The 115,343-nt window shown below is 71.3% G+C and carries 79 protein-coding genes, 1 tRNA gene and 1 pseudogene (1 of these 81 running past the window's edge); 40 read left to right on the top strand and 41 right to left on the bottom strand.

Translation table 11 applies throughout. The features are described 5' to 3' along the window. The 4 genes from AB0B14_RS25165 to malQ form a co-directional block, all read left to right on the top strand. Window positions 1-527, top strand: the 3' portion of a protein-coding gene (locus AB0B14_RS25165) for a sugar ABC transporter permease (protein ID WP_357074705.1). Its footprint begins 391 nt before the window's first position; the window shows 527 of its 918 coding nt (coding positions 392-918); the start codon falls outside the window, past its left edge; its stop codon occupies window positions 525-527. Window position 528: 1 nt separating this feature from the next. Further along, a complete protein-coding gene (locus AB0B14_RS25160; protein ID WP_357074464.1) occupies window positions 529-1,365 on the top strand; it encodes a carbohydrate ABC transporter permease in 837 nt (278 codons plus the stop codon). A gap of 10 nt (window positions 1,366-1,375) precedes the next feature. Then, complete coding sequence (ugpC, locus tag AB0B14_RS25155) at window positions 1,376-2,584, top strand: sn-glycerol-3-phosphate ABC transporter ATP-binding protein UgpC (protein WP_357524527.1); 1,209 nt, start codon at window positions 1,376-1,378, stop codon at window positions 2,582-2,584. 382 nt (window positions 2,585-2,966) lie between these two features. Next, window positions 2,967-5,153 carry a 4-alpha-glucanotransferase gene (malQ, locus tag AB0B14_RS25150; RefSeq protein WP_357524525.1) on the top strand — a complete coding sequence of 729 codons (2,187 nt, stop codon included), beginning with the start codon at window positions 2,967-2,969 and terminating at the stop codon, window positions 5,151-5,153. Between the two features lie 57 nt (window positions 5,154-5,210). Here the strand turns inward: malQ and AB0B14_RS25145 are convergent, their stop codons facing one another. Next, window positions 5,211-6,320, bottom strand: a complete 1,110-nt coding sequence (locus AB0B14_RS25145) for a winged helix DNA-binding domain-containing protein (protein WP_357524524.1) — start codon at window positions 6,318-6,320, stop codon at window positions 5,211-5,213. Window positions 6,321-6,483: 163 nt separating this feature from the next. Between AB0B14_RS25145 and AB0B14_RS25140 the strand changes: the two genes are divergently transcribed. From AB0B14_RS25140 to wrbA, 4 genes are all read left to right on the top strand, one after another. Beyond that, the gene (locus AB0B14_RS25140) at window positions 6,484-6,876 is read left to right on the top strand and encodes a hypothetical protein (RefSeq protein WP_357074476.1); all 393 of its coding nucleotides are present in this window, start codon (window positions 6,484-6,486) and stop codon (window positions 6,874-6,876) included. A gap of 64 nt (window positions 6,877-6,940) precedes the next feature. Continuing rightward, window positions 6,941-7,699, top strand: coding sequence for a HipA family kinase (locus AB0B14_RS25135; RefSeq protein ID WP_357074479.1), 759 nt, complete (start codon window positions 6,941-6,943; stop codon window positions 7,697-7,699). Then, window positions 7,696-8,064: a DUF3037 domain-containing protein gene (locus AB0B14_RS25130; protein WP_357074482.1), complete on the top strand. Its 369-nt coding sequence runs from the start codon at window positions 7,696-7,698 to the stop codon at window positions 8,062-8,064. Before AB0B14_RS25135 ends, AB0B14_RS25130 begins: the two co-directional genes overlap by 4 nt. A gap of 298 nt (window positions 8,065-8,362) precedes the next feature. Beyond that, a complete protein-coding gene (gene wrbA, locus AB0B14_RS25125; RefSeq protein WP_357074485.1) occupies window positions 8,363-8,980 on the top strand; it encodes an NAD(P)H:quinone oxidoreductase in 618 nt (205 codons plus the stop codon). 253 nt (window positions 8,981-9,233) lie between these two features. Here wrbA and AB0B14_RS25120 read toward each other — a convergent pair whose 3' ends face one another. Then, window positions 9,234-11,156 (bottom strand): anthranilate synthase family protein, encoded by a 1,923-nt coding sequence (locus tag AB0B14_RS25120; protein WP_357524522.1) that lies wholly within the window; start codon window positions 11,154-11,156, stop codon window positions 9,234-9,236. Window positions 11,157-11,363: 207 nt separating this feature from the next. On the opposite strand from AB0B14_RS25120, the gene AB0B14_RS25115 reads away from it, so the two are divergent. The 3 genes from AB0B14_RS25115 to AB0B14_RS25105 all read left to right on the top strand — a co-directional run bounded on the left by AB0B14_RS25115 (window position 11,364) and on the right by AB0B14_RS25105 (window position 15,831). Beyond that, the gene (locus tag AB0B14_RS25115) at window positions 11,364-12,776 is read left to right on the top strand and encodes an FGGY family carbohydrate kinase (RefSeq protein ID WP_357074491.1); all 1,413 of its coding nucleotides are present in this window, start codon (window positions 11,364-11,366) and stop codon (window positions 12,774-12,776) included. A 215-nt stretch (window positions 12,777-12,991) separates the two neighbouring features. Continuing rightward, a complete protein-coding gene (locus tag AB0B14_RS25110; protein WP_357524520.1) occupies window positions 12,992-15,412 on the top strand; it encodes a nitrate- and nitrite sensing domain-containing protein in 2,421 nt (806 codons plus the stop codon). 5 nt (window positions 15,413-15,417) lie between these two features. After that, window positions 15,418-15,831 (top strand): roadblock/LC7 domain-containing protein, encoded by a 414-nt coding sequence (locus AB0B14_RS25105; protein ID WP_355008432.1) that lies wholly within the window; start codon window positions 15,418-15,420, stop codon window positions 15,829-15,831. 83 nt (window positions 15,832-15,914) lie between these two features. On the opposite strand, the gene AB0B14_RS25100 is transcribed toward AB0B14_RS25105, so the two are convergent. Next, entirely contained in the window at window positions 15,915-17,258 is a 1,344-nt protein-coding gene (locus AB0B14_RS25100; RefSeq protein ID WP_357074496.1) for a GH1 family beta-glucosidase, read from the bottom strand. A gap of 840 nt (window positions 17,259-18,098) precedes the next feature. Here AB0B14_RS25100 and AB0B14_RS25095 point away from each other — a divergent pair. Further along, window positions 18,099-21,005, top strand: a complete 2,907-nt coding sequence (locus AB0B14_RS25095) for a glycoside hydrolase family 48 protein (RefSeq protein WP_357524518.1) — start codon at window positions 18,099-18,101, stop codon at window positions 21,003-21,005. Window positions 21,006-21,297: 292 nt separating this feature from the next. Here the strand turns inward: AB0B14_RS25095 and AB0B14_RS25090 are convergent, their stop codons facing one another. After that, entirely contained in the window at window positions 21,298-21,990 is a 693-nt protein-coding gene (locus AB0B14_RS25090) for a DUF3159 domain-containing protein (RefSeq protein ID WP_357524581.1), read from the bottom strand. A gap of 140 nt (window positions 21,991-22,130) precedes the next feature. Here AB0B14_RS25090 and AB0B14_RS25085 point away from each other — a divergent pair, with 140 nt between their 5' ends. Together AB0B14_RS25085 and AB0B14_RS25080 are read left to right on the top strand one after the other, a co-directional pair. Next, window positions 22,131-23,018: a phosphatase PAP2 family protein gene (locus AB0B14_RS25085; protein WP_357524579.1), complete on the top strand. Its 888-nt coding sequence runs from the start codon at window positions 22,131-22,133 to the stop codon at window positions 23,016-23,018. An 8-nt stretch (window positions 23,019-23,026) separates the two neighbouring features. Further along, on the top strand, window positions 23,027-23,695 hold the full coding sequence (locus AB0B14_RS25080) for a maleylpyruvate isomerase N-terminal domain-containing protein (protein ID WP_357524516.1): 669 nt from the start codon (window positions 23,027-23,029) through the stop codon (window positions 23,693-23,695). 163 nt (window positions 23,696-23,858) lie between these two features. Here the strand turns inward: AB0B14_RS25080 and AB0B14_RS25075 are convergent, their stop codons facing one another. Continuing rightward, window positions 23,859-24,722, bottom strand: a complete 864-nt coding sequence (locus tag AB0B14_RS25075) for a DUF1028 domain-containing protein (protein WP_357524514.1) — start codon at window positions 24,720-24,722, stop codon at window positions 23,859-23,861. 40 nt (window positions 24,723-24,762) lie between these two features. Next, window positions 24,763-25,977, bottom strand: coding sequence for a low temperature requirement protein A (locus AB0B14_RS25070; protein ID WP_357524512.1), 1,215 nt, complete (start codon window positions 25,975-25,977; stop codon window positions 24,763-24,765). A 154-nt stretch (window positions 25,978-26,131) separates the two neighbouring features. Between AB0B14_RS25070 and AB0B14_RS25065 the strand changes: the two genes are divergently transcribed. Continuing rightward, window positions 26,132-27,115, top strand: a complete 984-nt coding sequence (locus tag AB0B14_RS25065; RefSeq protein ID WP_357074711.1) for an LLM class F420-dependent oxidoreductase — start codon at window positions 26,132-26,134, stop codon at window positions 27,113-27,115. After that, window positions 27,112-27,903 carry an SDR family oxidoreductase gene (locus AB0B14_RS25060; RefSeq protein WP_357074513.1) on the top strand — a complete coding sequence of 264 codons (792 nt, stop codon included), beginning with the start codon at window positions 27,112-27,114 and terminating at the stop codon, window positions 27,901-27,903. Before AB0B14_RS25065 ends, AB0B14_RS25060 begins: the two co-directional genes overlap by 4 nt. A gap of 35 nt (window positions 27,904-27,938) precedes the next feature. Here the strand turns inward: AB0B14_RS25060 and AB0B14_RS25055 are convergent, their stop codons facing one another. The 6 genes from AB0B14_RS25055 to AB0B14_RS25030 form a co-directional block, all read right to left on the bottom strand. Next, on the bottom strand, window positions 27,939-29,678 hold the full coding sequence (locus tag AB0B14_RS25055) for a biotin carboxylase N-terminal domain-containing protein (protein ID WP_357074516.1): 1,740 nt from the start codon (window positions 29,676-29,678) through the stop codon (window positions 27,939-27,941). Window positions 29,679-29,697: 19 nt separating this feature from the next. Continuing rightward, complete coding sequence (locus AB0B14_RS25050) at window positions 29,698-29,877, bottom strand: acyl-CoA carboxylase epsilon subunit (protein WP_357074519.1); 180 nt, start codon at window positions 29,875-29,877, stop codon at window positions 29,698-29,700. Continuing rightward, complete coding sequence (locus tag AB0B14_RS25045) at window positions 29,874-31,424, bottom strand: acyl-CoA carboxylase subunit beta (protein ID WP_357074713.1); 1,551 nt, start codon at window positions 31,422-31,424, stop codon at window positions 29,874-29,876. Before AB0B14_RS25045 ends, AB0B14_RS25050 begins: the two co-directional genes overlap by 4 nt. A 2-nt stretch (window positions 31,425-31,426) precedes the next feature. After that, window positions 31,427-32,392: a beta-ketoacyl-ACP synthase 3 gene (locus AB0B14_RS25040; RefSeq protein ID WP_357074522.1), complete on the bottom strand. Its 966-nt coding sequence runs from the start codon at window positions 32,390-32,392 to the stop codon at window positions 31,427-31,429. Then, entirely contained in the window at window positions 32,389-34,140 is a 1,752-nt protein-coding gene (locus AB0B14_RS25035; protein WP_357074525.1) for a fatty acyl-AMP ligase, read from the bottom strand. Before AB0B14_RS25035 ends, AB0B14_RS25040 begins: the two co-directional genes overlap by 4 nt. An 84-nt stretch (window positions 34,141-34,224) precedes the next feature. Beyond that, the gene (locus AB0B14_RS25030) at window positions 34,225-34,623 is read right to left on the bottom strand and encodes a nuclear transport factor 2 family protein (protein ID WP_357074528.1); all 399 of its coding nucleotides are present in this window, start codon (window positions 34,621-34,623) and stop codon (window positions 34,225-34,227) included. Between the two features lie 555 nt (window positions 34,624-35,178). Here AB0B14_RS25030 and AB0B14_RS25025 point away from each other — a divergent pair. Then, window positions 35,179-37,413, top strand: coding sequence for a BTAD domain-containing putative transcriptional regulator (locus AB0B14_RS25025; protein ID WP_357524510.1), 2,235 nt, complete (start codon window positions 35,179-35,181; stop codon window positions 37,411-37,413). On the opposite strand, the gene AB0B14_RS25020 is transcribed toward AB0B14_RS25025, so the two are convergent. Continuing rightward, on the bottom strand, window positions 37,396-37,761 hold the full coding sequence (locus AB0B14_RS25020; RefSeq protein ID WP_357074534.1) for a helix-turn-helix domain-containing protein: 366 nt from the start codon (window positions 37,759-37,761) through the stop codon (window positions 37,396-37,398). The two genes, AB0B14_RS25025 and AB0B14_RS25020, sit on opposite strands and share 18 nt — an antisense overlap. Before the next feature lie 109 nt (window positions 37,762-37,870). Next, the gene (locus AB0B14_RS25015; RefSeq protein WP_357524508.1) at window positions 37,871-39,448 is read right to left on the bottom strand and encodes an aminotransferase class III-fold pyridoxal phosphate-dependent enzyme; all 1,578 of its coding nucleotides are present in this window, start codon (window positions 39,446-39,448) and stop codon (window positions 37,871-37,873) included. Between the two features lie 204 nt (window positions 39,449-39,652). Here AB0B14_RS25015 and AB0B14_RS25010 point away from each other — a divergent pair, with 204 nt between their 5' ends. Beyond that, entirely contained in the window at window positions 39,653-40,168 is a 516-nt protein-coding gene (locus tag AB0B14_RS25010) for a flavin reductase family protein (RefSeq protein WP_357074539.1), read from the top strand. A gap of 51 nt (window positions 40,169-40,219) precedes the next feature. On the opposite strand, the gene AB0B14_RS25005 is transcribed toward AB0B14_RS25010, so the two are convergent. From AB0B14_RS25005 to AB0B14_RS24995, 3 genes are all read right to left on the bottom strand, one after another. Beyond that, window positions 40,220-41,671 carry an FAD-dependent oxidoreductase gene (locus AB0B14_RS25005; RefSeq protein ID WP_357524506.1) on the bottom strand — a complete coding sequence of 484 codons (1,452 nt, stop codon included), beginning with the start codon at window positions 41,669-41,671 and terminating at the stop codon, window positions 40,220-40,222. A gap of 191 nt (window positions 41,672-41,862) precedes the next feature. Then, the gene (locus AB0B14_RS25000; protein ID WP_357524504.1) at window positions 41,863-43,047 is read right to left on the bottom strand and encodes an acyl-CoA dehydrogenase family protein; all 1,185 of its coding nucleotides are present in this window, start codon (window positions 43,045-43,047) and stop codon (window positions 41,863-41,865) included. Between the two features lie 221 nt (window positions 43,048-43,268). Further along, complete coding sequence (locus AB0B14_RS24995; protein ID WP_357074548.1) at window positions 43,269-44,030, bottom strand: SDR family oxidoreductase; 762 nt, start codon at window positions 44,028-44,030, stop codon at window positions 43,269-43,271. 222 nt (window positions 44,031-44,252) lie between these two features. Here AB0B14_RS24995 and AB0B14_RS24990 point away from each other — a divergent pair, with 222 nt between their 5' ends. Then, window positions 44,253-45,512 carry a cytochrome P450 gene (locus tag AB0B14_RS24990; protein ID WP_357074551.1) on the top strand — a complete coding sequence of 420 codons (1,260 nt, stop codon included), beginning with the start codon at window positions 44,253-44,255 and terminating at the stop codon, window positions 45,510-45,512. Window positions 45,513-45,579: 67 nt separating this feature from the next. On the opposite strand, the gene AB0B14_RS24985 is transcribed toward AB0B14_RS24990, so the two are convergent. Continuing rightward, on the bottom strand, window positions 45,580-45,975 hold the full coding sequence (locus AB0B14_RS24985) for a nuclear transport factor 2 family protein (protein ID WP_357074553.1): 396 nt from the start codon (window positions 45,973-45,975) through the stop codon (window positions 45,580-45,582). Between the two features lie 179 nt (window positions 45,976-46,154). Here AB0B14_RS24985 and AB0B14_RS24980 point away from each other — a divergent pair, with 179 nt between their 5' ends. Genes AB0B14_RS24980 through AB0B14_RS24965 form a run of 4 tightly spaced genes read left to right on the top strand, consistent with a single transcriptional unit; the run spans window position 46,155 to window position 74,330 of the window. Then, entirely contained in the window at window positions 46,155-59,111 is a 12,957-nt protein-coding gene (locus tag AB0B14_RS24980) for a type I polyketide synthase (RefSeq protein WP_357524502.1), read from the top strand. Between the two features lie 27 nt (window positions 59,112-59,138). Next, window positions 59,139-67,265, top strand: a complete 8,127-nt coding sequence (locus AB0B14_RS24975; protein ID WP_357524500.1) for a type I polyketide synthase — start codon at window positions 59,139-59,141, stop codon at window positions 67,263-67,265. Between the two features lie 19 nt (window positions 67,266-67,284). Further along, window positions 67,285-73,569: a thioester reductase domain-containing protein gene (locus tag AB0B14_RS24970; protein WP_357524498.1), complete on the top strand. Its 6,285-nt coding sequence runs from the start codon at window positions 67,285-67,287 to the stop codon at window positions 73,567-73,569. Further along, window positions 73,566-74,330, top strand: a complete 765-nt coding sequence (locus tag AB0B14_RS24965; protein ID WP_357074563.1) for an alpha/beta fold hydrolase — start codon at window positions 73,566-73,568, stop codon at window positions 74,328-74,330. The genes AB0B14_RS24970 and AB0B14_RS24965 overlap by 4 nt, the downstream gene beginning before the upstream one ends. A 93-nt stretch (window positions 74,331-74,423) precedes the next feature. On the opposite strand, the gene AB0B14_RS24960 is transcribed toward AB0B14_RS24965, so the two are convergent. From AB0B14_RS24960 to AB0B14_RS24940, 5 genes are all read right to left on the bottom strand, one after another. Continuing rightward, window positions 74,424-76,946 (bottom strand): transglutaminaseTgpA domain-containing protein, encoded by a 2,523-nt coding sequence (locus AB0B14_RS24960; RefSeq protein ID WP_357524496.1) that lies wholly within the window; start codon window positions 76,944-76,946, stop codon window positions 74,424-74,426. After that, window positions 76,922-78,091: a DUF58 domain-containing protein gene (locus AB0B14_RS24955; RefSeq protein WP_357524494.1), complete on the bottom strand. Its 1,170-nt coding sequence runs from the start codon at window positions 78,089-78,091 to the stop codon at window positions 76,922-76,924. Before AB0B14_RS24955 ends, AB0B14_RS24960 begins: the two co-directional genes overlap by 25 nt. A 14-nt stretch (window positions 78,092-78,105) precedes the next feature. Then, window positions 78,106-79,101, bottom strand: a complete 996-nt coding sequence (locus AB0B14_RS24950) for a MoxR family ATPase (RefSeq protein WP_357074572.1) — start codon at window positions 79,099-79,101, stop codon at window positions 78,106-78,108. A 27-nt stretch (window positions 79,102-79,128) separates the two neighbouring features. Continuing rightward, complete coding sequence (locus AB0B14_RS24945) at window positions 79,129-81,756, bottom strand: fibronectin type III domain-containing protein (RefSeq protein ID WP_357524492.1); 2,628 nt, start codon at window positions 81,754-81,756, stop codon at window positions 79,129-79,131. 177 nt (window positions 81,757-81,933) lie between these two features. Further along, entirely contained in the window at window positions 81,934-84,696 is a 2,763-nt protein-coding gene (locus AB0B14_RS24940) for a hypothetical protein (RefSeq protein WP_357524490.1), read from the bottom strand. Between the two features lie 233 nt (window positions 84,697-84,929). Here AB0B14_RS24940 and AB0B14_RS24935 point away from each other — a divergent pair. The 4 genes from AB0B14_RS24935 to AB0B14_RS24920 all read left to right on the top strand — a co-directional run bounded on the left by AB0B14_RS24935 (window position 84,930) and on the right by AB0B14_RS24920 (window position 88,009). Next, window positions 84,930-85,016, top strand: a tRNA-Leu gene (locus AB0B14_RS24935). A 280-nt stretch (window positions 85,017-85,296) separates the two neighbouring features. Beyond that, window positions 85,297-85,632, top strand: coding sequence for a hypothetical protein (locus tag AB0B14_RS24930; RefSeq protein ID WP_357524488.1), 336 nt, complete (start codon window positions 85,297-85,299; stop codon window positions 85,630-85,632). Next, window positions 85,629-86,723 (top strand): site-specific integrase, encoded by a 1,095-nt coding sequence (locus AB0B14_RS24925; RefSeq protein WP_357524486.1) that lies wholly within the window; start codon window positions 85,629-85,631, stop codon window positions 86,721-86,723. The genes AB0B14_RS24930 and AB0B14_RS24925 overlap by 4 nt, the downstream gene beginning before the upstream one ends. Before the next feature lie 134 nt (window positions 86,724-86,857). Next, window positions 86,858-88,009, top strand: a complete 1,152-nt coding sequence (locus tag AB0B14_RS24920; protein ID WP_357524484.1) for a low temperature requirement protein A — start codon at window positions 86,858-86,860, stop codon at window positions 88,007-88,009. Between the two features lie 227 nt (window positions 88,010-88,236). Here AB0B14_RS24920 and AB0B14_RS24915 read toward each other — a convergent pair whose 3' ends face one another. The 5 genes from AB0B14_RS24915 to AB0B14_RS24895 form a co-directional block, all read right to left on the bottom strand. Then, entirely contained in the window at window positions 88,237-88,893 is a 657-nt protein-coding gene (locus AB0B14_RS24915; RefSeq protein WP_357524482.1) for an alpha/beta hydrolase, read from the bottom strand. Beyond that, complete coding sequence (locus AB0B14_RS24910) at window positions 88,890-89,030, bottom strand: hypothetical protein (RefSeq protein WP_357524480.1); 141 nt, start codon at window positions 89,028-89,030, stop codon at window positions 88,890-88,892. Before AB0B14_RS24910 ends, AB0B14_RS24915 begins: the two co-directional genes overlap by 4 nt. Window positions 89,031-89,297: 267 nt before the next feature. Continuing rightward, a complete protein-coding gene (locus AB0B14_RS24905) occupies window positions 89,298-89,726 on the bottom strand; it encodes a thioesterase family protein (protein WP_357524479.1) in 429 nt (142 codons plus the stop codon). Window positions 89,727-90,084: 358 nt separating this feature from the next. Continuing rightward, entirely contained in the window at window positions 90,085-90,831 is a 747-nt protein-coding gene (locus AB0B14_RS24900) for a hypothetical protein (RefSeq protein WP_357524477.1), read from the bottom strand. 44 nt (window positions 90,832-90,875) lie between these two features. Further along, window positions 90,876-92,075, bottom strand: coding sequence for an MFS transporter (locus tag AB0B14_RS24895; RefSeq protein WP_357524475.1), 1,200 nt, complete (start codon window positions 92,073-92,075; stop codon window positions 90,876-90,878). Between the two features lie 126 nt (window positions 92,076-92,201). Here AB0B14_RS24895 and AB0B14_RS24890 point away from each other — a divergent pair, with 126 nt between their 5' ends. Further along, a complete protein-coding gene (locus tag AB0B14_RS24890) occupies window positions 92,202-92,540 on the top strand; it encodes a MerR family transcriptional regulator (protein ID WP_357074600.1) in 339 nt (112 codons plus the stop codon). A 319-nt stretch (window positions 92,541-92,859) separates the two neighbouring features. Here the strand turns inward: AB0B14_RS24890 and AB0B14_RS24885 are convergent, their stop codons facing one another. Next, window positions 92,860-93,429, bottom strand: coding sequence for a TetR/AcrR family transcriptional regulator (locus AB0B14_RS24885; RefSeq protein ID WP_357524473.1), 570 nt, complete (start codon window positions 93,427-93,429; stop codon window positions 92,860-92,862). A gap of 101 nt (window positions 93,430-93,530) precedes the next feature. Here AB0B14_RS24885 and AB0B14_RS24880 point away from each other — a divergent pair, with 101 nt between their 5' ends. The 8 genes from AB0B14_RS24880 (at window position 93,531) to AB0B14_RS24845 (ending at window position 100,938) form a co-directional block, all read left to right on the top strand. Next, entirely contained in the window at window positions 93,531-94,415 is an 885-nt protein-coding gene (locus AB0B14_RS24880) for an alpha/beta hydrolase (protein ID WP_357524471.1), read from the top strand. A 502-nt stretch (window positions 94,416-94,917) separates the two neighbouring features. Further along, a complete protein-coding gene (locus AB0B14_RS24875; protein ID WP_196924229.1) occupies window positions 94,918-96,000 on the top strand; it encodes an NADH:flavin oxidoreductase in 1,083 nt (360 codons plus the stop codon). Between the two features lie 218 nt (window positions 96,001-96,218). After that, window positions 96,219-96,932 (top strand): alpha/beta hydrolase, encoded by a 714-nt coding sequence (locus AB0B14_RS24870; RefSeq protein ID WP_357074615.1) that lies wholly within the window; start codon window positions 96,219-96,221, stop codon window positions 96,930-96,932. Beyond that, window positions 96,907-97,560 (top strand): TetR/AcrR family transcriptional regulator, encoded by a 654-nt coding sequence (locus AB0B14_RS24865; RefSeq protein ID WP_357074618.1) that lies wholly within the window; start codon window positions 96,907-96,909, stop codon window positions 97,558-97,560. The genes AB0B14_RS24870 and AB0B14_RS24865 overlap by 26 nt, the downstream gene beginning before the upstream one ends. Continuing rightward, window positions 97,557-98,330, top strand: a complete 774-nt coding sequence (locus AB0B14_RS24860) for an SDR family oxidoreductase (protein ID WP_357074621.1) — start codon at window positions 97,557-97,559, stop codon at window positions 98,328-98,330. Before AB0B14_RS24865 ends, AB0B14_RS24860 begins: the two co-directional genes overlap by 4 nt. 474 nt (window positions 98,331-98,804) lie before the next feature. Then, on the top strand, window positions 98,805-99,551 hold the full coding sequence (locus tag AB0B14_RS24855; protein ID WP_357524468.1) for a PIG-L deacetylase family protein: 747 nt from the start codon (window positions 98,805-98,807) through the stop codon (window positions 99,549-99,551). Between the two features lie 193 nt (window positions 99,552-99,744). Continuing rightward, window positions 99,745-99,897, top strand: a complete 153-nt coding sequence (locus AB0B14_RS24850) for a hypothetical protein (RefSeq protein ID WP_196924224.1) — start codon at window positions 99,745-99,747, stop codon at window positions 99,895-99,897. Window positions 99,898-100,014: 117 nt separating this feature from the next. Beyond that, window positions 100,015-100,938, top strand: coding sequence for a pyridoxamine 5'-phosphate oxidase family protein (locus AB0B14_RS24845; RefSeq protein WP_357524465.1), 924 nt, complete (start codon window positions 100,015-100,017; stop codon window positions 100,936-100,938). Window positions 100,939-101,016: 78 nt separating this feature from the next. Here AB0B14_RS24845 and AB0B14_RS24840 read toward each other — a convergent pair whose 3' ends face one another. The 7 genes from AB0B14_RS24840 to AB0B14_RS24810 form a co-directional block, all read right to left on the bottom strand. Further along, a complete protein-coding gene (locus AB0B14_RS24840) occupies window positions 101,017-101,592 on the bottom strand; it encodes a TetR/AcrR family transcriptional regulator (RefSeq protein WP_357524463.1) in 576 nt (191 codons plus the stop codon). A 358-nt stretch (window positions 101,593-101,950) separates the two neighbouring features. Next, a complete protein-coding gene (locus AB0B14_RS24835) occupies window positions 101,951-102,097 on the bottom strand; it encodes a hypothetical protein (protein WP_357074632.1) in 147 nt (48 codons plus the stop codon). Continuing rightward, window positions 102,094-102,768, bottom strand: a complete 675-nt coding sequence (locus AB0B14_RS24830; protein WP_196924220.1) for a DsbA family oxidoreductase — start codon at window positions 102,766-102,768, stop codon at window positions 102,094-102,096. Before AB0B14_RS24830 ends, AB0B14_RS24835 begins: the two co-directional genes overlap by 4 nt. Window positions 102,769-104,192: 1,424 nt before the next feature. Continuing rightward, window positions 104,193-105,320, bottom strand: a complete 1,128-nt coding sequence (locus AB0B14_RS24825) for a Fic family protein (protein ID WP_357524461.1) — start codon at window positions 105,318-105,320, stop codon at window positions 104,193-104,195. Between the two features lie 127 nt (window positions 105,321-105,447). Then, the gene (locus AB0B14_RS24820) at window positions 105,448-106,221 is read right to left on the bottom strand and encodes an AAA family ATPase (RefSeq protein ID WP_357074640.1); all 774 of its coding nucleotides are present in this window, start codon (window positions 106,219-106,221) and stop codon (window positions 105,448-105,450) included. Between the two features lie 200 nt (window positions 106,222-106,421). Beyond that, entirely contained in the window at window positions 106,422-106,763 is a 342-nt protein-coding gene (locus tag AB0B14_RS24815) for a hypothetical protein (RefSeq protein WP_357074643.1), read from the bottom strand. Between the two features lie 113 nt (window positions 106,764-106,876). Next, window positions 106,877-107,155, bottom strand: a complete 279-nt coding sequence (locus AB0B14_RS24810; RefSeq protein ID WP_357524459.1) for a hypothetical protein — start codon at window positions 107,153-107,155, stop codon at window positions 106,877-106,879. A gap of 212 nt (window positions 107,156-107,367) precedes the next feature. Here AB0B14_RS24810 and istA point away from each other — a divergent pair, with 212 nt between their 5' ends. Both istA and istB read left to right on the top strand, forming a co-directional pair. Then, window positions 107,368-109,056 carry an IS21 family transposase gene (gene istA / locus AB0B14_RS24805; RefSeq protein WP_357524457.1) on the top strand — a complete coding sequence of 563 codons (1,689 nt, stop codon included), beginning with the start codon at window positions 107,368-107,370 and terminating at the stop codon, window positions 109,054-109,056. A 46-nt stretch (window positions 109,057-109,102) separates the two neighbouring features. Then, window positions 109,103-110,089 (top strand): IS21-like element helper ATPase IstB, encoded by a 987-nt coding sequence (gene istB, locus AB0B14_RS24800; RefSeq protein ID WP_357524455.1) that lies wholly within the window; start codon window positions 109,103-109,105, stop codon window positions 110,087-110,089. Between the two features lie 212 nt (window positions 110,090-110,301). On the opposite strand, the pseudogene AB0B14_RS24795 reads toward istB, so the two are convergent. Then, a pseudogene (locus tag AB0B14_RS24795) lies at window positions 110,302-110,634 on the bottom strand (transposase); the annotation flags it as partial. A 113-nt stretch (window positions 110,635-110,747) separates the two neighbouring features. Beyond that, the gene (locus tag AB0B14_RS24790; RefSeq protein WP_357524453.1) at window positions 110,748-112,247 is read right to left on the bottom strand and encodes an MFS transporter; all 1,500 of its coding nucleotides are present in this window, start codon (window positions 112,245-112,247) and stop codon (window positions 110,748-110,750) included. A gap of 133 nt (window positions 112,248-112,380) precedes the next feature. On the opposite strand from AB0B14_RS24790, the gene AB0B14_RS24785 reads away from it, so the two are divergent. Further along, window positions 112,381-112,965, top strand: coding sequence for a TetR family transcriptional regulator (locus AB0B14_RS24785; RefSeq protein ID WP_196928547.1), 585 nt, complete (start codon window positions 112,381-112,383; stop codon window positions 112,963-112,965). 160 nt (window positions 112,966-113,125) lie between these two features. Here the strand turns inward: AB0B14_RS24785 and AB0B14_RS24780 are convergent, their stop codons facing one another. Together AB0B14_RS24780 and AB0B14_RS24775 are read right to left on the bottom strand one after the other, a co-directional pair. Continuing rightward, the gene (locus tag AB0B14_RS24780; protein ID WP_357074655.1) at window positions 113,126-113,431 is read right to left on the bottom strand and encodes a MerR family DNA-binding protein; all 306 of its coding nucleotides are present in this window, start codon (window positions 113,429-113,431) and stop codon (window positions 113,126-113,128) included. 222 nt (window positions 113,432-113,653) lie between these two features. Continuing rightward, a complete protein-coding gene (locus AB0B14_RS24775) occupies window positions 113,654-114,277 on the bottom strand; it encodes an NAD(P)H-binding protein (RefSeq protein WP_357524451.1) in 624 nt (207 codons plus the stop codon). A 409-nt stretch (window positions 114,278-114,686) separates the two neighbouring features. Here AB0B14_RS24775 and AB0B14_RS24770 point away from each other — a divergent pair, with 409 nt between their 5' ends. Continuing rightward, window positions 114,687-114,869 (top strand): hypothetical protein, encoded by a 183-nt coding sequence (locus tag AB0B14_RS24770; RefSeq protein ID WP_357524449.1) that lies wholly within the window; start codon window positions 114,687-114,689, stop codon window positions 114,867-114,869. Window positions 114,870-115,012: 143 nt separating this feature from the next. On the opposite strand, the gene AB0B14_RS24765 is transcribed toward AB0B14_RS24770, so the two are convergent. Beyond that, a complete protein-coding gene (locus AB0B14_RS24765) occupies window positions 115,013-115,234 on the bottom strand; it encodes a hypothetical protein (RefSeq protein WP_357074664.1) in 222 nt (73 codons plus the stop codon). Between the last annotated feature and the right edge of the window lie 109 nt (window positions 115,235-115,343).

Raw genomic sequence — 115,343 nt, 5'->3', positions numbered from 1 at the left:
TGGTCGCGGCGTTCTCCTGGCGGTACGCCTGGACGCCCGGCACCGGCTACCTGGCCGATCTGTTCAGTGACGGCGCGCCCCTCACCGAGCGGGCCAGCTCACTGGCGATCATCATGCTCGCGGAGATCTGGAAGACCACGCCGTTCATGGCGCTGCTGCTGATGGCCGGGCTGGCGCTGGTGCCGGAGGACCTGCTCAAGGCGGCCTCCACCGACGGTGCCACCGCCTGGCAGAAGTTCACCAAGGTGATGCTGCCGGTGATGAAGCCGGCGATCCTGGTCGCCCTGCTGTTCCGCACCCTGGACGCGTTCCGCGTCTTCGACAACATCTTCGTGCTGACCGCCGGTGGCAACGAGACGTCGTCGGTGTCGATGCTCGCCTACAACAACCTGATCCGGGGCCTCAACCTCGGCATCGGCTCGACGATGTCGGTGCTGATCTTCATCACGGTGGCGATCATCGCGTTCATCTTCGTGAAGCTGTTCGGCACCGCTGCCCCCGGCAGCGACGACGGGGAGAGGCGCTGACATGGCTGTCGAAACCACCACCCGGGCCAAGCTGCGCTGGGGTCTGCTGGACGTCGTCGTGGTCGTCTTCGCGCTCGTCCCGGTGCTGTGGATCGCGTCGCTGTCGTTCAAGACGCCGGCCACCCTCACCGACGGGAAGTTCATCCCTCGGGAGTGGACCCTCGACAACTACAAGACGATCTTCGACACCGACCAGTTCGTCCGGGCACTCGCCAACTCCATCGGCATCGCCCTGATCGCCACGCTGATCGCCGTGGTGCTCGGCGCGATGGCCGCGTACGCGATCAGCCGGCTGGACTTCCCCGGCAAGAAGGTGCTGGTCGGCGTCTCCCTGCTGATCGCGATGTTTCCACAGGTGTCACTGGTGTCGCCGCTGTTCGAGATCGAGCGGACGATCGGCATCTTCGACACCTGGCTCGGGCTGATCGTTCCGTACATCACCTTCGCTCTGCCGCTGGCGATCTACACGTTGTCGGCGTTCTTCAAGCAGATCCCGTGGGACCTGGAGAAGGCCGCCAAGATGGACGGCGCGACCCAGGCCCAGGCGTTCCGCCGGGTGATCGCGCCACTGGCCGCGCCCGGGTTGTTCACCACGGCGATCCTGGTGTTCATCTTCTGCTGGAACGACTTCCTGTTCGCCATCTCGCTGACCTCCACCGAGCGGTCCCGCACGGTGCCGGCCGCGCTGTCGTTCTTCACCGGCGCGTCGCAGTTCGAGGACCCCACCGGGGCGATCTGCGCAGCCGCCGTGGTGATCACCGTACCGATCATCCTGTTCGTCCTCTTCTTCCAGCGCCGCATCGTGTCCGGCCTGACCTCCGGCGCAGTCAAGGGATAGGTGGGTAGTCATGGCTGACATCGTGCTCGACAAGGTGAGCAAGAGTTTCCCGGACGGGACCGTCGCCGTGCAGGACGTCGACCTGGAGATCGCCGACGGCGAGTTCGTGATCCTGGTCGGCCCCTCGGGCTGCGGCAAGTCCACCACCCTCAACATGATCGCCGGCCTGGAGGACATCAGCTCCGGCGAGCTGCGCATCGGTGGCCAGCGGGTCAACGACAAGGCCCCCCGGGACCGGGACATCGCGATGGTGTTCCAGTCGTACGCCCTCTACCCGAACATGACCGTGCGGGAGAACATGGCGTTCCCGCTGCGCCTGGCGAAGCTGGACAAGGAGACCATCAACCAGAAGGTCGACGAGGCGGCCAAGGTGCTGGAGTTGACCGCACTGCTGGACCGTAAGCCGGCCAACCTGTCCGGCGGGCAGCGCCAGCGGGTGGCGATGGGCCGGGCGATCGTCCGCCAGCCCAAGGCGTTCCTGATGGACGAGCCGCTGTCCAACCTCGACGCCAAGCTGCGGGTGCAGATGCGGACGGTGGTGTCGCGGTTGCAGAAGCAGCTCGGCACGACCACCGTCTACGTCACCCACGACCAGACCGAGGCGATGACCCTCGGCGACCGGGTGGTGATCATGCGCGGGGGTGCGGTGCAGCAGGTCGGTCCTCCGCAGGAGCTGTACGACCACCCGCGCAACCTCTTCGTGGCCGGCTTCATCGGCTCGCCGTCGATGAACTTCCTGCACGCCGCCGTGCAGGAGGGCGGGCTGCACACCGCGTTGGGTGACGTGCCGCTCGGCGACCGGATCCGCCGCGAGTTGGAGGCGGCCGACGCGCCCCGCGAGCTGATCCTCGGCATCCGCCCCGAGCACTTCGAGGACGCCGAACTTGTCGACGACGACACCCGCCGCCGGGGCATGGAGTTCGAGGCACCCGTCGACATCGTCGAGTCGATGGGCTCGGACAAGTACGTCTACTTCACCGTGGAGGGCGAGAAGGCCACCGCCGCCGAGCTGGAGGAGTTGGCCGCCGACGCCGGTGTCGCCGACTTCGCCGGTGGCGGCGGCAACCTGGTGACCCGCCTGTCCGCGGAGTCGCCGGTCGCCGAGGGGCAGTCGCGCCGGGTCTGGTTCAACCTGGAGAAGATCCACCTGTTCGACCCGGCCACCGGCCGCAACCTGACCCTGCGCGAGGGGCGGGCGGCCGGCGCGCTGGCCGACTGACAGTGGCCTTGACGCGCCCGGCGCGTCAGCGCGTCCCCGCGTGCGACCGCATCCGGCGTGAAGATCGTGCTCGATCGTTGTGGTAGTGGTGTCGGTCGCGCGGGATGCCGCTACAAAAAGGACAACGCCGTTGCGTTAGGCGGAACGGCTGTTCGCCAACCAGCACTTGCCTCGCCGATCATGGAGTTGTGGTGGGTAACAGAACGCCCGTAAAACCCCCAAAGTCGGCACCACAACTCCATGATCGCCAAGCCGGGCCCAACCCGCTCCCCGATCGGGCACTTCCTGTCCCGGGTTGACCCGCCGGCCCCGGCCGTGTCCTGCGCCGCGCCGCCGGTCGTGGCAAGGTGGTCGGAGGTCGCATCGTGAGGCGGGGGGCGGGATGGACCGACGACTGACTGCGCTGGCCAAGGCGCACGGGGTGTCCACCTGGTATGAGGACTGGCGGCACCGCCGCGTCGAGGTCGCACCGGAGACCGTGGTGGGCGTGCTCGGCCTGCTCGGTGTGGACGCCACCAGCCCGGCGGCCATCGCCGACGCGCTCGCCGCCGCCCGTGCGGTCGACCGCGGCACGCTGCCGGAGACTGTCGTGCTCACCCACGGCGCAACCCGGGCACTGCCCGGCCCCGGGGTGGTGACCCTGGAGGACGGTGGCCGCCGCGCGGTCGACGGCGAGCTGCCGGTGGACCTGCCGCTGGGCTGGCACCGGCTGGCCTGTGCCGGCCGAGACGTGACAGTGGTGGTGGTGCCCCGCCGGCTGCCCGTGCCGCCGCGCACCTGGGGCTGGATGCTCCAGCTCTACGCGCTCACCTCGGACCGCTCCTGGGGCATGGGCGACCTTGGCGACCTCGCCGAGTTCACCGAGTGGGCCGGTGCCACCGGTGCCGGGCTGGTGCTGCTCAACCCGCTGCACGCGGTCGGGCCCGCGCACCCGGTGGCCGCATCACCGTATTCGCCCGCCAGCCGACGCTTCGTCAACCCGCTCTACCTGCGGGTCAGCGACACCGCGGCGTACCGGGCGGCGGATCCGGCGACCCGCACAGTGGTCGACGCCATGCGCCCCGACCGTGGTGACCTGATCGACTACGACGAGGTGTGGACCACCAAACGGCACGCCCTGGAGTTGCTGCACCCGTACGCCCAGCCGGTCGACCTCGCCGCGGACCCGGCGCTGGCGAGCTTCGCCACCTGGTGCGCCCTGGCCGAGCGGTACGGCAACGACTGGCGGGCCTGGCCGGCGGAGCTGCACCACCCCGACGCCCCGGCGGTCGCCGACCAACGCCGCCAGCTCGCCGACCGGGTGGCCTTCCACGCCTGGCTGCAACACCTGTGCGACGAACAACTCGACGCCGTCACGGCGGCGGCCCGCGCGGCCGGGATGCCGGTCGGCGTCGTGCACGACCTGGCCGTCGGCATCGACCCGGGCGGCGCGGACGGGTGGCAGCTCGCCGACGTGCTGGCCCAGGGCGTGCGGGTCGGTGCCCCACCCGACGACTTCAACCAGCTCGGCCAGGACTGGGGGCTCGCCGCGTGGCGCCCGGACCGGCTCGCCGCCACCGGGTACGCGGCGTACCGGGACATGCTGCGCCGAACCCTGCGGCACGCGGGCGGCCTACGGGTCGACCACGTCGCCGGCCTGTGGCGGCTGTGGTGGGTGCCGCCGGGCGGCGGGGCCGCCGAGGGCACCTACGTCCGCTACGACGCCGAGGCGATGCTCGGCATCCTCGCCCTGGAGGCGCACCGTGCCGGCGCCGTGGTGGTCGGCGAGGATCTGGGTACGGTCCAACCGGCGGTGACCCGGGGGCTGCGCGGGCGCAACATGCTCGGCTCGACGGTGCTGTGGTTCGCGCGCGACGGCGAGGGTGACTTCGTCCCGCCGGCCCGGTGGCCGCGCAACGCCCTCGCCACGATCTCCACCCACGACCTGCCGACCGCACCGGGCTTCCTGATCGGCGAGCACGTGCGGGTCCGCGACGACTTGAAGCTGCTCGACACCGACGCGGCGGTGGAGCGGGCCCGCGCCGTCGCGGACCGGGAGCGCCTGCTCACGATGTTGCGGGCCGAGCGCCTGCTGCCCGACCCGGCCGCGCCGACCAGCCCGGCCGCACCGGCGTTGTCCGCGCCGCCCGACCCGGCCGCGCCGCTCGACCTGGCTGCGTCAACCGACCCGGCCGCGGCGCCCGACCCCGCCACGCTGTCCGCGCCAACCGACCGGGCCGCGCCGGCCGCGCCCTCCGATCCGGCGCGGAGCAAGCTGGCCGCGACGGCGGACGACGGCGAGGTGGTGGTGGCGATGCACGCCGCGCTCGGGGCAAGCCCGGCCCGGCTGCTCGGCGTCTCCCTCTACGACGTGCTGGGCGAGGTGCGCCAGCCCAACCTGCCGGGCACTGTCGACGAATACCCGAACTGGCGGTTGCCGTTGCCGGCCACCGTGGCGCAGATCCGCACCGACCCGCGGGTGGCCCGGGTCGTCGACCTGCTCACCACGGCACGCCCCCGATCGGGTGACGGGCGACCGGCGCGCCCACCATCGGGTGACGCACAAGCGGCGCGCCCACCCGAGGACTGACGCTCGACCAGGCCAGCCCGGGCCGGACCAAGGCCAGCCCATCACTGACGAGCGCGCTCAGGCCAGCCAGTCGAAGCGGGGAGGCAGCCCGAGAAAGTCGGCGTAGCGCTCAAGCGCCTGCTCGACACGGGCCCGCTCGACGGTCGCCGTCGGTGTCAGCGGTTGGATCGTGATGGTGACCGCGGCCCGGCCAACCTTGCGCTTCCACACGCCCACCACCCGGCCGGCACGGACCACGGTGGCCTGGAAGATGCCGTTGTTGCCCGGCACCACGGCCGCCTGGTGCGCCGGGTCGAGCATGAGTGTGCGGTCGCGGTAGCCCAGCAGATACTCGTCGAAGCCGGGCAGCGCCACCACGTCGTCCAGCGAGGTGCGCGGTGCGTCGGCCAGCGCCGCGTCGATGTGCATCGGCTCGCCGTCGACCCGGACCGTGCTCAGCACGTCGTCGGCGGCGGCCAGCCCGCGTCGGGCGTCGGCCAGGGTGAGGCCGCTCCAGCCGGCGAACTCGCGGGCGGTGACCGGCCCGTGCCCGCGTACGTAGCGGTGGGCGAGCAGGGTCAGCGCCTCGTCCCGTTCCAGCTTGCGGGCGTCGGGCGCCCACTCGTCGAGCAGGGCGAAGGTCTGGTCGGTGCCGACGTTCGGTGCCACACAGGTCACCCCGCGCACACTCGCATACCAGAGCAGGTGGTAACCGCGTTGCCCGTCGGTGGCCAGCCCGGCCGCGCGCAGCGTCGCCAGGCACTGGGCCCGGGTGAGCCGGCCGCCACCGGCCAACGCGGCGCCGAGGACGTCGACCGCCCGGTCGGCGTCGGCGTCCGTCAGCCCGAGCTGCACCCGACGCGTCGCCGCGCCGGCAAGTGAGCGAACGCCGGTCAGCTCCAGCATCCAGCGGGCGTCGGCGGGTGGGACGAGGTGCACGGTGCCCCGCATCGGCCAGGTGCGCAGGGCCTCGCGCCGTTCCAACGCCGCCTGCACGTCTCCGATGGTCCGCCCGGGCAGCCGCGCGCCCAGTGACCACAGGCCGCTGGCCAGGTCCTGTGCCTGCATCGCGCCGAACCACTCGACCACCTCGGCGACGCCGGCGGGTCGGGTGCTCGGGTGCGGGCGCAGCAGGAGGCTTGTCATCCGCAGGGCCAGCGCGTCGGCCGCGCTGAGGTCGGCAGGCATCGGGGGGGTCCCTTCCCAGGCTGGACGGACAGCCTAGAGCCCCTGGCTGGACAGCCAGCCTAGAACCGACCACCGACACGTCCGCGACGGGAGGCGTAAGGGCTGTCGTCGGGGGAAAGCGGCTCGCGCAAGTGCGCGCACCGCGCGTACGGAAGGGACTCTCATGACTGCCGCAAGCGAGCCGGTGCGGGGCGCCGGCGCACCAGCCGGATCCCGGAGCCATCGAGGGGACGTCCGCGCCAAGACGAGCGCCGCCGCCACCTTCGCCCTGGTGTTCGGAGTGGCCGGGTTCTTCAGCGTGTTGACGGCGATCCTCGCCTGGTTGGGGCTGGTGCTCGGCATCATCGGGATCATCCTCGGCATCGTCGGCCTCAAGATGGCACGCCGACCCGGGGTCACCGGGCGTGGCGTGTCGATCGGCGGCCTGGTGCTGAGCATCCTGGCCGTGCTGATCGGCCTCGGACTGGCCGCGGGCATCTCCACGTTCGTCAACAACGAGAACGCGGTGGACCGGCTCCAGACCCAGGTCGACAAACTGCGCGACAAGCTCGACTGACGCGGGCGGGGAGTCGGCGGCACACCTGCCGGCCCCGGCCCCGGACCCCAGTAGGGTGGGCGGCGTGCTCCGCCAGGTCACCGCGATCCGTTACGTCACCCCGCTGCGCGAGGGTGGGTCGCTGCCGGGCGTGGTGGAGGCCGACGACCTGGGCACGTACGTGGCGAAGTTCCGGGGCGCCGGCCAGGGACCCAAGGCGCTGATCGCCGAGGTGATCTGCGGCGAGTTGGCCCGCCGGTTGGAGCTGCGGGTGCCCCCGCTGGTCGTGCTCGACATCGACCCGGTCATCGGGCGGGCCGAGCCCGACCAGGAGGTGCAGGAGCTGCTGCGCAACAGCGGCGGTGCCAACCTGGGGATGGACTTCCTGCCCGGGGCGCTGGGGTTCGACCCGTTGGCGCACCCCGTCGACCCGGTGCTGGCGTCCCGGGTGCTGTGGTTCGACGCGTACGTGGAGAACGTCGACCGGAGTTGGCGCAACCCCAACCTGCTGGTCTGGCACCGGGAGTTGTGGCTGATCGACCACGGCGCGTCGCTGTACTTCCACCACAACTGGCCGCGCGCCGAGAGGGCCGTGCACCGCGCCTACCGAGCCGAGGACCACGTGCTGGCGCCGTTCGCCTCCCGGCTGGCCGACGCCGACGCCGAGCTGGCGCCCCGGGTCACCCCGGAGTTGCTCACCGAGGTGTTGGCCCTGGTGCCGGCGGAGTGGCTGACCGCCGCCGACTTCGAGACGGCCGACGCCGCCCGCGCCGCGTACCTGGAACACCTGTCCCGCCGGGTCGCCCGCACCGCCGACTGGCTGCCGCAGGGGAGCGCGGCATGAGGCAACCCTTCGAGTACGCGCTGATCCGGCTGGTGCCCCGCATCGAGCGCGGCGAACAGATCAACGTCGGGGTGTTGCTCTACTGCCAACAGCGTGACTTCCTGGCCGCGCGTACACATCTGGACGCCGACCGGGTCCGCGCCCTGGCGCCCGACGTCGATCTGCCGGCGGTGGCCGCGGTGCTCTCCTCCTGGGACCGGACCTGCTCCGGCGACGGGCCGGCGACCCGGATGCGGCTCGGTGAGCGGTTCCACTGGCTGGCCGCTCCGCGCAGCACGATGATCCAGACCGGTCCGGTGCACACCGGGCTCACCGCCGATCCGGCGGCCGAGCTGGACCGGTTGATGGCGGCACTGGTTCGCTGAGCGGAGCCGGCCGGCGGCGGTGCTCAGCCGGGCCGGTCCCCTGATCGCGCTACGCCAGCGCCGTTGGTGGCGGAGCGCGATCCCCCGTTCAGGTGCTCGGTGCGGGGCGGCGGCTGGTTACCACCGGCACCGGTGACATCAGGATCGCGGTCCGTACGCGTCGGGGGACCGAAACAGTCGGGAAGTTGCGGAAAACTTGAGCCGGACGGACCGAAACGGGCCCGTGCGCCCTGCCGTTAGAGGTCGCCCCCACCGGGTAGTCGCGGGAGCTGACCCGAGACGAGAAGGGGAACATCTGATGGCTGCCCAGACCAAGGTAGCGGTGATCTACTACAGCGCCACCAGCATCACGTACCAGATGGCGCAGGCCGTCTGCGAGGCTGCCGGAGATGCCGGCGCGGACGTGCGGCTGCGCAAGGTGCGCGAGCTGGCGCCGGACGAGGCGATCCGCTCCAACTCCGGCTGGCAGGCGCACCACCTGGAGACCCAGGACGTGCCCGAGGCGATGGTCGACGACCTGGCCTGGGCCGACGTGGTGATCATGGGTGCGCCGACCCGGTACGGCATGATCGCGGCCCAGCTGAAGCAGTTCATCGACACCACCGGCCCGCTCTGGGCGCAGGGCGCGCTGGCCAACAAGGTCTACGCCGCCTTCACCTCGACGGCGACCGCGCACGGCGGGCAGGAGACCACCCTGACCTCGCTGTTCAACGTCTTCTACCACTGGGGCGGGGTGGTGGTCGCTCCCGGTTACACCGACACCAGCCAGTTCATCGCCGGCAACCCGTACGGCGCCTCGCACACGAGCAACAACGGGGAGATCGCCCCGGACGCCGTGGCGCTCGGGGCCTGCGCGCTCACCGCACGACGCGCCGTGCTGCTGGGAGCCGCGCTGAAGGCGGGCATGGCCGGCTGACGGCGGAAGCGACCGGTGGCACGGGCGGGGGCTCTCGGCCCGTCCACGCCACCGGTCGCCATTCAGGCCTACCCAGCGGCGGGACGGCCAGGGTCTGTGTCAAAGCCCCTGGCCGGCCTGCGGCGGGCCCAGGCGGCGACCGGCCGCGTTGGAGATTCGTCCGGATACAACATCGGTATCCGGACGAATCTCCGCCTTGCCGGATCGCCGTCTGGACTCCGCCTCGGCTCGACCGAGGACTTTGACACAGACCCTATGCGCGCCCGCCCGTGGTGGACAGCTCGTCAGCGCGCGGTGCCGGCAGCAGGTCACCCAGCAACTCGGTGAGCACCGCGAGCCCGTCCGGGCTGAGCACCGACTCCGGGTGGAACTGCACCCCGGCGAAGCCCCGCCCGCGCAGGGCGTGCACGGCGCCGTCGCCCGGGTCCCGGGCCAGCTCCACCGGCCCGTACGCGGTGACCAGCCGGTCGGCCTCCGCACGGGCGGTGAAGGTGGAGTAGAAACCGACCCGGCGGGTCCGCCCGAACAGCGACACCTCCCGCTGCAACCCCTGGTAGGGCGCCTCCCGACGATGCAGCGCCAGCCCCAGCATCCCGGCCAGCACCTGATGGCCCAGGCAGACCGCGAGGGTGGGACGGCCGGTCGCCAGCAGCTCGGTCAGCAACCCCCGCAGCGCCGCCATCTTCGGCTCGGCCGGGCTGCCCGGGTCGCCCGGCCCAGGGCCGACCACCACCAGGTCGTACCCGTCGACGGGGCCGCTCGCGTGCCACGGCCGCAGGTTCACCGCGAGGCCCAGCGCGCCCAGTTGGTGGGCCAGCATCCCGGTGAAGGTGTCCTCGGCGTCCACGATCAACACGCGGCGGCCGACCAGACCGGGCAACCCGGGTGCGTCCGGTGCCCGCTGGTCCAGCCAGAACCGCGCCAGCGGCGCGTTGCGCGCGGCCAGCGCGTCGCGTACCTCCGGGTCGTCGGCCAGCCGCGCGACCGGGCCGCCGTCGCCGGCGGGCGCCGCCGGCCCGAGGCCCAGCGCGGCCAGCACACCGGCGGCCTTGGCGTGGGTCTCCGCCACCTCGCCGTCCGCCGTGGAGTGCCGGACCAGGGTGGCGCCCACCGGCACCCGCAGGTGGCCGGTGGGGGAGATCTCGGCGGTACGGATCAGGATCGGCGCGTCCAGCGTCTGCCGCCCGGCCTCGTCGTGGCCGAGCAGGGCGAGCACACCGGCGTAGTAGCTGCGGCCGCGGCCCTCGTGTCGGGCGATCACCCGGCAGGCGTTCTCCATCGGGCTGCCGGTCACGGTCGGGGCGAACATCGTCTCGCGCAGCACCTCCCGCACGTCGCGGGTGCCCCGCCCGGCGAGCAGGTACTCGGTGTGCGCCAGGTGCGACATCTCCTTCAGGTGCGGGCCGATCACCTGGCCGCCGTGCTCGGCGACGGTGGCCATCATCTTCAGTTCCTCGTCGAGCACCATGTACAACTCCTCGACCTCTTTCGGATCGGCGAGGAAGCGCAGCAGCGCCGCCCGGTCCGGGGTGTCACCGGAGCGTCGGAAGGTGCCGCTGATCGGGTTCATCATGACCAGCCCGTCGTCGACGCTCACGTGCCGCTCCGGGCTGGCACCGACGAGCGTCCGGGTGCCGGTGTGCACGACGAACGTCCAGTACGCGCCGCGCTCCGCGACCAGCAACCGGCGCAGCGCGGCCAGCGCGGCCACCAGCGGTCGGCCCTGCACGGTGGCGTGCAGGGTGCGGTGGATGACGAAGTTCGCGCCCGCACCGCGGCCGATCTCCTCGGCGAGCACCCGCCGCACGGTCTCGGCGTACTCCTCGTCGGTGACGTCGAAGGCGGCGTCGGTGGTGCGGACCGGCTCGTCGGGCAGCGCGGCGAGGGCGTCGGCCAGCGCGATCCGCCGATGCTCGCGGATCTGGAGGCACTCCAGCGGGGCACCGTCGTCGACGCAGGCGAAGCCGCGCTCGGTGATCTGGCGGTACGGCACCAGGGCCAACGTCCGCGCTCCCGGCATGCCCGGCGGCAGCGGGATGTCGGCGAGACGGTCGACGGTGCCGACGGTGCCGGTGAACAACTCCAGCTCGTCGGCGTCGTCGCGGCGCACCAGCGCGAAGGGGCCCGGGTCGGCGCCGCTGGTCACGGCGGCGATCAGGTCGGTCAGGTGGGTCATCAGAGTCTCCGTGGGGCCGGGCGCCGCCGTTCGGGGCGGCCATCCGGGCCGGGAGAACCGGCGGCCGCCTCGATGGCGGCCGCGTGGATGAAGCTACGCGCGGAAGGTGGCCGCCGGGTTGGCGGGCCACCAGCAGGTCAGATGCGCGAGCATGTGATCCACCCTACGCGCCCGACGCCCGGCTGACACCGGGTAACTTGACCGTCGATGAACATTCTCGCGCTCGATCTGGGCACCTCCTCGGTACGCGGGCTGGTGCTGGACGGCGACAGCCGTCCGCTGCCCGGCGCCCTGGCCCGGCGCAAGGTCGACCTCGCCATCGGCGACGACGGCACCGGCACGCTGTCCGGTCCCGGCTACCTCGCCTGCCTGATCGAGTGCCTCGACGAGCTGGCCGACGCGGGGCACCTGCACGACGTCGACCTGGTGGCGGTGTCCGCCCAGTGGCACTCGGTGCTCCCGCTCGACCGCGACGGCACCCCGATCGGCCCGGTGGTCACCTGGCTGGACACCCGGCCCGCGCCGGTCGGCGGTACGGCCGGACCGTCCGACCCGGACGGCTTCCACCAGCGCACCGGCTGTTGGTGGCACCGCTCGTACTGGTCGATGCGGTTGCCGTGGCTGCGCGAGCAGTCCGGCACGACGATCGCCCGGTTCGTCGGCCTGCCCGAGTACGTGCTGGGCGAGTTGCTCGGCGACGCGCCCATGTCGGTGTCCCAGGCCTCCGGGACCGGTCTGCTCGACCTGCGTACCCTGCGCTGGGACGAGGAGGCGTTGACGCTGGCCGGGGCGCGACCAGCCGACCTGCCGGCCCTCGGCGAGCTGGACTGGCACGGCCGGCTCCGGGCCGAGCTGGCCCACCGGTGGCCGCAGTTGGCGCAGGCGCGGTGGGCGCCGCCGGTGGGCGACGGTGGGGCCTCGAACGTCGGCTCGGGCTGCGTCGACCCGAGCCGGGCCGCGGTCACCGTGGGCACCTCGGCGGCCGTACGGCTGATGCAGCGGATCCCGGCCGGCGAACCGATGCCCCGGCTCCCCGAACGACTCTGGCGTTACCGGGTCGACCACGACCATGTGGTCACCGGCGCGGCGTACTCCAGTGGGGGCAACCTGTTCGCCTGGGCGAACCGGGAGCTGCGGTTGCCCCAGGGCGCCGAGCTGGACGCGGCACTGGCGCTGGTGCCGGCGGGTGGTGGCCGACCCACCGACCCCCGCTTCGGTGGCGACCGGCCGCCCGGCCTGGCGCCCGCCGGCAGCGGGCAGCTCCGCGGCCTCAGCTTCAGCACCACCTCGGTGGACATCCTGGCCGGGCTGATGCAGGGGCTCTGTGAGCTGGTCGCCGAGGATCTCGCGGTGCTGGAGTCCACAGTCGACAAACCGGTGGGTGTGGTGCTGGGCGGGGGTGCGGTGGCGGCCTCGGTGTGGTGGCGGCAGGCGTTCGCGACCGCGCTGGCACCGCGACCGGTGTCGCACCAACGCAACCCGGAGATCGGTGCCACCGGCGCGGCACTCGTGGCGTTGGGTCGGTTCGGTGACGCGATCGAGCTCGCCGACATCGGCCGGACGGACGAGCTGGTCTTACCGACCACGGCAGGAGGTTCGCACCCGCAGTATCCTTCCTGAACCTCGCGTCGCCCGGGCCGTTGACACTGGTCGCGAGCCTGGTTGGATGGACCGCGCTCCCCGGACCGCGGTGGACGCGGTAGGACCGAGGAGGCAGGGTGGCGGCAGGTCCCGACCCGGCGAACGGCGCGGTGTCGAGCCATCGCCGGCGTCGCTTCGACGTCCGAGTTGTCCCGCATCGACGCCGGTCACCGTTCCGGCTGCGGGACTGGCGGATGAGCACGAAGCTCGCGACGGTGCTGATCGTGCCGTCGCTGGCGTTCCTGGTGCTCGCCGGTGTGCAGACCAGCGCGTTGGTCGGGCGGACGACGGCGTTGAACGACTTCTCCCGCCAGGTCGGCATCGGCCGGCAGATCACCGCCGTGGTGCACCAGCTTCAGCAGGAGCGCGACCGCTCGGCGGGGGAGCTGGGTGAGCTGCGCCGGGGCGGCGACCGGGAAACCGCGGTGAACAACCTGCGGCCGTTGCAGGCGGCGGCCGACCGGGCCATCGACAACCTGCGGCGGGCCGCCGCGCCCCTCGCGGACGCCGACGCGTCCTGGCGGGTCGCCTACTCCGAGGCGTTGGAGGCGTACGACCAGGTCGACGACATCCGGCCGGCGATCCCGCCCGCGGTGCTCAGCAGCGACACGATCCTGAGCAACTACTTCCGGGCGATCGGCGCGATGCTCGACCTGCTCGCCGAGCCGACCCCCGGCCAGGGCCAGCCCGAGCTGAACGACGCGGTCCTGCGCTACGTGCAGCTCGCCCGGGTCAAGGAGCTCTCCTCCCAGGTCCGGGCCCGGCTCTACGCCGCCGGCCGCACCGGTGGGTACGGCACCGAGGACCGGGTGCTCCTCGCGGACCTGCGCGCCCAACAGCTCACCGCGCTCAGCGCGTTCCGGGTGGCCGCGACCAACGACCAGATCCGCCGCTACGACGAGACCACGGTGACCCCGGGGTTCCTGGTCGCCACGCAGCTGGAGGAACGCAGTCTGCCAGCCGGCGACGCGGCGCCCGAGGTGCTGCCGTCGGAGCAGTGGTGGTCGGCCAGCCAGCAGCGCCAGGACCTGCTGCGCCAGCTTGAGGCGGGGGTGCTGGACGACGCCGTGCGGCAGGCCGACGACGCCAGTAACGGTCAGCTCCGGACCACCCTGCTGGTCGTCGGTGGAGTCGTCGCGGTCCTGCTGGCAGCCCTGCTGATCTCGCTGCTCGTCGGGCGGTCGGTGGCGCGTTCGATGCGGTTGCTGCGCAGTCAGGCGCTGCGGATCGCGCAGGTCGAGCTGCCGGACGCCCTGGGCCGCCTGAAGACCGTCGGCGGGGGGGTGCCCACCATCGAGGTCGCGCCGGCGGTGGTCCGCTCGCTCGACGAGATCGGTGAGCTGGCCGAGGCGTTCGTGGCGGTGCACCGCAGCGCGGTCACCGTCGCCGTCGAGCAGGCGCTCATGCGCCGCAACGTCAACGCGATGTTCGTCAACCTGGCCCGCCGCAGCCAGGTGCTCGTGGAGCGCCAACTGGAGCTGCTGGACGACCTGGAGCGTGAGGAGGGCGACCCGGACCAGTTGGAGAACCTGTTCAAGCTCGATCACCTGGCCGCCCGGATGCGCCGTAACGACGAGAGTCTGCTGGTGCTCGCCGGCACCGATTCCACCCGGCGGTGGAACCGGCCGGTCGGCCTCGGTGCGATGCTGCTGGCCGCCGCCGCGGAGATCGAGCAGTACCAGCGGGTCCGCATCGAGTCGGTGGCCGACGTGTACGTGGTCGGGCACGCCGTCGGCGAGCTGGTGCACCTGGCGGCCGAGCTGCTGGAGAACGCGACGGCCTTCTCCCGCCCGGACACCCCCGTGGTGGTGACCGCCCGGGTCGAGGCCACGACCGCGCTGATCGAGATAGTCGACCGCGGTCTGGGCATGAGCCCGACCGCGCTGGCCGAGGCGAACGCGGTGCTCTCCAGCCCTCCGGCCGCGGATGTCGCGGCGGTGGAGCGGATGGGCCTGTTCGTGGTCAGCCACCTGGCCGCCCGGCTGGGCGTGACCGTGCGCCTCGACGGTGGTCAGGACGGTCTGGTCGCCCGGCTGGTGCTGCCCGCGGGGCTGCTGGCTCCGGCGGGCGCGGTGGAGTTGGATCCACCCGCGTCGGCCCGGATGCTGGCGGCGAACGCCGCTCGGGGCGGGGCCGCGCAGCCCGCGGGTGCCTGGGAGACCGGTGCCCCGGCGGCGGGCTTCGACACCAGGGACCTGCCGGTGGCCGGTCGTCCGCCGGGGGTCGCCGTGCCGCGTCAGGCCCGTCCGGTGCCGGTGCGCGCGGAGGATGTGCTGGCCCCGGCCGCCACCTCCGGCGACGGTGGGGGCTGGTGGTCGCGGCAGGGTCCGTCCGCGCCGGCGGTGCCCACGGTGGCGGTGCCGCCGGCCGTCCCGGTGACCGGCGGCACGAACGAACGCGGGCTGCCGGTGCGGGTGCCGATGGCGCAGTTGAGCGCGGTCACCCGTACGGCACAACCCACCTCGGCGCCGAAACGCGTCGACCCGGACCCGGAAGCGGTCGGCGGCATGCTCTCTCGGCTCTACAGCGGGGTGCGGCGTGCCGAGGCCGAGGACACCACCGAGATACCCGTGCCACCGTCCGGGGGGTACGACGAAGGAGGACGACGACAGTGACGACGTTGAGCCAGGAGGCGCGTGACCTGAGCTGGCTGGTGAGCGCGTTCGCGGAGCGGGTGCCGGGCGTGGCGCACGCGGTGGTGGTCTCCTCGGACGGGCTGCTGGTGGCGATCTCCGATCACCTGCCCCGCGACAACGCGGACAAACTCGCGGCGGTCACCTCCGGCCTGATGAGCATCACGGCGGGCGCGGCCTCGATGTTCGACGGCGATATCGTCAAGCAGACGGTGGTCGAGATGGGTCGCGGCTACTTCCTGGTGATGCAGATCCGCGACGGTTCGATCCTGGCCACGCTGGCCGCCGGAGACGCCGACATCGGCGTGGTGGGATACGAGATGGCCCGGCTGGCCAAGCAGGCGGGGGAGATGCTCACTCCGGCGCTGCGAGCGGAGTTGCAGCAGGCCCTGCCCCGCTGACCGGCCCCGGCCGAGACCCGGACGGTCACCGGCTCACCCGAGCCGAGCCGTCCGGGCCCGGCAATCCCCGGGTGGCGGCCCGCTCAGAAGCCGCCGTCGGTGATGACGGAGCGGTACCAGGTGGCGCTGCTCTTGAGCACCCGCCGCTGGGTGGGGTAGTCCACGTAGACGAGGCCCCAGCGCTGGTCGTAACCCGCGTCCCACTCGAAGTTGTCCAGCAGCGACCAGACGTGGAAGCTCTCCAGCGGCACCCCGTCGGCGATGGCCCGGTGCACGGCGGTGAGGTGGTCGCGCAGGAAGTTGATCCGACCGGTGTCGTGGACGGTGTCGTCCGGGGCCAGCGTGTCCGCCGTGGGCAGGCCGTTCTCGGTGATGGTCAGGGGGATCGGGCCGTAGTCGCGGGTGACCCGGGTCAGCAGGTCGTACATCCCCTCGGGGTAGATCTGCTGCCACTCGGCCTCGGTGGTCGCCCAGCGTCGCACGGTGCCGCCGTCGGCGGTGACGTAGATGGGTGTGTAGTACTGAACGGCCAACAGGTCGATCGGCGCCGAGATGGTCGCCAGGTCGCCGTCGCGGATGCCCTGGACCATCCGGCTCTGCGGGCCCAGGTCGGCCAGCAGGTCCTCCGGGTAGTCGCCCCGGAGCAGGGAGTCGAGGTAGAGGCGGTTCTCGTAGCCGTCGTAGAGGCGGGCGGCAGCGGCGGCCTGCGGGGAGTCGTCGGCGGGGTAGCAGGGGTGCAGGTTGAGCGCGGGGCCGATCCGGCTGCCGCTGCCGGTGGCCCGCAGCGCGCCGACGGCGAGCCCGTGCGCGAGTTGCAGGTGGTGGGCGACCAGGTAGGCGGCGTCCGGATCCTGCCGGCCGGGGGCGTGGTGGCCGGTGAGGTAGCCGTTCTGCACCACGGTCTTGGGTTCGTTGATGGTGAGCCACGCCGGCACCCGGTCACCGAGGGCGCGGAAGACCACGTCGGCGTAGTCGGCGAAGCGGTGGGCGGTGTCGCGCGACTCCCAGCCGCCGGAGTCCTGTAGGGCCTGGGGGAGGTCCCAGTGGAACAGGGTGGCCATCGGGGTGATCCCACGGTCGTGCAGGCCGTCGATGAGTCGGCGGTAGAAGTCGAGCCCGCGCTGGTTGGGGGCACCGGTGCCGTCGGGCTGGATGCGGGGCCAGGAGATGGAGAAGCGGTAGCTGCGCAATCCGAGGTCGCGCATGAGGTCGAGGTCCTCGGTGTAGCGGTGGTAGTGGTCGGCGGCCACGTCGCCGGTGTCGCCGTTGCGGGTGCTGCCCGGGACACGGCTGAAGGTGTCCCAGACGGACTCACCACGCCCGTCCTCCTTGGCGGCGCCCTCGATCTGGTACGCCGAGGTGGCCGCGCCCCAGCCGAAGTTGGCGGGGAAGCGCAGCGGGCCGGCGGGCCCGGTAGGTATCGACATGGATTCTCCTCGTGGATACGGGGCCACCGCCGGGGATTCGGGAGCGCTCCCAGGATAGGCCAGGGGCGGCCAACCCGGGTCAGCTGGCCGTCATGGCGGCCGGCGATGGCGGGTCGAGGCGGTTGGGGGCCCCAGACAGCGAACAAGGCCGCCGGGCGGCGCGGCGCGCCTGTCCCGTCGGCCTCTTTTCCCATCGTGTACGGGGGTTTAGTGTGGGGACGGGGGAGGGCAACCCCCGTCCCCACCGTAACTGCACACACACGGGCGGAATTTGGGTCCTGCCGTGCGTGTCGCGCGGGAGCCGGGCCACGCGAGTGGCTCTGGTTCCACCTCCCTCCGTAAGGCGGGATGATGGCTGACGACGGCGTCCGGGCTGGCCCGTCGTCGGCCCTCGGGATGGTTCGCCGGGCTCGTCAGGACGACCCCAGCGATCTTCTTTTTGGAACCTTGTCGATGGAAGCGCTCCCATCGACCGATGTTGCGACTGTAACGCCCGTCACCGCTTTGTGAAAGACCCAAAACGAGATCGAAACAACGGGCTGAACGAGCGACGTCTGCGCTTGTTGTGGGAGCGCTTCCATGGCACACTGTCGATTCAACGCGACAGGAGCCACATCGCGTCAGCGCGGGTTCACCGAGGGCAGCCGGCAGCACGTTTCCGGTCACGGTCACCCCATCGCGGCCGGCGGGACCCCTCCCGTGCGGCCGCACCGCCCTACCCCGGCCGGGCCCGGGGGAGACCACCTTCCCGGCGCCTCGACATCCCCGCGGACCACCACCATCGCGGGCAGGCGCCTCGCCGGGGACCGTCCCGGCCTGGTCCGAGGAGACACCGCGCACATGAGACAACTGGCACGACGCCGTCGAGTGGCGATCTTCGCCGCCGCCGCGCTCGCCGCGGGCGGGGTGACCCTGCCCGCCGGCGCCGCACAGGCCGCGCCCGCCTGCGACGTGGTCTACGCGACCAACGACTGGAACAACGGCTTCACCGCCAACGTGACGATCAAGAACCTGGGCGATCCGATCAGCAACTGGACGCTCAAGTGGACCTTCCCGAACAGCGGCCAGCGGGTCGTCCAGGGCTGGTCGGCCAGATACAGCCAGACCGGCAGCGACGTCACCGTGACCAACGAGTCGTACAACGGCAACCTCGCCGCCGGGGCCTCCACCACGATCGGCTTCAACGGCGCCCACTCGGGCAGCAACCCGAAGCCCACCTCGTTCACCCTCAACGGCACCCCGTGCAACGGCACGCCGGCCAACCTGCCGCCGACGGTCTCCCTCGGCCTGCCGAGCGGGCCGTTCACCGCACCGGCCGACGTGCCGCTGACCGCCACGGCCAGCGACCCGGACGGGACGATCAGCAAGGTCGAGTTCTACCGCAACGGCCTGCTGATCAACACCGACACCTCGGCGCCGTACGCCTACACGCAGGAGGACCTGCCGGCCGGTAACTACACCGTGCAGGCGAAGGCGTACGACAACGGCAACGGCATCGGGGTCGACGAGAAGGCGTTCACCGTCGGCGTCCCCAGCGGCCCGACGCTTGTCGCCACCCCGTCCGCGGTGAGCGTCAGTGAAGGTGGCACCTCCACCTTCAACCTCAAGCTCAGCTCGGCGCCGACGGCCAACGTGCCGGTCACCCTCACCCCCAGCGGCGACGCCGACGTCACGGTCACGCCGACCACCGCCACGCTGACCCCGAACAACTGGAACACCGGGGTCACCGTCACGGTCGCCGCGGCGGAGGACGCCGACACCGTCGGCGGCGCCGCCACCATCACCGCCTCCGCCACCGGTCTCGCCTCGCTGGCGGTCTCCGCCACCGAGATCGACAACGACACCCCCGGCGGCGACAACACCTACATCGCGAAGTTCCTCGAGCAGTACGGCAAGATCAAGAACTCGGGCTACTTCAGCCCCGAGGGCGTGCCGTACCACTCGGTGGAGACGCTGATCGTCGAGGCGCCCGACCACGGTCACGAGACCACGTCTGAGGCGTTCAGCTTCTGGCTGTGGCTGGAGGCGAACTACGGGCGGGTCACCCAGAACTGGGCCCCGTTCAACAACGCCTGGACGGTGATGGAGAAGTACATCATCCCGACCCACGCCGACCAGCCCACCGCGGGGTCTGCTGGGACGCCGCAGTACGCGGCGGAGTACAACCTGCCCAGCCAGTACCCCTCGGCGCTGAACCCGAACGTCTCGGTCGGGCAGGACCCGCTCCGCTCGGAGCTGCAGTCCACCTACGGCACCGGCGACATCTACGGCATGCACTGGCTGATGGACGTCGACAACACCTACGGCTTCGGCCGCTGCGGCGACGGCACCACCAAGCCGGCCTACATCAACACCTTCCAGCGGGGCACCCAGGAGTCGGTGTGGGAGACCATCCCGCAGCCCTCCTGCGACACCTTCAAGCACGGCGGTCAGTACGGCTACCTCGACCTGTTCGTCAAGGACACCGGCGCCCCCGCCAAGCAGTGGAAGTACACCAACGCCCCGGACGCCGACGCCCGCGCCGTGCAGGCCGCGTACTGGGCGCTGACCTGGGCCAAGGCCCAGAACAAGCAGGCCGACGTGGCGGCCACCATCGCGAAGGCCGCCAAGATGGGCGACTACCTGCGGTACGCGATGTTCGACAAGTACTTCAAGAAGATCGGCAACTGCGTCGGGGCCAGCACCTGCCCCGCCGGCAGCGGCAGGGACTCGGCGCACTACCTGCTCTCCTGGTACTACGCCTGGGGCGGTGCGTACGACGCCAGCCAGAACTGGTCCTGGCGGATCGGTTCCAGCCACAACCACTTCGGCTACCAGAACCCGTTCGCGGCCTGGGCGCTGACCAACACCCCGGAGCTCAAGCCGCAGTCGCCGACCGCGGTCGCGGACTGGACCAAGAGCTTCGAACGGCAGCTGGAGTTCTACACCTGGCTGCAGTCCGCCGAGGGCGGCATCGCCGGTGGTGCGACCAACAGCTGGGACGGCAGTTACGCCCAGCCGCCGGCCGGCACCAGCACCTTCTACGGCATGTTCTACGACGTCGACCCGGTCTACAACGACCCGCCGTCGAACCAGTGGTTCGGTATGCAGGCCTGGTCGATGCAGCGCATCGCCGAGCTGTACCTGCAGACCGGTAACGCGAAGGCCAAGGCGCTGCTGGACAAGTGGGTGCCGTGGGCGATCGCCAACACCACCCTCGGCACCAACTGGTCGATCCCGTCGGACATGGCGTGGAGCGGCCAGCCGACCACCTGGAACCCGAGCAACCCGCAGCCCAACACCGGCCTGCACGTCGAGGTCACGGTCAAGGGCCAGGATGTCGGCGTCACCGGCGCCTACGCCCGGACCCTGATCGCGTACGCGGCCAAGTCGGGCAACGTGGCGGCCAAGAACACGGCGAAGGGGCTGCTCGACGCGCTCTCCGCCGCGGCCGACGCCAAGGGTGTCTCCACCACCGAGAAGCGTGGCGACTACCGGCGCTTCGACGACACCTACAACGCGTCCACCGGTCAGGGCCTCTACGTCCCGCCGGGCTGGACCGGGAAGATGCCGAACGGCGACACCATCGCCGCCGGCAAGAGCTTCCTCGACATCCGGTCCTTCTACAAGAACGACCCGGACTGGCCCAAGGTGCAGGCGTACCTGGACGGTGGCCCGGAGCCGAGCTTCAACTACCACCGGTTCTGGGCACAGGCTGACATCGCCATGGCGTACGCCGACTTCGGCAGCCTGTTCCCGAACGGCTGACGACGACCCGGGGTGGGTGGCGTGCACCGCCCACCCCGGGATCCGGCCGGGGTCCGGGGAACGACGGACTCCGGCCGGCGGGACGGCCTGACACCCACGGTCAGGCCGGGGTGGGCCGGCCATCTGGCCGACGCAGCGGATCGGCTGGCCCACCCCACCGCCCGGACTGGAGCCAACCGCGAAAAAGCCCAGAAATTCGGGCCGTCACGGGATCACGCCGAGGTCCGCAACGGAGTAACGTACGACACCGGAGAGGCCGCTCCCCCCGTGGCGGCCTCTCCACTTTTTTGCCCTACGCCCACCCGGATCGGCCCCGGTTCGCCCCCGGCTCTCCGGTGACCGGATGACGCAGACCGGGGTGCCCGGCCGGCAACGACCGCCGCAGCACCACCCAACTCAACGCCAGCGCCGCGGCGACCAGCGGCCAGGTCAGCGCCACCCGGGCCACCACGAGTGCGAGCACCTGCCCACCGAGGTAGAGCGGCACGAACACCGCCAGCCGCACCAGGTAGGTCGCCGTCCACACCCAACTGGCCCGGCCGTAGGCGCGCAACAGCGCCCGGTCGCGCCGCCACCGGGTGCGCTGGCCCAGCACCCCGCCGACCAACACACCCAGCAGCGGCCACCGCACCACGATGCTGACCGCCCAGGCGAGTGCGCTGGCGGCGTTGGACAGCACCTGGATGAGGAAGAAGTCCTCGGCCCGGCCGGTGCGCACCGCGATCAACGCCGCGACGCACACGGCCAGCAGACCGATCAGCACCGAACGCGGCCGGTCGCCCCGACGCAGCCGTACGCCGGCCACCACCGCGCCCACGGCCAGCGCCGCGCCGATCCCACCCCACAGCGACTCGCCGCCCAGCAGCCAGCCCGCCGCGAACGCGAGCGGCGGCAGGGTGGCGTCGACGGCACCGCCCCGTCCGCCCAACAGGTCCGCCAGCGACTCGGCCCGCGCCCGCCCTCCCGGGCCCGGGTCGGCGCCCACCCGCTGGGTCGGATCGGGTGCGGCCTGGCCACTGTCGTGCTCGGGTGTTCCGCCCACCGCCGCCTCCTCGCCTCTGGCCCAACCTAACCGGCGGCGCGCGGCGGGCCACCGATCGACCGGCCGGCACCTGCCGCTACGGTGTGCGGATGCGCGCGACGGCACGGGGTTGGACCGCGGTCTGGTTGGTCGTTCTGGCCCTCGTCCAGGCGGCCGCGTTCCTCGCCGTGTGGCGGGTGGCCCTGCACAGCGAGATCGGCCAGTGGGTGGACACCGTCGCCCTCACCGGCAACCGGATCGGGCAGGACACCATCGAGGGCCCGGTCGACCGGATCCTCAACGCGATGTCGGTGGTGTCCCTGCTGGCCGCCACCGCGATGATCGGATTCATCGCGGTGATCCGGGGACGGATCGCCCTGGCGATCACCGCGACCCTCCTGATCGCCGGCGCGAACGTCTCGACCCAACTGTTGAAGTACGGGCTCAACCGCCCCGACTACGGCGTCGACCCGGAGCGCGTCGCGGTGGGCAACAGCCTGCCCAGCGGTCACACCACGGTGGCCGGTGCGGTGGCGGTCGCGCTGGTGCTGGTGTTGCCGGCCAAGGTGCGGGCGGCCGGTGCCTTCCTCGCCGCCGCCTATGCCGCCATCGCCGGAGTCGCCACCCTCTCCGCCGGCTGGCACCGGCCCAGCGACGCGATCGCCGCGTACCTGGTGGTGGGCGTCTGGGCGGCGGTCGCCGGGCTGGTCCTGCTGATCACCCAGCGGGAGCAGGCCGAGGTCGCACCCGGCGACGCGCACCGGACGGCCGCGCTGGTGCTCGGTGTGGGCGGGGTGCTCGCCCTGGTCGCCTGCGGCCTGGCCCTCGGCTGGCTTGTCGACCTGCGCGACATCGGCCCGGACGAGTTGGCCCGCCGGCCCCTGTTCGTCGCGTACGCGGGCAGCGCCGCCGGGATCGCCGGCACGATGGCGGTGGTGATGGCGTTGGTGCTCACCGTCGTGCACCGGCTGGTGCCCCGGGTCAAGGGCTGAGCCGGCCGATGGACCCGGTCCGCGCGGCGTTCTCCGCCGAGTGTGGGCAGCTCACCGTGATCCTGGCCGGGCTGGTCGACGCCGACCTCGACCGGCCCACCGACTGCCCGCCGTGGACCGTCCGGGAGTTGGTCGCGCACGTGCGCACCGGGGTCGGCCGACTCACCGACATGCTCGCCGCGCCGGCCCCGCCACGCGCCGAGGTCGACGCCGCCGGTTACTTCGGCCGGGCGAAGTTCACCCCGCCTGTCGACGCCGACCGGATCGCCGCGGGCCGGCGCGACGCGTCGCGGGTGGACCGGGCGGCGCTGGCGACCGAGTGGGACCGGGCCTGGCGGGCCACCGACGCCGCGGTGGCCGCCACACCGCCCGATCGCGTCGTACGGACCCGGCACGGCGACGCGATGAGCCTCACCGAGTTCCTGCGGACCCGGGTCGTCGAGGTGGGCGTGCACGGTCTGGACCTGGCCGCCGCCCTGGACCGGCGGCCCTGGCTCACCCCACCGGCGGCCGAGGTGATCGCCGACCTGCTCACCGGAGGTCGACCGACCCCGGCCGAGCTGCGCTGGGACCGACTCACCCTGATCCGCAAGACCACCGGCCGGGCGGCGCTGACCGCCCCGGAACGGGCCGCGATCGACGCCGCCGGCTTCCGCTGGCTCGCCTTCGGCCGCTGACCCCGCTCGCTGCCGCCTCCGGTCGCCGTTCGCGACGCTGACCCGCTCGCTGCCGCTTCCGGTCGCCGTTCGCGCGTCGCCGTCCCCCGGGCCGCTGCTGGTTGCCGCGCGCCGGCTTCGGGCGCTGCTTGTCGTTTCGCGCGTCGGCTTCGGTCGGTGCAGGTCAGCTCGCGGAGCGGGGTGCGGGGACGTGTGGGGCGACGCCGCGCAGGTGCGTCAGCACCACCGGGTCGATCCGCCCCGGCACCAGCCGCTCCTCCAGGTTCTCCAACCCGGCCCAGGAGATCAGCGCCGCCTCGGTGCCCCCGCCGGCCACCGGATGACCCAGCGCGACGAGCAACGCCGCCACCTCGTCGGCCACCGCGCCGCTCAGGTCGAGCAGGGTGGCCGGGTCGGGCCGGCCGAACAGCATGGTGTGCACGGCGAGCAGCCGGCCCAGCTCGACGACCGGGTCCGGGTGGTCGTCCACCCGAAGGTCGACAAGCACGTCGCTGGTGCCGCCGTACCCGCCGCCGCGCTCGACCACCAGCAGGCCGGCGCTCTGTCGGCCCCGCCGGTCGCCGCCGGCCCCGTCGCCGGCCCGCAACGCGGCGACCAACCGCTCGGCGAACGGCAGCGCCGACCCGGCCAGCCAGGCGTCGGCAAGCGCGTCGACGACCTCCGGGCCGGTGAGCACGTTGCCCTGCGCGGCCCAACCGTCGCCGGCGCGCCCGCCCGCCCACGGGTGGCAGGCCGGCCCGGTCCAGGTGGCACCCGAACCCTGGACACCCACCACGCCGAGCTGGCGGTGCTCCCGCTCGCGATCGGCGGCGATCAGCCCGGCCACCACGTCGGCCGGGGCCACGCCGGTGCGCAACAGGGTGAGGCCCTGCGGGCGGTAGGCGAGGTTGACGTGCGCCTGGGTGGCCAGTGCGCCGACCTCGGCGGCGGCGGCCGGCACCAACGCCCCGGCGGCGAGGAACTTGCTGGCGACGGCGACGCCGTGCCGGCGACCGTCGGCGGAGCGGGCGACGAGCGAGAAGGTCACGCGCCGAGACTAGCGCCTGACATCGTCGTACCGGGTCGGCTCAGAAGGGTGGCGCGGCGGACTCCGGCGGGGCACCGTGCGCCCGCCGGGCGTCGATGACCGCGACGGCGGCCAACACCACCACCCCGACGGCGGTCGCCACCACACCGGGCAGGTGCAGCAGCGGCACCGACGCCGCCACCAGCACCGTGAGAGCAACCCACCGGGACGGGGAGATCCGTCCGAACACCTCGTACTCCAGGCGGGCCCGCCCGGCCAGGAACAGGGCCGGGCCACCGAGCGTCATGGTCAGCCACGGCCCGGGGATCTGTTCCAGCGGATGCTGGATGATCAGCTCGTAGCCGATCGCGGTGGCGGCGAGACCGACCACCATCACCAGGTGGGTGTCGGCCGCCGACCGCCCGATGGTGGCGGGGTGCCGGGCCTTCACCACCGCCTCGCCCAGGATCCGCCCGGCCCGCTGCACGTAGATCCGCCACAACATGATCGAGGTGGCCAGCGCGAGCGCGAACGCCCACACGTGCCCCGACACGTACGGTCCCTCGCTGTACGCGAAACCCGCCACCAGGATCGTCTCGCCCAGCGCGACGAGGAAGAACTGCTGGTACCGCTCCGCCAGGTGCTCCCCGGCGATCTCCCACTTGGAGACCGTCGAGCGGCCCAGCCACGGCACCGGCCAGCCACAGCGGGCGGCCACGTACTCGAAGGCCAGCGCACCCGTCCAGAGCATGACCTGCATGTTGGTGCTCAGCAGCGCCCCGATGATCCAGAACACCCCGCTGACGGCGAACACCACCGCCATGCGGATCTTCAACCGGCGGTACGGGTGGGGTCCCAGCGCGATCGACAGGATCACCGGTCGGGTCAGCTGCGCGACCACGTACGCCACCGCGAACATCAGCCCGGTCTCGCTGAACGCCCGGGGGATCGCCACCCCGAGCAGCATGCTGCACACCAACGCGGTGAGCACCACGGTCTGCAACGGCACCCGGTACGGGTCGTAGCGGCTGGTCGTCCACGCGGTGCCCTGCCAGACCGACCAGAGTGCGAGCAGCAGCAACAGCGTCTTGCCGCTCCCGGTGATCGCCGCCGCGGTGTGCTCCCGAGCCGGCCCTTCGGTCAGGTCCTCGAACGCGCGCGCCGAGATCCGGGTGAGCGCGAAGACGAACACCAGATCGAAGAAGAGTTCGAGGAAGGTTGCCCGGCCCGGGTCGCGCTTGGCCGGCTCCAGGTGCCCTGGCGCCCTGAAAGCCATGGTCAGCGGCCTGCGCCGTCGGTCCGGTCCACGCCGAAGTCGTAGCATCCGCACCGGCACGGGCGGCCGGAAACCGGCGATTCTGCCCAACCCGGGGATCTTGCTCGGATGCCCCGCCAACGGGCACGATCGGTCGGTGACGAATCGATGGGGTATGACGGTGCCGCTGGGCGGGATCGCCCTGGCGCACCACGACGCGGCCTACGCGGCCCTCGACCGGGCTGGGTTCACCGACGTCTGGTCGTCCGAGGTCGCCGGGACCGACGCGTTCACCCCGTTGGCGCTCGCCGCGGCCTGGCAGCCGGAGCTGCGGTTGGGCACCGCGATCACACCGGTCTTCACCCGGGGGCCCGGGCTGCTGGCGATGAGCGCGGCGGCGTTGGCCGAGGCCGCGCCGGGGCGGTTCACGCTCGGCATCGGCGCGTCCTCACCGGTGCTCGTACGGGACTGGAACGCGGTGCCGTTCGACGAGCCGTTCCGCCGCACCCGTGACATGCTGCGGTTCCTGCGCGCCGCGCTGCGCGGCGAGACCGTCGACGAGGCCTACGACACGTTCGCCGTACGCCGGTTCACGCTGGAACGACCACCGGCGGTGCCGCCACCGATCCTGCTCGCCGCGCTGCGCCCGGGGATGCTCCGGCTGGCCGGCGCCGAGGCCGACGGTGTCATCCTCAACTGGCTCAGCGCCGACGACGTGCCGCGTGCCCTCGCCGAGTTGGGCGAGCGGCGTGCCGGCTTCGAGGTCGCCGCCCGGATCTTCGTCTGCCCCACCGAGGACGCCGGGTACGCCCGGGCGCTGGGCCGGCGGCTCATCACCAGCTACCTCACGGTCGGCGCGTACGCCGAGTTCCACCGCTGGCTCGGCCGCGGCGAGGCGCTCGCGCCCATGTGGGCGGCCTGGGCCGCCGGTGACCGGCGCGGCGCCGGCGCGGCGGTGCCGGACGACGTGATCGACGCGTTGGTGCTGCACGGCTCACCGCAGCGGTGCCGCGCCGAGGTACGCCGCTACGCCGACGCCGGTGTCGACGTGCCGGTCCTGGCGCTGCTGCCCACCCCCGAGGTCACCGCCGGCGGCGCGACCGCGCTGCTCAGCCTCATCGCCCAGTTGGGTGCCGAGCCCCAAGGAGCGTCCGCGTGAACCTCACCGACCGGATCGTGGTGGTCACCGGCGGGGCCGGCGGCATCGGGGCGGCGCTGTGCCGCCGCTTCGCCGCCGAGGGGGCCGCCGCCATCGTGGTCGCCGACCTGGACGCCGCCGCGGCGGACGCGGTGGCCGAGCAGATCGGCCCGGTCGCGCACCCCATCGCCCTCGACGTCACCGACGAGGAACAGGTCCGCGACCTGGTCGCCGACACCGAGGAACGGTACGGGCGCATCGACCTGTTCTGCGCCAACGCGGGAGTGACCACCGGCGGGGGTGTGGAGGTCGACGACGCCGGCTGGGATCGGGCGTGGCGGGTCAACGTGCTCGCCCACGTCTACTCGGCCCGCGCGGTGCTGCCCGGCATGCTCGCCCGGGGCGGCGGGCACCTGCTGCACACCTGCTCGGCGGCGGGCCTGCTGACCGCGGTGGGCGACGCCGCGTACACCGCGACGAAGCACGCCTCGGTGGGCTTCGCCGAGTGGCTCGCGATCACCTACCGGGACCGGGGCATCCGGGTCAGCGCACTGTGCCCGCAGGGGGTGGACACCCCGATGCTCGCCGACGGGCTCCTCGACGGGCATCTCGGTGCCCGGGTGGTCGCCGCGTCCGGCGCGGTGCTCACGCCCGACCAGGTCGCCGAGGCGGCCATCGCCGGGCTGGCCGAGGAACGCTTCCTGATCCTGCCGCACCCGGAGGTCGCCGACTTCGCCCGCCGCCGCGCCGAGGACCCGGACGGCTGGCAGGCCGGCATGCGCAAACTCGTCCGCCGCCTCACCGCCTGACGCGCCGCCCACCTGCGCCTCGAACCGCCGGCCGGTCAGTCCTTGATCTCACAGATGACCGCGTCGGCCGGGATGGCGTCGCCGGCGATGATCCGCAGGTCCTTGATGATGCCGGCGCGGTGCGCGGTCAGCGGCTGTTCCATTTTCATCGCCTCGATGACCGCGACCAGCTGACCCTGCTCGACGTGCTCGCCCTCGCTGACGGCGACCTTCACCACGGTGCCCTGCATGGGGTTGGTGAGGCTGGTGCCGGCGGGGGCGGCGCGGTGCGGGCGGCGGGTGCGGGCCGCCGGCAGCGGCGTCGCCGGGGACGCCGGTGCGGCCAGCCCGGCCGGCACGGAGACCTCCATGCGACGGCCGTTGACCTCGACCACCACGGTGTGGCGCGGCAGCTGCGGCGCTTCCGCGCCGGTCGCCGGTTCCTGCGGGGCTAACTGGCCGGCGAACTCCTGTTCCACCCAGGACGTGTGAACCGCGAACGGCTCGGCGGTGAAGGCGGGATCCTCGACGATCAAACGATGGAAGGGCAGCACGGTCGCCGTGCCGTCGATCGTGAACTCGCGCAGCGCCCGCCGGGCGCGGTGCAGGGCCTCCCGGCGGGTCGCACCTACCACGATCAGCTTGGCCAGCAGCGAGTCCCAGGCCGGACCGATCACCGTGCCCGAGCGGACGCCGGCGTCGAGGCGCACGCCGGGGCCGGACGGCGGGTCGAAGCGGGTCAGCGTCCCGGGCGCGGGCAGGAACTGGCGTCCGGGGTCTTCCGCGTTGACGCGGAACTCGATGGCGTGACCGCGCACCGGCGGGTCGTCGTAGCCGAGAGCCTCGCCAGCGGCCAGCCGGAACATCTCCCGCACCAGGTCGATGCCGGTGACCTCCTCGGTGACGGGATGCTCCACCTGGAGCCGGGTGTTGACCTCCAGGAATGCGATCGTGCCGTCGGCGGCGATCAGGAACTCGCAGGTGCCGGCGCCGACGTAGCCGGCCTCGGCCAGGATCGCCTTGGAGGCCCGGCGCAGTTCGACGTCCTGCTCGGCGGTCAGGAACGGCGCGGGTGCCTCCTCAATCAGCTTCTGGTGGCGGCGCTGTAGCGTGCAGTCGCGGGTGGAGATCACCGCAACCGAACCGTGCGCGTCGGCCAGACACTGCGTCTCGACGTGCCGGGGACGTTCCAGGTAGCGCTCGACGAAGCATTCGCCGCGGCCGAAGGCCACGCTCGCCTCGCGTACGGCGGAGGCGTAGAGGTCTGGGATGTCGCCGAGCGTCCGCGCCACCTTGAGGCCGCGACCACCCCCTCCGTGTACGGCCTTGATAGCGAGCGGCAGGCCGTGGTCACGGGCGAAGTCGATCACCTGGTCGGCGCCGGTGACCGGCTCTTCGGTGCCGACCGCCAGGGGTGCGCCGACGCGCCGGGCGATGGCGCGAGCGCGCACCTTGTCGCCGAGCGCCCGGATCGCGGCCGGCGGCGGTCCGATCCAGACCCGCCCGGAGTCGATCACCGCCTGGGCGAAGTCCGCGTTCTCCGACAGGAAGCCGTAACCGGGGTGCACCGCGTCGGCGCCGGTCGCGTCCGCCGCGGCGAGCAGCTTGCCGGCGTCCAGGTAGCTTTCGGTCGGGGTCTGGCCGCCCAGCGCGTGGGCCTCGTCGGCGAGCAGCACGTGGGGTGCGTCCCGGTCCGGCTCGGCATAAACGGCGACGCTGGTCAGGCCCGTATCCCGGCAGGCGCGAGCGATGCGGACGGCGATTTCGCCCCGGTTGGCGATCAGTACTTTGCGCATCTCGATCTCCCCGTGCTGGTCATGTCCAGGCACTGTGCCGCCAGACGCCGGGACCGCGGGACAGCACGGCCGGGCGGTGCGACGTGACGATCCGGCGCCGCCGGGCGGGCGGCGCGGCGGCCGGCGCGGCGGGGGTTAGCAGGCAGAGAACGGCGAGCACCGCCGCGACCTCGTCAGGATCGGGTGACGTGGCATTCACAGCGGGATGTTCCCGTGCTTGCGGGGCGCGCGGGTCACCCGCTTGTCCCGAAGGGCCCGCAGTGCTCCGGCGATCCGGGAGCGGGTCTCGCTGGGCAGGATGACCTCGTCCACGTAGCCGCGTTCGGCCGCGAGGTACGGGTTGCACAGGGTGCGCTCGTACTCCTCGCGTAGGCGTGCGCGCTCCGCGCCCGGGTCTGCGGCGTCCTTGAGTGCGCGCCGGTGCAGCACGCTGACCGCACCGTCGCCGCCCATCACCGCGATCTCCGCGGTGGGCCAGGCGAGGGTGACGTCGGTGCCCAGGTGCTTGGAGCCCATCACCCCGTAACCGCCACCGTAGGCTTTGCGGGTGACCACGGTGACCATCGGGACGGTGGCCTCGGCGTACGCGTAGATGAGCTTGGCCCCGCGCCGGATGATGCCGCCGCGCTCCTGTTCCGGGCTGGGCAGGAAGCCGGGCACGTCGACGAAGGTCAGCACCGGCAGGTGGAAAGCGTCGCACAGCCGGATGAACCGGGCGGCTTTCTCGGCCGCGTCGATGTCCAGCGCGCCGGCCAGCCGCATGGGTTGGTTGGCGACGACGCCGACGCTGTGGCCCTCGATTCGGCCGAAGCCGCAGATCATGTTGCGGGCGAACAGCGGCTGCACCTCGAGCAGTGCGCCGTCGTCCAGAACGGACTCGATCACCGTGACCATGTCGTACGGTCGGTTCCGGTCATCCGGAATGATCTCGTCCAGGGTCAGGTCGCGAGCGGTCTCCGGCCCGAGGACGGTCAGCACCGGCGGTTCGGCCATGTTGTTCGAGGGCAGGTGGGCCAGTACCGCGCGGACGTAGTCGAAGGCGTCCTTCTCGTCGGCGGCCAGGTAGTGCGCGTTGCCGGAGACGCTGTTGTGGCTGGTCGCGCCGCCGAGCTCCGCGTGGTCGACATCCCGGCCGGTGACCGCGCGCAGCACCTCAGGCCCGGTGACGAACATGTGCGAGATCTGATCGACCATGACGACGAGGTCGGTGATCGCCGGGGCGTAGACGGCGCCGCCCGCGCACGGACCCACCATGATCGAGATTTGGGGGATGACGCCGGATGCCTCGACGTGCCGTTTGACGATCTCCGCGTAGTAGGCCAGGGAGACCACGCCCTCCTGGATGCGGGCGCCGCCGGAGTCGTTGATGCCGATGATCGGGGTGCCGGTGCGCAGGGCCAGGTCCATCACCTTGATGATCTTCTCGCCATACACCTCGCCGAGGCTGCCGCCAAAGACGGTGAAGTCCTGGGCGAAGACGCAGACCGGCCGGCCGTCGACGGTGCCGTAACCGGTGATCACGCCATCGCCGTACGGACGCTCCTGCTCCATCCCGAAGGTGTGGCAGCGGTGCCGGGCCAGCGCGTCCAACTCCACGAACGAGTCGGCGTCGAGCAGGGCTTCGACCCGTTCCCGGGCGGTGAGCTTGCCCTTCTCCCGCTGCCGCTGGACGGCACGCGGGTCGTACGGCTGCCGGGCCCGCTCGCGGCGGCGCCGCAGCTCGGCCAGTTGTTCGGCGGTGGTCATGTTCACGGCAACGTCACCACCTGGGCGGCGTAGGTGAGCCCGGCGCCGAATCCGGCCAGCAGTGCCCGGCCGCCGGAGCCGGCCTCGCCGCGGGCCAGCAGAGCCTCCATGGCGAGCGGGACCGAGGCGGCCGAGGTGTTGCCGGCGTGGACGACATCGCGGGCCACCGCGGTGTGCGCCGGCAGCGCGAGGACGCGGGCGGCGGCCTCGACGATGCGCAGGTTCGCCTGGTGGGGGATGAACGCGGCGAGTTCGCTCGGGTCCGTCCCGGCGGCGGCCAGAGCGCGTCGGGAGATGTCGGGGACCATCTCGATCGCCCAGCGGAACACCTCGGGCCCGATCATCCGTAGGTAGGGGCGGGTACCGGGTTCGCCCCAGGCGGCGTCGTGCGCGATGAGGTGGTGCCGGCTGCCGTCACTGCCCCAGACGACCGGGCCGATGCCCGGGGTGTCGGCGGCGCCCACCACGACCGCGCCGGCGCCGTCGCCGAACAGGAAGGCGGTGCTGCGGTCGGTGCGGTCGATCAGGTCGCTCATCCGTTCCGAGCCGACCACCACGACGCGGCGGGCGCCGGATCGGATCAAGCCGTCGGCGAGCGCGAGCGCGTAGCTGAAGCCGGAGCAGGCGGCGTTGAGATCCATGCCGGCCGCCGCCCGGGCGCCGATCAGCTCGGCGACCTGCGGCGCGGCCGGCGGCGACTGGTGCAGCAGCGACATGGTGGCCAGCAGGATCACGTCGAGGTCGCGGGGATCGGTGCCGGCCTGGGCGGCGGCCTTGCGCGCGGCCTCGGCCGCCATGCTGACGACGGTCTCGTCCGGGCCGGCGAAGCGGCGGGTGACGATGCCCGAGCGCCGCCGGATCCACTCGTCGGAGGAGTCGATCGGTCCACTGACCTCGTCATTGCCGACGATCCGGGCGGGGCGGTAGGCGCCCACGCCGAGGATCGTCGAGCCCCGGTGCGAGCTCATCGTTGCGCCTCCGCGGTCAACGGCATCAGCGCGCCGGACTCGTAGCGCTGCCGGCAGGCGCGCCGCTGCACCTTGCCGCTGGAGGTCCTGGACAGCGTGCCCCGGCGTACGAGCAGGATCTCGTCGGCCTCCAGCCGGTGCCGGTCCCAGATCGCCGCGCGGATGGCGTCGTGGGCGGCGGCGATGCCGGGGACGCGGGCGACCCGGCCGTCGACCTCGACAAGCACGATCAGTCGCTCGGAGCTGCCGTCGTCGACCGAGAACGCGGCCGCGCAGTTGGGATGCAGTCCGTCGACGGCGTGCTGGGCGGACTCCTCGATGTCCTGTGGGTAGAAGTTACGACCCTTGCGGATGATCACGTCCTTCTGGCGGCCGGTGACGAACAGGTCGCCGTCGTGCACGAAGCCGAGGTCGCCGGTGCGCAGGTAGCCGGTGGCGTCGCCGCCCTCGATCCGGGCGCGGAAGATCTCCTCGGACAGCTCCGGCCGATTCCAGTACCCGGCGGCGACGCAGGGGCCGCTGACCCAGATCTCGCCGACGTGTCCGGGCGGGCACTCGCGGCGGGTGGACGGGTCGACAATGCGTACGGTGGTGCCGGGCACCGTGCTGCCGCTGCCGACCGCGGGCAGGGTGTCGGGGCCGGGCTCGGCCGCGAACTCGGCGATGCCGTCGCCGAGCGGGCCGGCGGCCAACCACGCCATCCGGGGTGGCCGGTGCTCCTCGGTGCCGGTGACCTTCAGGGTGTTCTCGGCGAGCCCGTAGCCAGGGCACATGGCCCGCGGCGTGAAGCCGTGCGGAGCAAACGCTTCGAGGAAGGCGGTGATCACGTGGCGGCGTACCGGTTCGGCGCCGTTGGCCGCGACGCGCCAGCGGGACAGGTCGCCGACGTCGCCGGTCTGCCCGTCGGCGGCGGCGCGCACGCACAGTTCGTAGGCGAAGCTCGGCGCGGCGGAGTGGGTGCCGCCGAAGCGGGCGATCGCCTCCAGCCAGCGGGCCGGGCGCCGGATGAAGGAGTCCGGGGCCATCAGGTACGACGGGATTCCGCCCCAGAGTGGCATGACGACGCCGAAGAGCATGCCCATGTCGTGAAAGAGCGGCAGCCAGTTGACCACGGTGGCGTCCGGTTCGAGCGGCCACAGCTCGGCGGTCTCGCGGGCGTTGTGCAGGAAGTTGCGGTGCGTCACCATGACGCCCTTGGGCTCGCCGGTGGAGCCGGAGGTGTATTGCAACAGCGCGATGTCGTCCGGCCGTGGCCCCTCAGACAGCTCGGCGAGCCCAGTGATGGCCGGCTCGTCGGTGGCGTGCAGGGTCAGCCCGGCCAGTTCGGGGGCATCGCCGAAGCGATCCTGCAGGTCGCGTTTGACGGCCGCCGTGGTGAGGATCGCGGTGGTCCCGGCGTCGTCCGCGATGCGCCGGATCCGGGCCAGGCCGTCGCGGCGGCGCGGCACCTGCACGGGCGCGCCGATCGTGCGGGCGGTCATGCAGCCCAGCAGGGTGCGCACGAACTCCAGGCCGGAGGGGTAGAGCAGCACCGCGGTGTGCCCGGCCAGTCCGAGGGCGGCGAAGCGGACGGCGCGCTCGTGCGCGGCATCGGCCAGTTCGCCGTAGGTGAGAGTCTCGTCGGGCACCTCACCGTCGCGTAGGGACACGTAGGCCACGTCGTCCGACTGGCGCTCGCGACGCAGCTGCAGGGCGTCCGGGAGGGTACGGATCTCGTCCGCACGCGTGTCGAGCCTGGCGCTCGTCATGGATTCTCCTTGTGCGAGGTTGGCGCGGGAGCGGGTCGGCCGGACCGGTCCCCGGCGTGGGACGGGGACCGGGACGTCGCGTGCTCAGGCGTGCGCGCCGTCGGGGACGGGGCGGTCGATGGCCAGTCGCCACTGGCCCTCGGCGTTGCGGATCAGCACGTCGGTGCAGGTGCCCTGCACGGTCGCGGTGCTGCCGTCCGGCTGCGGGAGCTCCAACTGGTAGTCGACGATCAGCAGGGACGTGTCCCCGGTGGTGTAGGTCTGGGATACTTTCGACGCGATCTTCGGACCGGTGGCCAGAAAGTCCTTGAAGAACTGCGTGCGTTCTGCTCCGGTCAACGGTGCGCCGGAGATGTTCGATATGGCGTCCGGCGTATACATCGAGTCGTACAACGCGCCGTCGCCGGAATTGAAAATCCGTACGAACAGTTCGTTCTGCAGGTCTGGGTCGTCGGGAATGGTCGATTCGTTGATCATGGTCATGTCGGTGCTCCTGTCTGCTCGGCGCCAGGGATGGCAGGGGGTCCGCCTCCGAAGCGTTCCACGAACGCCGTGACGGACGGTCATGCTGCGGTAACCGTCCAGATGCGACGGTGGGTGCCTGGTCGGTTACTCACCGGTGGTCTCCGGAGGAGAGTCGGGTGGGTACTTACCTTTAAGTCCGTACTTACTTTGGGGTGGGTGGGCCCACTAGGGTCCCAGTTGGGCACACGTGCGTAAGAGGGTGGGGCTCGGACGGGAAGAGGCGGTGCGGATCGGCGACGGCGGTGGCGCGATCGGCGATCCAGTGCCGGAATCCTGGCCGGGGGAAGCAAAATTTAACGTTCGTGAAATGATCTCGACAGCAACTAAATCCCGTCGATGCAGATCATTATCTCGCCCTAAAGGCCGCCGTGTGGCGCAGCTCACAAAAGGATGTGTCGACTTGGCATAACGGTATAGACATAGGGCTCGATAGATTGATAAACGTCATTCTTCGGGGGAAGTATGCAATTTGGTGTCCTTGGGCCGCTGGAGGTAGTGCACGAGGGTAGGGCGGTGCCACTGGGAGGAACCAAGCAGCGCGCAGCGCTCGGATACCTGCTCCTGCGACCGAACCGGGTGGTCGCCACCAGCCAGCTGCTCTACGCGCTCTGGCCCGCCGACGACGCGCCGGTCTCGGCCCGAAAAATCCTGCAGAACGCGGTGTGGGGCCTGCGGCGGGTGCTGGCCGTGGCCGACGGCGCCGACCAGGTGGAGCTGATGACCCAGTCACCCGGCTACAAGCTCGTCGTCGCGCCGGACAGCGTCGACCTCGTCCAGTTCCAGGCCCAGGCCGACACGGGGCGCGAGCGACTGGCCCGGGGCGAGCCCGCCGCCGCGGCCGCGATGCTGCGCCAGGCCCTCGATCTGTGGCGCGGCCCGGCGCTGGCCGACCTTACCGAGGCCGACATCGTCTGGCCGGAGCTGACCGCCGTGGAAAACTCCCGGCTGGACGCCCTGGAGGACTACTTCGAGGCCCAGCTCGCCTGCGGCCAGCACCAGAGCGTGCTCGCCGACCTGGAGACCATGGTCTGCGGCTCCAACCTGCGCGAACGCTCCTGCCAGCAGCTCATGCTCGCGCTCTACCGCAGCGGCCGGCAGGCCGACGCGCTCAACGTCTACCGGCGCATGCGCACCTACCTGGTCGAGGAACTCGGCCTCGAACCCGGCCGGGACCTGCAGGTGCTGCACAACGCGATCCTGGCCCAGGATCCGGCACTCGACGTGGACACCACGACGACCGGTGAGCCGGCCGTCGTGGTGTCACCGGCCGCCGATCCCGTCCCGGCGCGTATCCCCGCCCAGCGCGCCCCCCTCGTCGCGCCACCGGCCGATCCTGTCGCGGCCGCAGCCAGCGCCCGCCGCCAGGTCAGCGTGCTGCTGGTGAGCACGCAGGTGGACGACGAGAGCCGGTCGAGCGGGCATCCCGACGCCGACGCGCTGCTGGCCGGCGTCGCGGACGACACCCGCCGGCGCGTCGAGCACCTCGGTGGCCAGGCCACCGCGGCGATCGGTCCTATCTCGATGGCCGTCTTTCCCGCCGACGGTGGCCAGGACGGGGCACAGCGCGCCGTCTTCGCGGCGCTGGCCGTGCGCGAACGCCTGCGCGACTCCGGCGGCGAGGTGACCCGCCCACCGGTGCGGTTCCGGGCCGCGGTGGTCACCGGATCGGCGCTGGTGCGCTACGAGTCGCCGGACGGGGGAGCGCTGTCGTCGGCCACCGGCCAGGTCCTCGACCGCTGTCACGCCCTACTGGCCCGTGCCGGCGACGGTGAGATCCGCATCTGCGACGAGACCCGCTGCGACGTCGATGACGTGTACCGCAGTGACCGGCTCGCCGAGCCGGGGGAGTGGACGGTGCGGGGCCTGCGGTTCGACGAGGCGGCCTACGACGGCATCCCGCTGGTCGAGCGCGAGTTCGAACTCTTGCTGATCCGCGACCTGCTGGAGCGGGCACGCTATCGCAACACCCCGCACCTGGTGACCATCCTCGGCGAATCCGGCACTGGCAAGACCCGGTTCCTGGCCGAGCTGCGACACGTCATCAGCGGCCTCGTCCACGTGGCCCGGTTCCCGGTGGCCGCCGGCGGCGCCGCAGAGCAGGCGGTGAGCGGTGCCTTCGCCGTGCAGCGCGAGCTGATTCTGGCGCTCTGCGAGGTGGACGAGGGCGATTCCGTCGACGTGCGGAAGACGAAGCTGGACCGGACGCTGCGCAACCTCGTCCCCGACCCGGACCGGCAACGGACCCTGGCCGCGTGCCTGCGGGCCTACGTCGATCCGGACGCCGACCGCGACCACCTCGGCGACCTGCAGGCCGAGCTGGGCGCGTGGCGGCAGTTCCTGGAGCACGTGCCACTGGACCGGCCGCTGGTGCTGCTCATCGACGATCTCCACGATGCCGACGACGACGTGCTGACCATGGTCAACGGCCTCGCCGACGTCTCCGACGTGCCGCTGCTCGTGGTGGCCTCCGCCCAGCCGTGTCTGCTCGAGGTACGGCCCGGCTGGGGCGGTGGCAAGCGGCACATCACCACGCTGACGCTGGACGCGCTCTCGGACACCGCGGTCGACCGGCTTCTCGACAGCGCCGACGGTCAGGCGGCGCGCGGGCTGGGTGGCTGGCTGCGCCAGCTGCTGGGCGCGAGTGCCGGCACCCACCCCGACGAGCGCCGCCGCCATCTGCGGTCGCTGCTGGCCATGCGGCCGCCGCGCTGTCTGACCGCTACGACGACCTCATGCGTTGCCGGTTGAGCTCTGCGCCAGCTCGTCCTGGCGGGCCGGCGTCAGATAGCGCCGGCCCCAGTCGCCCAGCGGCTCCAGGGCCTTGTACAGGTCGACGCCGCGCTGGGTGAGCGAATACTCGACGCGCAGGCCGGTCTGGTCGTCGTGCGCCTCGCGCCGCACGATCCGATCCTCCTCCAACTCGCGCAGCTGGCGGGTGAGCACCTTCTCACTGACCCCCGGCACCTGCCGTTTCAGGGCACCGAACCGCTGGGGCTGGTCGCGCAGGGCCCAGAGGATGAGGACCTTCCACTTGCCGCTGATGACTTCCATCGAGGCGTCGAGGCCGCAGAACGGTGGTCGCGCTCGCACGCTCATGCATCACACCCTTGTCGTTGCGGGGACTGAGGCGGCCGCGCCGGTCACGGCCGCCGAACCCGCCACCACCGTGCCACGGGCGCGATTCGAACGCAACGTGTCGTTGTGGTCACGCAGTCTCGAAGAGGCGTGGATCGCCGGTGCGCAGCAGAGAACACAACGCGCGTAGCGCGCCGTCGAGCTCGGCGACCGCCTCGTCACCAAAGTAGACCGACGGCTCCAGGCGCAGGGTGCTCACCGCACTCGCGGTCGGAAAGGTTCGGATCCGGTGCGCCCGGAAGAGATAGCCGGAGAACAGATAGCCCAGAATCCCGTTCGCGGTCGCCTCGCGCAGTGGCGGCAGCGGGGACGTCGACTGGTCGCGAAACTCCACCCCCAGCATCAGGCCGCGGCCGCGGACCTCGGCCACCACGTCCGGAAAGTCGGCCCGGACCTTCTCCAGGGTGGTCCGCAGCCGCTCACCGGCCCGGGCGGCCAGGCGGTACACGGCGCCGCCGTCGGCTTCCAGCACCCGCAGGGTGCGCAGCGCCAGCGCGGTCGAGAACCCGTCGCGGGCGAACGTCGAGCTGTGCAGCAGCTCGAAGTCCGGGCGGTAGCAGCTCTCCCTGATCAGGGTGACCGCGGTCTTCGCGATACCACCGCCGAGCCCCTTGGCGAGCACGAAGTAGTCCGCGCGCAGACCGATGTGTGAGCTGGCGAAGAACGCGCCGGTGCGGCCCATCCCACTCTGGATCTCGTCGACCACGACCGGGAACCCGGCCGCGTCGGCGGCGGCCCGAAGCTCGGCGGCGATCGGCGCGGAGACCATCCGGATGCCGCCCTCGCCCTGGATCACCTCCAGTACGAACGCGGCGACCGTCGGGAACGGGCGCTGTACCAGTCTGATCTCGCCGTCCTCGACCAGCAGGTCCGGCACGTCGACCCCTTCTGCCTCGACCGCCTCGGCGACCGCGCCCGGCTGCTCGAACGCAACGAACCGGGCGCTCGCCGCCAGCCCGGCGAACGGGACCCGGAAGCCCGCGTTGTGAGTCAGCTGGATCGAACCGGCGAGCTTGCCGTGGAAGGACCCGGCGAAGGTGAGAAAGACCGGCGGCTGGGCGGCCTGCTGGGCCACGGCGGCGCGGACCCGGTCGGCGAGGACGCCGGGGCCGTCGCCGGGCTCGGCGCCGAGGCGCCGCAGGACCTCCTCCGGTACGCGCGCGGCGCCCGAGCCCACCGCCTCGACCACGGCGGCCAGGTGCGTCTCGATCTCGGTGAGCAGATCCTGTACGCGCAGCACCCGGGCGAACTCGGCGTGCTTCATCGCGACCTCGACGCCCTCGGCCCCGCTGTTGGCGAACACCGCGTAGTACGGCTCCGGATCGCCGAACTCGCGCCGCAGGATGTCGTTCAGCAGCCGCGCCACCAGTGTGGGGTCGCTCTGCCGGGACGCCTGGGCCAGCACCGGCCGGCCGGCGGCGAAAAAGTCGCGGGCCGCGTCGACGATCTCCGGATGGTTGTGTCCGAGGATCAGCGCGCCGTAACCGCCCGCGACATCGAGCACCGGCACGTCCTCGCCGGCATCATTGCGGTAGAACAGCGTGTCCCCCTCGGCCCGGATGAACTCGACGTCGATGCCGAGTTGGGCGAGGAAGCCGAGCATCTGCGGCTCGGCCAGTTCGGGTGCGTGGGATTCGGTGGTGGTCATCGGGGCTCCTCGTCCGCGTCAGCAGGTACGGGCCGTATGCGCCGGGGACGTTACCGACGGGTCGACTACGGCCCGGCAGCGTACGGTCTCGGCGCGGTAAGCGTCCTAGCGTGGCGCGGATTGCCACGTGATTACCTCGTGATGGATACCGACTGCCACGCCGCAACTACGTTCGATCACGAGTCCCCTCGGACGGGAGCAGCGATGTCCCTTCAGGAACCGCCCGTGGCGGCGACCATGCGTGAGGTCATGTCGATGTTCGCCACCGGCGTCATCGTGCTCACCGTTGGCGGCGAGCATCCGCACGGCATGACCGCGAACGCCTTCAGCTCGGTATCCCTCGATCCGGCGCAGGTGCTCTGCTGCGTGGCGCACAGCGCGGTCATGCACAAGGCAATCAGCTCCGAGCGCCGCTTCGCGATCTCCATCATGGCCGCCGACCAGGAACGGCATGCCCGCTACTTCGCCGACAAGAGCCGTCCGCTGGGCGCGCCACAGTTCGAACCGTTCGACTGGCATCCCGGGCCGCGTACCGGGGCCATGCTGCTCAGCGGCGCGCTGGCCTGGATCGAGTGCGTCCTGGTGGACGCGCACGACTCCGGCGACCACTCGATCTTTGTCGGCTCGGTCATCAACAGCCTGCGGGGAACGGGCGCCGACGGGCTGATCTTCTTCGGCGGCGGGTTCCGTCCCGGGGCGGCCCCGCCGTCGCCGGCATGACCGCCGTGGCCCGCGTCCGGGTGCACGGCGGTCACGCTCACCGACGCGGGCTCAGACCGCGGCCAGCGCCGGGGTGCCCATCGCGGCCACCTGGCCGGCCGCGCGCAGGCCCGACTCGATCGCGCCCTCCACGAAACCGATCCAGCCGGTGGCGATGTCACCGGACGCGAACGCCAGCCGGCCCTGTGGCGTCTGGATGGCGGGCTGCTGGGTGGACAGCTGGCCGGGACGGCGCAGCGCCCAGCCGCCCAACGAATACCGGTCGGTGCCCCAGTTCTGGGCCAGCACGCTGGTCACCGAGGCCTCGGGCAGGTAATAGCGCAGGGCCCGCTGGACCGCCGAGACGCTGGTGCCGTCGACCGGCGGTAGGCTGTTGAAGGCCACCATGAGCTGCCCGCCGTTCACGTCGCCCTGCGACAGCAGGGTGGTGAACGGGTCGCCCTCGGTGCCCCGGGCGGCGACCCGGTCCGGCAGGCCGGTGACCTTCATCCAGATCTTGTTGCTGTGTGGCACACCGACGCCCTGGGCGCTGGCCCTCGCGCGCACCGCGGCCAGGCCCGGCCGGAACGCGATCGTCTTCCAGACGTTGACCGGCACCGCGATCACCGCCCAGGGCGCCCGGTACGTCACCCCGGCGGTCGTGGTCACGCACACCTCGCCGCCGGTGTCGGTCACCGACGCCACCGCCGTGCGTAGGTGCAGCTCGGCCTGCGCGTCGTTGAGCATCGACTGCAACAGCCCGGTCATCCCGGTGGAGATCCGCAGCGACATCGCCCCGTCGTAACCGGCTATGTTGTAACCGGCCAACGCCCACCAGTGCGCCAGCGCGGTGTACGCGCCGATCCGGCTGTCCCCGCCGGAGTATCCGGCCGTGGTGCCGCTGAGCCAGAGCCGCTCCTCCGCGGTCAGGCCGAGCTGGTCGAGCCGGTCGCGCAGGGTCAGCCCGTCGGCGGCGACCACCGCGGCACGGTTGGCCAGCGGGTTCAGCGGGTCCGGGAACAGGTCCCGGGCGCCGGCGAACAGCCGCTCCATCAGGGCACCGTAGCGGGCGTCGCTGCTCTCCAGATCCACCGCCGCCGGGCCGGACAGTGTCGGCATCAGCAGCCGCGACGGGATGGAGCCGGTCAGGGTGCTCAGACCGTACCGGCGGACCTCGGCGTTGACCAGCGGCTGCGTCGGGCCGATCCACTGTGCCCCGAGCTCGATCTGCTTGCCTTCGAACGTGGTGGTCCAAGTCCGGCCGCCGATGCGGGACCGGGCCTCCAGAATGACCGGCCGGAAGCCCTGGGCCCGCAGCTCGCGGGCCGCGGTGACGCCGGCGTACCCGGCGCCCACGACGATCACGTCACGGTTGGTGCGGGGTGAGTCGGCGCGGGCCGGCGAGCCCAGTGCGGTGCCCGCCGAGGCGGCCACCGCGGTCAGGCCGGCGGCCTGCACGAACCGGCGCCGCGACAGTCGGTGGCCGGAAAGTGCGGTCGTTGGTGCGGTGTGTTGGTTCCGCAATGTTGGGTCCCCCCAGTGATGGTCGTGCCCACGTGCGCGGGACGACAGGTGGCACCGTCCGGCCCCCTCGCGCAGGACGGTGTGATCTCCCGGTTCGCCCGGGAAAAGTGGGTCCCGTGACATACGCCCGGCGCGGAACGTGGAGACGTTCCGCGCCCGGCGTGGCGGGACGGGGTGTAACGGCCGGCTCCTCAGAGCAGCGGCGTCTCCGGGTCCAGGCCGAGCAGAACGCGGCCGTGGACCTCAAGGCTGGAGTTGAGCAGGATCATGCCGTGCAGGGCCAGGCCCTGGATGTCGCGGTGGAACCGCTGGATCGGCACGGCCCGCTGGATGGCGGTCGCGCCGCTGGCGTTGAAGAGGATGGCGACCGCCTCCTTGGCCAGCTCGACCGCGTACGCGCTGTGGCCCCGGGTGGCCGCCTTCTCCTGCAGGGTGGGCAGCTCGCCCGCGTCGGCCCGGCGCTGCAGGGTCTCGTACACCCGGCCCATCAACGCCTCGGCGGCGGCGATCTTCGCGTCGGCGGTGGCCACCTGGATCTGGGTCAGCGGGTGCAGCTTCTGCTCGGTCCACGGGGTGTAGGTGATGCCCCGGCCGGGCAGCCGGTCCAGGAACGCGTCCAGGGCGCCGCGGGCCGCGCCGATCAGGGTCGCCACGCCCTGCGCGATGATGAAGCTGTAGAGCCCGTACTCGCGGCCGGTCGGCTGCCAGTCGGCGGGCAGCTCGGCAAGCGCGGCCTCGAAGGCCGCCGCGTCGCCGGGGATCACCCGGTGCGCCGGTACGAAGACGTTCTCGGCGGTGGAGGTGCAGCTACCGGTCGCCGCGACCGACGAGGTGTTCCAGTCGTCGGCGATGCTGAAATCGCTCATCGGCACCATCGCGATGGCGTCCTCGTACCGGCCGTCGGGGTGCTCGATCAGCGAGGTGGCGATGTTCCAGTGCGCGCCGCGGCAGCCGGAGTTGAACTTCCACGACCCGTTGAGCGTGTAGCCGCCGTCGGTCGCCGTCAGCACGCCGGAGGGCGTGAAGCCGCCGGAGATGCGCACCGAGGGCGTCGCGAAGACCTCTTTCTGGATCTCCTCCGGGAACAGCGTGGCCATCCACGCGCTGGAGACCCAGACGCTGGCGATCCAGCTCGTCGACACGTCGCCGCGGGCGATCTCGGACAGCACGGCGGCCTGCTCGGCCACCGAGAAGCCCAGGCCGCCGAGGTAGTCGGGAGTGGCCATCCGGAATACGCCGGCATCCTCGAGAAGACGCAGGTTCTCGTCGGGCAGCCAGCGTCGGTCCTCGGCTTCCAGGCCGTTTTCCCGCAACTGCGGAACCACTTTGCGTACGGCGCTCAGCACGGCCTCGACGCCATTTTCCCGAGTAGTCATTCCGTCTCCTTGTCGGCTCGACGCTGCACACGTCCGGAAGGAACGCAGGAATCGTGGCAGACAACAACGTGAACCTGGTCATGGCGGGGTAACCGCGGCTTCACGGCTAACGCGGTGAGTCGCCGGTTACCGGCCGGTGAGTGCCGTTGGGCGACAACGCGCAAAAGCGACGCTGCGCCAGGGTGAAGGCGCAGCGTCGCCTCGCAGCGACGGATTAGGGGTTACTGCTGGCGGTTGAGGCGCTGGCCGAGACCGCCGTCGACGTTGAGCTCGGCGCCCGTGGTGAAGGTGGCGTCGAAGGCGAGGAAGAGCACGGCGCGGGCGACCTCTTCGGAGGAGCCGTGCCGGCGCATCGGGGTGATGGTGTCGCCGACCTTCTCGAAGACGGCCAGCAGCTCGGGCGTGGCGCCGGTGATGCCCGCGGTCGGGGTGTGGATGAAGCCGGGGCTGAGGCTGTTGACCCGGATGTTGCGGGGCAGCAGCTCGGCGGCGATGACCTTGGTGAACGCGCGGACGGCGGCCTTGGAGCCGGCGTACGGGCCCATGCCGGGGTTGCCGGAGTCGTTGGCGACCGAGGTGGTGAAGATGATCGCGCCGCCGTCCTTGATCAGCGGTGCGAGGCGCTGGGCGGTGAAGAACGCGCCCTTGGCGTTGACGTTGAAGGTGTTGTCATACAGCTCTTCGGTGACGTGCCCGAACGGGCCGGGCTGGGCGAAGCCCGCGTTCACGAAGAGCAGGTCGATCTGGCCGAACTCCTTCTCCACGGTCTCGCCGAGCTGCTCGATGTCGGCGAGCACGGCGGTGTCCGAGCGCACCACGCGCGCGGCGTCGCCGAGCTCGGTCTGCGCGGCGGCGAGGTTCTTCTCGTTGCGGCCGGTGACCAGGACCTCGCCACCGCCGTCGATCAGTGCCTTCGCGGTAGCCAGACCCATGCCGATCGTGCCACCGGTGATCACTGCCTTCTTACCCGTGTAGCTGCTCAATGACTTGTCTCCAGCCAGCCCACGCCGAGGCGCACGCCATCGTTTCCGAAACCCGGTGTGCTGCCAGGCTTCCGCAGGGAATGTCGAGACACAAGTAGGGACTCGTATGTCCGTACTTACCTGGAAGTAAGTGTGGTGGATAGACCGGTGCGTGAGCGTTTGATGACGAGTCCGTGCCTACCGTGGCCGGTGACAATTCATCGCCAGGATTCGGGGTGTCCCATGGAAGCCGAAGCGAAGCAATCCCAATGCCCGTACGCCATCGATCCGGCCGGCTCGGACATTCACGGTGAGGCGGCCGCGCTGCGCGAGCGCGGCGAGGCCACCCGCATCGAACTGCCCGGTGAGGTCCCCGCGTGGTCGATCACCGGTCACGCGCTGATCAAGCGCCTGCTCACCGACGACCGGGTCTCCCGCGACGCGTACCGGCACTGGCCGGCCTGGGAGAACGGCGAGGGCGAGCTGGCGCGCTCCTGGCCGCTGGCCATCTGGGTCCAGGATCACAACATGATCACCGCGTACGGCGAGGAGCACACCCGGTTGCGCAAGCTGGTCGCCAAGGCCTTCACCGCCCGGCGTACCGCCGCGCTGCGGCCCCGGATCGAGGAGGTCACCGCGGCGCTGCTCGACGGAATGGCCACCGCCGGCCCGCACGACGTGGTCGACCTGCGGGCGAACTTCGCCTTCCCGCTGCCCACCCTGATCATCTCCGAACTGCTGGGCATTCCCGCCGGCATGCGCGACGACCTGCTGGAGCGGATGCAGGCGATCTTCCAGACCTCGGCCAGCGAGGAAGAGGCCCGCGCCAACGAGGCGGCCCTCTACGAGCTGGCCGTCGGGTTCATCGAACTGAAGCGGACCACGCCCGGCGACGATCTGGCCAGCGGCCTGGTCTCGGTCCGCGACGAGGGCGGCGTCGGCCTCACCGAGCGCGAGCTGATCGACACCATCTTCCTGATGTACACCGCCGGCCACGAGACCACCGTCAACCTGCTCGATCACGCGGCGGTCCTGCTGCTCACCCATCCCGAGCAGCTGGCGCTGGTCCGCAGCGGCGCCGCGACCTGGTCGGACGTGGTGGAGGAGACGCTGCGGGTGCAGTCCCCGCTGGGCAGCCTGCCGCTGCGCTTCGCCGTCGAGGACATCGACCTGGGTGACGTGACGATCGCCAAGGGCGACGCCATCCTCGTCAACTTCGCCGCCTCGGGCCGCGACCCGAAGGTCTTCGGCGACAACGCGTCCGTGTTCGACATCAGCCGCCCCGAGCGGGGCAGTCACATCTCGTTCGGCCACGGCGTGCACCACTGCGTGGGGGCGCCGCTGGCCCGGCTGGAGGCATCGGTGGCGCTGCCCGCGCTCTTCGAGCGTTTCCCGGACCTGCGGCTCGCCGAGCCGGTGGAGAAACTGCCGACGGTGGAGTCGTTCGTCTCCAACGGGCACGAGGTCGTCCCGGTGCGCCTCGGCGTACCGGCCGCCGTCTGACCGGCGCCCTTCGACGCGGAAGGTCCGCCCCGGGCACCCCCCGGGACGGACCTTCCGCGTCGTGCACTCAGTTCGCCGGGCTCTGCCCGAACGGGTTGTCGACGGCGAACCGCCACTGGCCGTCGGCGCCCAGGCGCAGCACGTCCAGGCCCACGCCCTCCAGCTGCTGTGCACCCTCCGGCGTCTCCACGTCGATCGCCCAGTCCACCACCAGCAACGCGGTGTCGCCGGTGACGTGCGACTCGCGCAGCGTCGCGCGCATCTGCGGCTTCTGGCTGATGAACTCCGCGAGCGAGTCGCGCCGGGCCTGACCGGTCTGCGGGTTGCCCGGCTCCCAGACCGAGATCGCGTCCTCCGTGTACATCGCGTTGATCGTGTCGACGTCTCCCGAGTTGAACGCCTCGACGTATCGCTCCCCGTGCTCGCGCGCGGCGTCGACCAGCTGCTCGTGTGTGACGGTCATGGCGTGCTCCCTCCGTTTGGTGTCCGAAGTCATCGGTGGCCGACGCTAACCGGGCGCGGTCGTTGCCGACCCCACCGCCGGGCAACGGAGCACTCATCCACTTTGGGTTACCACATCATTACCGCCTGCTGAGGAAGGGCCGGAAGGGTGGGAGATCCCCAGGTCCACCCGGAAGGCGGATGATGAACGAGATCGCAGTCGTCGGTATGGCGTGCCGGCTGCCCGGCGCCTCCGAGCCCGGTGCGTTCTGGGAGTTGCTCGCCGCCGGTGGCAGCGGCCTGCGCACCGGCGCCGACGGCACGCGGGCGGGCCGCCTCGACGGCACCGGCGATTTCGACGCCGCGTTCTTCGGCATCTCGCCCCGCGAAGCGGCCGCCGTCGACCCGCAGCAGCGCCTGCTGCTCGAACTGGCCTGGGAGGGCCTCGAGGACGCCGGCATCATCCCGGCCACCCTCGCCGGCAGCCGCACCGCCGTCTACGTCGGCGCGCTGCGCGACGACTACGCCCACCTGGTGCGCCGGCACGGCGAGCAGGCCGTCACCCAGCACTCGATGACCGGGCTCAGCCGCGGAATCATCGCCAACAGGGTCTCCTACTTCCTTGACCTGCGCGGACCCAGCCTCACCGTGGACGCCGCGCAGGCCTCCTCACTGGTCGCCGTGCACTTGGCCGGCGAGAGCCTGCGCACCGGCGAGGCCGACCTCGCCCTCGCCGCCGGGATCAACCTGGCGCTGCTCGGCGACCACGTCACCGAACGGCGCTTCGGCGCGCTCTCCCCGGATGGCGAGAGCTACGCCTTCGACGCCCGGGCCAACGGCTTCGCCCCCGGCGAGGGCGCCGCGCTGGTCGTGCTCAAGCCCCTGACGAAGGCGCGGGCCGACGGCGACCGCGTCTACGGCGTCATCCGGGGCAGCGCCGTCAACCACGGCGGCGCGGCGCCGGCGCTGACCGTCCCCCGTGCCGACGCGCAGGCCGACCTGCTGCGCGCGGCGTACCGCCGGGCCGGCACCGACCCGCACCAGGTGCAGTACGTCGAGGCGCACGGCACCGGAACCCGGCTCGGCGACCCGATCGAGGCCCAGGCGCTTGGTGCCGCCCTGGGCGTCGGGCGCCCCGCCGCGCAGGCGCTGCGGATCGGCTCGGCGAAGACCAACGTCGGCCACCTGGAGGCCGCGGCCGGCGTCGTCGGACTGCTCAAGGTCCTGCTCGCGCTCTCCCACCGAGAGCTGCCGGCCAGCCGCAACTTCAGCGTGCCGAACCCCGACATCCCGTTCGCCGAGCTCGGCCTCGAAGTCCAGCAGCGACGCGGCCCGTGGCCGGACCCGACCCGACCGCTGGTCGGCGGCGTCAGCTCGTTCGGCATGGGCGGCGTCAACTGCCACGTCGTCCTGGCCGAGGCGCCCGCGACCCCCGAGCAGCCCGAGGGCCCGGTCCCGCCGGTGCTGCCCTGGGTGGTCACCGCGCGCGAGGACGCGCTGCGCGCGCAGGCGGCCCGGCTGCGTGACTGGCTGAACCGGGACGACCCGGCGCCACCCGCGGACGTCGCCCGGGCGCTCGCCGGCACCCGTACGGTCTTCGACCACCGCGCGGTCATCCTCGACGCCGACCCGGCCGCTCTCGACGCGGCGGCTGCCGGCCGCCCAGCGCCGAATCTGATCACCGGAGCCGTCGCGCCCGGACCCGTGGCGGCGGTCTTCAGCGGCCAGGGCAGCCAGCGCGCCGGCATGGGACGGCAGCTGTACGCGGCGTTCCCGCGCTTCGCCGAGGCATTCGACGAGATCGCCACCCACCTGGACCGGTTGCTGCCCCGGCCGCTGACCGACGTGATCGTCTCCGGGGACGGCCTCGACGACACCGGATTCACCCAGCCGGCGCTGTTCGCCGTCGAGGTCGCCCTCTACCGACTCGCCGAGTCCTGGGGAGTGCGCTTCGATCACGTGACCGGACACTCCATCGGCGAGATCGCCGCCGCGCACGTCGCCGGCGTGTTCACCCTGGCCGACGCAGCGACCCTGGTCACCGCCCGGGGGCGGCTCATGCAGGCCCTGCCGGCCGGCGGCGCGATGGTCGCCGTCGAGGCCACCGAGGACGAGGTGCGCCCGCGCCTGACCGCCGGCGTGGACCTCGCGGCGATCAACGGGCCGGCCGCCGTGGTCATCTCCGGCCCGGAACCGGCCGTCCTGGAACTCGCCGAGGCGTTCCGGGCCGCCGGGCACCGCACCCGCCGTCTGAGCGTCAGCCACGCCTTCCACTCGGCGCTGATGGAGCCGATGCTCCAGGAGTTCCACGCCGTCGTGGCCGGGCTGGATCCGCGCCCGCCCCGGATTTCGTTGATCTCCACCGTTCACGGGCGGGCGTTGCGCGACGACGAGGCCACCGACCCCGGCTACTGGAGCACGCAGGTTCGCCGGCCGGTGCGCTTCCACGACGCGATCCGGGCGCTGGCGGCCGAGCACGTCGCTACCTACCTGGAGCTGGGCCCGGACGGGGTGTGCAGTGCGCTGATCGCGGCGGCCCTGCCCGAGGCGGGCGGCGCGTCCGCCGTACCGCTGCTGCGGGCGAACCGGAACGAACCACGGACCTTCACCACCGCGATTGCCCAGGCGTTCGTGCGGGGCGTGCCGGTGGACTGGGCGGCCGCCTGCGGCCCCGGCCCGCGAGCCGAGCTCCCGCCGTACGCGTTCCAGCGACGCCGGCACTGGTTCGACACCGTGAGCACCGCGCCGGTCGAAGCCGCGCCGCGGCACCCGGCGACCACCGACCTGGCGTCCCTGGTCCACGAGCACGCCGCAGCCGTGCTCGGCATCGCGCCGGGACAGCGGCTCGATCCGAACGCCACCTTCCGCGACCTCGGCTTCGACTCGCTGATGGGCGTCGAGCTGCGCGACGCCCTGGCCGCCGCGACCGGACGGTCGCTGCCCGCGGCACTGATCTACGACCGGCCGACCATCGGCGACCTGGTGACCCACCTGGCCGAAGCCGGCGCCGACTCCGGTGGCACGGCGGCTGCGTTGGCCGGGGGCACCGGCGCCGACTCCGGTGGCACGGCGGCCGTGACGGCCGAGGGGACCGGCGACGACGGTGCCGTCGCCATCATCGGCATGGCCTGCCGCTACCCGGGCGGCGTCGCCTCCCCCGAGGACCTGTGGCGGCTGGTCGCCGACGGCGTTGACGCGGTCGGCGCGTTCCCGACCGACCGCGGCTGGGACGCCCACCTGCACGACCCCGACCCCGACCGGCCCGGCCGCAGCTACGTCGACCAGGGCGGCTTCCTCTACGACGCGGCGCTGTTCGACGCCGACTTCTTCGGCATCTCACCGCGGGAAGCGCTCGCCATGGACCCGCAGCAGCGGCTGCTGCTGGAGACCGCGTGGGAGGCGGCCGAACGCGCCGGGCTCGACCCGCGCTCGCTGCGCGGGACCCGTACCGGCGTGTACGTCGGCGGCACCCACCTCGACTACGGACCGCGCATGCACACCGCCGGCTCGGAGGTCGACGGGCACGTGCTGACCGGCACCACCGCCAGCGTGATGTCCGGGCGCATCGCCTACCAGCTGGGCCTGCACGGCCCGGCGGTCACGGTGGACACCGCTTGCTCGTCGTCGCTGGTCGCGCTGCACCTGGCGGTGCGTTCGGTACGGTCCGGCGAATCCACCCTCGCCTTCGCGGGCGGCGTCGCGGTGATGTCCGGCCCCGGCATGTTCGTCGAGTTCTCCCGGCAGCGGGGACTGGCGCCCGACGGCCGCAGCAAGTCGTTCGCCGCGGCCGCCGACGGCACCTCGTGGGCCGAGGGTGCCGGCCTGCTGCTCATCGAGCGGCTCGCCGACGCGCGCCGCCACGGTCACCGGGTCCTCGCCGTGATCCGGGGCAGCGCGGTCAACTCCGACGGCGCGTCCAACGGCCTGACCGCCCCCAGCGGCCCGGCCCAGGAGCGGGTGATCCGCGACGCGCTCACCGACGGCCGCCTGGACGCGACCGCTGTCGACGCCGTGGAGGCGCACGGCACCGGCACCCGCCTCGGCGACCCGATCGAGGCAGACGCGCTGCGGGCCACGTACGGGCAGGCCGGCCATCCGGTGTGGCTCGGCTCGCTGAAGTCGAACATCGGCCACACCCAGGCGGCCGCCGGTGTCGGCGGAGTCATCAAGATGGTGCAGGCGATGCGGCACCAGCGCCTGCCGCGAACCCTGCACGTGGACCGGCCCACCGACCATGTCGACTGGAACGCCGGCGGGGTTCGCCTGCTGACCGGGGACCGGGAATGGCCGCGCGGCGACCGGCCACGTCGCGCCGCAGTGTCGTCGTTCGGGGTCAGCGGCACCAACGCGCACGTCGTCCTCGAGGAGGGCGACGATCCGGGGCCGGGCGCTCCCGCGCCGGCCGGTCCGTACCCGCTTGCCTGGGCCGTCTCCGGGCGCACCGGTGCCGCCCTGACCGAGCAGGCCCGCCGCCTGCACGAGCGGCTGAGCGCCGCGCCGGAGACCGACCCGACCGCGGTCGCGCGGACGCTCGCCACCGGACGGACCGCCTTCGAACGGCGCGCCGTCGTCCTCGGCACCGACCTCGAGGCCCTGCTCGGCGGGCTTGCGGCCGTGGCCGCGGGAAGCGCGCATCCGGACGTCGTCACCGGCGAGGCGCGGGTGTCCGCGCCGACGGCGCTGCTCTGCACCGGGCAGGGCGCGCAGTACCCCGGCATGAGCCGCGAGCTGTACGAGGCCGACCCGGTCTTCGCGGCCGCCTTCGACGAGGTGTGCGACGCCTTCGCACCGCATCTGGACCGGCCGCTGCGCGAGGTCGTGCACGCCGGGGTGGACATCGACCGGACGGATTGGACCCAGCCCGCCCTGTTCGCCGTCGAGGTCGCCGTGGCCCGGCTGCTGGAGCACCACGGGCTGCGGGCCGGCCTGCTCGCCGGGCACTCGATCGGTGAGCTGGCCGCCGCGTACCTGGCCGGGGTGTACTCGCTGCCCGACGCGGCCCGCCTGGTCACCGCCCGCGGCCGTGCCATGCGCGACGCCCGCGCGGGTGGTGCCATGGCGGCCATCGAGGCTGGTGCCGCCGAGGTCGAGCCGGAACTGAGCGCCGAGGTGAGCCTCGCGGCCGTCAACGCCCCCGACGCCGTGGTGGTCTCCGGCGACGTCGACGCGGTGACCGCGCTGGCCGAGCGCTGGGCCGCGCGCGGCCGCCGCACCCGGACGCTGATCGTCAGCCACGCCTTCCACTCGGCGCACATGGACGGGGCGCTGGACGAGTTCCGGACCGTCGCCGAGCAGGTCACCTACCACCGGCCCCGGCTGCCGCTGATCTCCACGGTCACCGGGCGGCTCGCCGGGGAGGAGATCGCCACGGCGGAGTACTGGACCCGGCAGATCCGCGAGACGGTCCGCTTCGCCGACGCGGTGACCGCGCTCGTCGAGGCCGGTGCCGGGCTGCTGGTCGAAGTGGGTCCGGACGCGGTGCTCGCACCGCTCGCCGCGCGGACGCTGCCGCCGGACGTGACGGCGATCGCGGCGCTGCGTCGCGGGCACTCCGACACCCGGTCGGTGGCCGGGGCGCTGTCCCGGGCGCACGTCCACGGCGTACCGGTCGATCTCGACCTGCTCGCCCCCGGTGACGCGCGCGCCGATCTGCCCACCTACCCGTTCCAGCGGGAACGCTTCTGGCTGGCGCCGCAGGGTGGCGGCGACGTGCGCACCCTCGGCCTGATGCCCGCCGGGCATCCGCTGCTGGGCGCCCGCACCAGCATCGCCGGACGGGACGAGGTCGTGCTGTCCGGCCGGCTGTCGACGGACGAGCAGCCGTGGCTGGCCGACCACGTCGTCGGATCGGGGGCGCTGCTGCCCGCGGCGGCCTTCGCCGAGCTGGTACTGAGCGCCGGACTGACGTGTGGCGCCCCGCGCGTCGCGGAGCTGACGCTGGAGGCACCGCTGCGGCTGGACGCGCCGGTGCGCGTGCAGATCACCGTCGCCGCCCCGGCCGGCGACGGCAGCCGCGCGTTCACCGTGCACGCCGCGGCGGACACCGGCGGGGAGCAGTGGAGCCGGCATGCCACCGGCCTGCTCACCCCGGCCGTGCCGGAGCGGGCCGGACCGGCCGGGGCGTGGCCGCCGCCGGGCTCGACCGCGGTACCGATCGCCGACGTCTACGCCCGCCTCGCCGACGCCGGTTACCACTACGGTCCGGCCTTTCGCGGGCTGCGCGGTCTCTGGCACAACAGCGACGGTGTCTACGCCGAGGTCGGCCTGCCGGACGGGCTGCGCGACACCGCCGCCGGCTACGGCCTGCACCCGGTGCTGCTCGACTCGGCGCTGCACGCCCTGGTCTGGCAGCTCCTGTCCCGGCGAACCGGCGACGCGGACACCATCGACCTGCCGTTCGTGATCGCCGGTCTGCAGGTCGCGCGGCACGGCGCGGCCACGGCGCGGGTCCGGCTCACCCCGGCGGGGACGGACGCGGCCGGGTTGCGGCTCGTGGCCGCCGACGGGTCGCCGGTGGCCACGGTCGACGCCGTCACCGTACGACCGGTGACCGCCACCGACGCTCGCCTGCACACCATCGACTGGGTCGAGGTCAGCGCCGGGACCTCGCCGCCGATCCTGACCGTCGTGCCCATCGACGCGCCCGGTGAGCTGCCCGGACAGGCACACACCACGGCCCTCGACCTGGCCCGGCTGATCCGCGGGCGGCTGCCCGGCGACGAGCGGCTCGCCGTCGTCACCCGCAACGCCGTGCAGGTGTTGCCCGGCGAGGACGTCACCGGTCTCGGTGCCGCCACGGCGTGGGGCCTGGTGCGCTCGGTGCAGAGCGAGCATCCCGGCCGGGTCGTGCTGGTCGACCTGGACGAGGCGGCCGACGACCTCCAGCTGCGCCGGGCCCTGACCACCGGCGAACCGCAGGTCGCCGTCCGGGGCGGAAAGCTGCTCGCGCCCCGGCTCGTCCCGGCGGCGCCGGCCGGCGCCGTGAGCGGGCGGCTCGACCCGGCGGGGACGGTGCTCATCGTCGGCGGCACCGCCGGGCTCGGCGCCCGGTTCGCGCGCCATCTGGTCGCCGAGTACGGCGTACGCCACCTGCTGCTGCTCAGCCGCCGCGGCTCGGACACCCCCGGGCTGCCCGAGCTGGTCACCGAACTCGCCGCCCACGGTGTCCGGGTACGCGCGGTCGCGGCCGACGCGGCGGACCGTACCCAACTCGCCCGCGTGCTGGACGAGATCCCCGCCGAGCACCCCCTGACCGGTGTCCTGCACACCGCCGGCGTGCTCGCCGACGCGACCGTCGCCACCCTCACCGACGAGCAGATCACCACCGTGCTGCGTCCGAAGATCGACGCGGCCTGGCACCTGCACGAGCTCACCCGGGACCGTCCACCGGCGCTGTTCGTGCTCTTCTCCTCGGTCTCCGGCCTGGTCGGCACACCCGGGCAGGCCAACTACGCGGCCGCGAACACCTTCCTGGACGCGCTCGCCGCCCACCGGCGTGCCGCCGGGATGCCGGCGCTGTCGCTGGCCTGGGGGCTGTGGGACGGCACCGCCGGGATGGGCGCCGGCCTCGGCGAGGACGACCTCGCCCGCTGGCGCCGGGCCGGCTTCGCCCCGCTCGGCGCCGCCGACGGTCTCGCCCTGTTCGATGCCGCGATCAGCGCCGACGCGGCCCTGATCGCGCCGGCCCGATACCAACCGCGACCCGTCGCGCAGGTTGCCGTCTCGCTCGACGATGACCGGGTCGTGGAATTCGACGAGGACCGGACGCTGGAGCTGGTGCGTGCGGCCACCGCCACCGTCCTGGGACACCGCGGCACCGACCGGGTCGACCCGCGGCGGGCATTCCGTGAACTCGGCCTGGACTCCCTGGGCGGCGTGGAGCTGCGTAACCAGCTCGGCGCCGCGACCGGACTGCGCCTGCCGGCCACCGTGGTCTTCGACCACCCCACCCCGGAGGCGCTCGCGGCCCATCTGAGCGCCCAGTTCGGTGCTGGCGCCGACGAGAGCGCGCCGGTCGTTCCGGCGGTCGCGAAGGTCTCCGACGAGCCGGTCGCGATCGTGGGGATGGCCTGCCGGTTTCCGGGTGGGGTGGGCTCGCCGGAAGAGTTGTGGCGGCTGGTGACCGAGGAGATCGACGCGGTCGGGGAGTTTCCGGTCAACCGGGGTTGGGATGTGGAGTCGTTGTACGATCCGGATCCGGACCACGCGGGGACGTCGATCACGAGGCAGGGCGGTTTCCTGTACGACGCCGACCGCTTCGACGCCGAGTTCTTCGGCATGTCCCCCCGCGAGGCCACCGCCACCGACCCGCAGCAACGGCTGCTGCTGGAGACGACCTGGGCGCTGTTCGAGGACGCCGGGATCGACCCGGCGACGCTGCGCGGCTCGAACACCGGCGTCTTCACCGGCGCCATGTACGACGACTACGCGGCCGGCCGCCGCAGCGCCCCACCGGAGTTCGAAGGCTTCCTGCTCACCGGAAACCTCTCCAGCGTCGTGTCCGGGCGGGTGGCGTACACCTTTGGTTTTGAGGGCCCGGCGGTGACGGTTGATACGGCGTGTTCGTCGTCGTTGGTGGCTTTGCATTTCGGCGTTTCGGCGTTGGGGCGTGGTGAGTGTGATCTGGCGGTGGTCGGTGGGGTGACGGTCATGTCGTCGCCGAACACGTTTGTGGAGTTTTCCCGGCAGCGTGGTCTGGCGGTCGATGGGCGGTGTCGTTCTTTCGCTGATGGTGCGGGGGGTACGGGTTGGGCCGAGGGTGTGGGGTTGTTGTTGGTTCAGCGGTTGTCGGATGCGGTTGCTACTGGTCGTCGGGTTTTGGCTGTGGTTCGTGGTTCGGCGGTGAATCAGGATGGCGCGTCTAACGGATTGACGGCACCGAGTGCTCCTGCGCAGGAGCGGGTGATTGGTCGGGCGTTGGCGGCTGCTGGTTTGTCGGTGGCGGATGTTGATGTGGTGGAGGGTCATGGGACGGGGACTCGGCTTGGTGATCCGATTGAGGTCGGGGCGTTGCAAGCGACTTATGGTCGTTCGCGCGATGGGGTGTGGCTGGGTTCGTTGAAGTCGAACATTGGTCATGCGCAGGCGGCGGCGGGCGTCGGTGGTGTGATCAAGATGGTTCAGGCGATGCGGTACGGGGTGATGCCGCGTTCGTTGCACAGCGAGACGCCGTCGTCGGAGGTTGACTGGGATGCCGGTGGGGTGCGCTTGTTGTCGCGGGCCCGGTCGTGGCCTGTCGAGGACCGTCCGCGGCGGGCGGCGGTGTCGTCGTTTGGAATCAGCGGCACGAACGCGCATGTCATTTTGGAGCAGGGTCCGGTGGTCGAGCCGGTCGCGCGGCGGCGGTCGCCGGTTGTGCCGTGGGTGTTCTCGGCTCGTGATGAACCGGGGTTGCGGCGTCAGCTGGCCCGGTTGAGCGAGCACCTGACCCGGTATCCGGATACGGACCCCGTCGACGTCGGCTACACCCTCGCCACCCGGCCCCTGCTGGAGTACCGGGCCGCCGTCGTCGGTGACGACCCCCTCGCCGGGCTCGACGCGCTGGCCACCGGCACGCCGCACCCGGCGGTGCTGCCCGCGCGTGCCGTCCGCGACACCGGCGCCCGCACCGCGTTCCTGTTCACCGGGCAGGGCAGCCAGCGTCTCGACATGGGCCGCGAGCTGCACGAGACCAGTTCCGAATTCGCCCGCGCCTTCGACGAGATCTGCGACCTGCTCGACCCGCACCTGCCCCGGCCGATGCGCCAGGTCCTGTGGGCCGAGCCCGGCTCTGCCGACTCGGCCCTGCTGGATCAGACCGCGTATACGCAGGCCGCGCTCTTCGCCGTTGAGGTCGCCCTCTACCGGTTGGTCGAGCACCACGGCGTACGCCCGGACTACCTGCTCGGCCACTCCATAGGCGAGGTGAGCGCCGCCCATGTCGCCGGTCTGTGGGACCTGCCCGGCGCCTGCGCGGTCGTGGCCGCCCGCGGCCGGCTCATGCAGGCTGCCCGTGAAGGCGGCGTGATGATCGCCGCCCGCGCCAGTGAGGAGCAGGTCCGCGCCGACGTGCGCCGCCTCGGACTGGACGAGGCGCTCGCGGTCGCCGCGGTCAACGGCCCGCAGGCCACCGTCGTCTCCGGCGACGCTCCGGCGGCCGACCGCCTCGCCGCGTGGTGGGACGAGCAGGGCGTCGCCCGCCGGCTGCTGACGGTCAGCCACGCGTTCCACTCCCCGCACATGGACGTCGTGCTGGACGACTTCCTCGCCGCGCTGGCGAAGGTGGACTTCCACCAGCCGCGCATCCCGATCGTCTCCAACCTGACCGGGGAACTCGCCGACCCGGACGAGCTGCGCGAGCCGGGCTACTGGGTCCGGCACATCCGCGAGACGGTGCGCTTTTTCGACGGCGTACGCCAGCTCGACGCCCTCGGCGTCGGCCGCTACCTGGAGATCGGCCCGGGTGGGACCCTGGCCGCCCTGGTCCAGCAGTGCCTGCCGGCGGGCCGGGACGCCACCTGTGCCGCGCTGCTGCCGCCCGGCCGGCCCGAGCCGCACGGGATCGCCGCCGGGCTCACCCAGCTGCGCCTGCACGGCGCGACCTGGGACCCGGCTGCGGTGTTCCCCGGCGGGCGACACACCGACCTGCCGACGTACAGCTTCAAGGCCGACCGCTACTGGCTCCCGGCGCCGCCCGCCGACACCGACGGCGGGTTCGGCCACCCGCTGCTGCACACCGGCACCGAGCTGGCCGGCCGGCACGGCATGGTCTTCACCGGCAGCGCCGCCGCGACCGGTTGGCTCGCCGATCACCGGGTCGGCGACGCGGTCCTGATCCCCGGCACCGCCGTGCTGGAGATGCTGCTGCGCGCCGGCCGCGAGACCGGCTGCCCGAGAGTCGCCGACCTGACCGTCACCGCGCCCCTGGTGGTACCGGACGACGGCACGCTGCGGTTGCAGGTGCTGATCGCCGCGCCGGACGATCGTGGGAACCGCGCCGCCGAGGTGCACGCCCGCGCCGGCGAGCAGGACGAATGGGCCTCGCACGCGACGGCGACGCTCGCCCCGGGCGAGGACGACGAACCCGCCGTCGACGCGATCGAGTGGCCGCCGGCCGCCACCGAGGTCGACTTGGCCGGCGCCTACGAGCGGCTCGCCGGACACGGCTACCGGTACGGGCCGGCGTTCCAGGGCCTGCGTCGGGTGTGGACCGCCGGTGACGACCTGTACGCCGAGGTCGAGCAAGAGGACGACGCCGGGTTTCTGCTGCACCCCGCCCTGCTCGACGCCGGCCTGCATGCCCTGCTCCCCGGGGTCGCGGCCGACGACCGGCCGGCCGTCGTGCCGTTCAGCTGGGCGGGCGTGCGGCTGTACCGGACCGGAGCCCGCAAGCTGCGCGTACGGTTGACCCGTACCGGCCCGGACACCGTCGCGGTCGCCGCCGCCGACGAGTTCGGTACGCCCGTGCTGCGTGCCGAGGCGCTGAGCCTGCGGCCCCTGGCCGGCGCGATGCCGCACGACCCGCTGCTGACGGTCTCCTGGGTTCCCGCCGCCTCCGAGCCCGGCACCACGGTGGACGTGTACGAGGTCACCGGCACCGACCCCGGCGACGTCGTCCGCGACACGCTGCACCGGGTACGGCGGTGGCTGGCCGATGAGAGCACTGCCGAGCGCCGCCTCGCCGTGGTCACCCGCCGGGCGGCCGGTCCCGTCCACGCCGGGGTGTGGGGGCTCATCCGCACGGCCCAGACCGAGCACCCGGGCCGGTTCGTCCTGCTCGACGTCGACCACGACGACCCCGTGTCGCCGCCCGCGCTGCCCACGACGGAGCAGCAGTTCGCCGTACGTGACGGACAACTCCTCGTGCCCCGGCTGGTCCGGGCCACCGGCACACCGGGCGCGGCGCCCGACTGGGCGGCCGGAACCGTGCTGCTCACCGGCGCGACCGGCACGCTCGGCCGGATCCTGGCCCGCCACCTGGTCACCCGGCACGGCGCCCGCGACCTGTTGCTGCTCAGCCGCCGCGGCGAGACCGCACCGGGCGCCGCCGAACTGCGCGACGAGCTGACCGCCGCCGGCGCGCGGGTGACCTTCGCCGCGTGCGACGTCACCGACCGCGCCGCCCTGGCCGCCGTCCTGGCCGTCCACCCGGTGCGGGCCGTCGTGCACGCCGCCGGCGTGGTGGCCGACGGCGTGCTGACCGGGCTGACCGACGAGCAGGTCAACCGCGTCCTCGCCGCCAAGATCGACGCCGCCCGGAACCTGCACGAGCTGACCCGTGAGCGCGAGTTGGAGGCGTTCGTCCTCTACTCCTCGGTCGCCGGGCTCTTCGGCACCGCCGGGCAGGCCGCCTACGCGGCCGGCAACACGTACCTGGACGCCCTCGCCGCCGCCCGCCACGCCGCCGGACTGCCCGGCACCTCCCTCGCCTGGGGGCTGTGGGCGCAGACCAGCGAACTGAGCGGGCACCTCGGCGACGCCGACCGGCAACGCCTCGCCCGCCTCGGCCTACGCCCGGTCGCCACGGAAGCGGCGATGGTGATGTTCGACGCGGCGACCGCCGGCACCGAGCCGCTGTACGCGCTCACCGGCCTCGACCTGGCCGCCGTCCGCGCCACCGGTGCCGTTCCACCGCTGCTGCGCGCGCTCATGCCGGCCGCCAGCTCCCACCCGGCCGGGACCGGCGAACCGGCCGCTGCTCGGCTCGGCGCGCTGCCCGCAGCCGAACGCCGTCCCGCCCTGCTGCGCCTGGTCCGCGGGCAGGCTGCCGCCGTGCTGGGCTACGCCGATCAGCAGGCCCTGGCCGAGGACCGGGTGTTGCAGGAGTTCGGCCTGGACTCGCTGACCGCGGTTGAGCTGCGCAACCGGATCGGTGCCGCGATCGGCACGCAACTGCCGGCCGGGGTGGTCTTCGACCATCCGAGCGTCGGCGCCCTCGCCGCCTACCTCGACCGGATCGTCGCTCCGGACCCGCGGGCCGCCGCGCGGGCGCTGCTGGCCGATCTGGACCGGATCGGCGAGAACCTGGCGGCGGCGGTCGAGGTGGGGGACGCCGCCGATCTCGCCGAACGGCTCCACGCCCTGCTCAAGATCGTCCAACCCGGTGCCGGACCGGCCGGTGCCGACCTGGCGGCCGCCAGCGACGAAGAACTGTTCGCGCTCGTCGACGAGTCCGAGTGATCGCCGACCTGGAAAGTGGGTGGCCCCATGGCTGACGAAGAGAAGCTTCGCGAATACCTCAAGCGTGCGATCGCCGATGCGCGCGACGTACGCCAGCGTCTGCAACAGCTGCAGGACAGCCAGCAGGAGCCGATCGCCGTGGTCGGCATGGCCTGCCGCTATCCGGGCGGGGTGCGCACCCCCGAGCAGCTGTGGCGCCTGGTCGCCGACGGCGTCGACGCGGTCGGCGGGTTCCCGGACAATCGGGGCTGGGACCTGCGGCGGCTCTACCACCCCGACCCCGACCACGTGGGCACCTCCATCACCCGCGAGGGCGGCTTCCTGCACGACGCCGACCTGTTCGACGTGGACTTCTTCGGGATGTCGCCGCGCGAGGCCCTCGCCACCGACCCGCAGCAGCGGCTGCTGCTGGAGACGGCGTGGGAGACGTTCGAGGACGCCGGGGTCGCCCCGGCGACGCTGCGGGGCACTGCCACCGGCGTGTTCGCCGGCGCCATGTACAGCGACTACGGCACCCGGCCCGGCCTGCCGCCGGACGAGTTCCAGGGCTACCTGTTCAGTGGCAGCGCCGGCAGCATCGCCGCCGGGCGGCTCGCCTACACGTACGGGCTGGAGGGCCCCGCCGTCGCCGTCGACACCGCCTGCTCGTCGTCGCTGGTCGCGCTGCACCTTGCCGCCTCCGCGTTGCGCCGCGGCGAGTGCGACCTGGCCCTGGCCGGCGGCGTGACCGTCATGTCGACCCCGGTCGCGTTCATCGAGTTCTCCCGGCTTCGCGGCCTGTCCACCGACGGCCGGTGCCGCTCGTACTCCGCCGCGGCCGACGGCACCGGCTGGGCCGAAGGCGTCGGCCTGCTGCTGGTGCAGCGGCTGTCCGATGCGATCCGCGACGGCCGCCGGGTGCTGGCCGTGCTCCGCGGCACCGCGGTCAACGCCGACGGCGCCTCCAACGGCCTGACCGCCCCGAACGGCCCCGCCCAGGAGCGCGTCATCCGCCGCGCCCTGGACGCGGCGGGCCTGCGCCCGGCCGACGTCGACGTGGTCGAGGGACACGGGACCGGCACCCGGCTCGGCGACCCGATCGAGGTCGAGGCGCTGCAAGCCACCTACGGCCAGGCCGGGCGGCCGGTCTGGCTCGGCTCGCTCAAGTCCAACATCGGGCACTCCCAGGCCGCCGCCGGGGTCGGCGGGGTCATCAAAATGGTGCAGGCCATGCGGTACGGCGTCATGCCGCGCACCCTGCACGCCGACGAGCCGACCCCGCACGTCGCCTGGGACAGTGGCGGTGTCACGCTGCTGCGCGAGGCCCGGGACTGGCCCGCGACCGACGGGGTGCGCCGCGCGGCGGTCTCGTCGTTCGGCTTCGGTGGCACCAACGCGCACGTCGTCCTCGAACACACCGTGCCGCAGCCGGTCACCCCGCCACCCGCTCCGCCGGTGGTGCCGTGGCTGATCTCCGCGCACGACGCGGCCGGACTGCGCGCGCAGGCCGAGCAGCTGGCCGGGTTCGCCCAGGCCCACCCCGAGGCCAGTGTCGCCGACATCGGCCGTACTCTCGCCGCTCGTCCCGCTCTGCCGACCCGCGCGGTGATCACCGCGACCAGCCGGGGGGAGCTGCGCGCCGCGCTCGCGGCCGCCGAACCGGCCCCGGCCGCCGCCGGTGGCGCGCTCGCCGTCATGTTCACCGGGCAGGGCGCGCAGCGGGCCGGAATGGGCAGCGAACTTCGCGCGGCCTTCCCGGTCTTCCGGGACGCGTACGACGCGGCCTGCGCGGAGCTGGACCGCTGGCTGCCGCGCCCGGTACGCCCGGTCATCGAGTCCGGCGACGGGCTGGAACAGACCGGCTTCACCCAGCCGGCGCTGTTCGCCTTCGAGGTCGCACTGTTCCGACTGCTCGCCTCCTGGGGGCTGCGTCCGGACTTCGTCGTGGGCCACTCGATCGGCGAACTCGCCGCCGCCCACGTCGCGGGCGTGCTCACGCTGCCCGACGCGGCCCGGCTCGTCGTCGCCCGCGGCACCCTGATGCAGGCCCTGCCACCGGGCGGCGTGATGGTCGCGATCCAGGCCAGCGAGGACGAGCTGCGCCCGACGCTGCCCGACGGCGTCGACGTCGCCGCGATCAACGCCGACGACGCGGTGGTGATCTCCGGTGCTGAGGGGGCCGCCGCCCGGGTGGAGGCGCTGTGGCGCGGCCGCGGCCGGCGCACCCGCCGCCTGACGGTCTCGCACGCCTTCCACTCGGCCCGGATGGACCCGATGCTGGACGCCCTGCGCGAGCAGGCGAACACCTTGACGTACGCCGTACCGAAGCTCGCCGCCGTCTCCACGGTCAGCGGCGCCCCGGTCCGCGACGAATGGCAGCGACCCGGCTACTGGTCCGGGCAGGTCCGCGCCACCGTCCGGTTCGCCGACGCCGTACGCAAGCTGCGCGAACTCGGCGTGACCACCTTCGTCGAGATCGGACCGACCGCGGTGCTGTCCGCCCTGGTCGACGGCGCGGTCCCGGCCTGCCGCGCCGACCGCCCCGAGGTCCCGGCCGTCGTCGGCGCGCTGACCGACCTGTGGAAACGTGGCGTGCCGGTCGACTTTTCCAGCTACTTCCCGGGCGGCACCGGCCCGCACGTCGACCTGCCCCGGTACGCGTTCGCCCGCCAGCGCTACTGGCTCAGCCCGCGTACCGCCGTCCCGGACGCCGCCGCGCTGGGACAGTCCGCGACCGGGCACCCGCTGCTGGGCGCCGCCGTCCGCCCGGCCGGCGCCGGCGACCTGCTGCTGACCGGGCACCTCGACACCGACACCCAGCCCTGGCTCGCCGACCACACGCTGAACGGTCAGGTGATCGTCCCGGGCACGGCGCTGCTGGAAATGGCGCGGCGTGCCGCCGACGAGGCCGGCGCCACCGGCATCGCGGAGCTCACCCTGCTCACACCGCTGACGGTGCCACCGCGGGCCGGCGTCGACGTGCAGGTGGCGGTCCGCGCCGCCGACCAGCGCGTCGACATCCACGCCGCCACCGACGGCACCTGGTACCCGGTGGCCACCGGGCAGCTCACCGAGACGCCGGCCGAACCCGTCGAGTACCTGCGCGAGTGGCCGCCCGCCGGCGCCACCGAGCTGGACCTGACCGGCACCTACGAGCGGCTTCGCGACTACGGCTACGGCTACGGCCCGCGCCTGCGCGGCCTGCGGCGGCTGTGGCATCGCGACGACGAGCTGTTCGCCGAGGTGAGTGGCGTCGACTCGGGCGACTTCGCCCTGCACCCGGCACTGCTCGACGCCGCCCTGCACGCGCTGCTGCCCGGTGTGGCCGGGGAGGCGCCAGCCCGGATGCCGTTCAGCTGGGCCGGCGTACGCTTCCGGCCCGGCGCGACGACCACCGCGCGGGTCCGGCTCACCCCGGCGGGCGCCGACACGTACGCCCTGCTCGTCGCCGACAGCGCGGGCACCCCGCTGGCCGGGGTCGACGCCGTCGCGCTGCGCCCGCTGTCCACCTCCGGCGCCCCGGCGCCGGCGGCCGACCTGCTGCCCCTGCGTTGGCGCCCGGCAGCCGCCGGGAATCCGCGACCCGGCACGAGCTGGGCGACGCTGCACGCCCCGTCCGACCTGGCCGCGTTGGCCGCCGAACCGCCGGACGTCGTGCTCGCCCCCGTGCCCGGCCCACCGCCGGACGGCGACCTGCCCGCCGCCGTGCGCGCCGCCACCGCGCACGTGCTCACCCTGGTCCGCGACTGGCTCGCCGAGGACCGGTTCACCGCCACCCGGTTGGTCGTGCTGACCCGCGGTGCGGTCGCCACCGCACCCGGCGAAGCACCCTCGCTGATCCACGCCGCCGTCTGGGGCCTGCTGCGCTCGGCGCAGAGCGAGCACCCGGACCGGATCACGCTCGTGGACGCCGACGTGCCCGGCACCCCGGAGTTGCTGGCGGCCGCCGTCGCGGCCGGCGAACCACAGCTCGCGATCCGCGATGGCGTGTTCTTCGTCCCGCGCCTGGTCCCGGCCGTCCCGGTCGCCCCGGCCGGCACCGCGCCGCGCTTCGACGGGACCATCCTGATCACCGGCGGCGGCGGGACGCTCGCCCGCGCGCTGGCCCGCCACCTGGTGCACCAGCACGGTGCCCGGGATCTGCTGCTGCTCAGCCGCCGCGGCGAGACGCCGCCCGGCGCCGAGTTACGCGACGAGCTCGCCGCCGCCGGCGCGCGGGTCACCTTCGCCGCCTGCGACGTGACCGACCGCGCCGCCCTCGAAGCGGTCCTGGCTGACCATCCGGTACGTGCCGTCGTGCACACCGCCGGGATCACCGACGACGGCGTGCTGACCGCCCTCGACCCGGCCCGCCTCGACCGGACGCTGCGACCCAAGATCGACGGTGCGTGGCACCTGCACGAGCTCACCCGGGACCTGTCCGCGTTCGTGCTGTACTCCTCCCTCGCCGGCCTGGTGGGCACACCGGGGCAGGCCAACTACGCGGCCGGCAACACCTTCCTGGACGCGCTCGCCGCGCACCGGCGGGCCGCCGGGCTGCCCGCCGTCTCCCTGGCCTGGGGGCTGTGGGAGGCCGACAGCGTGCTGACCGGACACCTGTCCGCGACCGACCGCGGCCGCCTGACCCGGCTCGGCCTGCGGCCGCTGTCCACCGCAGCCGGGCTGGCCCTGTTCGACCAGGCCATCGCCGGCACCGAACCGGTGTACGCGGCGACCCGCCTGGACCGGTCCGCGCTGGACGCCGCCGACGCCTCGCCGCTGCTGCGGGAGCTGGTGCCGCGTCGCCGTCGCCCGGCGGCACCGCCGAAGCCGAACCGGGCTACCTCCGACCTGGTCCGCGCCACGCTCGCCGCCGTGCTCGGCCACGCCGACCCCACGGCCATCCCGACCGACCGTCCGTTGCAGGAACTCGGGCTCGACTCGCTGACCGCGGTCGAGCTGCGCAACCAGCTCGGCGCCGCGACCGGGCTGCGCCTGCCCGCCACGCTCGCCTTCGACCACCCCACCGTCGAGCGGCTGACCGCGTACCTGTCCGCCCAACTCGGCGGCGACCCGGCCGAGGCGCCGTCCGCCGAGCGGATGCGCGCCGAGGCGGACGAGCCAATCGCGATCGTGGGAATGGCCTGCCGGTTTCCGGGTGGGGTGGGCTCGCCGGAGCAGTTGTGGCGGCTGGTGGCCGAGGAGGTCGACGCGGTCGGGGAGTTCCCGGCCAACCGCGGCTGGGACCTGGAGTCGCTGTACGACCCGGACCCGGCCCACCCGGGCACGTCGATCACGAGGCACGGCGGTTTCCTGTACGACGCCGACCGCTTCGACGCCGACTTCTTCCGCCTGTCGCCGAAGGAGGCCCTCGCCACCGACCCGCAGCAACGGCTCGTGCTGGAGACGACCTGGGAGCTGTTCGAGGACGCCGGCGTCGACCCGGCGACCCTGCGCGGCTCCAACACCGGCGTGTTCACCGGCGCGATGTACAGCGACTACGGCGCACGGGTCCGCGAGGTGCCCCCGGAGTTGGAGGGCTACCTCGCCGGCGGCAGCGCGAGCAGCGTCGTGTCGGGGCGGGTGGCGTACACGTTCGGTCTCGAGGGTCCGGCGGTGACGGTCGACACCGCGTGTTCGTCGTCTTTGGTGGCCCTGCACTGGGCGGTGTCCGCTCTGCAGCGCGGTGAGTGTGATCTGGCGGTTACGGGTGGGGTGACGGTGATGTCGTCGCCGAACACGTTTGTGGAGTTCTCTCGGCAGCGCGGCTTGGCAGTGGATGGCCGGTGCCGTTCCTATGCCGATGACGCGCAGGGTACTGGCTGGTCCGAGGGTGTCGGGTTGCTGTTGGTCCAGCGGTTGTCGGACGCGGTCGCTTCCGGTCGTCAGATCCTCGCTGTGGTGCGTGGTTCGGCCGTGAATCAGGATGGCGCGTCGAACGGGCTGACCGCGCCGAGTGGCCCTGCGCAGGAGCGGGTGATCGGCCAGGCTCTGGCGACCGCTGGCCTGACGGTGACGGATGTTGACGTGGTGGAGGGTCATGGCACGGGTACCCGGCTCGGCGATCCGATTGAGGTTCAGGCGTTGCAGGCGACCTACGGTCGTTCCGGGCGTCCGGTCTGGTTGGGTTCGCTGAAGTCGAACATCGGCCACGCGCAGGCGGCGGCGGGGGTCGGTGGTGTGATCAAAATGGTTCAGGCGATGCGGTACGGGGTGATGCCGCGTTCGTTGCACAGCGAGACGCCGTCGTCGGAGATTGACTGGGATGCCTCGGGAGTGCGTCTGTTGTCGCAGGCCCAGTCGTGGCCTGTCGAGGACCGTCCACGGCGTGCGGCGGTGTCGTCGTTCGGGATCAGCGGCACGAACGCGCACGTCATCCTGGAACAGGGCCCGACAACCGGGCCGACTGCGAAGCAGACACCGCCGGTCCTGCCGTCGGTGCTCTCCGCCCGCGACGAGCCGGCGCTGCGGCGCCAGCTCGCCCGGCTGCGCGAGCACCTGACCCAGCACCCCGGCACGGACCTCGCCGACGTCGGCTACACCCTCGCCACCCGCGCGGCGCTCCCGGTCCGCACGGTCGTGATCGGCAGCGATGTCGAGCACGCCGTGCCCGTCACCGCCGGCACCGGTGGCCTTGCGATCCTCTTCACCGGGCAGGGCGCGCAGCGGGTCGGCATGGGCGCCGGGTTGCGGTCCGCTTTCCCGATCTTCCGGACGACCTACAACGAGATCTGCGACATCTTCGACCGCCTGCTGCCCACCTCGCTGAGCGCCGCCATCGACAGCGGCGCCGGACTCGACGAGACGGGACTGACCCAACCCGCCCTGTTCGCGTTCGAGGTTGCCCAGTTCCGCCTGCTGGAGTCCTGGGGCGTACGGCCGGACGCGCTCGCCGGGCACTCGATCGGCGAACTGGTCGCCGCGCACGTCGCCGGCGTGCTGTCGTTGCCGGACGCCTGCGTGCTGGTGGCCGCCCGCAGCGGACTCATGCAGGCGCTGCCCGCGGGCGGGGCGATGGCCGCCGTGCAGGCCACCGAGGCCGAGATCGGCGACGAGATCGACATCGCCGCCGTCAACGCCGACGACTCGGTGGTGATCTCCGGCGACGAGCAGATCGTGGCGGCGGTGGTGGCCCGGTGGGCGGGTCGGGGCCGGCGCACCCGGCGGCTCACCGTGTCGCACGCGTTCCACTCGGTCCGGATGGAGCCCATGCAGCCGGAGTTCCGCAAACAGGCCGAGATGGTCGACTACGCCGGACTGACGATCCCGGCGGTGTCGACGGTGACCGGCAACGCCGTGCAGGACGAGTGGAGCGACCCGGACTACTGGACCCGGCAGATCCGGGCCACCGTCCGGTTCTCCGACGCCGTACGCACCCTGCGCGACCAGGGCATCGGTGTGTTCCTCGAGGTCGGGCCGGACGCGGCGCTCTCGGCGTTGGTCGACGGCGCGGTGCCGGCCGGCCGCCGCGACCGCGACGAGGTGACGACGCTGCTCGACGCGCTGGCGACGGTGTGGTCACGTGGCGCGGCCGTGGACTGGTCCGCCTACTTCGCCGGCAGCGGCGCCACCCACATCGACCTGCCCCGGTACGCGTTCGACCACGACCGTGCCTACTGGCTGGCCACCGGCACCGCCCGTACCCCGGAACCTCAGTCGGCGCCCACCGAGCCGGCCCCGACGCTCGCCACCACCCTGGCCGGGCTGGATCACGCGGACCGCGAGCGGGCCGTGCGTGACCTGGTGCTGCGCCACAGCGCCGAGGCGCTCGGCCACACCGGCGACACGGCCATCCCGGCCGACCGACCGTTCCAGGAGACCGGCATGGACTCGATGACCGCCGTCCAGTTGCGCGACCGGCTCCGCGCCGCCACCGGCCTGGAACTGGCCGCCACGGTCGTCTTCGAGCAACCGACCCCGGCCGCGCTCGCCGCGCACCTGCTCACCCTGCTGCCCGCCGGCGTGCCTGACGCTGACCTGCCGAGCCTGCTCGACCAGCTCGAAGCGGCCCTGACCGGCCGGACACCCGGCGACCCGGCGCTGGCCCCGGCCGGTGCCCGGCTGCGGGCCGTCCTGGACCGGCTCACCGGCGCCCCCGCGGCCAGCGGACCCGACCCGAGCGCCCGGATCGCCGATGCCAGCACCGACGAGATCTTCCACCTGATCGACACCGAGCTCGGCCGCCGAGCCGGCTGACCCGAGGACGGGACCGCACATGTCCAACGAAGAGAAGCTGGTCGACTACCTCAAGTGGGTCACCGCCGACCTGCAGCAGGCGCGCGCCCGCATTGCCGAGATGGAGAACCCGCAGCGCGACCCGGTCGCCATCGTCGGCATGTCCTGCCGGTTCCCGGGCGCGCAGGGCCCGGACGAGCTGTGGCGGGTCGCCGTCGAGGAACGCGACGAGATCACCCCGTTCCCGACCGACCGCGGTTGGGACCTGGACGCCCTCTACGACCCGGACCCGGCCAAGCCCGGCCACATCTACATCCGCGAGGCCGGCTTCGTGGCCACCGCCGGGCTGTTCGACGCCGCGTTCTTCGGCATCTCCCCGCGCGAGGCGCTGGCCATGGACCCGCAGCAGCGGATCCTGCTGGAGTCGGCGTGGGAGGCCATCGAGAACGCCGGCATCGATCCGAGCACGCTGACCGGGTCCCGCACCGGGGTGTTCGCCGGGCTGGTCGAGCAGAGCTACCTGGACCTCGACCCGCCGGAGGAGTTCGAGGGCTACCAGATGACCAGCAAGCTGAGCAGCATGGCGTCCGGGCGGATCGCGTACACGCTGGGGCTGCAGGGCCCCGCCGTGTCGATCGACACCGCCTGTTCGTCGGCGCTGGTCGCGGTGCACCTGGCCGCCCAGTCGCTGCGCTCCGGCGAGTCCACCCTGGCGCTGGCCGGTGCCGCGTACATTGCCGCGCACCCCGGCGGCTACCTGGACGGCTCCCGGCAGCGGGGACTCGCCCCGGACGGCCGGTGCAAGCCGTTCTCCGCCGCCGCCGACGGGATCGGCTGGTCCGAGGGCGCCGGGATCCTCGTGCTGGAGCGGCTTGCCGACGCGCGGCGCAACGGTCACCGCGTGCTGGCCGTGGTCCGCGGCAGCGCGGTCAACTCCGACGGCGCCTCCAACGGGCTCACCGCCCCGAACGGGCTCGCCCAGGAGCGGGTCATCCGGCAGGCGCTTGCCGACGCCGGGCTGACCACCGCCGACGTTGACGCGATCGAGGCGCACGGCACCGGGACCCGGCTCGGCGACCCGATCGAGGCCGGGGCGCTGCTGGCCACGTACGGCGCCGGCCGCCCCGAGGGCCGTCCCGTGCTGGTCGGCTCGCTCAAGTCGAACGTCGGGCACGCCCAGGCGGCCGCCGGGGTCGGTGGCATCGTGAAGATGGTGCAGGCCATCCGGCACGGCGTGCTGCCCCGCACGCTGCACCTGGACGAGCCGTCGCCGTTCGTGAACTGGTCGGCCGGCGACGTCGAACTACTCACCACCACCCGGCCGTGGCCGAGCACCGATCGACCCCGCCGCGGCGCGGTCTCCGCGTTCGGCGCCAGCGGCACCAACGCCCATCTGCTGCTCGAACAGGCACCGGAAACCCGAGAGCCGTCCGGCGACGAGCCGGAGACGGTGGTCGCGGGGCCGCTTGCGTGGGCGGTGTCGGCGAAGACACCGGCCGCGCTGCGGGCCCAGGCCGCCCGGCTCGCCACCCACGTACGGTCGCTGCCCGCGAGCGACCGCCCGGACGTCCTGCGCGACGTGGCGTACTCGCTGGCCACCACACGTACGGTGTTCCCGCACCGGGCGGTGGTGGTGGCCGCCGACCGGGACACCGTGCTGGCCGGCCTGGACGCGCTCGCCGCCGGGGAGAGCGCCGAGAATCTGATGACCGGCACGGCCGCCGACCGGGGTCGTACCGTGTTCGTCTTCCCGGGCCAAGGCAGCCAGTGGCCGGGGATGGCGACCGCGCTGCTCGCCTCCTCGGACGTGTTCGCAGCCCGCGTCGTCGAGTGCGTCAAGGCGTTCGAACCGCACCTGGACTGGTCGTTGGACGACGTGCTGCGCGGCGTGCCCGGCGCGCCGGCCCTGGACCGCATCGAGGTGGTGCAGCCGGCCCTGTTCGCCGTACACGTGGCTCTTGCCGCCCTGTGGGAGGCGGCCGGAATCCGGCCAGACGCCGTCGTCGGGCACTCCCAGGGCGAGATTGCCGCAGCCGTCGTCGCCGGCGCGATCTCCCTCGCCGATGGCGCCCGCATCATCGCGGTCCGCAGCCGGCTCGCCCGCCGGCTGGAAGGGCGCGGTGGGATGGCCGCGATCGGCCTGCCCCGCGCCGACGTCGAGCGGCGCCTGGGGCGCTTCGCCGACCGGCTGACCCTGGCGGTCGAGAACGGCCCGGCGTCGGTGCTGGTCGCCGGCGAAAGGCAGGCCCTGGACGAGTTCGTCGCCGAGTGCGTTGCGGCCGGCGCGCGCACCAAGCGGTTCCCGGCCGACTTCCCGTCGCACTCGCCGCACGTCGCCGTCGTACAGCAGGAGATGCTCGAAGCCCTCCGCAACGTGCGGCCCCAAGCGGCGACCGTGCCCCTGTACTCGACGGTCACCGGCGGGCGCCTTGACACCACCGGCATGGACGCCCGCTACTGGTACGCCAACATGCGCCGGCCGGTCGAGTTCGCCACCACCCTGCGCGCCCTCGCCGACGCCGGGCACGGCACGTTCATCGAGGTCAGCGCGCACCCGGTGCTGGTCGCCTCGCTGCGCGACAACCTGGGCGCCGACGCGCTCGTCGGCGGCACCCTGCGCCGCGACACCGACGCCGTGCGCACCTTCCAGCTCGCCCTCGCCCACCTGCACACCCAGGGCCTGCCCGTCGACCGGGAACACCCGTTCGCCGGGACGAACCCGCGGGTCGTTCCGCTGCCGACGTACGCGTTCGAGCACACCCGTTACTGGCATGTCGCCGCCGGCCGCACCGGCAACGCCACCGGTCTCGGCCTGCGCGACACCACCCACCCGCTGCTGGGCGCGGCCGTGTCCCTGGCCGGCGGCGACGAGACGGTGTTCACCACCCGCCTGCCCGGCTCCGGCAACCCGGCGGTCACCGACGCGACCCTGCTGGAGATGGTGGCCCGCGCCGGCGACGAGACCGGCTGCACGACCGTCCGCGAACTGCGCACGATCACCCCGCTGGAGATGCCCGCCCGGGGCGGCCTTCAGGTCCAGGTCAGGGTCGGGGCGCCCGGAGAGCGCGGCCGGCGTCCGGTGACCGTGCACGCCCGCCCCGGTGACGGCGACGGCCCGTGGACCCGGCACGCCGAGGGCACCCTCGGCGTCACCATCACCGCTGACCAGGAACCGATTGCGGTCTGGCCGTCCGCACCCGAGGCGGTCACCGACTCACCGCACCTGTACGCCGAGGTCACCCTCCCGGAGAACCTCGCCGGCGAGGCGGACCGGTACGTTCTGCATCCGGCCCTGCTTGACGCCCTGCTGAACGTGGCCCCGGGCGACGGCCCGATCCACGCCTGGAGCGACTGGCACGTCCACGCCACCGGCGCCACCACCCTGCGCGCCCGCCTGACTCCGGCCACCGGCGGCGGGTTCAGTGCGGTCCTCGCCGACCGCACCGGCCGGCTCGTCGCGACCCTCGGCGCCGCCGAACGCGGAGCGCACACCTCCGGGCGGCAGCCGGTGTCCGATGCGATGCTCGCCGTGCGGTGGACACCCGTCGAGGTCACCGGCCCGACCCCGGACCACGACTGGGCCCCGCTGATGTCCGCCGACCCGGACCACCCCGACCGGCTGCGCGCCGCCCTGGACCGGGCCGCCGCGGCCACCGCCGTCCGGTACGACTGCGGCGGCGAGCCCGCCGGATCGCGCACCGCCGAGCAGGCACACCTGCACACTCGCCGCGTCCTCACCCTGGTACAGGCGTGGCTGGCCGACGAGCGGCTCACCGACGTCCCCCTGCTGATCACCACCAGCGGCGCGGTCCCGGCCGGTGGTCCGGTGACCGATCCGGCGGCGGCCGCTGTGTGGGGGCAGCTCCGCTCAGCGCAGTCGGAGAACCCGGGCCGCTTCGTGCTGGCCGACATCGATCATGACGACGACCCGTACCCGATCCTGTCGATGGTCGCCGCCAGCGGCGTCGCGCAGGCCGCCGTCCGCTCCGGCACCATCCTCATCCCGCGCCTGCACCGGGTCGGCGCCACCGCGTCCGCTCCGCCGTGGACGCCCGGCGGCACCGTCCTGATCACCGGCGGCACCGGCGCGCTGGGCGCCCTGTTCGCCCGACACCTGGTGGCCGCACACGGCGTCACCGACCTGGTGCTGACCAGCCGCCGCGGACCCGCCGCGCCGGGCGCTGCGGAGCTGGCGGACGAGCTGACCGGACTCGGCGCGCGGGTGCGGATCGCGGCCTGCGACACCGGGGACCGCGAGGCGCTGCGCGCCGTCCTGGACGGCATCGCACCGCAGCACCCGCTGACCGGAGTCGTCCACGCGGCCGGTGTCATCGACGACGGCCTGATCACCTCTGGCACCACCGAGCGGCTCGACGCCGTACTGCGGCCCAAGGCCGACGGCGCGTGGCATCTGCACGAGTTGACCCGCGACCTGCCGCTGACCGCGTTCGTCCTGTTCTCCTCGCTCGCCGGGGTCATCGGCGGTGCCGGCCAGTCCAGCTACGCCGCCGCTAACACGTTCCTGGACGCGCTCGCCGCCCACCGCCATGAGCAGGGGCTGTCAGCCACCTCGATCGCCTGGGGCGTCTGGCAGATCAGCGGCGCCGGCGGGGAGCTCAGCGTCGCCGACATCGACCGCATCGCCCGCGCCGGCTACCCGCCGATCGCCACCGGCGCCGGGACGGCGCTCTTCGACGCGGCGCTCACCCTCGGCGAACCCGGCGTCGTGGTCGCGCCCCTGGACCCGGACGCCCTGCGCGCGCGGCCCGACCAGGTGCCGGCCATGCTCGACGCGGTGCTGCGCCTGACCCGCCGCGAGGCCGCCGGCAACGACGCCGCGCAGGCGGGCCTGCTCGAGGAACTCGCCGGGCTGCCCGCCGACCAGCGCCGCGACCGGCTGGTCGAACTGGTCCGTGCCGAGGTCGCCGCCGTACTCGGCCACGTCAACCCCGGTGAAATACCCGCCGATCAGCGCCTGTCCGACCTCGGCTTCGACTCGCTGACCGGCGTCGAGTTCCGCAACCGGCTCGGCGCGGTCGCCGGGCTCCGGCTACCGGCCACGTTCGTCTTCGACCACCCGACTCTGCTGGACGCCGCCGGCTACCTCGCCGGCCAGCTGGGCGGCGCCGACCAGCCCGCCGGGCCGGACTTCGCCGCCGACATCACCCTGGCCGACGACATCCGGCCTGCTGACGAGCTGCACCGGGTCGTGGCCGACCCGCGCGAGGTGCTGCTCACCGGCGCTACCGGCTTCCTCGGCGCCTACCTGTTGCGCGATCTGGTGAGCCAGACCCGGGCCCGGGTGCACTGCCTGGTGCGCGGTGCCGGACCGGACGAGGCACGCCGGCGGCTGATGGACAACCTCGACTGGTACGGCCTGACCGGCCAGATCGACCAGGACCGGATCGTCGTCGTCCCCGGTGACCTGGCCGCGCCCCGGCTCGGACTGACTGAGCAGCACTACGACACTCTGGCCCGCACCGTCGACGCCGTCTACCACGCGGGCGCGGCCGTCAACTGGGTACAGCCGTACGCGACCGTGCGCGACGCCAACGTCGGCGGCACCGCCGAGATTCTGCGACTGGCCGCCCGGTTCCGGACGGTGCCGGTCCACCACGTGTCCACCCTCGGCGTCTACGTCGGACGTGACACCGGCGGCGCCGGGCTGCGTGTCGGCGACCCGGCCGGCCCGGGGGAGCGGCTGCCCACCGGCTACACGCAGAGCAAGTGGGTGGCCGAGCAGATCATCGAGATCGCCCGCGGCCGGGGTCTGCCGGTTTCGATCTACCGCATCGACCTGATCGCCGGCGACCGGTACTCCGGGGCCTGCCAGAGCCGCGACTACGTGTGGCTGGCGCTCAAGGGCATGGTGCAGAGCGGTGCCGTCCCGGAACCCATTCCGGTGCGGTTCCGGCTGATGCCGGTCGACTACACCAGCGCGGCCATCCTGCACATTTCCCGGCAGGAGCAGACCTCCGGCGGCACCTTCCACGTGGCCGGGCACGGCGACATCGGGCTGGACGAAATGATCGAAGAGCTGCGCGGTACCGGCTACCCGCTGACCGAACGGTCCGCCGACGACTGGCGGGCGGCGATCATCGGCGACCCGGCCAACGCGCTGCTTCCACTGCTCGACGCGTTCGACGTGATGGCGGCCGCGCCGGACCGCTTCTACCCGCCGGTGGACGACCGCGAGACGGTCGCCGCCCTGGACGGCAGCGACATCGCCTGCCCGCCGGTGACTCGCGAGTTCTTCCGCCGCCAGGTGGACTTCTTCATCAACCGGGGATGGTTTCCCAAGCCCAGCGACGGGGGAGCGGCATGACGACCGAGAGCTGGGTACGACGGTTCACGCCCGCCTCCGCCGACGCCCCGGTGCTGGTGTGCCTGCCGCACGCCGGCGGGTCCGCGTCCAGTTTCTTCGCCCTGGCCCGCGCGCTCCCCCCGGACATCGAGGTCCTCGCCGTGCAGTACCCGGGCCGCCAGGACCGGCTCACCGAACCCCTGGTGGACGACCTGGAAGTGCTCGCCGAATCGGTCGAGCGGGCGCTGCTGCCCTGGTCGCACCGGCCCACGGCGGTGCTGGGCCACAGCATGGGCGCCACCGTCGGGTTCGAGCTAGCGGCCCGCCTGGAACGCGACGGTCGTTCGCCGCTGGGCCTGATCGCCTCCGCGGCCCGACCGCCGTCGCGTGCCGGGGACGCGAAGGTGCACCTGCTCAGCGACGCGGCGCTGCTGATCGAGGTGGAGATCCTCAGCGGCGCGGCCATCACCGACCCGGTGCAGGCCGAGTTGGTCCGGGCCAGCCTGCCGGTGATCCGCAACGACTACCGCGCGCTGGAGACCTATCCCGGTGGTACCGGGGCGTTGCGGTGCCCGATCGCGGCGCTGGTCGGCGAGCACGATCCGCGGGTCGCCCCGGATGAAGCGCGGGCCTGGGCACGGCACACGTCGGGGCAGTTCGTATGCCATTCGATGCCGGGCGGCCACTTCTATCCGGCCACCCACCTGCAGCCGCTGGTCGCGGTGGTGACCGAACTGGTGGCCGGCTGGTCGCAGTTCGCCGGCGCCCGGGTCAGCCGCTGACGGTCACCGCGGTCACGAGCAGCCCCCAGTCCGCCACCGGTGATCAAGAGGTTCGGGTCAGGGACGGGTCTTGAAATGACGCGAACCTCTTGATCACCGCGGGGGGCGGCGGGGGTGGGAGTGGGGGGACCGGCGGGCCTGGTGGAGGGGGGAGGGGTGCACGGACCAGAGCAGGCGGCGCCACCAGGGTCGGGCCGAGCGCAGGTCGGTGATGTAGGCCGTGGCCACCTCGGCGGCGCGGGCCGCCTGATCGGCCGCCGCGGCCTCGGGGGCGAAACCCACCTGATTGAGCAGCGTCGCCAGCTCGTCGACGGCCGGCTCCGCGCCGGGCACGCCGCCGCCGGGCACGCCGCCTCCGGGTGTGCCGCCTCCGGTCGTGGCGCTGCCGGATGCGCCGCCTCTGGTCGTGCCCGCTCGGGCTTCGGCCAGGGCCTGGCGGGCCTGCGCAGCCACCTCGGTCGCCGCCAGGTCGTCGCCGACCGGGCGGCCGGCCAGTCGCAACGCGTCGGTGACCTCCCGCCAGGCGCCGGCGATGCGCTGGCCGGGGTCACCCCCCGCCAGTCGCTTGCGGGTGAGGGAGCGACGCATCGCCAACAGGGTGAGCAGCAGCGCCCCCACCACCAGCAGCAGGGCACCGCTGCCGCCCGCGACCAGCACCGGCGTGGACACGCCACCCCGTGCGGGCGGGCCCTCGGGGGCGGCCACCGGCTCCGGCGACGCGGTCGGCTCCACGGTGGGCGCCGGCGCCTCCGACGGCGGCGGGTCCTCCGGGGTCGGGCGGAAGTCCTCCTCCACCGGCCTCGGCTCGTTCTCCGGGCGAGGCAGCGGGTCGAACGCCACCCAGCCCAATCCGTCGAAGAGCACCTCCGGCCAGGCGTACGCATCACCGGCCCGCACCGGGCCCTGCCCACTGCAGGAGAAGCCGACCACCACCCTCGTCGGCAGACCGGAGAGCCGGCCGAGCACCGCGAACGCCGCCGCGAACTGCTCCGACGTCCCGCGCTGCCCGCCGCCGTTGCGCGGACCGAAGAGGAAGAAGGCCAGGTTCGGGTACGCGTGCCCGCTCGGCGCGTCGGCCACCACCCGGTAGTGCTCGGCCAGGAACTGCTCGATCGCCGCCGCCCGCGCGTACGGGGCGCCGTTCTCCTCGGCGAGCTGTGCCGCCAACCGGCGCAGCGGGTCGGGCACCCCGTCGGCGACCCGCAGCACCCGGGCCACCTCCTCGCCGGCCGGCACGTTCGCGGTGGCCAGCAGGTTGTTGTCCGGGCGTTCCCGGGCCGACGTCACCGTGTACCGCAGCCCCGGCGTCAGTCCCTCCGGCCTGATCAGCGTTCCCGACGCCGGGTCGTACGCCACCCGCGCCCCGCTGACCTCGCGCGGCGTCGCCACGGCCGGCAGCAGCCGACCGCTCAGCTCCGCCACGGTGATCTCCTGTCGGACGGTATCCACCGTGCTGTCCCGGGCCGGCGCGGTGGCCGGCAGGATCCGCCCCGCGTTGCGGTACGTCGCACCGACCCGCCAGGTGATCCCGTCGTAGTCGCTGAGCACCGCCAACCGGATCTGTACGCTGCGGCCCGCCTTCGCGTCGCCCGCGTCGGCGGTCGCTGCGTCGTCCACGCCGCCGGTCGCCTTCGTGTCGTCCGCTCCGCCGGCCGACGGGGTGGCGCCCACCGTGCTCACGTCGAGGAGCTTCTGCTCCGGGCGCAGCGCCCACCCGGAGATGCGGATCAGCGGGTTCTCGTCGAGCATCTGCACCTGCGGTGGCTCCACGTACCGGCGCGGGTCCACCGGACGCCCGTCGACCTGACCGGCGACCATCGGGCCGAGCAGCGCGACCAGGCCGATCACCAGCGCGACGCCGAGCGCCGCCGAGACCGCCAGCCGAAGCCGCACCGCCGCGCGCATCCCTGGGGCGAGACCGGCCGTCGGGTCACCGCCGGCCGACGGCGTACCCGTCGGCGCGGCCAGCCCGACCGCCGCGACCGCGACGAAGGCAATGGTCGTCCCGATCGCTGGTTCGGCGTTCGGGCCTACCACGTAGAGGGCCGCGGCGTAGAGCCCCGCCGCCGGCAGGTAGCCGAGCAGCATCCGGCCGGTGCGCAGCGCCACCTCCGCCCCGGCCAGACCGGCCAGCCACGCCGCCACCACCGGGACCAGCACCGTGTCCGGTGTGGGCTCCACGGGAATCATCGCGGTGAGCAGCCGGGGAATGCCGTTGCGTGCCGCGTCCGCGCTCACCTCCAGCAGGCTGCCGGGCAGGTCGGCGCGGGCGGCGGCCAGCCGCAACGACCACAGCGTCCACCCGGCCATCGCCGCCATCGACACCGGCGCGACCAGCCAGGACGGCAGCCGTCGGGCGGCGACGCTGACCAGCACCGAGCCCACCGCCGCGCCGATCACCAGCCGGGTCAGCAGGTCACCCGCGTACACCCGGCCGAGCACCACCCCGGCGAGCGCGGTGAGCGTGATCAGCGCCAGCGGCACGACGGCCGCCCGCAACGCGCGTACCACCCGCTCTGCGGCGCTCGGTCCGCCGGCCGTCGGCGGCGCCTGTCGAGGGGCCGCCGTCTCCTTCTGCGGCGCGATGCCCGTCACCACCGGCGTACCCCGTCCCACTCGGCGGCGAACTGCGCGCCGTCCGCCGCGTCGACCACCACCAGGCCGGCCGCGCCCGGCGGCGTCGGCTCGGCCGCCCCGAACACCCCGACCACCACCGACGGGTACGCCCCACGCAGCGCCCCCACGTGCCCCAGGTCGTCGCGCCCACCCGGCCCGGTCAGGAAGATCAGCGTGTCACCGAGCCGGTCCTGGCGCAGCCGGGAAGCCGCCCCACGGACCGCCTCGTCCGCGTCGGACAGCTCGGCGGCGGCCAGCCGGTCCAGTGGGCCGAGCGCCGCACCGACGTCCGTCTCGCCGCCCGGCGGGTCCGGCTCGGCGGCGGCGAACAGCAACACCACCGGCAGGTCCTCGCGGTGCGCGGCCGTGACGACCGACGCCGCCGCCTCACACGCCGACTCGAACGACTCCGCCACCCCACCCACCCGCCGCGGGTGCGCGACGGCCCGGTTGTCCAGCAGGACGACCAGGCGCGGCAGGCTGGTGTCCACGTTCTCCCGCACCATCAGCTCACCCACCCGGGCGCTGGTCCGCCAGTGCACCCGGCGCAACTCGTCGCCCACCACGTACTCCCGTAGCGAGTCGAACGTGATCGAGCCGTGGGGCACCCCGTCCACCCGGCCGTCGAGGCTGCGCCCCGCACCGCGCGGCACCGCCGTCAGCGGGTGGACCCGGGGATACACCCACACCGGCACCACCGTCCCGTACGGGCGGGCCAACGCCACCAACCCCAGCGGGTCGCGTCGGGTCACCCGCAGCGGCCCCACCGGCACCACCCCACGACGGTGCGTCGGCACGTCGTAGCGGACCTCGGTGTCCCGGCCCGGCCGCAGACGCAACACCGGCACCGGCACGCTGCGATCCCCGCACCGATCCTCGGCGAGCAGGTTCGCCGACCGCAACCGACCGGTGTTGCGCACCGTCACCATCATGCTCGCCGGCTCGCCGCGGGCCACCCGGTCCGGATCGGCGTGCCGGGTCACCGTCAGCCGGGGCCGCCAGGCCGCGACGAGCGCGGCATAACCCACGGCCGCGCCGGCCGCCGCGCCGAGCAGCGTCAACTCGGGGTACGCGAACCGGAAACCCACAGCCAGCAGCACCACGGCGGCGACGAGCAGCCCGACCCCACGGGCGGTGATCCCCATGCCGCTGCTGCCGGTCAGCCCTGCACCGGAGCGGGCTGCCCCGACGGCAGGGGCACCGGCACCGAGGCGATGGCCTGGCGCAGCACCTCCGCGGCGGTCATCCCGCGCACCTGGGCCTCGGGGGTGAGCAGCAGCCGATGCGCGAACACCGCCTCGGCGAGCGCCTTCAGATCCTCCGGCATGATCCAGCCCCGCCCGTCGATAAGCGCGTACGAGCACGCCGCGCGGGTCAACGCGATCACACCCCGGGGACTGACCCCGACCCGCACCTGCGGGTGGGTGCGGGTCGCGGCGGCCAGCCGAACCGCGTACGCGTAGAGCGGCTCGGCGATGTGCACCCGGCGGGCCATCCGCACCATTTCCCCAACGGTGGCGGTGTCGGTGACCGGGGCGAGCGCCTCCGGGGAACGCACCGTCGCGCCGCGCAGCACCTCCACCTCGACCGCCTCGTCCGGGTAGCCGACGGAGAGCTTCACCAGGAAACGGTCCAACTGGGCCTCGGGCAGCCGGTAGGTGCCGTCCATCTCCACCGGGTTCTGCGTGGCCACCACCAGGAACGGCGACGGCACCGGATGGCGGACCCCGTCCACCGTGACGGTGCGTTCCTCCATCACCTCCAGCAGCGCCGACTGGGTCTTCGGCGACGCCCGGTTGATCTCGTCGGCGATCACGATGTTGGCGAAGACCGGCCCCGGGTGAAACTCGAAGTCCCTGCTCGCCTGGTTGAAGATGGTCACCCCGGACACGTCCGACGGGAGCAGGTCGGGCGTGAACTGGATGCGCCGCCACTCACCCTTCACCGTGGCGGCGATGGCCCGCGCCAGGGTCGTCTTACCGACCCCCGGCACGTCCTCCAGGAGCACGTGACCCTGCGCGAACAGCGCGGTCAGCGCCAGCCGGACCACCTGCGGCTTGCCGAGCACCACCGCGTTGACGTTCTCGGCCAGCCGGGCGGCCAGGGCGGCGAAGCCCTGGACCTCCGGGTGGGTGAGCGGCTCGTGGGCGTTCACGGTCGGCGGTGCTCCTTGCCTGGTGGTTCAGCAGGTGGGCAGGACATTGATGTCGTCGCCGCCCTCCAGGTTGAGCCAGGCCCACGGGATGTAGTTCTTCTTCCCGTTGAAGTCGACCTGCACCCACCAGGTGCTGCGCTTGTGGTTGTTGTAGACGTAGGAGTCGACGTCCTCGCCGGCCTTCTTGCAGTACGCCTCCAACCGGGTGCCGGGCTTCGCCCAGCCGGCCTGCTGGTCGTTGTCCTGCCGGGTCACCTTGAAGACCTCGTTGCCGTTGCGGCCGTCGCGCTCCTTGTCGCAGTAGGTGCGCTGGTCGTCGCCCGGCCCGTTGTTGCAGGTCGCGATTCCGTACAGCGACGGGGTAGCCTGCGCCCTCGTCGCAGTGCCCTTACCGGCGGCGTTGTTCGCGGTCACCGTGAACGTGTACGCCGTGCCCGGCGCCAGGCCCGTCATCGTGATGCTGGAACACGCACCGGCCTTCGTCGGCTCACCCGGCGTGCTCACCGCGCAGGTCGCCTGACCGCCGCCCGCGTCCACGGTGAACGTCACAGTCGCCGCCGTGGCGGTCGCCGACGAGCCGGTCACCGTCACCCGTGGCTCGGCGACCGTACGGGCGGTGGCGGTGGCCTCCGGGCCGGCACCCGCCTCGTTGACCGCCTTCACCCGCACCGTGACGTTCTGGCCGTTGCCCAGCCCGGTGACCGTCGTGCGGGTGTCGGTCACCTCAGTGACCCGCCCACCGACGTCCACCAGGTATTTCGTCACCGGTCGGCCGTTGGCCTCGGCCGGCGCCCACTGCACCGTGACCGAGCCGGGCTGGTTGGCGACAGTGCCGGCCCGCAGCTCGACCGGCGCACCGGGCACCGCGAACGGCACCACCGTGTTGCTGACCGGCGACGCCGCCGAACCGGCACCCTTGTCGTTGACCGCGACGACGGTGAACGCGTACTGGGTGCCGAACTCCAACTCACCGGCGGGCACCACCAGCTCCGTCTTCGCCGACTCGCCGACCGGCGCGTTCGTCCCCGCCGAACTGGCCGTCACCGCGTACCGGGCGATGGTGTTGCCCTGGCCGTTCGCGGCCGGCCACTTCACCAGCACCGTGCCGTCCGGTCGCTCCTGGGCGGTCACGCTCGCCGGCGGGTCGGGCACCGCCGCGGTCGGGATCACCGGGTTGCTGGTGCGCGGCGGCCCGTCGCCCTTGGCGTTGACGGCGTGCACCGCGAACCGGTACGTCTCGCCGTTGGTCAGGCCCTTGACCTCCACCGCACGCTGGTTGGCGCCCACCTCCAGGCGCTGGCCGGCACCCTCCACCACGTACTTGATGATCTCGGCGCCGTTCGCGGCGGCCGGCCGCCAGCTCACCCGCGCCTGCGCGTTGCCGGCGGCGGCGGTGACACTGCGCGGCGCGCTCGGCTTACCCACCCGGGGCTTCTTCGGCGGGGGCGGCGGTGGGGCAACCGGCGGCGGATCGCCGCCGAGCACGTCGTTGGCGTACTTGTCGACCTCGCGCACCTGGTGCTTGTCGTCCACCACCCGGGCGGTCGCCGCGTCGGGAGAGTTGATGAACAGGTGGTTTTCCCGGACCTCCAGCTCCAGCGGGCCGTTCGCCCGCCCGCGGATGGTCTCGACCAGCTGGCCATCCCCGTCGAAGGTGTAGATCGTGCCGGTGGCCTCGTCGGCGCAGTAGAACCGGTCCGCCCAGGCCACCGCCGGGCTGAGCCGGTCACCCTCGCCCGGCACCGTGAACGCCCGCTCCTCCCCACCGTCACCCACCACCAGCACCCGCCGCTCGCCGGGCACGGTCACCGGAACCCGCTGCCCGCTGGTGCGCGTGGGCAGCTCACCCGGACCGGACAGCGTCAACGGCGTCGGATGAACCTTGCCCCCCTGCACCCGCACCAGCTTCCCGGCCGTGCGGTCGAGCACCGCCACACCCTCGTCCAGGCTGGACACCACCAGCTCGTGGCTGGCCTCGGCGACGTCGTACGACTCGACCTGCTTCGGGCTGAGCCCGCCGCCGGCGGGCGCGGCCGAGGCCGGCGCGGACGGCAACGTGGCGGCGGTGATCGCCGAGACGGTGCCCTGACTGGGCACCGCGATCCACAGCCGACCCTCGCCGTCGAACGTCCCGCCGGTGATGCCCGGCGGATAGTGCACCGGCTCGCCGACCGGGGTCAGCGACCGCGGGTCGAGCTGGCGCACGATGCCCTGCACGGCGTCGACGACGAACGCCGAATCTTCGTGCAGCGCGACACTCACGCCCAGGCCGGGGGTGGTCCGGGTGGTCGCGGTGAGCTGGAGGGTGGCCAGGTCCAGTGAGCTGATCTGCCCCGTCTGCAGGTCACGCAGGACCAGCAGCCGATCGGTCTGGGTGATCTGCATCGGGTGCCGGACGGCACCGGGGATCTCGGTGCGGGTGTCCACCCGGGCGGTGACCCCGTTGACCCGGGCCAGCTCGCTGCGCGCCGCGCTCCACAGCCACGAACTCGCGTCATAGTTGGCCACCGCGTTGTCGGCAGCGCCGAGCCCCAGAACGGTCAGCCCCATGGCCGCCAGCAGCGCGGCCACCGTGCCCACCGTCACCAGCCCGCCGCGCAGCCGGGACCGGGAGCGACGGGCATCTGTCGGTACGGAGTCTTCGATGCTGGCCACAGCCGGCTGCCTCCCCTGAGTCGTGGCAGGTGGCGGCGCCTCGCGGCGACCCCTCCCCTGAGCCGGGTGCCATCATATGGCGCTGCTGGTGACGGGGGAACCCGCACCGTCACCCCTGTGGATACCGAGCGTGTGCGCAGTGGACGCCCAGCTCACCCCGGTTCCGCTCGGTGTGCCTCAGCTCGGCGACGGTCGCACCGAGGGCTCGCCGCTCGACCCGGCGGTACGCTCCCGCGTCGTACAGACCTGACCCGAGGTCGCGAAGCTGTCGGTGGAGTAGACCGCCAACACCGTGAAACAGTGATCCACTCTCGAGTTCAACCCGTTCACCGTGTAGCTCGTCTTACCCGGGTCCACGGTGGCCATCACCCCCAGTGGCTGCCCCGCCCGCCCGGCCGCGACCATGAACGGCACCGCGCCGCCGGACGGATCAGTCCAGGTCAGCGTGATCGTTGTCGAATCGTCACGCAGCCGCAGATCCCCGGGCGGTGGCCCCACCGTCGCCTGGCCCGCAGCCGTCGGCACGGTGCCCGCGGGCGGCGGGTCGTCCCGGGTCAACACCACCGCACCCAGGCCGGCCACCGCCACGACGGCCACCCCGGCCGCCACCACCGCGCCGATCAGCGTCGCACGGTTGCGCCCCGCCGACCCGCCCTCGTCGGTGTGCGCCGGCCGGTACATGTCGTGCACCGAGTGGTACTGCTGACCCGGGTACGGCACCTGGATCGCCTGGTGCTCCGGGGTCGGGTACTGGTCGCGGGGCGGGTACTGGTCGTGAGTCGGGTACTGGTTGTGAGTCGGGTACTGGTTCTGAGTGGGGTACTGGTCCTGAGTCGGATACTGGTCGTGGTGGTGCTGCGGCGTCGCTCGCGGCGTGGTCGGCCGCGACTCCGCCGGCCTCGTGCCCGCGTCCGCTGACCACGCAGCCGGAGTCGGCCCGGCCGACGGCCCGGCGGTCGAAGCTGGTGGGGCGGCGACGGCCGGAGTCGAACCGGCGTCACCACTGGCCGGGCCACCGCCGGCTGGGACGGCCGGGATCACCTCGGTCTGATCCGACATCGCGGTATACGCCGGTGAGGTCGGCACCACCGCGGCATCGACGCTACCCAGCCCGGACTCACCGTCCGCGCCACTGTCGTCCGCGTCCGGCGGGGGCTCCTCGACGGGGTCGGCACCGGCAGCCGGCAGGGGTTGCGGCGGGGCGGTGCGGCTCCACGGCGGCGCGGTCAACCCCCACGGCGGTACGGGTGGCGCGCTCACCGGTGGTGCGGAGACGGGGTGTGCGTAGCCGGGTGGTGCGGAGACGGGGTAGCTGTGCCCGGGTGGTGCGGAGACGGGGTACCCGTAGCCGGGTGGCCCGGAGACTGGGTAGCCGTGGCCGGGTGGGGCGCTCACCGGTGGTGCGGAGACGGGGTGTGCGCGGCCGGGTGGTGCGGAGACTGGGTAGCTGTGCCCGGGTGGCGCGGAGACCGGGTAGGGATGGGCTGGTGATCCGGAGGCCGGGGACGGGTGCGCCGGTGGCCCGGAGGTCGGGGACAGGTGTGCCGGTGGTCCGGAGACCGGGTAGGGGTGGGCGGGTGGCCCGCTGACCGGGTGGGCTGGTGGTCCGCTGACCGGCTGCGCCGGGCCTGGTTGTCCACCGGCTGGGGACTGTCGGTCCGGCAAGGTCGCGTCGGCGCCGGACGTGTCGGCCAGTCCACTCGCTCCGGCTGCTCCGGCTGCGGCACGGGCGGCCTCCTCGGCGAGCAGCGGTTCGATCTGTCGTACCTGGATGGTGGGGTTGTCCCACCGAGGCGCCGGCGGCCCCGACGCGGGCGCCGCGGCGGCCGGTGCCGGGGCGGATGGGGTGGACGGCCGGTGCGGCACGTCGACCGCCGGGTGGGTCGCCTGGTCACCCGTGCGCTGGCGGGGCGCTACGGGTGGTCCGGACGGTTGCTGCGGTGGCCGCTGACCAGACGGCGGTGGCTGGCTCTCGGCCCTTGGCCGGGGTGGCTGGCCCTCGATCCTGGGCTGAGGTGGCTGGCCTTCTGCTCGTGGTTGGGGCGGCTGACTCTCGGGTCTTGGCCGGGGCGGCTGACTCTCGGGTCTTGGCCGGGGTGGTTGGTCGATCGTTGGCCGGGCGGACCCGGCTGGTTGCTCGCTGGCACGCTGACGGGGCGGCAAGGCGGGCCCGGGTGCGGCGGGCGGTGCGCTGGGCTGCGGCGGTGTGATCGGGGGAGGCATGGGCGTACGCCGGGAGTCGGCAGCTGGCGCTGCGGCGGCGTCGCTGGCCGGGTTGGGTGCGGCGGGGCCGCGTACCCCGGGAGGGGTTGACCAGGGGGTGGCCGGCGCCTGCGGCGGAGCCCAGGGCGAGTTGGTGGGCGGCGGGCCACCAGCGGAGGGGCGCATCGCGGCCAGCGTCGCCATGGACAGCGTCGGGCCGGACAGCGCCGACCGGATGCCGGACTCGGCCGCCGCGCTCGGGTCCGGATCGGGGGCCGGTGACGGCCTGTGCTGCTCACTCGGCGCCGACGAGGGCGGGCCAAGATAGTCGCGGGCGGCGCGTACCGCCGGGTGGTGCTCGCCGAGCGTGGCGGGCCCGGCGGTGGCGACGCGGGTGTAGTTGCGGCGGGCCTCGTGCCGGTTGCCCAGATCCTCCGCGACCTCGGCGAGTTCGAAGGCGAGCGCGAGCATCACCGGGTCGGCGTGCTGCCAACGTCGCTCGCCCGCCGCGAACGCCTCCTCCAGCACCCGGCGGGCGGCGAGCGGATCGTCCGCCTCGCGGTGCAGCCGCGCCAGCAGGTGCGCGGTGTGCAGCATCTCCGGGTGGTCCTTGGCGTACGGCGGGGGAGCGGATTCGACGGCCTCCGCGAGTAGCTGCCGGGCGGCCCTGAGGTCGCCCGCGGCGCGCAGGGCGAGGGCCCGGTGCTGGGCGGCTGCCAGGGGAGAGGGATGGGACACGTGGCAATGCTGCCGTCAGAGGGCCGCCGGCCGCTACCCGGACACGCCCCGGGTGGGGAGTCGGTGGGCGGGTACGAGGTGGTTTGAGCAGGGGCGAAAGCGCGGGGAGGGTGGGGTCGGAAGGCGATGTGCATGATCCACGAGCGGCGTGTACAGTAACTCCCCGTGCGGCCCGCCGTACCGACCATCGGATTGCAAGATCATATGGTCGGCCAGGTAGGCTGAATGTGTAGGTCCGGGTGGCGGAATGGCAGACGCGCTAGCTTGAGGTGCTAGTGCCCGTATAGGGCGTGGGGGTTCAAGTCCCCCCTCGGACACCAGTACGTGTGGAGATCCACGCGAGATCAACTTCCTCTCGCGTGGGGACGCGAGCCGTGACGACTCATATGTGCGCACCGACCCCAGGGAGCCGGCGCCACCTGCGCTGACACGCTTACCTCTGCGTCGGCGGGGGCCTAGGTGAGTCGCGGCAGTCCGCGTCCTCGTTGGCCCGACGAGCAGCTCGTCGAGGCGCTCATACCCACCCCACTGCCGGTCGCATCGCCGGAGCCGGCACCGCTGCCGACCTTGCCCGCGCCCTCCGCCTGCACGAGTGATGGCGTGCTGTTCGACGTGGGCCGACCCGACGCCGCCGGCCGGGTCACCGCTCGTGCGCTGCTGCGGGCCTTGGGCTGGACACCGGGCCTCACGCTGCACGTCGACGTCGTGACCGGCGCAATCCTGATCACCCCGGCCGCCGATGGCGCGCACGTCGTGGGCATCCGCGAAGAGCTGCCCCTACCCGCCGCCGCCCGACACCTGTGCGGCATCGCCACCGGCGAGCCCGTGCTCCTGGCTGCCCTGCCCCGCCAGAACAGCATTGTCGTGCACCCCTCAAACACCATCACGGCGGTTCTGGCCGACCTGCACGCCCGCATCCTTGGAGGGCCCTCATGACCATGGATCCCGATCGTGTTGCCACCGCCCGAGCGATGCTCGAGCACCTCGGCCTCACCGCCGCCGACCTCACCGGTAGTAACCGGCCCGCCGTGCCGACAGTCGCCGAGTACCTTCCTGTTGTGCTCGCCGCGGCGAGCCCGGCCACCCGACGCACCTACGGCAGCTCCTGGCGACGAATGGTCGCCGCCCACGGCGATCGGCGCATCGACGCGGTGCGGGCCAGCGACATCGAAGCCCTCCAGCGACAGGCCACCGCAGGCGCCCGCCCTCGCCGCAACTCCCGACACGGCCGGTACGCCGGCGAGCACCTCGTCGCCGCCGCCCGCGCCTTCTACAACCGCGCCATCGCCGACGGCTACCTGACCATCGCGGACAGCCCGGCCCACCGGTTCCGCAAACCCCGCCGGCTGCCCAACACCCGCCGCGCTCTCACCCCCGACGAACTGTCCGACATCAACGCCGCCGCCCGCAGCGGCGGCAACGACATCGTGCTCGACGCCCTGATCCTGCGCCTGCATACCGAAACGGCCTGCCGACGCAGCGGCGCTCTCGCGCTGCGCCTGATCGACCTGGACACCAACCACGCGCTGATCCGCCTGTCCGAGAAGGGCGGCACGCAACGCTGGCAGCCCATCACACCGATGCTCGCCAGCCGGCTAAACGATCATGCCCGAGCCCGCGGCGCCGTCGCACCGACCGATGCCCTCCTGCGCTACCGCAACGGCCAACCCGCCACCTACCGGCGCTACGACCTGATCTGGAAACGCATCGGCCGACAGCTACCGTGGGTCGCCGTCCAAGGCATCACCACGCACTGGCTGCGCCACACCACCCTGACCTGGGTTGAACGCCACTCCGGCTACGGTGTGGCCCGCGCCTACGCCGGACACACCGACCCCCGCGGAGCCGCCACCACCACCTACATCAAAGCCGACCCGCACGCCGTCGCCACCGCGCTGGCTGCCCTCACCGGTCAGCCACACCCACTGGCCGCCCCCGAGAGCGAGCAGCAATTCCCCGCCCAGGACGCGGAGGACGGGCACGGCGCTACACGGAGTCCGCAAACAAGGGCGAGGCGTCGTGGGTAACTCGCCGGCACCTCGGTCGTTGATCGCCGTGTGCCGCACGTCGCCGGCTGCCGGGCGGGCAAGCCTCACCTCGGGGGATGGCCCGGCCTCGACGTGGAATCGTCCGCGGGAGGCCCAGTGGGGACGGCTCATCGATGACGAGCGCGGAGCCGGTCGGGTTACGACGTGACCCTAAGTCGTCGAGCCGGGCGACGTTGCTGGAGTTGTTCTTCGACGTCTTCTACGTCGCCGCGTTCGCGCAGTTGTCGATGGAGTTGGCCGAGCACTCCACCTGGAGCGGACTGGGTCAGGGTCTTGTCCTGCTGCTGGCCGTCTGGTGGACCTGGTCGGTCACGGCGATCGTCACCGAGTTCTACGATCCCCGGCTACGGGTGATCCAGGGCGTGGTCGCCAGTGCGATGTTCGGCGTGGCCCTGATGGCGGTGGCCGTACCGAGTGCGTACGAGGGGCGCGGTCTCCTCTTCGCGAGCGCGTACGTGGGCCTGCACCTGGTACGGGGGGCTCTGCTGGTCGGCGCACTGCGTCCACGCCGCGCGCACGCCCGCGAGGAACGGTTCCTGTTCTGGTTCGTCATCTCCGGAGTTCTGTGGCTCGCGGGCGGTTTCGTCGATCCGGCCTGGCGTACCGGGCTGTGGGCCGGCGCGCTCGCCGTCGACTACGTGGCCACCGCGCTGCGCCACCCGACACCCGGACTGGGTCGGGTGCCGCTGGACCAGTTCAACCAGTTGAGCGTCCATTTCGGCGAGCGCTACCAGCAGATCGCCATCCTGGCCTTGGGCGAACTGACGCTGATGGCCACGCTGACATTCGCCAGCGCGACCTACACGCCCGCCCGGGCTGCCGTCTTCCTCATCGCGATCGCCATCGCGCTGCTCTTCTGGCAGATTTATGTGCTCCAGAGCAACACGCTCGTCGACCGGTCGGCGCACTGGCGTCCGCGTCAGGCGGTGCGCCTCGCGCCGTACGTCTATGCGGGTGTGGTGACTGGCGTGATCGCCACGTCGGCCGGGGTGGATCTCGTCCTGCACGAACCCCTCGGGCCCACCACCCCGACGAGTTGGGTCGCCCTCATCGTCGGTGGCCCGGTCCTGTTCGTGCTCGGGCGAATGAGCTCCGAGTACGTACTCCTCGGTCAGCTCCCGCGGTCGCGGGTGGGTTGGCTGGTGCTGCTGCTCGGCCTGACGCCGGTGCTGAGCGCGCAGGCCCCGATCGTCGTTCTGGTCGTCACGATGGGCGTCTTGTTCGGCATCACGCTGACCGACGCCCGGCGCAACCGACACCACTGACCCACCGCCATGAAGATCAAGGTCATTGAATCGGCCGCGACGATAGGCAACGATCAGGCCGGTTTGCTTGTTGCACTGCCGGGTGGGACTGCAACGTCACCGCCGGTAAATTCACCCCACCCTCCGGGTACGCGCCCGCCAGGCCAACAACGCGTTCGGTCTCGGTCAGAGGCCGGACGCGCCGTGTGCGGGACGCCTCGGCGGAGGCGTGACTGTTCGGCACAGGCTCAGTTCGCCGAGGTCTCGGCAGGTGACTGTGCTGGCCGGAGGAACGCCGCCACCGCGGCGTTGAAGGCCGCCGGGTCTTCCAGGTAGGGCAGATGGCCCAGTTCGGGGAACCGAGCTATCCGCGTCCCGGGATGTAGAGCCGACATGTCCTCGATGGTGTACGCCGGGATGAGGTCGTCTCGTTCACCCCTGATGAGCAGCACCTCAGCCGGAACATTGGCCAGCTGACCTTCCTGGTCGCTGTCGAGGGTCTCGCTGAAGATTCGCCGCAGGTGGGAGGCGTCGACGCCCGACAGTGACCGCATGAAGCTTCGATTGATTCCGGGATGCGCGGTCATCCCCATCTTCGACAGCAGTGCCTCTCCCCACGCCGTGACGCCGTTCGGCTGAAGGAGAAGGTCGTACAGCTCGACGTTGCGGCGGTGATCTTCCGGAGTCAATCGTAGGAAGGCGTTGACGATCACCAGGGCTGGAACCTGGGCCGGTCGGCTCGCCGCGAACGCCAACCCGGCCCGCGCGCCGGCGGCCAGACCGACGATCGACACCTGCTCCACCGCGCAGTGCTTAACCACCGCCTCGATAGCAAGGGCATAGTCCCCGAACGGCACCTCGATCCCGGTCGACCGGCCGTGGCCCGGGAGATCCAGCGCAATCACGCGGTGGGTCGCTGCGAAGTACCGACGTTGATGCAACCAATTTCCGGCGGTCCCCCAAGTCCGTGCAGGAACAGAAGTGCCGGTCCGGCGCCCTCAACGGTGAAATGCAGGCGTTCTGCGCCCCATTCGAGCATCATCGAGAAAAGATACCGCCGGACCGGCTGTTCACCGGTGAGCCCGACCAGGAGTGACGCGCGGTCCGATGGACCTTGTCCTCCCGCACGGACAGTGAATTCTCGCTGCTGACGTGCGTTCCACCTCAGCGGTCACCAGTGCGCAGACGACGACGTCCGCAAACTCCAGGCACTGTGATTCTTGCCTTCGCCCCTGCTGGCGGGCGAGTCTGCCCGGCACGTGTCGTGCCGGGCAGACGCCTTTCACGTCGACGATGTCCACGACCCGAATCAGTCAGTCCCCGCCGGCCGCGCCAGGTCGTCGTGGATGCTACGAGCAAGATCACTCCACTCGGCCGGCTTCATCGTGCGTGGATCGATATGCACGTGCTTCCGCACCCCCTCGGCATGAACGACCTTGCCATCCATCGACACGAACCGGAAGCCCATGTCAGCCGATTTCGAACCGAGTCGTTCCGTCCAGAAATGCACCTCGACATCGCCGTAACCTCGGATGGGAGCGTCATATCTGATACTGAATTCACGAATGACGTGATAAAGGTCCGGCTTCGGCCCACCGAATGCCAATCCCATCGGCGCGACGTATGCCGCGATAGCATGCTCCAGCAATCTGGGATAGTTGGCGTGATGCACGATGCCCATCGGGTCCAGGTCATCGAACTGAACACGCACGGGCTGCAAGTGGCCGTACGACACCACGAGATTCCACCTTTCTTTCGTCTTCCACCACCAAGGCATAGTTGGCGGAAAGACATTCACTGTGTGTTGTAAGGTCACGGCCTGCGGAGGCCGGCGACCCCCACCGGCCGGGCCTGTGGGTCTACCGGTGTCTTCGGCCTGACACTCCGGGCGTTGTGCCTAGCGGCGTGGGTGCCGTCATGACCCGCGGCACGGAGCGACCCGATCGGGTGTAAGAAGTGACACAAGCGTCGGCGGAGGCAAAGCTGCCGCCGACTCGGTCAGGGCAGCCAAGGAACAAGGGCTGTCGCTGACAATCCCGGACCGCTGCCCACTAGTGCGGTACCGCCGGCTACCAGTAGGAAGAACGACCGGGTGTCTACCTCTTGAGACGCCGGCTTCCGGCGTGCCAGTCCTCGACCTTGCCCGTCTCCTGTCCGGTGACTCCGAACGACGGCAGTTGTGGCTGCTCGCGCAGGCTGCGCTTGAGTTCGGCGAAGCCGGGGAACTGGGCGAGGCCGACGACGTGGTCCCACAGCTGTGCGGCTTGCTTCTCGTCGGGCAGCCGGCTGATCACCGGCCCGAAGAACGCCGCGCCGTCCGGCGGTTGGAAGTGCACGATCGGCGTGCCGACGTCCTTACCCGTCAGTGACAGCGCCTCGTCCGACTCGGCCTGGATCTCCGCGTCACGGGACGTGTCGTCGAGGAACTCGACAAGCGAGGTCGGCAGGCCGGCCTCGGCGAGCGCGACGGTGGCGAGGTCGGGAGCACCCTGCCAGCCCGCCTTCCGGCCGTCGTCGGGGCCCACCTCCAGGATGCGGGCGCCGTACGCCTGGTACAGGGGGCCGACTGCCTCGCGACCGTGCTTTTCACGCACCGCGGAGGCCATCCGCAGCAGCCGCAGCCCCGCGGTGTGCTGGGCTTCGTACTCTGGCGGGAAGTGGCTGTCGTAGTCGATGTGCGAGTTGATGAGGCGCAGCGAGATGAACCGCCAGTCGACGGTGTAGTCGCGTTGTGCCTGCACGATCCTGATCCACTTGCTTGTCATCCACGCGAATGGGCAGACCGGATCGAAGTAGAAGTTGATGTCAGCGGGCCTGGCCGAGCCCGCTCTTCCAGATTCCATGTGTGCCACCTTCCCACTCAATTCTTACCGACAATTTTGAGTTGCTAGTCCGGGCGCCGGGTCGGGAAGGCGTGCCGCCGGGCGAGGATCACCACGAGCACGGTCGGCACCATGAGTACGACCGCTGCGATGATGAGCGAGCGCGACCCGAAGCCGGCGAGAAGCGCGCCGCCAACGAGTCCGCCGAGGCCGATTCCCAGGTTCCAGGTCGTCACCATCGACGACTGGGCCACGTCTGCGTGCTCTCCTGCCGCCCTCATCAACGCCGATTGCAGCAGGGTGGCTGCGCCGCCGAACGACAGTCCCCATGCCGCGACCGTGACATAGTCGGCCACAGCGCTGGAACTGGCCACGGTCAGCACGACCGCGGCTGCGGCGAACAACCCCGTGCCGAGTACGACGAGTCGACGGTGGTGCCGGTCGATGAATAGGCCTGTGAGCCAGATGCTGACGATCGAGGCGATGCCGAAGTCGAGAAGGATCCACTGGACATGATCCTGCAGACCGGCGTCGGCGAGGATGGGCGCGATGTACGTGTACAGGATGGTGTGCGCGAGCACGAACGCTCCGGTCACCACGAGGACCGTACGGATGCCCTGCAGTTTCAGGATGGTGCGCAGTGGAATCCGGTCCTCGGCCTTCTGTCCGGCGAAGTTGGGCAACTTCCACGCGGTCCAGATGATCAGTAGGGCGGTCAGCGCCGAGGCGAGGCCGAAGGTGAGCTGCCACCCGACCGCCTTGCCGAGATACGCGCCGACTGGCACGCCGAGAGACAGGGCTACCGGGGTGCCGGCGAAGGCGAACGCCATCGCCCGGCCCTTGAGTGGGGGGCCGACCAGACGCGCCGCGTACCCACCAAGCAGGCTCCAGACGACCCCGGAGGCGGCGCCAGCGACGAATCGGGCAACCATCGTGACGGAGAAGTTGAGGGAGACGGCGGTGACGAGGTTGGCGATCACGAAGCCCACCAGTGCTGCCAGGAGCAGGTGACGTCGTGGCCACGTCGCGGTGGCCAGCGCGACGGGGATCGCCGTCAGCAGCGTTCCCACTGCGTAGATCGTGACAGTCTGACCGGCTACGGACTCCGAGACTCCGAGCGCCTGACTCATCTGCGGCAGCACACCGGCCGGCAGCGCCTCGGTCAGGGTGGTGATCAATCCGGCGGTGAAGAGCGCGATCAGGGACGGGAACGGCAGACGTTCCGTACGCGGCGTCTGCGGAACGTCCAGATGTGTGGTGGACACGGGTCATTCCTCATCTAGTTGCAGGTCTCAAGCCACCACTGCTGCGGCGGCTCGACCATGCTGTAACCTTCACATCAATGTGATGGCAAGGGTGCTGTGAGGGCGGTCTCGTTGAGGATCAAAGAGTTGTCCGAGCGGGCGGGCGTGTCGCCTCGACTCCTGCGTTACTACGAGGAGCAAGGCCTGCTCAGTCCCAGGCGCGAGGAGAACGGGTATCGCGACTACGACGAGGCCCTGGTGGAGAGGGTCGAGCAGATTCGTAGTCTGCTCAACGCAGGCCTGACGACAGAGATCATCAGGGAAGTGCTGCCCTGCCTGGCCGAAGCGGCGACCCGCGAGTATCCCGCCCCGGACTTCGTCAGCCGGGTTCAGCAGGAGCGCGACCGGATGGCGGAGCGACTCGAGTGCCTGACGAAGAACTTGCAGGCCATCGACGCGTACCTGGACGCCGTCGCCCAGAGGTAGCTCAGCCACGTCGTCGCGGCAGCCGCACTCGTGGCCGCGTCCCCAGCAGGCGGCGAATACCTACAGCACCGATGCGCCAGGAGGTGTCGGACCTCGCCGAGCGTGCGCACCTGCCGAACGCGCCTTCGCCACCGGCGCCGGCCCATAGTTCGACAGGGGCAGGCGTGACCAGTTGTTGATCTCCTTGATCACCGTGTCGGTGATCCGGCGCATGCGACGACAACTCCACCTCGTCGACCCCCGAGGACCGGCGCTGCGGCTTGCGGACCATCTGAGGCTCGAACGTCCCGGCCCGATCTCGCGGCAGGTCGATGGGGAGTCACGACCTGACGTCGTTCCCGTCCAGCAGCGCGAGAGCGCCCGTGGTCGCATTGTCGGCGGAGGACTGCCGTCCGGTGGCTCGCGCGATGACAAACGCGCCCTCGACGACGGCCAGGAGAGTGGCAGCGGTCTTCGCCGGGTCCAGCTTCGGCGATAGTGAGCCGTCGCCCTGAGCTTCTCGAACGACGTTCTCAAGAAGGTCGGCCAACTCGGTGAACGCGGCACCGAGCACCTCCCGTAACCCGGCTTCGGCAAGAATCCCCGCGTCGTACGCGAAGCCACCGATCTGGCATCCGCCGAGCGCGTCGCCGGCCGACGCGAGGAACGCGGCAAGGCGCTCCCGGCCCGTCGGCAACCCTTCCATCGCGGCGCGCACGGAGGCGAGGAGATCCCGCCCGTTCTCCCGAACCACCTCCTGGCCGAGGTCGGGCTTCGTCGGGAAGTGGTGATAGAAGCTGCCCTGCCCGACACCAGAGTCGGCCATCACCTGCTTCGGGCTCGTCGTCGAGTATCCGTGGCGCCAGAAGAGCCTCTTGGCCGAGTCGATGATCAGCCGCCTGTTGTCCATGACACAAGACTAGCAAGCTCCATACCTGGAGGTAGGGTTGTCGGCATACCTAGAGGTATGTATGGTTGGCTCGTCCGACGTTCACCGAAGGGAGCACCACCATGACCACCACACCGTTCGTCCCCGTCGTGCAGTACAAGACCGAGGACCTCGACGGGTTCCAGATGTTCTACCGAGAGGCCGGCCCGGCCGATGGCCCGGTCGTCCTGCTCCTGCACGGCTTCCCGACCTCCTCCCACATGTTCCGCAACCTGATCCCGTTCCTCGCGGATCGGTTCCGCGTCATCGCGCCCGACCTGCCCGGCTACGGACACAGCGCCGCAGCCGATCGCGCCGAGTTCTCCTACACCTTCGACAATGGGGCGACGTACGTGCAGAAGCTGCTGACGAAGCTCGGAGTGACCAAGTACGCCGTCAACGTCTTCGACTACGGCGCGCCAACCGCCTGGCGGCTCGCCCTCGCGAACCCCGACGCGATCACGGCGCTCATCGTGCAGAACGGCAACGCCTACGACGAGGGCCTGGACAACGACTTCTGGGCGCCGATCAAGCGCTACTGGGCCGACAACAGCCAGGAAAACCGTGATGCCCTCCGCGGCCTGCTCACCCTGGACACCACGAAGTTCCAGTACACCGACGGGATGGCCCACCCCTCCCACATCTCACCCGACAACTGGACCACCGACCAGGCCCTGCTCGACCGACCCGGCAACGACGAGATCCAGCTCGACTACTTCCTCGACTACGGCACGAACCCGGCGCTCTACCCGCGGGTGCAGGAGTGGCTGCGCACCACGCAGCCACCGACCCTCATCGTGTGGGGCGCGAATGACGTGATCTTCCCTGCCGAGGGCGCGCACCCCTACAAGCGAGACCTGAAGGACGTCGAATTTCACCTCTTCGACAGCGGGCACTTCCTGCTCGAGGACCGCGCCGACGAGGTCTTCCCGCTCATCCACGACTTCCTGACCCGCAAGCTCGGCTGACCAATCGGGTCGTGCCGGACGCCCTGGCCGGTATAACCGTGCAGACACACGACGCCGAGCGAGTCCGGCCTCTGGATCGATGACATCGCCCTCTCCAGTAAGCGGCTCGGCTGCTGACTGGAGAGGGCGATGCCGGTTCAGATCACGGTTGAGGGTGTGTGCGCCGTCCGCCGCCGCCGTCCGCCGCCGCCGCCGCGGCACTGGTGTGCCAACCGCCGGGCAGCGACAGCGGCGACGGCGTGCCTCGTCGGCGGGCCAGCGGCGGAGAGCCGCGTGGGTCGCGAAGATGAGCACCCAGGTCGTGGCGGCGCCGAACAACGCGACGCCGAGCAGCTTCGCGAACGGGTCGTCGGGCGAGACGAGGGACACCGTCCGTGCCCACTTGCCATGACACCAATGTGAAGGTTGGACGATAGTCGAGCCGCCGCAATCAGCGCTCGTTCTTGCAGAGCTCGTCGGCGAAAAGAAACCAACCGCGTCATCACTCCTATCGGGAGGCCTCATGTCTGTCGCAGAAATGTTTGAACCGCTTACCCTCCTGCATGGCCCGCCGATGCGCAACCGATTCATGATGGCACCGCTCGTCAATCAACAAAGCGGGCATGACGGTTCAGCGTCCACCTTCGACCAAGATTGGATTCGGCAGCTCGCGTGGGGCGGTTACGCCTTGATCCAGACTGGTGCCACTTACGTCGAGGCCGGTGGCATCGCGTACGAGCGGCAGCTAGGTATTCAAAGTGATGCCCACGTGGCCGGACTGACCCAGATGGCCACCTCGATCCGCGAGGGGGGAGCGCTTTCCGCTGTGCAGTTGCACCACGCCGGGCATCGCGCTGATCCTGGCTTGGGCGGAATTCCAGCCCCCGCTTCCAGCTTGACGGTGCCGGGTGTCAGAGCTCTGACCACGGAACAGGTGGAGCGGATCCGGGACAGTTTCATCGCTGCCGCGAGGAGGGCGGAACTGGCCGGATTCAACGGAGTGTCAGTCCACGGCGCATTCGGGTGGATCCTGTCGGAATTCATGTCCCCGCTGTTGAACGATCGCAGAGACAAATATGGCGGTAGCACCGAGAACCGAGCCCGCCTTACCGTCGAGGTGATCGAAGGAATTCGACGGGTTTGCGGCCCCGACTTCCAGATCGGTCTGCGCATGTCCGTCGAGCGCTACGGGCTTCGCCTGGAGGAACTGCGGGAAATTGCAGCGAACATCCTTGACCGAGAACTGATCGACTATCTCGACCTGGCACTGTGGGATTCCGCTCAGATTGTTCAGGAGGGCACGTTTCGGGGCCAGACCATGCTCAGTGTCTTCACCAGCCTTCCCCGCCGAGGTGTGCGTGTGGGCACGGCGGGAAAGATAATGAGCGCTCAACGTGTCGGGCAACTTTTGGATGAGGGATGCGACTTCGTGCTGATCGGCAGGGCTGGCATCCTTCGGCGGGATTTTCCTCTTCAAGTGAAGCAGCACCCGCGGTACGAAAGTCCGAAGACGCCGGTGACGGAGGAGTACCTTCTCGCCAACGGGCTGAGCGAACGTTTCATCAAGCACCTGCGGAGGTGGCCATATTTTGTTCGAAGCTCCTAGGCAACGCGATTCTGATCGATTCTCGCCGAGTTGCTCCCGATGGCTACGGCACCGTCTGCGCGGACCTGATGTTGTCCGGCGCTTGCCACATGTTTCGATGTGGGGTGACCTCTGGAGCTGTGATCGAAGTTACACCGGAACATCGCGTCTAAACACGATGTATAGTTGCGTCGTACACTCGGGTCGTACTTGTCCCTCCTCAGCTTCGGAGCAGCTTCATGAGTGATGCGACTTTCCTGCTCGTACACGGTGGCCACCACGGCGAGTGGGTTTGGGGTCCTTTGCAGAAAGCGATGGCGGACCGCGGTCTTGCGACCCGCACGGTGACCCTGCCGACCGCGGTGACGGACGCGTCGTCCGGTGAGCCGTACCCGAGCATGTACGACGATGCCCAGGTCGTCCGGGAGGCTATCGCCGAGATCACCGGTCCGGTCGTCGTGGTGGCCCACTCCTACGCGGGGGTGCCCGTCACCGAGGCGATCACCGCGGGGTCCGGGGTCGCCCACGCCGTCTATGTTGCCGCCTACATGGTCGACAGCGGGGAGAGCATGTTCGGCGTGCACGGAGTTCCGACGCCGGACTCGCTGGGTGGTCTGCGCCCCGCAGCGAACCCGGACCTGAACCTGCCCCTCGCCTTCTACGACGGCGACCCGACCAACCCCGAGACGGCCGGGGCGATCGCGCGGCTGGTTCCCCAGAGCGCCCGCGCTGACTACGAGTCGGTGACTCGCGTCGGCTGGCGCGAGGTGGCCAACAGCTATGTCATCCCGTCCGATGACATCTCCCTGACCGGAACGATCGCCGAGCAGATGGCCGCCCGTGCCGACCGGGTGTTCCGGGTGCCCGGCAACCACGCGCCATTCTGGTCGAATCCCGCCGAGTTCGCTGACGTCCTGGTGGAAATCGATGGCCTCGTTCACTCGGCGAGCTAAGGCGGACCCCGGGACGCCGGCGGTCGAGAGCCGCATCCTGGCCGCGACGGAACGCCTGATCGAGCGGGGCGAGCGCTACACCGAGATCTCGGTGCAGCAGATCCTGGCCGAGGCGGGCGTCTCCCGGGCGACCTTCTACGCGCACTTCTCGGACAAGACCGACCTGATAGTGCGGTTGACCGCCGATTTGCGGCAGCGGCTGCTCGAGATGGCCCAGGGATGGAACCCCGCAGCAGGCGAGGATGGCGCCGACCGGTACACCCGGTTCTTCGCCGACGTCATCGCCCTGCACCGCCGAAAAGGCTTGGTGCTGGCCGCGCTGCGCGAGGTCGCGAGCTACGACCAGACGGTTCGCGGCTTCTACACCGCCGATCTGGAGGGCTTCGACCAGGCCGTGCTCCGCACACTTGTCGAACAGCAGCAGTCGGGAAAGACCCCGGCCGATCTGGACGCCGCCGCGGCGAGCCGGGTGATCGTGTGGGGCGGGGGACAAGCCATCGCCAGGCACATCGAAGTCGACAACGGCGACGGCGACGCCGCGTTCGCCCGCGAACTCGGGCACATCTGGTGGTACGGCGCCTACCGCCGCCCACCCGCGAATAACCTCATCGAGGAGCCGAAGAAGTGAACGAAGGACTGCCCATTCACCCGCTGGCCGGCCGCACCGCTCTCATCACCGGTGGTGGGCGCGGCGTCGGCGCGAGCATCGCCAAACTGTTCGCCACGGCCGGCGCCCGGCTCGCGCTAACCGGCCGATCGGAGGAGTCACTGCGCACGGTCGCCGACAGCCTCCAGGACGGCGCCGTGATCATCCCCTCCGACCTGTCACGGGACGGCGAAACAGAGCGACTCTTCGACGCCACCCTCGCCCGCCTGGGTCAGTTGGACATCCTGGTGAACAACGTGGGCGCTCTCAACTTCACCCAAAGCCAAAAACTCACCGAGGCCGAGGCGGACGACCTTTGGCGGCTGAACGCCCGCTCCCCGCTGATCCTGGCCGGTCGAGCTGCTGAGCACATGGCATCGCGAGGAGGCGGCAGCATCGTCAACCTCTCATCGGTCATCGGCAGCGAACGGGCCATCGCCAACCAGACCCTGTATGGCGCCACGAAGGCAGCGGTCGACGGAATGACACTCGCGATGGCTGCCGAGTGGGGCCCGAAGGGCGTGCGCGTCAACGCTGTCCGTCCTGCCGTGACCAACACCGACATGTCGGCGCCCATCTTCGCCGACCCCGAATGGAAGAACACGCTAACCGCGCAGTACGCCCTCGGTCGCCTCGGTGAACCCGAGGACATCGCCCAGGCCGTCCTGTTTTTCGCATCGCCGGCCAGCTCGTTCGTCACCGGTCAGCTCCTGAGCGTGGACGGTGGCTGGATCAGCACCCTGGTGCACTGATTTAGCTGGCAATGGTGTTGTCGAAACTAAGCCGCAAGCCGGCCTCAGGCCCGGCGAAACCACGGGACAATGCCGGTTCGCTGACCTCCGGTGGGCATTGACCATCCGATCGCCGAACGAACTCAGGCGACCTGGTCACGTGGGGGACTGGTTCATCCCGATCACGATGCGGTACGAACAGAACACCCCTCCCGTGAAGCCGAAGTGTGTGCGGTCGCCCGGCGGGCGTGGCCTGAGCCAGCCGGGCGACCGCACGCCTGGTCAGCGCAGGTTCTCGAAGAAACCTGCCCTGCCGGCGTGTCTGGAGGTCTCTGAAATGGGATACGTCGCTGTTCACGTCACCTGCGATAACGAGCCGGCGATGGCGGTACAGCTGATCTATGGCGACTCCACGGAAGCGAAGCGTCGTCGTCGGCGAACCGCCACCGCAGCCGGCTGCATCCCACTGTGACGTTCCGGTGCAAGGATGGAAGGATGGCCGGTCCCATGGCTCTTCAACCCGTCGATGAGTCCTGGCAACGCGGTCTCGCCATTGTTGCCCACCCCGACGACCTGGAGTTCGGCACTGCCGCCGCCATTGCCCGCTGGATCAAGCAGGGCAAGCACGTCGCCTACGTTTTGCTCACCAGTGGCGAGGCCGGCATCGACGACCTCGATCCGAGCGACGCCGCCATCGCCCGCGAGCAGGAGCAGCGCGACGCGGCCGCCATCGTCGGCGTCGAACAGATCCACTTTCTGGGCCTGCCCGACGGCGTCCTCGACTACGGCGTCCCTCTTCGCCGCGAGCTGGCCCGCGTGATCCGCGCTGACCGTCCGGACGTCATCATCACCAACAACTTCCGAGACAGCTGGGACGAGGCCGGCCACGCCCTGAACATGGCCGACCACATCGTCACCGGCCGCGCCGTCCTGGACGCGGCGCGCGACGCCGCCAACCGCTGGGTTTTCCGAGACCAGATCGAGCAGGACGGCCTCGACAAGTGGGCCACCCGCGCGGTCTGGGCCGCCGGCTCACCCTGTCCGAGCCACGCCGTGGATACCACCGACACCTTCGATCTGGGCGTACATTCCTTGAAGGCCCACGCCTCCTACCTGAGAAGCCTGGCCTCCGGCCCCTTTGACGCAGAGGGATTCCTCGAGAGTGTCTCGCGCCAGATCGGCGCCCGTCTGGGTGTCCGCTACGCCGCTTCCTTCGAAGTCTTCGACCTCGGTCTGCTGTAAAGCACAGTCTCTTCCGCTTCCTGACTTGCGCGGTGTCACGCTCGGGTGAAGCTCGACAATCGCTGCTGTCCGCCTGGGCGGAGACACCGAGGCGGCGGACCCGGTCACCAGCATGTGAAGCCGCACACCGCCTCTTCGGCTATTACCAAACGTTCGGTAATATTGTCGGTGCATCGACCGGAGGGAGATTGCGATGCCCGAGCGGAAGACCGCTGTGGTCAACCGCGACAAGATCGCGATCACGGCCTCCGGCGGGTGCTCAATCGCGGTCGGCGCGAAGGATTCGGTGGTAGACGCCGGCATCGAGGCCATCAGCAACACAGGGCGCCGGGCACGCCGGGAGTGACGAGCCAGCGAGAGCTCACGGAGCACGACTACCGAGTCCTTACGTTCTCAATCTTCGCGACCCGGGCCGGAACGGCTCCGCCCCGGGCATCTGCCGGGCGGCACAGGGAGAATCACCATGTCGAACTCTTCTGTTTATCATTGGGGGGAATTGGAGGCTCAGGCCAGAGCTGGCCTCACCAAGAGGGCCTCGGCCATCTCCCAGTTGGTGCAACCGCTACTGCCTGACGGCGCCGACAACTTCCTGTCGTACCAGAATCTACTGGCGGTCGGGGCTCAGGGCGACGACGGTAGGCTATGGGCGTCGCTGTTCGTCGGGCCACGCGGGTTCATCAGTGCCCCCGACGATGAATCGGTGCAGGTGCTGGCTCAGCTCGCGGCCGACGATCCGGTCGAGCCGATGACCCGGCGCCAGGGCAAGCTGGGTCTGCTGGCCATCGATCTCGAAACGCGCATCAGACTGCGGATCAACGGCGAAGCGACGCCGCTGCCGGGCGGGCTCCGGCTCGCCATCGAGCAAAGCTTTCCCAACTGCCCGAAGTACATTCAGAAGCGCCACGTGGTCAGTCTGGCCGAAGCGAGGGGTCGAGAGGCAGGGCCGGCCGACGGTAAGCGGGTCGCCGCACTGACCGACGAGATGAGCGAGTTGGTCGCCCACGCCGACACCTTCTTCGTGGCCTCGGCTTCCGAAACCGGTGACCCTGATGTCTCGCATCGCGGCGGCAACCCAGGATTCGTCGACCTGATGTCGCGGACACGGTTGCGCTGGCCCGACTACGTCGGCAACAACATGCTGATGACACTGGGCAACATCACCGAGAACCCGCACGCTGCGCTGCTTTTCGTCGACTGGGCGACCGGGACGACGCTCCAACTGACCGGGCGAGCCAAGGTGAATTGGCCCGAGGGTCTCGGCCCGACCGCGACCGGCCAGCGCTCCGTGGAGTTCGAACTCGATGAAGCCATCTATCGGCCAGAGGTACTCCTGACGAACTGGTCGGCGCCAACCCTATCGCGATTCAACCCGCCCCTGCCGGTCTGATCGCCTCAGGGGGATCATCCGTTGTCGCTCGCCTCAAGTCCTGCCGCGGACCTGAGGCGAGCGCCATGACACTGCCGGCTATCCGGCATTGCCAGGTCCGCCGATCAGCGTTTGCGGAAGTTCGGCCAGCGCCAACCGAAACTCGGCCGGATCGTCCAGCACTCGTGCTACGACCAGTGACCCCTCGATGAGGACCAGTGCGGTTCTCGCCCGGCGCGCGGCATCCTCCTCGGAGGCTCCGGCGCGCCGGGCGATTTCGGCCATCGCCGTCAGCCAGGTCGTTGCCAGATGGGTGGCCCGGGCTCGAATGTCCTCCGGGGCGCCGCGGAGCGTCATCGTGTCCAAAACGCAGGCGAGGCGACCGTCGTCATAGAACGCGCCAACACGTCGAGCCATCTCCGCGACGGCCGTCGACGGGTCGTCCTCCGACATCAGTGGATCGAGAATATCGCTGAATATCTGTTCCACGGACGCCATCACCGCTGCGGCCATGGCGGGTTTTCCGTTGGGGAACCGGTGATAGAGGCTGGCGCGGTGCAACCCTGAAGCCGACGACAGAGCCGTCAGCGAAGCTCCCTCGTAGCCCGAACGGCGGAAGACCTCGGTCAGCTGCTTCAGCAGTGCCTCGTCTTCGATGCTAGGTGCGCGGCCCATATCACCAGGTTACCGAACATACGGTAAAAAACTGAGGCTCGGAAAACGAGCGTTGAGACACGTCCCCACGCCCGCTGGAACTGAACCTTTATGAGGGCGAACCCGTCGGCCGCGACAACCCGGCGAGTCAGCGCAGGATCGCTCAGACTTCCCGGGGTCGATCAGGCTTGTCAACCGGAGAAGGCGGTGGCCAGTGCCGGATCGCGAACGGAGGCCGCGAGCTCTTCATGGGTGCTCCGGCTAAGCTTCGGGATCCTCGACGTCGGGGCGCGCTGGAGCACGCGGTGGGACGGCAAGATCACTGCGCTCGGTGCGGAGACCTCCAGCGAGGGCCGGCCTCAAGGGGCGTCGCGTGCTGTCACTGCGCCGGCGTCGAGTTCTCGGACCCGTCCTCTGCGTCCGTCGGGTGCTCGTCCGCGATCACGCAGACGCCGTCGCTACACACGACCGCCGGTGGAATGTCGAGGGCGACGATGGCGATCGGGTCCTTCTCGTCCTCGTTCACGCCGCCGTCCCCCGCTTCTCGTGGGAGAGCTTGCGGAGCACCTGAGCGAAGGCGGAGGTGTCCTGCGCGCCGGAGACGCCGTACCTCTCTTCGAAGACGTAGAACGGGACGCCCCGGATGCCGAGCCTGTGCGCGTGCGCCTCCTCGGCACGGACGTCGTCAACGAAGCGGTTCTCCCGGAGCGCCGCCAGCGCCTCCTCGCGGTCCAAGCCGACCTCGGCAGCCAGGTCGGCGAGGTCCTCGTTCCGGCCGACATGGCCACCCTCCTCGAAATGGGCGGCGAGGATCCGCTCAACCATCTCCAACTGCATACCCTGCTCCTTGGCGAAGCGGATGAGCTGGTGGCCCTTCAGCATGTTCGTGTGCCGCAAGATGTCGTAGTCGAAACGCAGTCCGACCTGCGCCGCGGCTCCGACGATCCGGGCCAGCAGCGGCTCGACCTGGTCGGCGGTGAACCCACGAATCTCCAGGTAGTCTTGCTCGCTCCCCTCGAACTCCTGGGGCAGGTCCGGCGCTAGCTCGTAGGCGTGGTACTCGACCTCCACTGGGATACCCGTCTCGGCGACGGCCGCCTCGAACTTCTTCTTCCCGATGTAGCACCAGGGGCAGGCGATGTCGGACCAGACATCAACCTTGATAGGACCCGTGGCTGACTGCGTCGTGTCGTTCATGCCACCAGACTCCAACGTTCACATCAGTGTCACTGCAAACGCGCTCGTCGTGCCCCCGGTCACAACGACGTCGTCGGTGCCGATGGCAGCTGCGCAGAGACGGGCGACTGTGACCCGCTTGCCGTACCGCCAGGCCGAAACCTGCCCTCGGCTCCGTGGAATGGCGTCCGAGGGGATGCGAGCTGTTCCGCCACACGAGTTCCGTACAGACCGACACTTCAATGGTCTTCGGACGGCGCTGTAGGGGATTCCGGGACGGGCGGCCGGCGATGCAAGCTCGCCGTTGAGCATCGCGGCGACCTGCCGGCTCCAGGTGCAGAGCTTCGTGCTGTCGGAGTCGACCGCGCAGAACACCTAGTAGTCGGGCTGGACATCAACGACCTCAATCTCGACGACGACGGCCGGCGGGTCCTGATGTGGCTGCGCGACGATAGCCGATACCGGCGCCGGGTACGCGGCGAGGCGGCGACCGCCATTCACACCTACCCCTCAGGTCGTGCGCACACGGACGGCGTCGGCGTGCACGAGCTGGCCGGGCCAACTGTTCGTCACCGGCCACCGTGCCGCCGGCACGCGACTCGGATCCGAGACACCCGCGGCGATGATCCGGCTCGATTGGGCCTTCTCGAGTATTGGGGGCCAGATCACGCCGTCTGGCTGGGATCTGCGGTGGGTCGGCCGACCCACGCTAGATGCTGTCGGGCCACCCGGTCGTTCTCGCGGTGACGTCCTCTGAGGATGCCGACCCGCGTCCTGCCCTCCACAACCTGCAACCCCGCCGTTGCGTCCACCAGCGATCGGTCGACCAGTATCGGCCACCGTTTCCACGTGCCGTGCGTCGCCCAGCGCAGGGATACACCCGCGTGGACGCCGTGCTGGCGAACGCTGATCCAGTGGTTAGGGTCCGCGGCGTACTCATCGATGCAGGAGCCGTCCGAACGTCCTGTCGGCATCGCAAGGAACTCCTGCGTCGCAATGGCCTCGACGGTCCAGGCCACTACGCTGAGATCTAGGCAACGACTATGGATGGGGAACGGAGCGGCTGCCAGCGGCATCACCGAGCTGCATGTCCGCGGATGGAGAAAGCCACCGCGAGCATTCGCCGGTCGTCCTGTTGAGGCCGGTTGCGGGCAAGGCTTAACTTCGGAACCTACCCTTGAGGTACCAGCGAAGAAGATCCAAATCAGACGCTTTTGGCCGAAGTCAACGGGTTCCTGCTGAACGACCTCGGTGAGCTCCTCGATGAAGTCGTCGCACCAGCCGCGAGGCAAATACAACTCCCGTCATTAGCGGTTTCTGCCCGGCCTTGACCACCGTGCCGTCGTTCCGGTTGATGTCCACGGTGTCGCTGGCTTTGCGTGAGCTTGAGAGTTGTGCCGAGCGTAATCGGCGGTTCGGAGATCGGCAGTGTCGGGGCTTGCGCCTCACCGTTGGTACGGGTCGATGATTTCCTTTGGGCGCAGCGCGGGGGCGGCGAGCTCGCGGAGTGTCGGCGAGGTGAGGTAGAACCTGCCTCGGGTCTCGCCGTGCTGTTCGAGCATGCCTGCCCGGACGAGGGCGCGTAGGTCGCGGGTTGCTTGGTCGTCGGTGAGGTTCTCGTCGCGTTGATAGAGGGTGCGGCGTACTCGACCGCCGGTGGCGGCGAGGTGTAGGGCGCTGACGACCCGTTCGGGCAGGCCGTTGCGCCGGACCCAGGTGTCGAGCAGGTCCCAGAGATGCGCGGCTTGGTCGAGGCGTTGCCGGACCAGTTGGGCTTGTTGGTGGTGGGCGCTCAGGCAGAATCGGATCCACCTGCTGGTGTCGTTGTCGGGCTGCCAGGTTGGGCCGCCGACCTCACCGAGCGCGTCGTAGTAGGCGTAGGTGTTCCGGCCGACGCCGAGCCACTCCTCGATCGAGGAGAACTCCGGGGCGAGGACACCGTCGCGGGCGAGTACGAGGGTGTGCAGGCAGCGCGACATTCGGCCGTTGCCGTCGCGCCAGGGGTGGATCTTGACCAGGTTCAGGTGGGCCATGGAGGCCCGGACGAGTAGCGGGGTCTCCGGTTCGCCGTCGGCCAACCAGTCGATCAGCTCGGAGAGCAGAGACGGAACGTCGTCGGCGTCTGGCCCGGTGTAGACGCGTCGGCCGGTGTGCGCCTCGTCGATGTGGATGTCTCCTGGACGGTAGCGGCCCGGCCATTTGCTGAGGTCGTGGCGGAGCATCATGAAGTGCAGTGCGTTGAGCAGCATGTGCTGCCAGGTGAACTCGCGTGAGCGGGCGAGTTGTTGCACGTAGGTCAGGGCGTCGCGGTAGCCGGTGATGACGTCCCAGGTCTGCGGGTTCGTCTCTACCGGTTCGTCGCCGGCGACGGCGGCGGCGGCGTCGTCCAGGGACACCTGGTAGCCCTCGATCGAATTCGAGCCCTGGATGGCGTGAGCGATCAGGGTTCGTCGGAGTTGCCCTGTCCAGCGGTGCGGCTCGGCGATCTGATACCGCAGGTTGTCCCGCATGGTGTCCAGTTCGCCGAGCACGCGCTTGTCGTCGTCGGCGAGTGCAGGGGCCCGATACAGCATGCGCCAATCCTACAATGTTTGCCGCCAAATCCTGGAATGTTATCGGCATTAGCGTGCATGTGTCCGCCAGGCAGACGGGTGTTCGGGCGCCCTTAGGTGACGACAAGCCCCAGTCCGCCAGCCCACGTCAGGTGTCTTCCTGGAACAGGTGGTGCAGGTAGCGCTGCGGGTTGGCCAGAAATGAGCGGGTCAGCAGTACCGGCTGAGCCTCGTCGTAGTCGACGTTACGAATAGTGCCGTCGGGTTCGATTTGCAGGATCCGGGCGTGTGGGGCGGCCAGCAGGATGGGGGAGTGGGTGGTGATGATGAACTGTGCGCCGGCCTGGGTGAGGTCGTGGATGCGGGTGAGCAGAGCCAGGCAGCCGTGTACGGACAGGGCTGCTTCCGGTTCGTCGAGCAGGTACAGGCCGTGGGGCTTGAACCGGTAGACGGTCAGGTCGAGGAACGACTCGCCGTGGGATCGTTCGTGCAGGCTGGTGCCGCCGTAGCCGTCGGCGACACCGAGGCGGTCGATCTCGGTGGCCACGTTGTAGAACGACTCGGCCCGCAGGAAGAAGCCGGTGCGTGGCTTCCTGGTGCCGCGTACCAGTCGTAGGTGTTCACCCAGAGACGACTCGGTGGCCCGCGTGCTGAACCGGAAGTTGGCGGATCCGCCCTCGGGGTTGAACCCTGCCGCTACCGCGATCGCCTCGATCAGGGTCGACTTGCCGGTGCCGTTGTCACCGGCCAGGAATGTCACCGCCGGGTCCAGCGTCAACCGGCCGGCCGCCCGTAGGCCGGCGACGACCGGCAGAGCGAACGGATAGCCGGACCGGTCCGCGTCGTCGTCGGTGAGCTCCACCCAGCGCAGGAACCCACCGCTGTCTCGACGCGAGTCCGACGCTTCGTCCCCGGTTGCCATCCGGTAACCCCTTCGCGCCGCTGCCCTGCCTACCATCCCCACCGTGTTTGCCCAGGACGGAACATGTCCGACGGTACGCCTGCTTGCGCGGCTGCTGTTGTCACCGCCCAGTGGGACTGGGTCTCGCAATCGCCGGGGTGGGTGCCGGTGGCTCGTCCGGCTGATCGTGCTCCGCGCCGACGCGCAACCGCCTGACGGAGTCAGCGCAGACCGTGCTGCGCGGCGACGCTCTCGGCTACCTTTCGGTGGGTGCCGGCCAGTCCCTGGGTGTCGAGCACGCCCGCGAAGGGCTTGCTGCTGTCTGGTTTGACGAGCGCGCCACGGCGGACCCAGACGTCGGTGTGGCGGATTAGATAGTTGGTGGTCAGGATTGTGGCCCTGTGCGCGAGAAGGAATTCGAGGATGCGGTGCAGCTTCTCGTTGTTGCGCGAGTACCGGCTCAGCGCCGACGTGCACAGTACGAAGTTGCCTTCGGTGGCCATCGCGAGCAGGTCCACCAAGCCCTGGTCGAAGCGCGGGTCGATCGCGCTGAACACGGTCACCGTGTCGTCATCGGACGGTGGTGCCGTGACTACCTCGTTGCTGGACGGCAGGCTGGGCGTGGGCGCCGACGGTAGGCGCAGTGGACCACGGCCGCCGTCGGTGAAGGTGTCGGTCAGCGCGTCCAGGCACGCCCACGCACGTGGATAGCGCTCGGCCAGCCCGGCGAATCCTGAGCCGCGATGGGCTGGCGGCGGCGTGCGGCCAGCAGATGCGACAGCGGGCCGGCCGCGTACTCCGTCGCCGGGATGATCCCGTCGTCAAGCGGACCGTCGTGGTGTGCCTGCTCGATCAGGCTGTTTCGCACCACGAGGGTGACCTTGGCCTTCAGGTCCAGCGGTGACGCCAGCGGCTTGTGGTCGAACACCTCCTCGACGAACGGCGCGATCAGCACGTCCTGCTCACGCTGCGGCAGGACCGCCAGTGCCTCGGCTGTCAGCGCTCACGTAATTCCTCCAGGAGGCCGTAGCGCGCTCATGTAATTCCCCTGGTGTGCGCTCGTCATGGACTACAGGTCCGCTCGTGGTGTTCGTCGAGGGGACGGCGAGCGTTCGGGCGTAGGTCTCAAGATCCTTTCCTTCTCGCGTAGATCATCTTTTCGCCGGCATGCCCTTTGGGGAGCGGATGGCGAGGAGGACGTTCCACGTGATCGATATAACCGAGATCCTGGTGCACTGGTACGCGGGCCGGTCTCAGCACGACGTCGCGGGCTCGCTGGGCGTGGATCGAAAGACGATCCGGCGTTACGTCGAGGCGGCGATCGCGGCGGGGTTCGTGCCGGGCGGGGCGCAGCCGATGAGTCAGGAAGACTGGGCGCCGCTGGTCAAGCAGTGGTTTCCGCACCTGACCGATACCCGGTTGCGGCAGGTGACCTGGCCGGAGTTCACTAAGCACCACGATTACATCGTGGAGATGCTGCGGGCCGGGGTGACCAAGGCGACGATCCATCAGCGGCTGCGTGACGAACACGGGGTGGCCGGGTCGTTGGCGTCGTTCAAGCGGTATGTCACGGCGAACCTGGCCGAGGACGCGGCACGGGACAAGGTGACGGTGCTGCGGGCTGATCCCGAGCCGGGGCTGGAAGGGCAGATCGATTACGGGCTGCTGGGCTCGTGGATGGACCCGCGCACGGGACGTTCGCAGCGGATCTGGGCGTTCGTGATGCTGCTGTCGCACTCGCGGCACATGTTCGTGCGGCCGGTGATCAGCATGGATCAGGCGTCCTGGACGGCCAGCCATGTCGAGGCGTTCGCGTTCTTCGGCGGTAGTCCGGCCCGGCTGATCCCGGACAACTTGAAGACCGGCGTGGACAAACCCGATCTCTACGACCCGAAACTGAATCGGGCCTATGCCGAACTCGCCGCGCACTACGGCGTCCTGGTCGACCCGGCGCAGGCCCGCAAACCCAAGGACAAGCCACGGGTCGAACGGCAGATGCCCTACATCCGCGACTCGTGGTGGAAGGGCCGCGAGTTCACCTCGCTGGTCGAGATGCAGGCTTCGGCGCTGCACTGGTGCCGGGAGGTCGCGGGGCAACGCAAGCACCGCGGACTGGAGGGCCGGACCCCGGCGGAAGTGTTCGACCAGGCTGAGGCGGGCACGTTGACTCCGCTGCCGGCCGCGGCGTTCACCCTGGCGGAGTGGTCGCGGGCGAAGGTCGGCTCGGACGTCCACGTCAAGTGCGGCAAGGCGCTCTACTCGGTGCCCTGGCGGTTGATCGGGCAGCTGGTCGACATCCGCGCCACCGCGACGATGGTGCAGATCTTCCACCACGGCGAGCTGGTCAAGACCCACGTCCGCAAGGACAGGGGCCGGGCCACCGACATCGCAGATTACCCGCCGGAGAAGATCGCGTTCCACATGCGCACCCCGCAGTGGTGCCACGAGCGGGCTGAGCAGACCGGGCCCGCGACTGCCGCGGTGATCGCCGAACTGCTCGACGGCCCAGCTTTGCATCGGCTGCGCTCGGCACAGGCGATCCTGAACCTGGCCGGCAAATACTCCGACGCCCGGCTGGAGGCGGCCTGCCGCAAGGCAACCACAGCCGGCGATCCGTCCTATCGCACCATCCGCCACATTCTGGCCGCCGGGCTCGAGGACATCGAGGCCGACCGGCCCACCGGCGACGCCGGGGCGCCCGCGTTCCTGCACGGCCCCGCCGGTCTGTTCGCCGACATCATCCCGTTCCCCGCCCCGGCCGCGGCCGTCGCGACAAGCACGAACACGACGAGCGAGGCGACGCCCGATCGCCGTGACAGCACCGGGGACGACGAACCACACGACGCCGTGTCATGACCCGCGCCCCGCTCAATCCCGCCGATTCGAAGGCCGAGACGACACGATGACGATCCTTCGCCCCGCTCTGGCTGACAGCCTCCGGACGCTGAAACTGTCCGGGATGCTGGAAACCCTCGACGCCCGCCTCGCCCAGGCGCAAGGCGGTGATCTCGGCTATCTGGAGTTCCTGCAGATCCTCTGCGACGACGAGATCACCCGCCGCGAACAAGTAGCCATGAGCCGCCGGCTGCGCCGCGCCCGCTTCGACACCGAAACCACCATCGAGGGCTTCGACTTCGGCGCCAACTCGAAACTCCCCGCCGCGCAGATCCGCGACCTCGCCGCGCTGCGCTGGCTGCAAGCCGGAGAATCGATCATCCTCTACGGCGCCGTCGGCGTCGGGAAAACCCACGTCGCCCAAGCCATGGGACACCTCGCCATCCGCGCCGGCGCCGAGGTCCGCTTCCACAAAACCAGCCGCATCCTGGCCGACCTCGCCAGCGGCCACGCCGACCGCACCTTCGACAAACGCCTCGCCGCCCACGTCAAAGCCGACCTGCTCATCCTCGACGACTTCGCCATGCGCGAGTTCACCCCCGGCCAGGCCGACGACCTCTACGAGCTGATCTCCCAACGCATAGCCGAAGGCCGCTCCAACGCGATCACCGCCAACCGCGCTCCTCAGGACTGGTATCCGCTGTTCCCCAACCCCGTGGTCGCCGAGTCACTGCTCGATCGGCTCATCAACAACAGCCACCAGGTCTTCATGAACGGCCCCTCCTACCGGCCGAACAAACGACCCAAAGCCTCACCACAGACAAATGACCGCCCACAACCTCACTGCCGCCGAGCGCCCCGCGCGGACCACACCATGACCGAACCGGCACCCCGCAACTTCCCCTCCCGGGCCGAACGCGAGGCACTCAACACCGGCCTGTTCACCGACAACACCGAAACCGGCTTCTTCGATGACCACGGCCGCTCCGCCCCCTGGCCGGACGACATCGAGAACTGGACACTCGACGCCTGCCAGCACAGCCCCGACCCCTAACAGCCGCCCTTCTAACGCAGCACTCAGACCAGACGGCGAAACGCCGAACCCTGATTCACGGAACGTCGCCTGGACGCGGCACGCGCCCTCTCAGAGGGCGCTCCGGGAGGTTATGTCCGTTCCGGGTTGAGGGTGAATAGGCCGGGTTGGCTCTCGGTCAGGATCTGCCGGTTGACCAGGCGTTTCAGCTTGGCTCGGACACCTTCGGTGTCTTTGGGTTCGGTGTCATGCGGCAGATACGCCCACTGACACCCGGTCCGGTTCTGATAGAAGATCGAGTTCAAGATCTCCCGCAACGAGTAACGGCCCTGATGCCCCGATACCGCAGCGTCGGCTGGCCGAAGCCATGGAGCAAATCCACTCTCTGGAGCACGACAACGACATGCTCGCCCGCATCGTGAACTTGCTCGCCACCGAGAACACCCAGTTCCCGGAGCCGCTCCACACCGCCCAATCAGCCGTCGTCCACCCTCTCCGCCAGGTGCCGATGTAGCCCCAGCGACTCCATCGGCAAGCTCGGGCGTCGTGATACATGTGGCGGCCACCGTTTCTGCCGGGCTGGAACCGTTGTGACCGGACTCCAGCAGCTCACTTCGACACCGCCACCAGCCCGTTGTCTGCACACGTGTCGCCGAAGGAGCGACACCGCAGCGGCGTGTCAGCCGATGTGTACGGGCGCCGGGTCCTCGGTGCGCTGCTGGGGGCTTGCGTTGAGCGTGGTGACGGTGATGACCAGCGCGGCCAGCAGGAAGCCGACGGCGGAGGCGAACGCGACGGTGTAGCCGTGGGACAGCGCGTCGGCCGCCCGCTGGATCAGGGGCTGGTCGCCGCTGGCCAGGCCGCGGAAGAACGCGACGTCGGCGTGCGGCAGTTTGTCATCGGCGGCGCTGGTGGAGACGGTGGCCAGGACGGCCAGGCCGACGGCGCCGCCGATCTGCTGGGCGGTGTTGAGGATGGCCGAGGCGATGCCGGTGTCGTTGCGGTCGACGCCGGAGATCGCGCCGAGCGTCATCGGCAGGAAGCTGGCGCCCAGGCCGAGGGCGGTGATGAACATGGCCGGCATCAGGTGGGTGAAGTACGACGAGGACGGTTCGAGCAGGCTGAACCAGAGTATCCCGCCGGCCGCGACGACCAGGCCGGGGCCGGCGAGCGTGCGTGGCGAGAACCCGCCGGCCAGGCGTGAGCCGATCCCGGCGGCCATCCCCATGCCGAGGCTGAACGGCAGATAGGCGAACCCGGCACGAACCGGGCTGTAGCCCTTGACCTGCTGCATGAAAAGCGACAGGAAGTAGAAGGTGGCGAACATGGCCGCGCCGATGAACAGCATGGTGACGTAGGACCCGGCCCGGTTGCGGTTACGCAGTAGCCGCAACGGCAGCAGCGGGTGCCGGTTCCTGCGCTGCGAGCGCAGGAAGGTGATCAGCAGGATTGCCGCGACGGTGAACATGCCGAGGGTGACGGGGTCGGTCCAGCCGCGGTCGCCGCCCTGGGTGATGGCGTAGACCAGGGCGGTCAGGCCGCCGGTGGCGGTGGCCGCGTCGCGCACGTCCAGTTCGCCGTGCAGCTTCTCGCCGCTGGCCAGCACCCGGGCGCCGAGCAGTACGAGCGCGCCGATCGGGACGTTAACGAACATCACCCAGCGCCAGCTCAGGTAGTCGGTGAGCACGCCGCCGAGCAGCAGGCCAACGGTGGCGCCGAGCCCGGACATCGCGGCGTAGACGCCCATCGCCCGGTTACGGGCGGCACCCTCGGCGAACGTGGTCGCGATCAGCGACAACGCGGTCGGCGCGATGACGGCCGCGCCGAGGCCCTGCAGGATCCGGGCGGCGATCAGCAACTCCACGCTCGGGGCCAGGCCGCCCAGCAGGGACGCGCCGGCGAACACGGTCAGGCCGATCCGGAACACCCGCCGTTTGCCGTAGAGGTCGCCGGTGCGCCCGCCGAGCAGCAGCAGCCCGCCGAAGGCCAGGACGTAGGAGTTGACGATCCAGGACAGGCCGGAGGCGGACACCTCGAGGTCCTTCTGGATGCTCGGCAGCGCGATGTTCGTGATCGTGCTGTCCAGCACGACCATCAGCTGCGCGGCCGCGATGACGATCAGCGCGAGGGCCGGATGGGTGGAGGTGCGCGGCGGAGCCGATTGTGCGGGGATGGACATCAGAAACTCCAGAACTAGACGGGTGTTGAGTTTTCGTGAGGCCGCGACAATATCTCAACGGTTGTCTAGTTTTTCAAGTAGGGGTGTGCCGGCTTGTACGATCGGACGCCGACGTACGGAAGGGTGCTGCACGATGACCGAGGCCGCCGCAGAGGCGCCGCAGGGTGAACGCAAGGGGGAGCGCACCCGGCGGCGCATCCTGGAGGCCGCTCGCGCCCTGTTCGCCGAGCTCGGCTACGAGCGCACCACGATCCGTGGGATCGCCGCGGCGGCCGAGGTCGACAAGTCGTCGATCCTGCAGTATTTCGGCAGCAAGCAGCAGCTGTTCCGGGCCGCGGTGCACTGGCACATCCCGATCGCGGAGCTGACCGCCGACGATCCGGCGCAGAGCGTGCACAACTTCATGCACGGCATGCTGAGCAGCTGGGCCGCCGACCCGAACAGTCCGATGGCGGTGCTCGTGCGCGCGAGCATGACCAGCGAAGAAGCCGCCGAACTGCTGCGGCGTCACATCACCACCGAGGTCGTCGACGCGATCGCCGCGACCGTCGACGATCCGGAGGCCCACCTGCGCGCTTCCCTGGCCGGCGCCATGATGATGGGCATCGCCGCGCAGCGCTACCTGCTGCGGATGCCCTACATCGCCGACGCCGACCTCGACGACGTCCTGCGCCTGGCCGGCCCGGCCATTCGCAACGTCATCGCCCCGCCGGCCTGACGCCTACGCGTCGGCGCCGAAGATCGCCGGCACCTGCTCGGCTGCAATGATGCTGAAAGCCGTCTGCTCGAACTGCTCTCGCTCGCCCTGTCGGCAGGTGCGCGACGGCACACCGCATCATGAAGTACTCCCCTCGGCTCGCAGCGTGGCGTGCCGGGGGTCAGCGGCTGGCCTTATCGAGGCGTACAGGTCCCTGACCACGTTCCGCGAGGCCGTCGTCCGGGTTCAACAGACCACGCGCCTTCATCCAGAGGCAGCCGCAGCCGATACAGCCGACGAGCTGATGCTCAAGGTTCTCGATGAAGCGCCGGCGGCCCTCCGACTCCCGTTTCCAATCGCGAGACATGCCCTCAGTCCCGCTGGGTCGGCGCCGGCCGATCGGCAGCGTCGCGACGATCTCCGCGACATCGGCAAGGTGAATGCCGAGTCGCCGAGCAACGAGGATCAGCGAGACGCGGCGCAGCATGTTCCTGCGGTGAGACGCTGGTTGCCCTCACTGCGCTCTGCGACGATTAGCCCTTTGCTCTCGTAGAAACGCAGAACGGGGGCCGCCATCCGGTACGGGCGGTGACCTCCCGAAGCGTCAGCAGATCCCCCGGGCTCGCCTGCTCGGAATGCTCCGCCGTCGTACGCATCAAATCCTCGCCGTGCCTTCTCGCCGTACGTAGAAACTGAACCAACGATGAGATCAATAGGTCAGCGTCGGGGCAGCCTTGCTCCACCGGCTGGTGTCGAGTTGGTCGAGCAGGAAGTTCGCCAGATCGGCGCGGCTGAGCCGCGACCCACCGGGCGGGTTCTTCCCGTCCTCGATTCGGAACGTCCCGGTGGCCGGCTTGTCGGTGAGGTAACCGGCGCGGACCAGAGTCCAGTCGAGCCGGCTAGACCGCACGATGTCCTCCATCACGCCCATGTCCTCGTACAACTCACGCAGGAACAGCGGAATCATCAGCCGGAACCACCAGGGCAACCCGGGGTCCTTGGGCTCCACCCCGCCGGAGGAGACGACGATCAACCGCTGCACCTGAGCGTCCTGCAGCGCAGTGACTACCGCCTGGCCACCCTTGGAGTAGATGCCGTTCGGATTCCGGGCCGTGCTGCCGATCGCGGAGATCGCCGCGTCGTGCCCGACAGCGATCTCCCGCAACGGGCGGCCACCGGCCAGCACGTCGGCGGGTTGCAACGCGAGATCGGGATGTGACGGCAGCCCGTCGAGGTGGCGGGCCACCGCGGTCACCTGGTACCCGCGGTCGAGCGCGCCGGAGACCACGAGGCGTCCGGTGCCGCCGCTGGCCCCGAAAACGATCAGCTTCATACGAATTCCTCAACCTGGTGGGTTCGTCGCAGGCAGGTCCCGGCAAGGGCGGAAGCCTCACCGGCAACCCAATAACTAGACAAGCGTTGAGATATTAGTCAGGCAGTTCCGGAGAAGCAACCCCGGCGCTCACCGCAGGCAGCGACATCACCCAGAGTGAGCTGATCTGCACCCGAGCGCTGCTGCGCTGGGGGCGGTTGTGAGCTTTCTGTAGCACGTGGGAAACCAGGCACTTCGGGATCCCCTGGCGGATGACGGTTCGGATCACTGACTACCGGCGGCCGTACGGCTTCACGGACAAGCAGATCAGCGGCCCGTTCGGCCGATGGCACCACGAGCACAGCTTCACACGGAACCCGGCTGACTCCTCGGCAACCGTTATGCGGATGTCATCGACTTCACTGCACCGATGGGACTTATTGGCCGCCTCGTGGCCAGCCTCATCCTGCGGCCGTACCTGCAACGCCTCGTCGCACGCCGCAACGCCTACCTAGCTGCCACTCTGGAAAGGCTTCCTCGCCCAGCCGATGAGGAGACGGGGGCGGAGATGCTCGGTGACGACGGGGCACAGGTGGGGCACAAGACGGTGTGAATCGTCGTCAACCAGCTATCAGCAGTGGCAGCCCCAGACGCCCTGTGAGCAGGCGGCGAACACCATTCCCGCTGGTAGCGGCATAGCGTCTCTTAGTTCCGCTTCAGCGTCTGAGCATCGTCATGAATTAAGGGGGCGCGCGATCAGAGGTACTGCTTGAGCCAGTCGGGAATGCTCGGATCGTCAACCCTCCACGACTCCACGACCGTCTCGTCCTCCTGCCAGGTGTTTTCATCGCCATCGAAGAACTTCTGCCTGTGGCACTTGTACTTGACGACGGTGTCACCTTCGAGCCGGTACTCGTTCCAGTAGTAGTTCTGCTTCCCGTGGCCGTTCCACTCTTGGGTTGTGTAGATCGTCGTCATGGAGGCCGAGCGTAGCTACAGAGGTTGAAAGGCCAGGGTTCGGGTTATCTCGGTGGTTCGGGGTCGAGGGTCATGCCGGTGCTGGCGAGGAAGCCGGCGAGGAGATCTG

The organism is Micromonospora sp. NPDC049171 (assembly GCF_040648275.1).
In the GTDB taxonomy this organism is placed as follows: Bacteria; Actinomycetota; Actinomycetes; order Mycobacteriales; family Micromonosporaceae; genus Micromonospora.
Note: the sequence above shows the minus strand (reverse complement) of the source record. Positions and strands in the feature narration are given on the sequence as shown.

What these genes read in the sequence shown, in the direction of transcription:
- AB0B14_RS25160 (WP_357074464.1), top strand. Translation starts at nt 529, where the DNA reads ATGGCTGTCGAAACCACCACCCGGGCCAAGCTGCGCTGGGGTCTGCTG.
- ugpC (WP_357524527.1), top strand. Translation starts at nt 1,376, where the DNA reads ATGGCTGACATCGTGCTCGACAAGGTGAGCAAGAGTTTCCCGGACGGG.
- malQ (WP_357524525.1), top strand. Translation starts at nt 2,967, where the DNA reads ATGGACCGACGACTGACTGCGCTGGCCAAGGCGCACGGGGTGTCCACC.
- AB0B14_RS25145 (WP_357524524.1), bottom strand. Translation starts at nt 6,320, where the DNA reads ATGCCTGCCGACCTCAGCGCGGCCGACGCGCTGGCCCTGCGGATGACA.
- AB0B14_RS25140 (WP_357074476.1), top strand. Translation starts at nt 6,484, where the DNA reads ATGACTGCCGCAAGCGAGCCGGTGCGGGGCGCCGGCGCACCAGCCGGA.
- AB0B14_RS25130 (WP_357074482.1), top strand. Translation starts at nt 7,696, where the DNA reads ATGAGGCAACCCTTCGAGTACGCGCTGATCCGGCTGGTGCCCCGCATC.
- wrbA (WP_357074485.1), top strand. Translation starts at nt 8,363, where the DNA reads ATGGCTGCCCAGACCAAGGTAGCGGTGATCTACTACAGCGCCACCAGC.
- AB0B14_RS25120 (WP_357524522.1), bottom strand. Translation starts at nt 11,156, where the DNA reads ATGACCCACCTGACCGACCTGATCGCCGCCGTGACCAGCGGCGCCGAC.
- AB0B14_RS25115 (WP_357074491.1), top strand. Translation starts at nt 11,364, where the DNA reads ATGAACATTCTCGCGCTCGATCTGGGCACCTCCTCGGTACGCGGGCTG.
- AB0B14_RS25110 (WP_357524520.1), top strand. Translation starts at nt 12,992, where the DNA reads ATGAGCACGAAGCTCGCGACGGTGCTGATCGTGCCGTCGCTGGCGTTC.
- AB0B14_RS25100 (WP_357074496.1), bottom strand. Translation starts at nt 17,258, where the DNA reads ATGTCGATACCTACCGGGCCCGCCGGCCCGCTGCGCTTCCCCGCCAAC.
- AB0B14_RS25095 (WP_357524518.1), top strand. Translation starts at nt 18,099, where the DNA reads ATGAGACAACTGGCACGACGCCGTCGAGTGGCGATCTTCGCCGCCGCC.
- AB0B14_RS25080 (WP_357524516.1), top strand. Translation starts at nt 23,027, where the DNA reads ATGGACCCGGTCCGCGCGGCGTTCTCCGCCGAGTGTGGGCAGCTCACC.
- AB0B14_RS25070 (WP_357524512.1), bottom strand. Translation starts at nt 25,977, where the DNA reads ATGGCTTTCAGGGCGCCAGGGCACCTGGAGCCGGCCAAGCGCGACCCG.
- AB0B14_RS25065 (WP_357074711.1), top strand. Translation starts at nt 26,132, where the DNA reads ATGACGGTGCCGCTGGGCGGGATCGCCCTGGCGCACCACGACGCGGCC.
- AB0B14_RS25055 (WP_357074516.1), bottom strand. Translation starts at nt 29,678, where the DNA reads ATGCGCAAAGTACTGATCGCCAACCGGGGCGAAATCGCCGTCCGCATC.
- AB0B14_RS25045 (WP_357074713.1), bottom strand. Translation starts at nt 31,424, where the DNA reads ATGACCACCGCCGAACAACTGGCCGAGCTGCGGCGCCGCCGCGAGCGG.
- AB0B14_RS25040 (WP_357074522.1), bottom strand. Translation starts at nt 32,392, where the DNA reads ATGAGCTCGCACCGGGGCTCGACGATCCTCGGCGTGGGCGCCTACCGC.
- AB0B14_RS25035 (WP_357074525.1), bottom strand. Translation starts at nt 34,140, where the DNA reads ATGACGAGCGCCAGGCTCGACACGCGTGCGGACGAGATCCGTACCCTC.
- AB0B14_RS25030 (WP_357074528.1), bottom strand. Translation starts at nt 34,623, where the DNA reads ATGACCATGATCAACGAATCGACCATTCCCGACGACCCAGACCTGCAG.
- AB0B14_RS25020 (WP_357074534.1), bottom strand. Translation starts at nt 37,761, where the DNA reads ATGAGCGTGCGAGCGCGACCACCGTTCTGCGGCCTCGACGCCTCGATG.
- AB0B14_RS25015 (WP_357524508.1), bottom strand. Translation starts at nt 39,448, where the DNA reads ATGACCACCACCGAATCCCACGCACCCGAACTGGCCGAGCCGCAGATG.
- AB0B14_RS25010 (WP_357074539.1), top strand. Translation starts at nt 39,653, where the DNA reads ATGTCCCTTCAGGAACCGCCCGTGGCGGCGACCATGCGTGAGGTCATG.
- AB0B14_RS25000 (WP_357524504.1), bottom strand. Translation starts at nt 43,047, where the DNA reads ATGACTACTCGGGAAAATGGCGTCGAGGCCGTGCTGAGCGCCGTACGC.
- AB0B14_RS24990 (WP_357074551.1), top strand. Translation starts at nt 44,253, where the DNA reads ATGGAAGCCGAAGCGAAGCAATCCCAATGCCCGTACGCCATCGATCCG.
- AB0B14_RS24985 (WP_357074553.1), bottom strand. Translation starts at nt 45,975, where the DNA reads ATGACCGTCACACACGAGCAGCTGGTCGACGCCGCGCGCGAGCACGGG.
- AB0B14_RS24980 (WP_357524502.1), top strand. Translation starts at nt 46,155, where the DNA reads ATGATGAACGAGATCGCAGTCGTCGGTATGGCGTGCCGGCTGCCCGGC.
- AB0B14_RS24975 (WP_357524500.1), top strand. Translation starts at nt 59,139, where the DNA reads ATGGCTGACGAAGAGAAGCTTCGCGAATACCTCAAGCGTGCGATCGCC.
- AB0B14_RS24970 (WP_357524498.1), top strand. Translation starts at nt 67,285, where the DNA reads ATGTCCAACGAAGAGAAGCTGGTCGACTACCTCAAGTGGGTCACCGCC.
- AB0B14_RS24965 (WP_357074563.1), top strand. Translation starts at nt 73,566, where the DNA reads ATGACGACCGAGAGCTGGGTACGACGGTTCACGCCCGCCTCCGCCGAC.
- AB0B14_RS24955 (WP_357524494.1), bottom strand. Translation starts at nt 78,091, where the DNA reads ATGGGGATCACCGCCCGTGGGGTCGGGCTGCTCGTCGCCGCCGTGGTG.
- AB0B14_RS24925 (WP_357524486.1), top strand. Translation starts at nt 85,629, where the DNA reads ATGACCATGGATCCCGATCGTGTTGCCACCGCCCGAGCGATGCTCGAG.
- AB0B14_RS24920 (WP_357524484.1), top strand. Translation starts at nt 86,858, where the DNA reads ATGACGAGCGCGGAGCCGGTCGGGTTACGACGTGACCCTAAGTCGTCG.
- AB0B14_RS24910 (WP_357524480.1), bottom strand. Translation starts at nt 89,030, where the DNA reads ATGATGCTCGAATGGGGCGCAGAACGCCTGCATTTCACCGTTGAGGGC.
- AB0B14_RS24900 (WP_357524477.1), bottom strand. Translation starts at nt 90,831, where the DNA reads ATGGAATCTGGAAGAGCGGGCTCGGCCAGGCCCGCTGACATCAACTTC.
- AB0B14_RS24885 (WP_357524473.1), bottom strand. Translation starts at nt 93,429, where the DNA reads ATGGACAACAGGCGGCTGATCATCGACTCGGCCAAGAGGCTCTTCTGG.
- AB0B14_RS24880 (WP_357524471.1), top strand. Translation starts at nt 93,531, where the DNA reads ATGACCACCACACCGTTCGTCCCCGTCGTGCAGTACAAGACCGAGGAC.
- AB0B14_RS24875 (WP_196924229.1), top strand. Translation starts at nt 94,918, where the DNA reads ATGTCTGTCGCAGAAATGTTTGAACCGCTTACCCTCCTGCATGGCCCG.
- AB0B14_RS24870 (WP_357074615.1), top strand. Translation starts at nt 96,219, where the DNA reads ATGAGTGATGCGACTTTCCTGCTCGTACACGGTGGCCACCACGGCGAG.
- AB0B14_RS24865 (WP_357074618.1), top strand. Translation starts at nt 96,907, where the DNA reads ATGGCCTCGTTCACTCGGCGAGCTAAGGCGGACCCCGGGACGCCGGCG.
- AB0B14_RS24855 (WP_357524468.1), top strand. Translation starts at nt 98,805, where the DNA reads ATGGCCGGTCCCATGGCTCTTCAACCCGTCGATGAGTCCTGGCAACGC.
- AB0B14_RS24850 (WP_196924224.1), top strand. Translation starts at nt 99,745, where the DNA reads ATGCCCGAGCGGAAGACCGCTGTGGTCAACCGCGACAAGATCGCGATC.
- AB0B14_RS24845 (WP_357524465.1), top strand. Translation starts at nt 100,015, where the DNA reads ATGTCGAACTCTTCTGTTTATCATTGGGGGGAATTGGAGGCTCAGGCC.
- AB0B14_RS24840 (WP_357524463.1), bottom strand. Translation starts at nt 101,592, where the DNA reads ATGGGCCGCGCACCTAGCATCGAAGACGAGGCACTGCTGAAGCAGCTG.
- AB0B14_RS24830 (WP_196924220.1), bottom strand. Translation starts at nt 102,768, where the DNA reads ATGAACGACACGACGCAGTCAGCCACGGGTCCTATCAAGGTTGATGTC.
- AB0B14_RS24825 (WP_357524461.1), bottom strand. Translation starts at nt 105,320, where the DNA reads ATGCTGTATCGGGCCCCTGCACTCGCCGACGACGACAAGCGCGTGCTC.
- AB0B14_RS24820 (WP_357074640.1), bottom strand. Translation starts at nt 106,221, where the DNA reads ATGGCAACCGGGGACGAAGCGTCGGACTCGCGTCGAGACAGCGGTGGG.
- istA (WP_357524457.1), top strand. Translation starts at nt 107,368, where the DNA reads ATGCCCTTTGGGGAGCGGATGGCGAGGAGGACGTTCCACGTGATCGAT.
- istB (WP_357524455.1), top strand. Translation starts at nt 109,103, where the DNA reads ATGACGATCCTTCGCCCCGCTCTGGCTGACAGCCTCCGGACGCTGAAA.
- AB0B14_RS24790 (WP_357524453.1), bottom strand. Translation starts at nt 112,247, where the DNA reads ATGTCCATCCCCGCACAATCGGCTCCGCCGCGCACCTCCACCCATCCG.
- AB0B14_RS24785 (WP_196928547.1), top strand. Translation starts at nt 112,381, where the DNA reads ATGACCGAGGCCGCCGCAGAGGCGCCGCAGGGTGAACGCAAGGGGGAG.
- AB0B14_RS24780 (WP_357074655.1), bottom strand. Translation starts at nt 113,431, where the DNA reads ATGCTGCGCCGCGTCTCGCTGATCCTCGTTGCTCGGCGACTCGGCATT.
- AB0B14_RS24775 (WP_357524451.1), bottom strand. Translation starts at nt 114,277, where the DNA reads ATGAAGCTGATCGTTTTCGGGGCCAGCGGCGGCACCGGACGCCTCGTG.
- AB0B14_RS24770 (WP_357524449.1), top strand. Translation starts at nt 114,687, where the DNA reads ATGGGACTTATTGGCCGCCTCGTGGCCAGCCTCATCCTGCGGCCGTAC.
- AB0B14_RS24765 (WP_357074664.1), bottom strand. Translation starts at nt 115,234, where the DNA reads ATGACGACGATCTACACAACCCAAGAGTGGAACGGCCACGGGAAGCAG.